The organism is Streptomyces sp. NPDC002896 (assembly GCF_040295225.1).
Lineage (GTDB): Bacteria > Actinomycetota > Actinomycetes > Streptomycetales > Streptomycetaceae > Streptomyces.
Map to the genome: position 1 here is coordinate 115,344 of NZ_JBEOVA010000005.1, position 111,828 is coordinate 227,171.

Annotated in this window: 102 protein-coding genes, 1 tRNA gene and 3 pseudogenes (2 of these 106 running past the window's edge); 43 read left to right on the forward strand and 63 right to left on the reverse strand. The window is 70.6% G+C overall.

Annotated features, from left to right (window positions below; all coding sequences use genetic code 11):
* On the reverse strand, positions 1 to 515 hold the 5' end (the start) of the coding sequence (locus ABT009_RS09990; protein ID WP_351291536.1) for a protein kinase domain-containing protein. 1,138 nt of this gene lie to the left of the window's left edge; the window shows 515 of its 1,653 coding nt (coding positions 1-515); it begins with the start codon at positions 513 to 515; its stop codon lies off the left edge, out of view.
* Positions 516 to 874: 359 nt separating this feature from the next.
* Between ABT009_RS09990 and ABT009_RS09995 the strand changes: the two genes are divergently transcribed.
* The gene (locus tag ABT009_RS09995) at positions 875 to 2,434 is read left to right on the forward strand and encodes a protein kinase domain-containing protein (RefSeq protein WP_351291538.1); all 1,560 of its coding nucleotides are present in this window, start codon (positions 875 to 877) and stop codon (positions 2,432 to 2,434) included.
* A 69-nt stretch (positions 2,435 to 2,503) separates the two neighbouring features.
* On the opposite strand, the gene ABT009_RS10000 is transcribed toward ABT009_RS09995, so the two are convergent.
* A complete protein-coding gene (locus ABT009_RS10000; protein WP_351291540.1) occupies positions 2,504 to 3,184 on the reverse strand; it encodes a response regulator in 681 nt (226 codons plus the stop codon).
* Positions 3,185 to 3,518: 334 nt separating this feature from the next.
* Here ABT009_RS10000 and pdhA point away from each other — a divergent pair, with 334 nt between their 5' ends.
* From pdhA to ABT009_RS10015, 3 genes are read left to right on the forward strand one after another with little or no spacing between them, the layout of a single operon-like run.
* Positions 3,519 to 4,694 (forward strand): pyruvate dehydrogenase (acetyl-transferring) E1 component subunit alpha, encoded by a 1,176-nt coding sequence (gene pdhA, locus ABT009_RS10005; RefSeq protein ID WP_351291542.1) that lies wholly within the window; start codon positions 3,519 to 3,521, stop codon positions 4,692 to 4,694.
* 2 nt (positions 4,695 to 4,696) lie between these two features.
* Entirely contained in the window at positions 4,697 to 5,677 is a 981-nt protein-coding gene (locus tag ABT009_RS10010; RefSeq protein WP_351291544.1) for an alpha-ketoacid dehydrogenase subunit beta, read from the forward strand.
* A gap of 10 nt (positions 5,678 to 5,687) precedes the next feature.
* Entirely contained in the window at positions 5,688 to 7,196 is a 1,509-nt protein-coding gene (locus ABT009_RS10015) for a dihydrolipoamide acetyltransferase family protein (protein WP_351291546.1), read from the forward strand.
* Between the two features lie 72 nt (positions 7,197 to 7,268).
* On the opposite strand, the gene ABT009_RS10020 is transcribed toward ABT009_RS10015, so the two are convergent.
* The gene (locus tag ABT009_RS10020; protein ID WP_351291548.1) at positions 7,269 to 8,207 is read right to left on the reverse strand and encodes a D-alanyl-D-alanine carboxypeptidase family protein; all 939 of its coding nucleotides are present in this window, start codon (positions 8,205 to 8,207) and stop codon (positions 7,269 to 7,271) included.
* A gap of 209 nt (positions 8,208 to 8,416) precedes the next feature.
* Here ABT009_RS10020 and ABT009_RS10025 point away from each other — a divergent pair, with 209 nt between their 5' ends.
* Together ABT009_RS10025 and ABT009_RS10030 are read left to right on the forward strand one after the other, a co-directional pair.
* Positions 8,417 to 9,094, forward strand: coding sequence for a GntR family transcriptional regulator (locus tag ABT009_RS10025; protein WP_351291550.1), 678 nt, complete (start codon positions 8,417 to 8,419; stop codon positions 9,092 to 9,094).
* On the forward strand, positions 9,091 to 10,416 hold the full coding sequence (locus ABT009_RS10030; RefSeq protein ID WP_351291552.1) for an MFS transporter: 1,326 nt from the start codon (positions 9,091 to 9,093) through the stop codon (positions 10,414 to 10,416). Before ABT009_RS10025 ends, ABT009_RS10030 begins: the two co-directional genes overlap by 4 nt.
* Positions 10,417 to 10,521: 105 nt before the next feature.
* On the opposite strand, the gene ABT009_RS10035 is transcribed toward ABT009_RS10030, so the two are convergent.
* Positions 10,522 to 11,346 carry a maleylpyruvate isomerase family mycothiol-dependent enzyme gene (locus ABT009_RS10035; protein ID WP_351291554.1) on the reverse strand — a complete coding sequence of 275 codons (825 nt, stop codon included), beginning with the start codon at positions 11,344 to 11,346 and terminating at the stop codon, positions 10,522 to 10,524.
* Positions 11,347 to 11,496: 150 nt separating this feature from the next.
* On the opposite strand from ABT009_RS10035, the gene ABT009_RS10040 reads away from it, so the two are divergent.
* Complete coding sequence (locus ABT009_RS10040; RefSeq protein WP_351291556.1) at positions 11,497 to 12,291, forward strand: carbon-nitrogen family hydrolase; 795 nt, start codon at positions 11,497 to 11,499, stop codon at positions 12,289 to 12,291.
* Between the two features lie 66 nt (positions 12,292 to 12,357).
* Here the strand turns inward: ABT009_RS10040 and ABT009_RS10045 are convergent, their stop codons facing one another.
* Together ABT009_RS10045 and ABT009_RS10050 are read right to left on the reverse strand one after the other, a co-directional pair.
* Positions 12,358 to 12,846: an LURP-one-related/scramblase family protein gene (locus tag ABT009_RS10045; RefSeq protein ID WP_351291558.1), complete on the reverse strand. Its 489-nt coding sequence runs from the start codon at positions 12,844 to 12,846 to the stop codon at positions 12,358 to 12,360.
* Positions 12,843 to 13,859, reverse strand: a complete 1,017-nt coding sequence (locus tag ABT009_RS10050) for a helix-turn-helix domain-containing protein (protein WP_351291560.1) — start codon at positions 13,857 to 13,859, stop codon at positions 12,843 to 12,845. The genes ABT009_RS10045 and ABT009_RS10050 overlap by 4 nt, the downstream gene beginning before the upstream one ends.
* Before the next feature lie 58 nt (positions 13,860 to 13,917).
* Between ABT009_RS10050 and ABT009_RS10055 the strand changes: the two genes are divergently transcribed.
* Positions 13,918 to 14,313 (forward strand): cupin domain-containing protein, encoded by a 396-nt coding sequence (locus ABT009_RS10055; RefSeq protein WP_351291562.1) that lies wholly within the window; start codon positions 13,918 to 13,920, stop codon positions 14,311 to 14,313.
* A 15-nt stretch (positions 14,314 to 14,328) separates the two neighbouring features.
* Positions 14,329 to 16,173 carry a thioredoxin-like domain-containing protein gene (locus ABT009_RS10060; protein WP_351291564.1) on the forward strand — a complete coding sequence of 615 codons (1,845 nt, stop codon included), beginning with the start codon at positions 14,329 to 14,331 and terminating at the stop codon, positions 16,171 to 16,173.
* 178 nt (positions 16,174 to 16,351) lie between these two features.
* On the opposite strand, the gene ABT009_RS10065 is transcribed toward ABT009_RS10060, so the two are convergent.
* The 4 genes from ABT009_RS10065 to ABT009_RS10080 form a co-directional block, all read right to left on the reverse strand.
* Complete coding sequence (locus ABT009_RS10065) at positions 16,352 to 16,594, reverse strand: DUF6458 family protein (RefSeq protein ID WP_351291566.1); 243 nt, start codon at positions 16,592 to 16,594, stop codon at positions 16,352 to 16,354.
* Positions 16,595 to 16,727: 133 nt separating this feature from the next.
* The gene (locus ABT009_RS10070; RefSeq protein WP_351291568.1) at positions 16,728 to 18,017 is read right to left on the reverse strand and encodes a M18 family aminopeptidase; all 1,290 of its coding nucleotides are present in this window, start codon (positions 18,015 to 18,017) and stop codon (positions 16,728 to 16,730) included.
* An 85-nt stretch (positions 18,018 to 18,102) separates the two neighbouring features.
* Entirely contained in the window at positions 18,103 to 19,929 is a 1,827-nt protein-coding gene (locus ABT009_RS10075; RefSeq protein WP_351291570.1) for an acyl-CoA dehydrogenase, read from the reverse strand.
* A gap of 153 nt (positions 19,930 to 20,082) precedes the next feature.
* Complete coding sequence (locus ABT009_RS10080) at positions 20,083 to 20,904, reverse strand: intradiol ring-cleavage dioxygenase (protein ID WP_351291572.1); 822 nt, start codon at positions 20,902 to 20,904, stop codon at positions 20,083 to 20,085.
* Positions 20,905 to 21,128: 224 nt separating this feature from the next.
* Here ABT009_RS10080 and ABT009_RS10085 point away from each other — a divergent pair, with 224 nt between their 5' ends.
* The 3 genes from ABT009_RS10085 (at position 21,129) to ABT009_RS10095 (ending at position 24,006) form a co-directional block, all read left to right on the forward strand.
* Positions 21,129 to 21,584, forward strand: a complete 456-nt coding sequence (locus ABT009_RS10085) for an SseB family protein (protein WP_067274313.1) — start codon at positions 21,129 to 21,131, stop codon at positions 21,582 to 21,584.
* A 146-nt stretch (positions 21,585 to 21,730) separates the two neighbouring features.
* Positions 21,731 to 22,687 (forward strand): pirin family protein, encoded by a 957-nt coding sequence (locus tag ABT009_RS10090; RefSeq protein ID WP_351291575.1) that lies wholly within the window; start codon positions 21,731 to 21,733, stop codon positions 22,685 to 22,687.
* A gap of 161 nt (positions 22,688 to 22,848) precedes the next feature.
* On the forward strand, positions 22,849 to 24,006 hold the full coding sequence (locus ABT009_RS10095; RefSeq protein WP_351291577.1) for an AI-2E family transporter: 1,158 nt from the start codon (positions 22,849 to 22,851) through the stop codon (positions 24,004 to 24,006).
* Here the strand turns inward: ABT009_RS10095 and ABT009_RS10100 are convergent.
* Entirely contained in the window at positions 23,895 to 26,138 is a 2,244-nt protein-coding gene (locus tag ABT009_RS10100; RefSeq protein ID WP_351291579.1) for a SpoIIE family protein phosphatase, read from the reverse strand. The genes ABT009_RS10095 and ABT009_RS10100 overlap by 112 nt on opposite strands.
* 231 nt (positions 26,139 to 26,369) lie before the next feature.
* Between ABT009_RS10100 and aspS the strand changes: the two genes are divergently transcribed.
* Complete coding sequence (aspS, locus tag ABT009_RS10105; protein WP_351291581.1) at positions 26,370 to 28,136, forward strand: aspartate--tRNA ligase; 1,767 nt, start codon at positions 26,370 to 26,372, stop codon at positions 28,134 to 28,136.
* 138 nt (positions 28,137 to 28,274) lie between these two features.
* The gene (locus tag ABT009_RS10110; RefSeq protein ID WP_351291583.1) at positions 28,275 to 29,246 is read left to right on the forward strand and encodes an intradiol ring-cleavage dioxygenase; all 972 of its coding nucleotides are present in this window, start codon (positions 28,275 to 28,277) and stop codon (positions 29,244 to 29,246) included.
* A gap of 187 nt (positions 29,247 to 29,433) precedes the next feature.
* Here ABT009_RS10110 and ABT009_RS10115 read toward each other — a convergent pair whose 3' ends face one another.
* Both ABT009_RS10115 and ABT009_RS10120 read right to left on the reverse strand, forming a co-directional pair.
* Positions 29,434 to 29,760 carry a hypothetical protein gene (locus ABT009_RS10115; RefSeq protein WP_351291585.1) on the reverse strand — a complete coding sequence of 109 codons (327 nt, stop codon included), beginning with the start codon at positions 29,758 to 29,760 and terminating at the stop codon, positions 29,434 to 29,436.
* A gap of 385 nt (positions 29,761 to 30,145) precedes the next feature.
* Positions 30,146 to 30,685: a hypothetical protein gene (locus tag ABT009_RS10120; protein WP_351291587.1), complete on the reverse strand. Its 540-nt coding sequence runs from the start codon at positions 30,683 to 30,685 to the stop codon at positions 30,146 to 30,148.
* A gap of 275 nt (positions 30,686 to 30,960) precedes the next feature.
* On the opposite strand from ABT009_RS10120, the gene ABT009_RS10125 reads away from it, so the two are divergent.
* Together ABT009_RS10125 and ABT009_RS10130 are read left to right on the forward strand one after the other, a co-directional pair.
* Positions 30,961 to 31,770 (forward strand): transketolase, encoded by an 810-nt coding sequence (locus ABT009_RS10125; RefSeq protein WP_351291589.1) that lies wholly within the window; start codon positions 30,961 to 30,963, stop codon positions 31,768 to 31,770.
* 229 nt (positions 31,771 to 31,999) lie between these two features.
* Complete coding sequence (locus ABT009_RS10130) at positions 32,000 to 32,698, forward strand: hypothetical protein (RefSeq protein WP_351291591.1); 699 nt, start codon at positions 32,000 to 32,002, stop codon at positions 32,696 to 32,698.
* Between the two features lie 52 nt (positions 32,699 to 32,750).
* On the opposite strand, the gene ABT009_RS10135 is transcribed toward ABT009_RS10130, so the two are convergent.
* The 4 genes from ABT009_RS10135 to ABT009_RS10150 all read right to left on the reverse strand — a co-directional run bounded on the left by ABT009_RS10135 (position 32,751) and on the right by ABT009_RS10150 (position 36,301).
* Complete coding sequence (locus ABT009_RS10135) at positions 32,751 to 33,989, reverse strand: cytochrome P450 (protein ID WP_351291593.1); 1,239 nt, start codon at positions 33,987 to 33,989, stop codon at positions 32,751 to 32,753.
* A 151-nt stretch (positions 33,990 to 34,140) separates the two neighbouring features.
* Positions 34,141 to 35,535: an NAD(P)/FAD-dependent oxidoreductase gene (locus ABT009_RS10140; RefSeq protein ID WP_351291595.1), complete on the reverse strand. Its 1,395-nt coding sequence runs from the start codon at positions 35,533 to 35,535 to the stop codon at positions 34,141 to 34,143.
* A complete protein-coding gene (locus ABT009_RS10145) occupies positions 35,525 to 35,761 on the reverse strand; it encodes a ferredoxin (protein ID WP_351291597.1) in 237 nt (78 codons plus the stop codon). Before ABT009_RS10145 ends, ABT009_RS10140 begins: the two co-directional genes overlap by 11 nt.
* Before the next feature lie 129 nt (positions 35,762 to 35,890).
* Entirely contained in the window at positions 35,891 to 36,301 is a 411-nt protein-coding gene (locus ABT009_RS10150; protein WP_351291599.1) for an ATP-binding protein, read from the reverse strand.
* 225 nt (positions 36,302 to 36,526) lie between these two features.
* Here ABT009_RS10150 and ABT009_RS10155 point away from each other — a divergent pair, with 225 nt between their 5' ends.
* The 3 genes from ABT009_RS10155 to ABT009_RS10165 all read left to right on the forward strand — a co-directional run bounded on the left by ABT009_RS10155 (position 36,527) and on the right by ABT009_RS10165 (position 38,050).
* Complete coding sequence (locus tag ABT009_RS10155; protein ID WP_351291601.1) at positions 36,527 to 37,378, forward strand: helix-turn-helix domain-containing protein; 852 nt, start codon at positions 36,527 to 36,529, stop codon at positions 37,376 to 37,378.
* 2 nt (positions 37,379 to 37,380) lie between these two features.
* Entirely contained in the window at positions 37,381 to 37,569 is a 189-nt protein-coding gene (locus ABT009_RS10160; RefSeq protein ID WP_351291603.1) for a DUF397 domain-containing protein, read from the forward strand.
* An 85-nt stretch (positions 37,570 to 37,654) separates the two neighbouring features.
* A complete protein-coding gene (locus ABT009_RS10165; protein ID WP_351291605.1) occupies positions 37,655 to 38,050 on the forward strand; it encodes a nitroreductase/quinone reductase family protein in 396 nt (131 codons plus the stop codon).
* 160 nt (positions 38,051 to 38,210) lie between these two features.
* Here the strand turns inward: ABT009_RS10165 and metG are convergent, their stop codons facing one another.
* Together metG and ABT009_RS10175 are read right to left on the reverse strand one after the other, a co-directional pair.
* Complete coding sequence (gene metG / locus ABT009_RS10170) at positions 38,211 to 39,827, reverse strand: methionine--tRNA ligase (protein ID WP_351291607.1); 1,617 nt, start codon at positions 39,825 to 39,827, stop codon at positions 38,211 to 38,213.
* 147 nt (positions 39,828 to 39,974) lie between these two features.
* Positions 39,975 to 41,843, reverse strand: coding sequence for a VWA domain-containing protein (locus ABT009_RS10175; RefSeq protein WP_351291609.1), 1,869 nt, complete (start codon positions 41,841 to 41,843; stop codon positions 39,975 to 39,977).
* A gap of 386 nt (positions 41,844 to 42,229) precedes the next feature.
* Between ABT009_RS10175 and ABT009_RS10180 the strand changes: the two genes are divergently transcribed.
* Positions 42,230 to 44,311 carry a PhoX family protein gene (locus tag ABT009_RS10180; protein ID WP_351291611.1) on the forward strand — a complete coding sequence of 694 codons (2,082 nt, stop codon included), beginning with the start codon at positions 42,230 to 42,232 and terminating at the stop codon, positions 44,309 to 44,311.
* Between the two features lie 78 nt (positions 44,312 to 44,389).
* Here the strand turns inward: ABT009_RS10180 and ABT009_RS10185 are convergent, their stop codons facing one another.
* The gene (locus tag ABT009_RS10185) at positions 44,390 to 45,373 is read right to left on the reverse strand and encodes an endonuclease/exonuclease/phosphatase family protein (protein WP_351292169.1); all 984 of its coding nucleotides are present in this window, start codon (positions 45,371 to 45,373) and stop codon (positions 44,390 to 44,392) included.
* 233 nt (positions 45,374 to 45,606) lie between these two features.
* Positions 45,607 to 46,617, reverse strand: a complete 1,011-nt coding sequence (locus tag ABT009_RS10190; protein ID WP_351291613.1) for a hypothetical protein — start codon at positions 46,615 to 46,617, stop codon at positions 45,607 to 45,609.
* Between the two features lie 233 nt (positions 46,618 to 46,850).
* On the opposite strand from ABT009_RS10190, the gene ABT009_RS10195 reads away from it, so the two are divergent.
* Positions 46,851 to 47,318, forward strand: coding sequence for an SH3 domain-containing protein (locus ABT009_RS10195; protein WP_351291615.1), 468 nt, complete (start codon positions 46,851 to 46,853; stop codon positions 47,316 to 47,318).
* Positions 47,319 to 47,394: 76 nt separating this feature from the next.
* Here the strand turns inward: ABT009_RS10195 and ABT009_RS10200 are convergent, their stop codons facing one another.
* Positions 47,395 to 47,868 carry a hypothetical protein gene (locus ABT009_RS10200; protein WP_351291617.1) on the reverse strand — a complete coding sequence of 158 codons (474 nt, stop codon included), beginning with the start codon at positions 47,866 to 47,868 and terminating at the stop codon, positions 47,395 to 47,397.
* Positions 47,869 to 48,021: 153 nt separating this feature from the next.
* On the opposite strand from ABT009_RS10200, the gene crcB (ABT009_RS10205) reads away from it, so the two are divergent.
* The 5 genes from crcB (ABT009_RS10205) (at position 48,022) to ABT009_RS10225 (ending at position 51,375) form a co-directional block, all read left to right on the forward strand.
* On the forward strand, positions 48,022 to 48,534 hold the full coding sequence (crcB, locus tag ABT009_RS10205; RefSeq protein WP_351291619.1) for a fluoride efflux transporter CrcB: 513 nt from the start codon (positions 48,022 to 48,024) through the stop codon (positions 48,532 to 48,534).
* Positions 48,531 to 48,890 carry a DUF190 domain-containing protein gene (locus tag ABT009_RS10210; RefSeq protein ID WP_351291621.1) on the forward strand — a complete coding sequence of 120 codons (360 nt, stop codon included), beginning with the start codon at positions 48,531 to 48,533 and terminating at the stop codon, positions 48,888 to 48,890. The genes crcB (ABT009_RS10205) and ABT009_RS10210 overlap by 4 nt, the downstream gene beginning before the upstream one ends.
* The gene (gene crcB / locus ABT009_RS10215) at positions 48,887 to 49,261 is read left to right on the forward strand and encodes a fluoride efflux transporter CrcB (RefSeq protein WP_351291623.1); all 375 of its coding nucleotides are present in this window, start codon (positions 48,887 to 48,889) and stop codon (positions 49,259 to 49,261) included. Before ABT009_RS10210 ends, crcB (ABT009_RS10215) begins: the two co-directional genes overlap by 4 nt.
* Before the next feature lie 173 nt (positions 49,262 to 49,434).
* Positions 49,435 to 50,070 (forward strand): NAD(P)-dependent oxidoreductase, encoded by a 636-nt coding sequence (locus ABT009_RS10220; RefSeq protein WP_351291625.1) that lies wholly within the window; start codon positions 49,435 to 49,437, stop codon positions 50,068 to 50,070.
* A 15-nt stretch (positions 50,071 to 50,085) separates the two neighbouring features.
* Positions 50,086 to 51,375 carry a PP2C family protein-serine/threonine phosphatase gene (locus ABT009_RS10225; RefSeq protein ID WP_351291627.1) on the forward strand — a complete coding sequence of 430 codons (1,290 nt, stop codon included), beginning with the start codon at positions 50,086 to 50,088 and terminating at the stop codon, positions 51,373 to 51,375.
* Between the two features lie 4 nt (positions 51,376 to 51,379).
* Here ABT009_RS10225 and ABT009_RS10230 read toward each other — a convergent pair whose 3' ends face one another.
* Both ABT009_RS10230 and ABT009_RS10235 read right to left on the reverse strand, forming a co-directional pair.
* Complete coding sequence (locus ABT009_RS10230; RefSeq protein WP_351291628.1) at positions 51,380 to 52,198, reverse strand: alpha/beta fold hydrolase; 819 nt, start codon at positions 52,196 to 52,198, stop codon at positions 51,380 to 51,382.
* Positions 52,199 to 52,410: 212 nt separating this feature from the next.
* Positions 52,411 to 53,859: a hypothetical protein gene (locus ABT009_RS10235; RefSeq protein ID WP_351291630.1), complete on the reverse strand. Its 1,449-nt coding sequence runs from the start codon at positions 53,857 to 53,859 to the stop codon at positions 52,411 to 52,413.
* 113 nt (positions 53,860 to 53,972) lie between these two features.
* Between ABT009_RS10235 and ABT009_RS10240 the strand changes: the two genes are divergently transcribed.
* Positions 53,973 to 55,283 carry a molybdopterin-dependent oxidoreductase gene (locus ABT009_RS10240; protein WP_351291632.1) on the forward strand — a complete coding sequence of 437 codons (1,311 nt, stop codon included), beginning with the start codon at positions 53,973 to 53,975 and terminating at the stop codon, positions 55,281 to 55,283.
* A 110-nt stretch (positions 55,284 to 55,393) separates the two neighbouring features.
* Positions 55,394 to 55,876 carry a hypothetical protein gene (locus tag ABT009_RS10245; RefSeq protein WP_351292171.1) on the forward strand — a complete coding sequence of 161 codons (483 nt, stop codon included), beginning with the start codon at positions 55,394 to 55,396 and terminating at the stop codon, positions 55,874 to 55,876.
* Here ABT009_RS10245 and ABT009_RS47425 read toward each other — a convergent pair.
* The 18 genes and pseudogenes from ABT009_RS47425 to urtA form a co-directional block, all read right to left on the reverse strand.
* Positions 55,816 to 56,535: pseudogene (locus tag ABT009_RS47425) on the reverse strand (class I SAM-dependent methyltransferase); the annotation flags it as partial. The gene ABT009_RS10245 and the pseudogene ABT009_RS47425 sit on opposite strands and share 61 nt — an antisense overlap.
* Positions 56,536 to 56,567: 32 nt before the next feature.
* Positions 56,568 to 57,260, reverse strand: a complete 693-nt coding sequence (locus ABT009_RS10255; RefSeq protein ID WP_351291634.1) for a TIGR04282 family arsenosugar biosynthesis glycosyltransferase — start codon at positions 57,258 to 57,260, stop codon at positions 56,568 to 56,570.
* Positions 57,257 to 57,955, reverse strand: coding sequence for a glycosyltransferase family 2 protein (locus ABT009_RS10260; RefSeq protein ID WP_351291636.1), 699 nt, complete (start codon positions 57,953 to 57,955; stop codon positions 57,257 to 57,259). Before ABT009_RS10260 ends, ABT009_RS10255 begins: the two co-directional genes overlap by 4 nt.
* A gap of 216 nt (positions 57,956 to 58,171) precedes the next feature.
* Positions 58,172 to 59,227 carry an NAD-dependent epimerase/dehydratase family protein gene (locus tag ABT009_RS10265; RefSeq protein WP_351291638.1) on the reverse strand — a complete coding sequence of 352 codons (1,056 nt, stop codon included), beginning with the start codon at positions 59,225 to 59,227 and terminating at the stop codon, positions 58,172 to 58,174.
* A 255-nt stretch (positions 59,228 to 59,482) separates the two neighbouring features.
* A complete protein-coding gene (locus ABT009_RS10270) occupies positions 59,483 to 59,722 on the reverse strand; it encodes a chaplin (protein ID WP_351291640.1) in 240 nt (79 codons plus the stop codon).
* Between the two features lie 347 nt (positions 59,723 to 60,069).
* Positions 60,070 to 60,672, reverse strand: coding sequence for a chaplin (locus ABT009_RS10275; protein WP_351292173.1), 603 nt, complete (start codon positions 60,670 to 60,672; stop codon positions 60,070 to 60,072).
* A 59-nt stretch (positions 60,673 to 60,731) separates the two neighbouring features.
* The gene (locus ABT009_RS10280; protein ID WP_351292175.1) at positions 60,732 to 60,962 is read right to left on the reverse strand and encodes a chaplin; all 231 of its coding nucleotides are present in this window, start codon (positions 60,960 to 60,962) and stop codon (positions 60,732 to 60,734) included.
* A gap of 490 nt (positions 60,963 to 61,452) precedes the next feature.
* Positions 61,453 to 61,884: an SRPBCC family protein gene (locus ABT009_RS10285; RefSeq protein ID WP_351291642.1), complete on the reverse strand. Its 432-nt coding sequence runs from the start codon at positions 61,882 to 61,884 to the stop codon at positions 61,453 to 61,455.
* A gap of 216 nt (positions 61,885 to 62,100) precedes the next feature.
* Positions 62,101 to 63,480, reverse strand: coding sequence for an MFS transporter (locus ABT009_RS10290; RefSeq protein ID WP_351291644.1), 1,380 nt, complete (start codon positions 63,478 to 63,480; stop codon positions 62,101 to 62,103).
* A 396-nt stretch (positions 63,481 to 63,876) separates the two neighbouring features.
* The gene (locus ABT009_RS10295; protein ID WP_351291646.1) at positions 63,877 to 64,749 is read right to left on the reverse strand and encodes an alpha/beta fold hydrolase; all 873 of its coding nucleotides are present in this window, start codon (positions 64,747 to 64,749) and stop codon (positions 63,877 to 63,879) included.
* A gap of 46 nt (positions 64,750 to 64,795) precedes the next feature.
* Complete coding sequence (locus tag ABT009_RS10300; RefSeq protein ID WP_351291648.1) at positions 64,796 to 65,743, reverse strand: 3-carboxyethylcatechol 2,3-dioxygenase; 948 nt, start codon at positions 65,741 to 65,743, stop codon at positions 64,796 to 64,798.
* Entirely contained in the window at positions 65,679 to 67,376 is a 1,698-nt protein-coding gene (locus ABT009_RS10305; protein ID WP_351291650.1) for a bifunctional 3-(3-hydroxy-phenyl)propionate/3-hydroxycinnamic acid hydroxylase, read from the reverse strand. The genes ABT009_RS10300 and ABT009_RS10305 overlap by 65 nt, the downstream gene beginning before the upstream one ends.
* 423 nt (positions 67,377 to 67,799) lie before the next feature.
* Complete coding sequence (locus ABT009_RS10310) at positions 67,800 to 68,519, reverse strand: IclR family transcriptional regulator (protein ID WP_351291652.1); 720 nt, start codon at positions 68,517 to 68,519, stop codon at positions 67,800 to 67,802.
* A gap of 95 nt (positions 68,520 to 68,614) precedes the next feature.
* Positions 68,615 to 69,307 (reverse strand): urea ABC transporter ATP-binding subunit UrtE, encoded by a 693-nt coding sequence (gene urtE / locus ABT009_RS10315; RefSeq protein WP_351291654.1) that lies wholly within the window; start codon positions 69,305 to 69,307, stop codon positions 68,615 to 68,617.
* Positions 69,307 to 70,137, reverse strand: a complete 831-nt coding sequence (urtD, locus tag ABT009_RS10320; protein ID WP_351291656.1) for an urea ABC transporter ATP-binding protein UrtD — start codon at positions 70,135 to 70,137, stop codon at positions 69,307 to 69,309. Before urtD ends, urtE begins: the two co-directional genes overlap by 1 nt.
* Complete coding sequence (gene urtC, locus ABT009_RS10325) at positions 70,134 to 71,261, reverse strand: urea ABC transporter permease subunit UrtC (protein ID WP_351291658.1); 1,128 nt, start codon at positions 71,259 to 71,261, stop codon at positions 70,134 to 70,136. The genes urtD and urtC overlap by 4 nt, the downstream gene beginning before the upstream one ends.
* Positions 71,258 to 72,145, reverse strand: a complete 888-nt coding sequence (gene urtB, locus ABT009_RS10330) for an urea ABC transporter permease subunit UrtB (RefSeq protein ID WP_351291660.1) — start codon at positions 72,143 to 72,145, stop codon at positions 71,258 to 71,260. The genes urtC and urtB overlap by 4 nt, the downstream gene beginning before the upstream one ends.
* Positions 72,146 to 72,243: 98 nt before the next feature.
* Positions 72,244 to 73,500, reverse strand: a complete 1,257-nt coding sequence (gene urtA / locus ABT009_RS10335; protein WP_351291662.1) for an urea ABC transporter substrate-binding protein — start codon at positions 73,498 to 73,500, stop codon at positions 72,244 to 72,246.
* 464 nt (positions 73,501 to 73,964) lie between these two features.
* Between urtA and ABT009_RS10340 the strand changes: the two genes are divergently transcribed.
* Positions 73,965 to 74,444: a MarR family winged helix-turn-helix transcriptional regulator gene (locus ABT009_RS10340; protein WP_351291664.1), complete on the forward strand. Its 480-nt coding sequence runs from the start codon at positions 73,965 to 73,967 to the stop codon at positions 74,442 to 74,444.
* On the opposite strand, the gene ABT009_RS10345 is transcribed toward ABT009_RS10340, so the two are convergent.
* The 3 genes from ABT009_RS10345 to ABT009_RS10355 all read right to left on the reverse strand — a co-directional run bounded on the left by ABT009_RS10345 (position 74,401) and on the right by ABT009_RS10355 (position 77,706).
* A complete protein-coding gene (locus ABT009_RS10345) occupies positions 74,401 to 75,522 on the reverse strand; it encodes a substrate-binding domain-containing protein (RefSeq protein ID WP_351291666.1) in 1,122 nt (373 codons plus the stop codon). The genes ABT009_RS10340 and ABT009_RS10345 overlap by 44 nt on opposite strands.
* Positions 75,523 to 75,657: 135 nt before the next feature.
* Complete coding sequence (locus tag ABT009_RS10350; protein ID WP_351291668.1) at positions 75,658 to 77,094, reverse strand: flotillin family protein; 1,437 nt, start codon at positions 77,092 to 77,094, stop codon at positions 75,658 to 75,660.
* A gap of 96 nt (positions 77,095 to 77,190) precedes the next feature.
* A complete protein-coding gene (locus ABT009_RS10355; RefSeq protein ID WP_351291670.1) occupies positions 77,191 to 77,706 on the reverse strand; it encodes an NfeD C-terminal domain-containing protein in 516 nt (171 codons plus the stop codon).
* Positions 77,707 to 77,995: 289 nt separating this feature from the next.
* On the opposite strand from ABT009_RS10355, the gene ABT009_RS10360 reads away from it, so the two are divergent.
* Positions 77,996 to 79,672, forward strand: a complete 1,677-nt coding sequence (locus tag ABT009_RS10360) for a glycoside hydrolase family 13 protein (protein WP_351291672.1) — start codon at positions 77,996 to 77,998, stop codon at positions 79,670 to 79,672.
* A gap of 52 nt (positions 79,673 to 79,724) precedes the next feature.
* Here the strand turns inward: ABT009_RS10360 and ABT009_RS10365 are convergent, their stop codons facing one another.
* The 4 genes from ABT009_RS10365 to ABT009_RS10380 all read right to left on the reverse strand — a co-directional run bounded on the left by ABT009_RS10365 (position 79,725) and on the right by ABT009_RS10380 (position 84,757).
* Entirely contained in the window at positions 79,725 to 81,287 is a 1,563-nt protein-coding gene (locus ABT009_RS10365) for a subtype B tannase (RefSeq protein ID WP_502989851.1), read from the reverse strand.
* A gap of 443 nt (positions 81,288 to 81,730) precedes the next feature.
* Complete coding sequence (locus tag ABT009_RS10370; protein WP_351291676.1) at positions 81,731 to 82,276, reverse strand: universal stress protein; 546 nt, start codon at positions 82,274 to 82,276, stop codon at positions 81,731 to 81,733.
* A gap of 41 nt (positions 82,277 to 82,317) precedes the next feature.
* Positions 82,318 to 83,580 carry an SLC13 family permease gene (locus tag ABT009_RS10375; protein WP_351292177.1) on the reverse strand — a complete coding sequence of 421 codons (1,263 nt, stop codon included), beginning with the start codon at positions 83,578 to 83,580 and terminating at the stop codon, positions 82,318 to 82,320.
* Between the two features lie 232 nt (positions 83,581 to 83,812).
* Entirely contained in the window at positions 83,813 to 84,757 is a 945-nt protein-coding gene (locus tag ABT009_RS10380; protein WP_351291678.1) for a chitinase, read from the reverse strand.
* A gap of 919 nt (positions 84,758 to 85,676) precedes the next feature.
* Here ABT009_RS10380 and ABT009_RS10385 point away from each other — a divergent pair.
* From ABT009_RS10385 to ABT009_RS10400, 4 genes are all read left to right on the forward strand, one after another.
* On the forward strand, positions 85,677 to 87,203 hold the full coding sequence (locus ABT009_RS10385) for an SDR family oxidoreductase (protein WP_351291680.1): 1,527 nt from the start codon (positions 85,677 to 85,679) through the stop codon (positions 87,201 to 87,203).
* 17 nt (positions 87,204 to 87,220) lie between these two features.
* Positions 87,221 to 88,588 carry a cryptochrome/photolyase family protein gene (locus tag ABT009_RS10390; RefSeq protein ID WP_351291682.1) on the forward strand — a complete coding sequence of 456 codons (1,368 nt, stop codon included), beginning with the start codon at positions 87,221 to 87,223 and terminating at the stop codon, positions 88,586 to 88,588.
* A 442-nt stretch (positions 88,589 to 89,030) separates the two neighbouring features.
* Positions 89,031 to 89,975, forward strand: a complete 945-nt coding sequence (gene sigJ, locus ABT009_RS10395; RefSeq protein ID WP_351291684.1) for an RNA polymerase sigma factor SigJ — start codon at positions 89,031 to 89,033, stop codon at positions 89,973 to 89,975.
* Between the two features lie 93 nt (positions 89,976 to 90,068).
* On the forward strand, positions 90,069 to 91,265 hold the full coding sequence (locus ABT009_RS10400) for an NAD(P)/FAD-dependent oxidoreductase (RefSeq protein WP_351291686.1): 1,197 nt from the start codon (positions 90,069 to 90,071) through the stop codon (positions 91,263 to 91,265).
* A 490-nt stretch (positions 91,266 to 91,755) separates the two neighbouring features.
* Here the strand turns inward: ABT009_RS10400 and ABT009_RS10405 are convergent, their stop codons facing one another.
* The 3 genes from ABT009_RS10405 to ABT009_RS10415 all read right to left on the reverse strand — a co-directional run bounded on the left by ABT009_RS10405 (position 91,756) and on the right by ABT009_RS10415 (position 95,000).
* The gene (locus tag ABT009_RS10405; protein ID WP_351291688.1) at positions 91,756 to 92,886 is read right to left on the reverse strand and encodes a catalase family protein; all 1,131 of its coding nucleotides are present in this window, start codon (positions 92,884 to 92,886) and stop codon (positions 91,756 to 91,758) included.
* Between the two features lie 53 nt (positions 92,887 to 92,939).
* On the reverse strand, positions 92,940 to 94,292 hold the full coding sequence (locus ABT009_RS10410; RefSeq protein WP_351291690.1) for a Dyp-type peroxidase: 1,353 nt from the start codon (positions 94,290 to 94,292) through the stop codon (positions 92,940 to 92,942).
* 117 nt (positions 94,293 to 94,409) lie between these two features.
* Positions 94,410 to 95,000 (reverse strand): hypothetical protein, encoded by a 591-nt coding sequence (locus ABT009_RS10415; RefSeq protein WP_351291692.1) that lies wholly within the window; start codon positions 94,998 to 95,000, stop codon positions 94,410 to 94,412.
* 420 nt (positions 95,001 to 95,420) lie between these two features.
* On the opposite strand from ABT009_RS10415, the gene ABT009_RS10420 reads away from it, so the two are divergent.
* Both ABT009_RS10420 and ABT009_RS10425 read left to right on the forward strand, forming a co-directional pair.
* On the forward strand, positions 95,421 to 96,098 hold the full coding sequence (locus tag ABT009_RS10420) for a GAP family protein (RefSeq protein ID WP_351291693.1): 678 nt from the start codon (positions 95,421 to 95,423) through the stop codon (positions 96,096 to 96,098).
* Positions 96,099 to 96,524 (forward strand): annotated as a pseudogene (locus tag ABT009_RS10425) (tyrosine-type recombinase/integrase); the annotation flags it as partial. It lies immediately after the preceding gene.
* Between the two features lie 49 nt (positions 96,525 to 96,573).
* Here ABT009_RS10425 and ABT009_RS10430 read toward each other — a convergent pair.
* Positions 96,574 to 96,647 (reverse strand) — tRNA-Gly (locus ABT009_RS10430).
* 631 nt (positions 96,648 to 97,278) lie between these two features.
* Between ABT009_RS10430 and dcd the strand changes: the two genes are divergently transcribed.
* A complete protein-coding gene (gene dcd / locus ABT009_RS10435) occupies positions 97,279 to 97,854 on the forward strand; it encodes a dCTP deaminase (protein ID WP_351291695.1) in 576 nt (191 codons plus the stop codon).
* A gap of 5 nt (positions 97,855 to 97,859) precedes the next feature.
* Positions 97,860 to 98,363 (forward strand): phosphoribosyltransferase, encoded by a 504-nt coding sequence (locus ABT009_RS10440; RefSeq protein WP_351291697.1) that lies wholly within the window; start codon positions 97,860 to 97,862, stop codon positions 98,361 to 98,363.
* Positions 98,364 to 98,415: 52 nt separating this feature from the next.
* On the opposite strand, the gene ABT009_RS10445 is transcribed toward ABT009_RS10440, so the two are convergent.
* Positions 98,416 to 98,676 (reverse strand): DUF5988 family protein, encoded by a 261-nt coding sequence (locus tag ABT009_RS10445; RefSeq protein ID WP_351291699.1) that lies wholly within the window; start codon positions 98,674 to 98,676, stop codon positions 98,416 to 98,418.
* Between the two features lie 66 nt (positions 98,677 to 98,742).
* Positions 98,743 to 99,924 carry a sulfite oxidase gene (locus ABT009_RS10450; protein ID WP_351291700.1) on the reverse strand — a complete coding sequence of 394 codons (1,182 nt, stop codon included), beginning with the start codon at positions 99,922 to 99,924 and terminating at the stop codon, positions 98,743 to 98,745.
* A gap of 256 nt (positions 99,925 to 100,180) precedes the next feature.
* Between ABT009_RS10450 and ABT009_RS10455 the strand changes: the two genes are divergently transcribed.
* Positions 100,181 to 101,572 carry an FAD-binding oxidoreductase gene (locus tag ABT009_RS10455; protein WP_502989852.1) on the forward strand — a complete coding sequence of 464 codons (1,392 nt, stop codon included), beginning with the start codon at positions 100,181 to 100,183 and terminating at the stop codon, positions 101,570 to 101,572.
* A 45-nt stretch (positions 101,573 to 101,617) separates the two neighbouring features.
* Here the strand turns inward: ABT009_RS10455 and ABT009_RS10460 are convergent, their stop codons facing one another.
* The 3 genes from ABT009_RS10460 to ABT009_RS10470 form a co-directional block, all read right to left on the reverse strand.
* Positions 101,618 to 102,634, reverse strand: coding sequence for a Yip1 family protein (locus tag ABT009_RS10460; protein ID WP_351291704.1), 1,017 nt, complete (start codon positions 102,632 to 102,634; stop codon positions 101,618 to 101,620).
* Between the two features lie 91 nt (positions 102,635 to 102,725).
* Complete coding sequence (locus ABT009_RS10465; RefSeq protein ID WP_351291706.1) at positions 102,726 to 104,225, reverse strand: FG-GAP-like repeat-containing protein; 1,500 nt, start codon at positions 104,223 to 104,225, stop codon at positions 102,726 to 102,728.
* Positions 104,226 to 104,275: 50 nt separating this feature from the next.
* On the reverse strand, positions 104,276 to 104,695 hold the full coding sequence (locus tag ABT009_RS10470; RefSeq protein WP_351291708.1) for an ATP-binding protein: 420 nt from the start codon (positions 104,693 to 104,695) through the stop codon (positions 104,276 to 104,278).
* A 152-nt stretch (positions 104,696 to 104,847) separates the two neighbouring features.
* Here ABT009_RS10470 and ABT009_RS10475 point away from each other — a divergent pair, with 152 nt between their 5' ends.
* Complete coding sequence (locus ABT009_RS10475) at positions 104,848 to 105,753, forward strand: helix-turn-helix domain-containing protein (protein ID WP_351291710.1); 906 nt, start codon at positions 104,848 to 104,850, stop codon at positions 105,751 to 105,753.
* An 11-nt stretch (positions 105,754 to 105,764) separates the two neighbouring features.
* Complete coding sequence (locus ABT009_RS10480) at positions 105,765 to 105,974, forward strand: DUF397 domain-containing protein (RefSeq protein ID WP_351291712.1); 210 nt, start codon at positions 105,765 to 105,767, stop codon at positions 105,972 to 105,974.
* Here the strand turns inward: ABT009_RS10480 and ABT009_RS10485 are convergent.
* On the reverse strand, positions 105,941 to 107,323 hold the full coding sequence (locus ABT009_RS10485) for an FG-GAP-like repeat-containing protein (RefSeq protein WP_351291714.1): 1,383 nt from the start codon (positions 107,321 to 107,323) through the stop codon (positions 105,941 to 105,943). The two genes, ABT009_RS10480 and ABT009_RS10485, sit on opposite strands and share 34 nt — an antisense overlap.
* Before the next feature lie 248 nt (positions 107,324 to 107,571).
* Here ABT009_RS10485 and ABT009_RS10490 point away from each other — a divergent pair.
* Positions 107,572 to 107,772 (forward strand): annotated as a pseudogene (locus ABT009_RS10490) (transposase); the annotation flags it as partial.
* Here ABT009_RS10490 and ABT009_RS10495 read toward each other — a convergent pair.
* Both ABT009_RS10495 and ABT009_RS10500 read right to left on the reverse strand, forming a co-directional pair.
* Complete coding sequence (locus ABT009_RS10495) at positions 107,730 to 107,894, reverse strand: hypothetical protein (protein WP_351291716.1); 165 nt, start codon at positions 107,892 to 107,894, stop codon at positions 107,730 to 107,732. The pseudogene ABT009_RS10490 and the gene ABT009_RS10495 overlap by 43 nt on opposite strands.
* Positions 107,895 to 107,976: 82 nt before the next feature.
* Positions 107,977 to 109,050, reverse strand: coding sequence for an alkene reductase (locus ABT009_RS10500; RefSeq protein WP_351291718.1), 1,074 nt, complete (start codon positions 109,048 to 109,050; stop codon positions 107,977 to 107,979).
* A 275-nt stretch (positions 109,051 to 109,325) separates the two neighbouring features.
* Between ABT009_RS10500 and ABT009_RS10505 the strand changes: the two genes are divergently transcribed.
* Positions 109,326 to 109,784, forward strand: a complete 459-nt coding sequence (locus ABT009_RS10505; protein ID WP_502989853.1) for a MarR family winged helix-turn-helix transcriptional regulator — start codon at positions 109,326 to 109,328, stop codon at positions 109,782 to 109,784.
* Between the two features lie 185 nt (positions 109,785 to 109,969).
* Here the strand turns inward: ABT009_RS10505 and ABT009_RS10510 are convergent, their stop codons facing one another.
* Positions 109,970 to 110,491 carry a hypothetical protein gene (locus tag ABT009_RS10510; protein WP_351291722.1) on the reverse strand — a complete coding sequence of 174 codons (522 nt, stop codon included), beginning with the start codon at positions 110,489 to 110,491 and terminating at the stop codon, positions 109,970 to 109,972.
* Between the two features lie 140 nt (positions 110,492 to 110,631).
* Positions 110,632 to 111,828, reverse strand: the 3' portion of a protein-coding gene (locus ABT009_RS10515; RefSeq protein ID WP_351291724.1) for an FG-GAP-like repeat-containing protein. 282 nt of this gene lie beyond the right edge of the window; 1,197 of the gene's 1,479 nt are visible here — the last part of the coding sequence; its start codon lies beyond the right edge, outside the window; it ends in the stop codon at positions 110,632 to 110,634.

A 111,828-nucleotide genomic window follows, 5' to 3' on the forward strand; every position in this document is an offset into this window, starting at 1 on the left:
ATGCCGAAGTCCATGACCTTGATGACGCCGCGCTTCGTCATCATCACGTTTCCCGGCTTGATGTCCCGGTGGACCAGGCCCATTTCGTGGCTGATCTCCAGGGCCGCCAGCACATCCGCGGTGATCTTCAGGGCCTTGTCGGCCGGCATCGCGCCGTACTGCGCGACGTCCGCGTCGAGCACGGAGCCGAGCGGCTTGCCCTCGACGTACTCCATGACGATGTACGGCGTCGTCATGCCGTCGAGCGTGTCCTCGCCGGTGTCGAAGACCGAGACGATGTTCGTGTGCGTGAGTTTGGCCACGGCCTGGGCCTCGCGCCGGAACCGCTCACGGAAGGCCTGCTCCCGCCCGAGCTCGGTGTGCAGCGTCTTGATCGCGACCTGACGGTCGAGCACCGAGTCGTAGGCGAGGTGGACCGACGCCATGCCGCCCTGGCCGAGCAGATCGCGCAGTTGGTACCGCCCGCCGGCAATCGAACGCTCCGCGTACCGGCCCTGTGCGCCGTCGTGGCTCATCTTCTGGGTCCCCCATCGGCGCGGGCGGTAGCTGCCGGGCTGCTCCCCGCGATCCGTTTGATCCGTGATCGATTCTCTTATTCCCGGCCAAGTCTGCCCGAGGGCACTGACACGTCAAGCTCGGTGCCCGTTCCGTGACCGTACGGGCAAGAAGGGTTCGCGGAAGCGTTACAGGGACCGTACGGGCGGTACACAGGACGTGCATCCCCGGGGACCCTGATTTGCAAGGTGACGGCCCCCCGAGGTTTCATGGCCGGTCCATCTCGGACCGGTGCGTTGCGTGAAGGCTGTAGCGTGGGCGGACGGAAGACCGTAAGAACCACCGCGCGGACGCGGGGCAGAAACGACGGCGAGGACTGATGGCACAGACGCAGCGCGCTCAGGGCCCGTCCGACCCCGAGGCGACTGGCGGCGGTATGTCAGATGCGCCGGAATTGTGGGGCAACGGCGGGCTTGTCGGAGACGGACGATACCGGCTGACCCGCAGACTCGGCCGGGGCGGCATGGCCGAGGTGTTCGCAGCCGAGGACGTACGGCTCGGCCGCACGGTCGCCGTCAAGCTGCTCCGCTCCGACCTCGCCGAGGACCCGGTCTCCAAGGCGCGCTTCACGCGCGAGGCCCAGTCGGTGGCGGGCCTCAACCACCACGCGGTGGTGGCGGTCTACGACTCCGGCGAGGACCAGGTCGGCGGCACCGTCGTGCCGTACATCGTCATGGAGATCGTCGAGGGCCGCACGATCCGCGATCTGCTGATCAACGCGGAGGCTCCGGGCCCCGAGCAGGCGCTGATCATCGTCTCCGGCGTCCTCGAGGCGCTCGCGTACTCGCACCAGCACGGCATCGTGCACCGCGACATCAAGCCCGCGAACGTGATCATCACCGACACCGGTGCGGTGAAGGTGATGGACTTCGGCATCGCGCGTGCCCTGCACGGCGCGCAGTCGACGATGACGCAGACCGGCATGGTCATGGGCACCCCGCAGTACCTCTCGCCCGAGCAGGCGCTGGGCAAGGCCGTCGACCACCGCAGCGACCTGTACGCGACGGGCTGTCTGCTCTACGAACTCCTCGCGCTGCGCCCGCCGTTCACCGGCGAGACCCCGCTGTCCGTCGTCTACCAGCACGTCCAGGACATTCCCGTGCCCCCGTCCGAGGCCTCGGATGGGGTACCGCCGGAGCTCGACGGCCTCGTCATGCGCTCGCTCGCGAAGGAGCCGGACGACCGGTTCCAGACGGCCGAGGAGATGCGCGGGCTCGTCCAGTACGCGCTGCAGATGCTCTACGAGAAGGGCGGCCACACCGGTACGTGGAACACCGGCCCCGTGGAGATGCACGAGGGCGGCTCGACCCCGGCCATGGGCTTCGCGGGCACGACCGCTCTGCCGCACCCCGACTCCGGCACCGCGCAGATCGCGCAGCCGATGCTGCGGCCGCCGGGCGGTGACGACGGCGGTTTCGACGGCGGCTACCGCGAGGGCGGAGGCAGCGGCCGCGGCAAGCTGTGGCTCCTCGCCGTGCTCGCGGTGATCGCCATCGCGGCGGGCGTCGCGCTGGCGCTCAACGGCGGCGGTGGGGACGGTGGCGGTACGGGGACCACGCAGTCGCCGACGGTTACCCAGTCCGACAAGGAGAAGACGCCGAGCGAGACCGCGACCGAGGACGAGGCGACCGAGGACACGTCCTTCCCGGACGATGGCACTGGTAGCGAGACGGACTACACGCCGTCTCCGTCGCAGTCCAGCGGTGAGGAGAGCCCCTCGCCGAGCGAGACGGAGTCGACGGACGAGCCGACGCAGCCGACTCCTTCGGAAACCGAGGAGACGTCCGAGGAGCCGACTCCGACGGACGACGAGTCGACGGGCGGGGCGACGCTCGACCCGACGGAGCAGGCCGGCACCCAGGGCGGCATCGGCGGTTGATGACCCCCGGCCCGCGAGGGTGGCTGTGGGCCCCGCCCTAGGCCCCCGAAATCGCCCGCGGGCTCGTCCTCAAACGCCCGACGGGCTCGAGCCCGGCTTCTCCGCCTGCATCCGCGCCACAAACGCCGCCGCCTGCGACCGGCGTTCCATGCCGAGCTTCGAGAGCAGCCCGGAGACATAGTTTTTGATCGTCTTCTCGGCGAGGTGCAGCCGCTCGCCGATGGCCCGGTTGGTCATGCCCTCGCCGATCAGGTCGAGGATCTTGCGCTCCTGCTCGGTCAGGTTCGTCAGCCGGTCGTCGCCCTTGTCCTCTCGGCCGGCGCGCAGGCGCTCCAGGACCCGGGCGGTCGCCACCGGGTCGAGCAGGGACTTTCCGGCGGCCACGTCGCGTACGGCGGAGAGCAGCTCGTTTCCGCGGATCGCCTTCAGGACGTAGCCGGAGGCGCCGGCCATGATCGCGTCGAAGAGGGCCTCGTCATCGGCGTACGAGGTCAGCATCAGGCACTTGATGTGCTCGTCCCCGGAGCGGATCTCGCGGCAGACCTCGACGCCGCTGCCGTCCGGCAGGCGCACGTCTAGCACTGCCACGTCCGGGCGGGTGGCCGGAATGCGCACCAGCGCCTCGGCGGCCGTGCCCGCCTCGCCGACGACCTCGATGTCGTCCTCGACGGAGAGGAGATCATGGACGCCGCGCCGGACGACCTCGTGGTCATCGAGAAGAAATACCCTGATATTTCCGCTTTCCTGCACCCGATAAGTGTCACACACGTACTCTTCCCGCGCCCGGTGTCGCCGGGATAACGTGCCGGTGTTCCGGCCCCCTGCAGGGGCCCTGACCAGTGCTGTGACCAGCGGCTGTTCCCCCGATCGTCGATTTACTTGGAAATCCAAGCAAAATCGCAGGTCAGAGGGGTTTCGCAGATGTGCGGGGCACTGGGTAACGTGCCTACTGCAGGGCGCTCGCCGGGGCACCTGTCACGCCTGTTCCCGGCCGAGTCGCACCCACCCCGTGCAACGTACGGATCAGGCGAGCCGCACTGGCCACCCGGCAAACCCGGGGGGCCGGACCGACGGAGGAGCACACGTGACCGTGGAGAGCACTGCCGCGCGTAAACCGCGCAAGCGCACCGGCGCCCGGAAGGCGTCGCCGGGGAAGGCATCGCCGGGCGTATCGCAATCGGAGCCTGAACTCGTACAGCTGCTGACCCCCGAGGGCAAGCGGGTGCCGCACGCGGAGTACGACGAGTACATCGCCGGCATCACCCCCGAGGAGCTGCGCGGGCTGTACCGGGACATGGTGCTGACCCGCCGCTTCGACGCGGAGGCGACGTCCCTGCAGCGCCAGGGCGAGCTGGGCCTGTGGGCCTCGCTCCTCGGCCAGGAGGCCGCCCAGATCGGCTCCGGCCGCGCCACCCGCCCGGACGACTACGTCTTCCCGACCTACCGCGAGCACGGCGTCGCCTGGTGCCGCGGCGTCGACCCGACGAACCTGCTCGGCATGTTCCGGGGCGTCAACCACGGCGGCTGGGACCCGAACAGCAACAACTTCCACCTGTACACGATCGTCATCGGCTCGCAGACGCTGCACGCCACCGGCTATGCGATGGGCCTGGCCAAGGACGGCGCCGACGCGGCCGTGATCGCGTACTTCGGCGACGGCGCGTCCAGCCAGGGCGACGTCGCCGAGTCGTTCACCTTCTCCGCGGTCTACAACGCACCCGTCGTGTTCTTCTGCCAGAACAACCAGTGGGCGATCTCCGAGCCGACCGAGAAGCAGACCCGCGTGCCGCTCTACCAGCGCGCCCAGGGCTACGGCTTCCCGGGCGTCCGCGTCGACGGCAACGACGTACTCGCCTGCCTGGCCGTGACCAAGTGGGCCCTGGAGCGTGCCCGGCGCGGCGAGGGCCCCACGCTGGTCGAGGCCTTCACCTACCGCATGGGCGCCCACACGACCTCCGACGACCCGACCCGCTACCGCCTCGACGACGAGCGCCTCGCGTGGGAGGCCAAGGACCCGATCCTGCGACTGCGCAGCTATCTGGAGGCCGAAAACCACGCGGACGAGGGATTCTTCGCGGAACTCGAGGCGGAGAGCGAGGCGTTGGGCAAGCACGTGCGTGAGAAGGTGCGGGCCATGCCGGATCCGGACCACTTCGCCATCTTCGAGAACGCGTACGCGGACGGGCACGCGCTCGTCGACGAGGAGCGCGCCCAGTTCGCCGCCTACCAGGCGTCGTTCGCAGACGGGGAAGGGGCCTGATCATGGCTGCAGAGAAGATGGCCCTGGCCAAGGCGATCAACGAATCGCTGCGCACGGCGCTCGAGACCGACCCCAAGGTCCTGATCATGGGTGAGGACGTCGGCAAGCTCGGCGGCGTCTTCCGCGTCACGGACGGGCTGCAGAAGGACTTCGGCGAGGACCGGGTGATCGACACCCCGCTCGCCGAGTCGGGCATCGTCGGCACGGCGATCGGCCTCGCCCTGCGCGGGTACCGCCCGGTGGTGGAGATCCAGTTCGACGGCTTCGTCTTCCCGGCGTACGACCAGATCGTCACGCAGCTCGCGAAGATGCACGCCCGCTCGCTCGGCAAGGTCAAGCTGCCGGTCGTCATCCGGATCCCCTACGGCGGCGGCATCGGCGCGGTCGAGCACCACTCGGAGTCGCCCGAGGCGCTGTTCGCGCACGTGGCGGGCCTGAAGGTGGTCTCCCCTTCGAACTCGTCCGACGCCTACTGGATGATGCAGCAGGCCATCCAGAGCGACGACCCGGTGATCTTCTTCGAGCCGAAGCGGCGCTACTGGGACAAGGGCGAGGTCGACACCGAGGCCATCCCCGGCCAGCTCCACAAGGCCCGCGTCGTGCGCCCGGGATCGGACCTGACGCTCGTGGCGTACGGACCGATGGTGAAGGTCTGCGTGGAGGCCGCGGCCGCCGCGCAGGAGGAGGGCAAGTCCCTGGAGGTCCTGGACCTGCGCTCCATGTCGCCGATCGACTTCGACAGTGTGCAGACGTCGGTCGAGAAGACCGGGCGCCTGGTCGTGGTCCACGAGGCCCCGGTGTTCCTGGGGACGGGCGCGGAGATCGCCGCGCGGATCACCGAGCGGTGCTTCTACCACCTCGAGGCCCCCGTGCTGCGGGTCGGCGGCTACCACGCCCCGTATCCGCCGGCGCGCCTGGAGGAGGAGTACCTGCCGGGCCTGGACCGGGTGCTCGACGCCGTCGACCGCTCGCTGGCGTACTGAGGAGAGGGTCGTGACGACGATGACAGATGCTTCGCCGACCGCTGTCCGCGAGTTCAAGATGCCCGACGTGGGCGAGGGGCTCACGGAGGCGGAGATCCTCAAGTGGTACGTCCGGCCGGGTGACACGGTCACCGACGGCCAGGTGGTCTGCGAGGTCGAGACCGCCAAGGCGGCCGTCGAACTGCCCATCCCCTACGACGGGGTGGTCCAGGAGCTGCGGTTCCCGGAGGGCACGACGGTGGACGTCGGAGAGGTGATCATCTCCGTGGACGTGGCGGGCGGGGGAACGTCCGCCGCCGGTACGTCGGCCCCCGAGGCTCCCGCCGAGCCCGCCGAGGAGGCCCAGCCCGAGGGACGGCAGCCGGTCCTCGTGGGGTACGGGGTCGCGCAGTCCTCGACGAAGCGGCGGCCCCGCAAGGGCACGAGCCTCCCGGCCGGCGGCGTTCCTGCTGCGGGTGTTCCGGCGCAGCAGCCGGAGCGGCAGCAGCCCGAGCAGCCGGCACCGGCGGAGCCGTACTACCCGCCGGCGCCCGCCGAGGCCACGGCCGCGCTGCAGACGGAGCTCAACGGCCACGGCGGCGCGACCGCCGAGCCCCGCCCGCTCGCCAAGCCCCCCGTCCGCAAGCTCGCCAAGGACCTCGGTGTCGATCTGACGACCGTGACGCCCACCGGGCCCGGCGGGATCATCACGCGCGAGGACGTGCACGCGGCTGTCGCCCCGGCCCCGGGGCCCGCGGTGACGGAGGCTCCGGTCGTGCCCGTAGCCCCTGCGCCGGCGCCGGCCGCCGTGCCCGCCCCTGCGGTCTCCTTCGAGGGCCCACGCGAAACCCGCATCCCCGTCAAGGGCGTCCGCAAGGCCACAGCCCAGGCGATGGTCGGTTCGGCCTTCACCGCGCCGCACGTCACGGAGTTCGTGACGGTCGACGTGACGCGCACGATGAAGCTGGTCGAGGAGCTCAAGCAGGACAAGGAGATGGACGGCCTGCGGGTCAACCCGCTGCTGCTCATCGCCAAGGCGCTCCTCGTCGCGATCCGCCGCAACCCGGAGGTCAACGCATCCTGGGACGAGGCCAACCAGGAGATCGTGCTCAAGCACTACGTGAACCTGGGCATCGCCGCCGCCACGCCCCGCGGTCTGATCGTGCCGAACATCAAGGACGCGCACGCCAAGACCCTGCCGGAGCTGGCCACGGCGCTGGGTGAGCTGGTGTCGACGGCCAGGGACGGCAAGACCTCCCCGGCCGCGATGCAGGGCGGCACGGTCACCATCACCAACGTCGGCGTCTTCGGCGTCGACACCGGTACGCCCATCCTCAACCCCGGTGAGTCCGCGATCCTCGCGATCGGCGCGATCAAGCTCCAGCCGTGGGTCCACAAGGGCAAGGTCAAGCCCCGGCAGGTCACCACGCTCGCGCTGTCCTTCGACCACCGTCTGGTCGACGGCGAGCTGGGCTCGAAGGTGCTGGCCGATGTCGCGGCGATCCTGGAGCAGCCGAAGCGGCTGATCACCTGGGCGTAGGCGTCCGGGCCGGGAACGGCCATACGACTCTCGAGGGGTGTCCGGCGGTGCCGGACACCCCTCAGTCGTACGTCAGTCCTGCTGTGCGCCGCTGGGCAGCGTCCGCAGCTGCATCGTCGACGCGGTGTTCGTTCCGAAGCCGTAGTCCAGCAGCTTCGCGGCGTCCGTGAAGCGGTTGGTGTCGTTGAGGACGACCCCGATCAGGGTCCTGTCGCCGCGCGTGGCCGCGAAGACCAGGCACGGGCCGGCCGACGAGCTGGTGCCGGTCTTCACGCCGATCGCACCGGTGTAGGAGCCGAGCAGCTTGTTGGTGTTGTACCAGGTGTAGGTGCGGGTGCCGCCGGTGCTGGTCGTCGCGTAGCGGACGGTCTTCTGGGTCTTCACGACGGTGCGGAACGTCGAGTACTTCATCGCGCTGCGCGCGAGCTTCGCGAGGTCCTTCGGCGTCGTGTAGTTGTTCCCCGTCGTGGAGATGCCGTCGAAGGAGTCGAACTTGGTGTTGGTCAGGCCCAGGTACTCGGCCTTCTTGTTCATCTTGCCGATGAACGACTTCACACGCGCCGCGCGGGTGTCGCCGCTGCCGAACGTGTCGGCGAGAGCGTAGGCCGCGTCGCAGCCGGACGGCAGCAGCATCGCGTAGAGCAGCTGGCGGACGGTCACCTTGTCGCCGGTCTTGAGATCGGCGGTGCTCGCGCCCTTCGCGGTGACGTAGTCCCGGTAGGCCTGCCGGATGGTGACCTTGCGGTCCAGGTCGAGATTCGTCTGGCTGAGGACGACACGGGCCGTCATGATCTTCGTCGTGCTGGCCATCGGCCGCCGGGTGTTCCCGTACTTGCTGTAGAGCTGGGAGCCGGACGCGTTGTCCAGCAGGTAGGCGCCCTTGGCGCTGTTGGTGGGCGCGGTGGCGGCCTGCGCGGGCGACGCCAGGGCTCCGCCTGCCAGGACGGCGCCGATGGTGAGGACGACGGCGGCCGCTCTGCGGATACGCCTGCCTTTAAAGCCGGTTATCAAAGTGAACGCTCCGGTTGCGCGAAATGCCCTGAAGAAACGGCACATGACGATGCCGTTCGCCCGCACAGACGATCGGCGGACGAAAAGGGATGCACAGCAAACGGGTGTTGGTCTGTGACGTGGGTTACACAACGGGCGTGGAGGGCTTTTTCGGTCCGCATCGTGGACGAGGCGCGACCTTGCGTACGTGTTGTATCTATGATGTGCGCATGCCTTCAGGCCCGTCCTCCCCAGCCGTCCCCAACCCCGTCAAGCAACCTCCCGCCGCCGACCGCGTTTACCACCACGTCAAAAACTCGGTCCTGGAGCGGCGTTACGAGGGCGGGACGCTGCTCACCGAGGGCGAGCTCGCCGAGGCCGTCGGCGTCTCCCGTACGCCCGTACGCGAGGCGCTGCTCCGGCTGGAGGTCGAAGGGCTCATCAAGCTCTACCCGAAGAAGGGCGCGCTGGTCCTGCCCGTCTCCGCCCAGGAGATCGCCGACGTCGTCGAGACCCGCCTGCTGGTCGAGGAGCACGCCGCGCGCAAGGCCGTGCCCGCGTCCCCCCGACTGATCGCGCGCCTCGAGGAGTTGCTGGAGAAGCAGAAGGCCCAGGCCGCGGCCGGAGACCTGGCCGAGGCGGCCGTCACCGACCGCTGCTTCCACGCCGAGATCGTCCGCAGCGGCGGCAACGAGATCCTCTCGCGCCTCTACGACCAATTGCGTGACCGTCAGCTCAGGATGGGAGTCGCCGTGATGCACTCGCACCCCGACCGGATCGCCAAGACCCTCGTCGAGCACCAGGAGATCCTCGACGCCCTGCGCTCGGGCGACGGCGAGGCGGCCGTCGCCGTCGTCCACCGGCACGTCGACTGGTTCTCCCACCTGGCCCGGGGCGAGGTCCGATGAGCTCCTCCGCCTCCTCCGCGTCCGCATCCTCCGCGGGCTCCCTGCCCGGCGATCCGCCCGGCGGCCGGCGCGCCGTCGCCATCTGGTCGATCGGCGTCTCCGTCTACTTCGTCGCCGTCATCTTCCGCACATCCCTCGGAGTCGCGGGCCTGGACGCCGCCGACCGCTTCCACATCAACGCCTCCGCGCTGTCGACCTTCTCGATCCTCCAACTGCTCGTCTACGCGGGCATGCAGATACCCGTGGGCCTGATGGTCGACCGGCTCGGCACCAAGAAGGTGCTGACCATCGGCGCCGTGCTCTTCACGGCCGGCCAGCTCGGCTTCGCGCTCTCCCCGTCGTACGGGACGGCGCTCGCCGCACGGGCGCTGCTGGGCTGCGGTGATGCGATGACGTTCATCAGCGTTCTGCGTCTTGGTACCCGCTGGTTCCCGGCCCGCCGCGGGCCGATGGTCGCCCAGCTCGCGGGCCTCGCGGGCATGGCGGGCAACCTCGTCTCGACGATGGTGCTGGCCCAGCTGCTGCAGGGCGTCGGCTGGACCGCGGCGTTCGCGGGCAGCGCGCTGGCCGGCGTCGTCGTCCTCGTCCTGCTCGTGCTCTTCCTCAAGGACCACCCCGAAGGACACGAACCGCAGCCGCTGCCGCACCAGGGCGCCGTGTACGTACGCCGCCAGATCGCCGCGGCCTGGCGGGAGCCCGGCACCCGGCTCGGCATGTGGGTGCACTTCACGACGCAGTTCCCGGCGATGGTGTTCCTGCTGCTGTGGGGCCTGCCGTTCCTCGTCGAGGCGCAGGGCCTGTCCCGGGCGACGGCGGGCGAACTGCTCACCCTGGTCGTCGTGTCCAATCTGGTGATCGGCCTGGTCTACGGGCAGATCGTCGCGCGGCACCATGCGGCGCGGGCCCCGCTGGCGATAGGGACGGTCACCGCGACAGCGGTGGCCTGGGCCGCCACGCTCGCCTACCCCGGCGACCACGCCCCGATGTGGCTGCTCGTCGTGCTGTGCACAGTGCTCGGCGCCTGCGGACCGGCCTCGATGATCGGTTTCGACTTCGCTCGGCCCGCGAACCTGCCGGAGCGTCAGGGCACGGCATCCGGCATCGTCAACATGGGCGGCTTCACCGCCTCCATGACGACGCTGTTCGCCGTGGGTGTGCTGCTGGACGCGACCGGCGACAACTATCGCGTGGCGTTCTCGGTGATCTTCGTGCTGCAGGCGCTGGGGATGAGCCAGGTGCTGCGGTTGCGGAAGCGGGCGGTTCGGCGGGAGCGGGAGCGGTTGGTCGCCTCCCGGGTGGAGGCGGTCCACGTTCCGGCGTGACCGAACCGGGGGCTCCGGCCCCCGGACCCCCGGATCGCCCTTCGGGCTCATCCTCAATCTCCCCCAGCTACCGCTGGGAGGTGCCCCCAGACGGGCTGAATACCTCTACGGCGTCACCGTGAAGTGGCGCAGGATCGCCGCCGCCAGGTCCTGGTCGCCCTCCGACTTCACGCGGTCCGCGACGTCCAGCGGCCCTATGCGGCCGCAGGCCAGGCGGACGTACGTCTCCCAGTCCATGCTGAGCGTCACGGCGGGCCCGAGGGACGGGGCCCCGTCGATGGTGCCGCGGCCCTCGGCGTCCACGCGGACGGTGCGCAGGAAGTCCACCGGACCGTTCACGTCGAAGACGACCGCCGAATTCGCGGGCGCCCCCGCGTCCTTGGCGACCACCTTGGGCAGCGCCGCCAGGAGCAGATCACGGGTGACGTAGGCGCCGGGGGAGTCCAGGTTGCCGGGCTGTCCGAGAGCCGCGCGCAGATCCTGCTCGTGCACCCAGATGTCGAACGCCCGCATCCGCATGGCGTGCTCCAGGGTCTGCTCGGTGCCCAGCGGCCCGCGGACCGTGGCCTCCGGGTGCCGGCCCTCGTTGCGCAGCTGCCGCGAGCGGCGGATGACCGTGTACTCCAGTTCGGAGGTCATCTCAGGTGCGGTGTGGTGCCGCCGCACATCGACCTGCATCTCCATATAGCGCTGGTGCTCGGTCTTCACGTGGTACAGATCGCGCGGCAGCGTGTGGATCGGCCGCGGGTCGCCCAGCATCTCGCAGTCCAGGCCGATGACATGGGAGACGATGTCCCGCACGGACCAGCCCGGGCAGGGCGTCGCCCTGTTCCACTCCCCCTCCACGAGCGGCTGCACCAGCTCGGTTATAGCGTCCACGGAGTGGGTCCAGGCGTCGGCATAGGTCTGAAGGCTGGGATGGAGACTCACGGGACCCCTCGGGCGGTTGGTGCGCGGGCGGAACGGAACTGGGTGGGAGGCTCGGCAGCTAAGTTACGCTGCCTGAAGGCACCCCGGCAGTGCTTTCGTGTGACGATCGTAGGCCCGCGTGGACGGGTCGAATGCCAGGACGGTGGTAGTGTGCGCGCTTCGCTCATCCAGATCGGCGTGGACGACAACGAATCGGTTGATTCCCGACGGCAACGCGCGGCCTCTCTGGTGAGTGAGCAGGCGGGCGCCGATCTCGTCGTGCTGCCCGAGCTGTGGACCACGGGCGCCTTCGCGTACGAGTCGTTCGCCGCCGAGGCGGAGCCCCTGGAGGGACCGACGTACGAGGCGATGGCCAAGGCCGCGAGCGACGCGGGCGTCTGGCTGCACGCCGGGTCGATCCCGGAACGGGACCCGGAAGGCCCGCTCTACAACACCTCGCTCGTCTTCTCCCCCGACGGGGAGCTTGCCGCCGCCTACCGCAAGATCCACCGCTTCGGCTTCGACAAGGGCGAGGCCGTGCTGATGGGCGCGGGCAGCAGCCTGGTGACGGTACGGCTGCCGGGCACGACGGCCGGCCTCGCCACCTGCTACGACCTGCGCTTCCCCGAGCTGTTCCGGGGGCTGGTCGACGCGGGCGCCGAACTGCTGGTCATCCCCGCAGGCTGGCCGGAGCGGCGGCGGTCCCACTGGACGCTGCTCGCGCAGGCACGCGCCGTGGAGAACCAGGCGTATGTGCTGGCGTGCGGGACGGCCGGTACGCATGCGGGGGTGCCCCAGGCAGGGCACAGCATCGTGGTCGACCCCTGGGGCGAGGTGCTCGGCGAGGCCGGGGCCGGCGAGGAGGTCCTCACCGTGGAGCTCGACCCGGGCCGTGTGGCCACGACCCGTGAGCAGTTCCCGGCGCTGAAGGACCGGGTGCTGGGGCTGGACGCGCCGCGCCGCTGACCGAGGGATCGGGCGTCGGCCTCGCGGCGGCGTTCGCGCTCACCCCTCCGTAGCGCACCCCTTGCCTTATCCCTGTTCCCTGTCCGCCAGCTGGATCACGCACACCGTGATCGCGAGCAGCAGGGACGGGTCCGCCTGGTCGTCCAGGATTTCGACACCGTACGTCTCGCGCACGTGCAGCCATCGGCGCGAGATACGGGCCAGGGGCAAGCCGTCGCGTTCGACGGTGAACTCGCGGTCCAGGATCTTGCCGCGGACGTGCATCTCGGTGCCGTCCGCCAGGGCCACGCGGTAGTGGTTGCGCAGGAGCGACAGGCGCTTGCGCTGCACGGTGGCCAGGGGCTCGCCGTCCCGCTCGATCACCATCGCCCCGCGCAACGCCAGCATCTTCCGCCGGGCGACGATCAGCACCTGCCCCAGCGGGTCCTTCAGCTCGAAGGTGTCCCGCAGGGACAACGCCTTGCCGTCGACAAGAAACGCCTTGCTGCCCTGCTCGTCCTCGATCCAGTAGTCGTCACCGATGCCGAGGATCCGGTCGCGTACGAGGTATCTCATGCGCTCAGGGGTTCCCCCGCAGCAGGCCCGAAACGCCGCCGGTACGCCGACGGGCTGAGCCCCGTCTCGCGGCGCAGCCGGGCGCGCAGGTTCGCCGCGGTGCCGAGGCCGCTGCGCTGGGCGACCACGTCGAGGCGTACCTCGCCGCGTTCGATGAGGCGGCAGGCCAGCGCCACCCTCTCGCCGCTCAGCCAGGCCAGCGGGGTGGTGCCGAGCTGGGCCCGGAACCGGCGGTGCAGGGTGGCCGGGCTCACCGCGGCCCGCGCGGCGAGGTCCGCGACGGTCAGCGGTTCGCCGAGCCGCTCCTGGGCCCAGGCCAGCAGCGGCGCGAGGGACTCGTCCGGTACGTCGGGGACCGGCCGCTCCACGAACTGCCGCTGCCCGCCGTCGCGGTGGGCAGCGAAGACGAGGCGTCGGCTGACGGCATTGGCGATCTCGGCGCCGTGGTCGCGGCGCACGATGTACAGCCCGAGGTCGAGCGCGGAGGCGCTGCCCGACGCAGTGAGGATGTCGCCGTCGTCCACGAACAGGACGTCGGGTTCCAGTCCCACCCGGGGGAAGCGCGCCCGGAAGGACTCTGCCCACATCCAGTGACAGGCGGCCCGGCGCCCGTCGAGCAGCCCGGCCTCGGCGATCGTGAAGGCGCCCGAGCAGAAGCCCACCAGCCGGGTGCCGCGCGCATGCGCCCGACGGACGGCCTCCAGCACGGCGGGACGGCGCGGCACGTCGGTGTCCGGTCTGTTCGGCACGATCAGGGTGTCTGCCGAGTCGGCCGCCTCCAGACCCGCGACGCCGGTGAGCGTGAAGAAACCGTCCCGCATGAGCGTGCGGGGCTCGGGCGAGCACAGCGCGAAGTCGTACAGCTGCCGCCCCAGCTCCGGCCTGCGCAGGCCGAAGACCTCCGTCGCACAGCCCAGCTCGAAGGGGTTCGAGTTCTCGTCGACGATGACGACGACGCGGTGGGGCCTCGTGGGCTGCGCGGGCCCTGTCGGGTGCGAGGAATCTTGCGGCATGTGCGATTTCTAGCACTCACACGCGCGGGACGTCCCGCCCGAGGATGGGCGCATGAGCATGAGCGACGAACCGATCTCCCTCGCCTCCGCCCTAGCCTCCTTCGACGACCGCTGGAGCCCCCGCATCGTCACCCGCGTCAACGACTACGACGTACGCATCGCCAAGGTCGAAGGCGAGCACCTCTGGCACGCCCACGAGCACACGGACGAGTTCTTCCTTGTCATCGACGGCGAGCTGACGATCGCGCTGCGCGAGCCGGGAGCCGGCGAGCGCACGGTCACGCTCCCCAAGGGCTCGGTTTTCACCGTCCCGCGCGGCACCGAGCACAAGCCGAGCGCTCCGTCCGGCGCCTCGATCCTGATGTTCGAACCCACCGGCACCCTGACCGTCGGCGACCGCCACGACGAGATCCCCGCCCACGTGGACGCCACGACCGGGCACGCTCTCGCGTAATGGCACCCTTGAAGGATGAACGACGTCTCCTCCGCGCAGCCGCGCCGCGCCCGTGTCCGTGCCCCCGAGCTGATCGGCAAGGGCGGCTGGCTCAACACAGGCGACCAGCAGTACACCCTCGCTGACCTGCGGGGACGCATCGTCATCCTGGACTTCTGGACCTTTTGCTGCATCAACTGCCTGCATGTCCTGGACGAGCTGCGCGAGCTTGAGGAGAAGCACCGCGACACCGTCGTGATCATCGGCGTGCACTCGCCGAAGTTCGTGCACGAGGCCGAGCACCAGGCCGTCGTGGACGCCGTCGAGCGGTACGGCGTCGAGCACCCGGTCCTCGACGACCCCGAGCTCGCCACCTGGAAGCAGTACGCGGTCCGTGCCTGGCCCACCCTCGTCGTCATCGACCCCGAGGGGTACGTCGTCGCGCAGCACGCCGGCGAGGGCCATGCGCACGCGATCGCGAAGCTCGTCGAGGAGCTGGAGGCCGAGCACGAGGCGAAGGGCACCCTGCGCCGCGGCGACGGCCCCTACGTACCGCCGGAGCCCGTCGCCACCGACCTGCGCTTCCCCGGCAAGGCGCTGCTCCTGCCGTCCGGGAACTTCCTGGTCAGCGACACGACCCGGCACCAGCTGGTGGAGCTGGCCGCCGACGGCGAGAGCGTCGTACGGCGTATCGGCTCGGGCCAGCGCGGCTTCGCCGACGGACCGGCGGACGCGGCGGCCTTCAGCGAGCCGCAGGGTCTGGCCCTCATCGACGACGGGGCGGCGGTCGTCGTCGCCGACGCCGTGAACCACGCGCTGCGCCGCCTCGACCTAGCCACGGGCGCGGTCACGACGCTCGCCGGGACCGGCCGCCAGTGGTGGCAGGGCTCGCCGACCAGCGGCCCGGCCCGCGAGATCGATCTCTCGTCCCCCTGGGACGTGGCCGTCTTCGGCGGCAAGGTGTGGATCGCGATGGCCGGTGTCCACCAGCTGTGGACGTACGACCCGAAGGACGGGAGCGTCGCGGTCGCGGCGGGCACGACCAACGAGGGTCTCGTCGACGGGCCGGGCGCCGAGGCGTGGTTCGCGCAGCCGTCCGGGCTCGCCGTGTCGGCGGACGGGCAGCGGCTGTGGCTCGCCGACTCGGAGTCGTCAGCGCTGCGCTGGGTGGACGCCGACGGCGCCGTGCACACCGCTGTAGGCACCGGACTGTTCGACTTCGGGCACCGCGACGGGGACGCCGAGCAGGCCCTGTTCCAGCACCCGCTCGGCGTCACCGCCCTCCCCGACGGCTCCGTCGCCGTCAGCGACACGTACAACCACGCCCTGCGCCGCTATGACCCCGCGACGGGCGAGGTGAGCACGCTCGCCACCGATCTGCGGGAGCCGAGCGACGCTGTGCTGCTCGCCGAGTCCGGCGACATCGTGGTCGTCGAGTCGGCCCGGCACCGGCTGACGCGGCTGCGCCTGCCGGAGGAGGCCGTGCGCGTGGAGTCGGTCGCCCACCGGACGCAGCGGGCCGCGACCGAGGTCGCCCCCGGCAAGCTCCAGCTGGACGTGATCTTCCAGGCGCCGGCCGGGCAGAAGCTGGATACGCGGTACGGGCCGTCGACCCGGCTCCTTGTCTCCTCTACGCCGGCTGAGCTGCTGCTCGCCGGCGAGGGCGCGGGGACGGATCTCGACCGCGTGGTCGAGCTCAACCCCTCCGTGCCGGAGGGCGTGCTGCACGTCTCCGCCATGGCCGCGTCGTGCGATGACGATCCGGCCAACGAGTACCCGGCCTGCCATGTGCACCAGCAGGACTGGGGGGTGCCGGTTCGCCTTGCGGCGGGCGGGGCGTCGCGGCTGCCGCTCGTGCTGGCCGGCATGGACGAGGGCTGACGTCCGCCCGGGTGGGCACCGTTCGACGTCGGGTTACCCGCCGTCGTGGGGCTGTGCCCACCCTCCCCCAAGCTCTCGGCTTCTCCCCCAGTGCCTTAAGGGCCTGGGAGGTACCCCCAGAGCAGGGGGGGACCCCCATCGCCCTGCGGAACGCCTACCCACAGTGGTGCCGGTACCGCTAGCCGCCGTACCCGCCGCCCCCATGGTGATGGTGCCGCTCTTCCTCCACCACCGGGGAACCCGGCGGCATCAGTACCCGGCGGCGCCTTGCGATGCTGCTGAATGTGGCCACGCCGATGAGGCCGACCGCCATGAGGATCACCCCGACCACGTCGAGGTTGACTCCCTTCATGTCCCAGTCGGTCGCGAACGTGAGGATGGCTCCCACGGCGATGAGGATGATGCACCCGCCGAGGCCCATGAGTGTCGCCTCCCTGTAAGTCCCGTATGGCTGTTCCGGGTCGAGGTCGAGTACCCCTGATGGGAACAGCCATGCGGACGCAGGGATTTGAAAACCCCACGCAAGCGCCTGACGCGGCGCTTCCGACGGGGCGTCAGCCCTCCAGGAACGCCACCAGCGCGTTCGCCAGCAGGAACGGGTCGTCCGCGCCGCACAGTTCGCGGGCGCTGTGCATCGACAGGATCGCGACGCCGATGTCGACGGTCTTGATGCCGTGCCGGGCGGCGGTGATCGGGCCGATCGTCGTGCCGCACGGCATCGCGTTGTTGGAGACGAAGGACTGGAAGGGGACGCCCGCCTTCTCGCACGCCGCGGCGAACACGGCGCGGCCCGAACCGTCCGTCGCGTAGCGGTTGTTGACGTTGACCTTGAGGATCGGTCCGCCGTTCGCGCGCGGGTGGTGCGTCGGGTCGTGCCGCTCCGCGTAGTTGGGGTGCACGGCGTGGCCCGTGTCGGAGGACAGGCACACCGTCCCGGCGAAGGCGCGCGCCTTGTCCTCGTACGAGCCGCCGCGTGCGAAGACCGACCGCTCCAGGACCGAACCGAGCAGCGGCCCGTCCGCGCCGGTGTCGGACTGGGACCCGTTCTCCTCGTGGTCGAAGGCGACGAACACCGGGATGTAGGGGAGATCGGCGCCCGCCACCGCCGCGAGCGCCGCCGTGCACGCGTGCACGGACAGCAGGTTGTCCAGGCGCGGTCCGGCCATCAGCTCGCGGTCGCGGCCCAGATAGGAGGGGCGCTCGATCGAGTGGACCATCAGGTCCCAGCCGGTGACGTCGCCGTGCTGGAGCCCGTTCTCCTCCTCCAGGAAGCGGATCAGGTCGCCCTCGTCCGGGTCGCCCAGTCCCCAGATCGGCTGGAGGTGTCTCTGCTTGTCGAGCTTGAGGCCCTCGGTGTGGACGGACCGGTCGAGGTGGATGGCCAGCTGCGGTACGCGCAGCAGCGCCCGGTCGACGTTGACCAGCACGCTCGAGCCGTCGCGCAGCGAGAGCCGGCCCGCGAGGCCCAGGTCGCGGTCCAGCCAGGAGTTGAGCAGCGGCCCGCCGTAGATCTCGACCGCGACCTGCCGCCAGCCGTGCGCTCCGGTGTCGGGCAGGGGCTTGACCCGCAGGTTCGGGGAGTCGGTGTGCGCGCCGACGATGCGGAACGGCGTGTGCGGTGCGGCGCCCTCCGGCACGTACCACGCGACGATCGCGCCGCCGCGCAGCACGTACTTCCCGCCGGTCGACCCCTCCCAGGCGTCGGTCTCCGAGACCTGCCGGAAGCCGGCCTTCTCCAGCCGCTCGGCGGCGCTCGCCACGGCGTGGTACGGCGACGGGCTCGCCGTGAGGAAGGACATGAGGTCGTCGGTGTGGCCTCGGTCGAAGCATGGCGGAGTGGTCATGGGATCACCTTAACGACGTACGAGGGCCCGCTCCCGGGGGTGGGAAGCGGGCCCTCGTAAAGGGGGGCGTCTCTAGCCGGGTTGACTAGAAGGCTGCCTCGTCGAGGTCCATCAGGTCCAGCTCGACAACCTCGGCCAGCTGACGCTGGACGGCGACGCCCGGCAGGATGTTGGCGGCGAAGAACTTCGCGGCCGCGATCTTGCCGCTGTAGAACGCCTTGTCCTTCGCGGAGGCGGTCTCCAGCTTCTCGGCGGCGACGGCCGCCCCGCGCAGCAGCAGGTAGCCGACGACCACGTCACCGGAGGCCAGCAGCAGGCGGGTGGTGTTGAGGCCCACCTTGTAGATGTTCTTGACGTCCTGCTCGGTGGCCGCGAGGTCGGTCAGCATGACGCCGACGATCGCCTCGAGCTCGACGGCCGCCTTGGCGAGGGAGTCGCGGGCCGCGGCCAGCTCCTCGCCGCCGGTGCCGACCGCGAGGAACTTCTTGATGTCCTCGGCGAGCGAGTTCAGCGCGGCGCCCTGGTTGCGGACGATCTTCCGGAAGAAGTAGTCCTGGCCCTGGATCGCGGTCGTGCCCTCGTAGAGGGTGTCGATCTTGGCGTCGCGGATGTACTGCTCGATCGGGTACTCCTGCAGGAAGCCGGAGCCGCCGAAGGTCTGCAGGGACTGCGCGAGCTGCTCGTAGCCCTTCTCGGAGCCGTAGCCCTTCACGATCGGCAGGAGCAGGTCGTTCAGCGCGTGCAGCTGAGAGGTGTCCTCGCCCGCCGCCTCCTTGACCGCGATCTCGTCCTGGACGGCCGCGGTGTGCAGGACCAGGGCGCGCATGCCCTCCGCGTACGCCTTCTGCGTCATCAGCGAGCGACGCACGTCCGGGTGGTGCGTGATGGTGACCTTGGGCGCGGCCTTGTCCATGAAGTTCGCCAGGTCGGGGCCCTGGACGCGCTCCTTGGCGTACTCGAGGGCGTTGAGGTAACCCGTCGAGAGCGTGGAGATCGCCTTCGTGCCGACCATCATGCGGGCGAACTCGATGATGCGGAACATCTGGCGGATGCCGTCGTGCTTGTCACCGATCAGCCAGCCCTTGGCGGGGTGGCGGTCGCCGAAGGTCATCTCGCAGGTGTTGGAGGCCTTCAGGCCCATCTTGTGCTCGACGTTCGTCGCGTAGACGCCGTTGCGCTCGCCCAGCTCGCCGGTCTCGAAGTCGAAGAGGTACTTCGGGACGAGGAAGAGGGACAGGCCCTTGGTGCCGGGGCCGTGGCCCTCGGGGCGGGCGAGGACGTAGTGGAGGATGTTCTCCTCCATGTCGTGCTCACCGGACGTGATGAAGCGCTTGACGCCCTCGATGTGCCAGGAGCCGTCCTCCTGCTGGATCGCCTTGGTGCGGCCCGCGCCCACGTCCGAACCGGCATCGGGCTCGGTGAGCACCATCGTGGAGCCCCAGGTCCGCTCGACCGCTATCTGCGCGATCTTCTTCTGGACCTCGTTGCCCTCGTCGAAGAGGATGCCGGCGAACGCGGGACCGGACGAGTACATCCAGACCGCCGGGTTCGCGCCGAGGATCAGCTCCGCGTACGACCAGATCAGCGACGGCGGGGCGGTGGTGCCGCCGATCTCCTCGGGCAGGCCCAGGCGCCAGTACTCGGAGTCCATGAAGGCCTTGTAGGACTTCTTGAAGGACGCCGGGACGGGGGCGGTGTTGGTCTCCGGGTCGAACACCGGCGGGTTGCGGTCGGCCTCCGCGAAGGATTCGGCCAGCTCGTTCTCCGCGAGCCGGGTCAGCTCCTCGAGGATGCTCTTGGCGGTGTCGGTGTCCATCTCCGCGAACGGGCCGGTGCCGTACAGCTTGTCGCGCCCGAGCACCTCGAAGAGGTTGAACTCGATGTCGCGGAGATTCGACTTGTAGTGCCCCATGGCGACGGCTCCGTTAGCAGTTCGGGAGGGTTCCTCATACACGTACCAGCAAGTAGCTACGATGATGCTACCCGCCGGTAATAAGAAGCAACCCCTAACGGGCATCTGTGACGCGTTACGCGCCCGCCGGCCGCGCCCGCGCACGTTCAGTGCTCAGACGGGCACCGTGAGCGTCGCCGTGTACCCCTTCTCGACACTCCCCGTCACCGTCGCCAGCTGTTGGTCGTAGCCGTCGCTGAAGATGTTGTCGCTCTCCAGCGAGAGCTGGCTGAGGTTCTGCACGCTCTGGCTGTAGCCGTCCGTTGCGTACACCGTGTCGCAGACGTCCTTCGGCAGTGCGAGCTGCGAGGTGTTCGTGATGGAGGTGGCCGCCGTGGCGTCGTCCAGGCTTCCGTAGACCTCGAAGTGGATGTGCGGCCAGCGGCCCGAGTAGCAGGCCGGGAAGATGCTCTTGAAGGTGACCTGGCCCTTGTCGTCCGTCTCCTGGACGCCGCGGAGGTAGTTCTCCTCGGTGACGCCCTGGGAGTAGAGGGAGTAGTTGCCGTCCCGGTCGCAGTGCCAGAGGTAGACGGCGGCGCCCTTCTTGGGCGTGCCGCAGCCGGAGGCCGCGTCGACGACCGTGAGGGTGATCGTCAGCGGCACGCCCTCGGCGGTGCCGCCCGCCGAGTCGCCGAAGCTGGACGTGATGTCGCTGCGGACGACTCCGCTCTCCTTGAGGACGTTCACGCCGTTCGAGCCGTCGCCGGGGTAGGGACCGGCCGTCTCGTTCGGGATGGTCTCGCAGCTCGCGGACGAGGAGGACGAGCTGCTGGAAGAGGAGGAGGCGGCCGAGGACGAGGCGGCGTCGTCCTCGGCGGCGCAGCCCGCCAGCGGGATCAGGCTCGCACCGGCCAGCAGCCGGATCATCCGGCGGCGGGCGAGGACCGGGAGGTCGTAGGAGAGGCCTCTGTCGTGGTCGTGGAGTTCTTCGTGCATGGCTGTACCCCCTGGCTGTCCGTACCTGCTTGTTCGCCGTGCGTGCCGGTTTGCCCGCTGTGCGGCAGATGCTATGAGCGCCCGCTGTGAGCGGCCAGGGACATCCCTGTGAGCTGCCTGAGGGTCCGCTTGCCCAGGGGCCCCGTCCGGGACCCGTTCGAGGTCGGGCCTGGGGCGGGCGGTACGGGCCCGCCCGTCACGGCGCTCTCGGTACGCTGTGGGCCATGTACGGGTACGAGCAGAACCAGGGCGCCCAGCAGCAGTACGCCCCGCCGCCCCAGCAGGGTTACGGCCAGCAGCCGCCGCTCTATCCCGAGCCGTCGCCGCCCTCGCTGGCGGACGCCGTGCGGGCCTTCACCACGGGGTCGATGTCCGCCGAGGACTTCCAGCAGATCTTCGCGACCTCGAAGGTCTACTGCCCGCGCGGCGACAACCCGGGCTTCCTCGCGCTGCACAACACCCAGCAGCCGGTGATCCCGATGTTCACCTCGCTCAAGCAGCTGCGCAGGTACGCCGGCAAGGAGTCCAAGTACTTCGTGATCACCGGCGCCGAGGTGATCGACCTGCTGCCCACCGGGTACGGCTTCGTCCTCGACATGGAGGGCGAGCACCGGATGGTCTTCGACGCCAAGGCGGTCGAGCAGATGGTGGACTTCGCGATGCGCCGTATGTACGGCTGACGCCGTCGCCCCGCAGGCGGCCGGACCGCCGCGCCTGCGCTTCTTTCGCGCCCGACGCCCGGAGGGAATTCCCTCCGGGCGTTCGTCGTTCTGGGTGGCAGAAAGTTCTACGTTCAACTAATGTGAGGGTAAAGGAGGTCCCGACAATGCCTGCAGTGACGATCGAGAACCCGCTGACCCTGCCCCGTGTGGTGGCGCCGGCGGACGCCGTGGCCCGTCCCGTGCTCGCGGTGACGACGGCACCGAGCGGATTCGAGGGCGAGGGCTTCCCGGTGCGCCGCGCGTTCGCCGGGATCAACTACAAGTACCTCGACCCGTTCATCATGATGGACCAGATGGGCGAGGTGGAGTACGCGCCGGGCGAGCCCAAGGGCACGCCGTGGCACCCGCACCGGGGCTTCGAGACGGTCACCTACATCATCGACGGCACCTTCGTCCACCAGGACTCCAACGGCGGTGGCGGCACCATCACCAACGGCGACACGCAGTGGATGACCGCGGGTGCCGGGCTGCTGCACATCGAGACCCCGCCGGAGTCCCTGGTGATGTCCGGCGGCCTCTTCCACGGCCTGCAGCTGTGGGTGAACCTGCCCGCCAAGGACAAGATGAAGGACCCTCGCTACCAGGACATCCGCGGTGGCCAGGTCAAGCTGCTGACCACGGAGGACGGCGGCGCGCTGCTGCGGATCATCGCGGGTGAGCTCGACGGGAACGAGGGCCCCGGCATCACGCACACCCCGATCACGATGATCCACGCGACCATCCGGCCGGGCGCCGAGGCGACCCTGCCGTGGCGCGAGGACTACAACGGCCTGGCGTACGTCCTCGCCGGAAACGGCACGGTCGGTACGGACCGGCGTCCCGTGCACACGGGTCAGACGGCGGTCTTCGGCGCGGGCTCGTCGCTGACGATCCGCGCGGACGAGAAGCAGGACTCGCACACCCCGGACCTCGAGGTCGTGCTGCTCGGCGGGCAGCCGATCCGCGAGCCGATGGCGCACTACGGGCCGTTCGTGATGAACACCCGCGAGGAGCTCCAGCAGGCTTTCGAGGACTTCCAGAAGGGCAGGCTGGGCACGGTCCCTGCGGTGCATGGCATGTGACGTGGCGTAAGGACTGATGAAAACCCCCGGTTCCCCGGCCGGGGGTTTTCCCTTTGCACCGGCCCGTTTGCACGGGCCCCTCTTCGCGGGCCCTGGCGACCTGACTGGCCGTCACCCGGCCGGAGGCCGCTGTCGCGCCGCCCGGTCCGGCCCGTGGTCGGGTGGACGGTGTGCAGAACCCCGTACCGCCGCCCGCTCTCCTGCCCGAACCCGCGCGCCGCACAGCCGCATGGTGCGTCGTCGTGCTGCTCGTCATGGCCGTGGCCGCCGTCGGGATCTGGCTGTGCATGGTGTTCCGGACGGCCGTCGTCCCGGTGCTGCTCGCGCTGCTCGGGACCGCGCTGCTGCGGCCGCTGTACCGGCGTCTCGTGCGGGTGAAGGTGAACCGTTCGCTCGCGGCCGGGATCACCTGCGCCGCGGTCCTCGCCGTCGTCGGCGGGGCGACGTACATCGTGGTCCGCGCGCTGATCGACACGGGCGACGAGATCATCGCCTCCGTACGGAAAGCGGCCGTCGATCTGACGAAGCACTTCGGCGCGGCCGGGACCTCGCTCGAGGACGTCGCCTCCAACGCCAAGGAACTGCTCGGGAAGTTCGGCGGGACCGCGGCCTCCGGTGTGATCAGCGGTATCAGCGTCGTCGGCGAGGTCCTGGCGATGGCCGTGCTCGCGCTGCTGCTCGTCTTCTTCTTCCTGCGCGACTCCGACAGGGTGTCGTCGGCGCTGCGGTCGCTGGCGCCGGGCGGTACGGGCGAAAGCGTCGTGTCGATGGCGCGTCTCGGCTTCCGGGCCGTCGAGGGGTTCATGCGCGGGACCACGTTCATCGCGCTCATCGACGCCATCCTCATCACCATCGGACTGCTGGTCCTGGGCGTGCCGGGGGCCGTCGGGCTCGGTGCGCTCGTCTTCGTCGGCGCCTACATCCCGTATCTCGGGGCGTTCATCTCCGGGGCGGTCGCGATCCTCGTTGCACTGGCCGACCGCGGATTCGTCATCGCGCTGTGGGCACTCGGCGTCGTCCTCGCCGTGCAGGTGCTCGAGGGGCACGTGCTGCAGCCGATCGTGCAGAGCCGGACCGTGCAGATGCACCCGGCGGCGGTGCTGCTGGCGCTCACCGCGGGCGCTTCCCTCGCGGGCATCCTCGGCCTGCTGCTGGCCGTCCCGCTGACCGCCGCCGCGTTCGGCGTCCTCGGCGAACTGCGCGCCCGTTACGCCAATGGGCCGTCGCCGTCCACCGCGTCCCCGCCGCCCTCCGGGCCTCCGCCGTCCACCGGGCCTCCGCCGTCCACCGGGCCTCCGTCCGGCGCGGCCGACTCGTAGAACTCGAACCAGATGCTCTTGCCCTCGCCCCGCGGATCGACGCCCCAGCTGCCCGCGAGAACCTCCATCAGCAGCAGCCCGCGGCCGGACGACGCCAGTTCGCCGGGACGGCGCTTGTGGGGGAGGTCGTCGCTGGCGTCCGTCACCTCGATGCGCATACGGCGCGCGCCCTGCTCGCCGATGACCTCGGCGACCAGCAGCGCGTGGCTGTCGGTGTGGACGAGGACGTTCGTCAGCAGCTCGGAGACCAGCAGGACGGCGGAGTCGGTCTGGTCGGCGTCCGCCCAGTCGTGCAGCATCTCGCGCAGCTGCTGACGGGCTCCCGCGACCCGCTCGGGCTCCGCCTGCGCGATCGTCAGCACGGTGCGCCGCGATGTCATGATCCGTCCCGGCTCGCTGCTCCTGTGCAGCAGCAGCACCGCGATGTCGTCCTCGCGGCGGTCCGCCAGCGGGCCGGTCGTGTGGTGCGACGACGGGCCGTGCACGGCCTGCACCAGTATGTCGGCGAGCTCCTCGAGGCCCTTGGTGCTCTCGAGTCCCTCGGGGGTGTCGGGCCGGTGCTTCTCGAGGATGGAGCGGATCCGGGACCAGCCGGTCTCCAGGTCGTGGCCGCCGGTCTCGATCAGCCCGTCCGTGCAGATCAGCATGGTCTCGCCCGGCTCGAGGGCGAGCTGCGTCATCGGATAGTCCACGTCCGGGTCGACGCCGAGCGGCAGACCGCCCGCGGTGGGCCGTATCAGCACGGTGCCGTCGCCCATGCGTATCACGGGGTCGGGGTGGCCGGCCCGGGCGATCTCCAGGACGCCGGTCTTGGGGTCCGCCTCCACGTACAGGCAGGTGGCGAACCGCGGGTCGGGGTCCTCGGCCGGTCCGGGACCGGTGGTGGAGCCGTAGGTGAGGGCGTCCGTGATGCCGTACAGGAAGCGGTTGGCGCGCGAGAGCACCGCGTCCGGGCGGTGGCCCTCGGAGGCGTAGGCGCGCAGGGCGATCCGCAGCTGCCCCATCAGCCCGGCGGCCCGTACGTCGTGCCCCTGCACATCGCCGATGACCAGCGCTATCCGGCCGGACGGCAGCGGGATCATGTCGTACCAGTCGCCGCCGACCTGGAGGCCGCCGCCCGTCGGGACGTACCGCGCGGCCACGTTCATCCCCGGGATCTCCGGCCCGAGCGTGGGCATCATCGAGCGCTGCAGGCCGTCCGTCAGCTCGCGCTCCGACTCGGCGGTGCCGGCCCGCGACAGGGCCTGCGCCAGCATCCGCGCCACGGTCGTGAGCACCGAGCGCTCGTCCGGCGTGAACGACACCGGATACGCGAAGGCCGCCAGCCAGGCGCCTATAGTGCGGCCCGCCACGATCAGCGGGAGGAAGGCCCACGACTGGCGGTTGAAGCGCTCGGCGAGCGGCCACGACACCGGATAGCGGCGCCGGTACTCCTGCGGCGACGAGAGGTAGACGGCCCGGCCGGTTCGCACCACCTCGGCGGCCGGGTAGTCGGTGTCCAGCGACATCGCGGCGAAGGGGCCCTCGTCGCCGGGCTGGTGCCCGTGGTGCCCGATGATCGTCAGCCGGTCGCCCTCCGTGCCGAAGACGGCGAGCCCGTCCGGCGAGAAACCCGGCATCGACAGGCCCGCGGCGACCCGCAGCACCTCCTCCGTCGACCGCGCCTCGGCCAGCGCCCGCCCCGCGTCCAGCAGGAACGCCTCGCGCGAGCGGCGCCAGTCGCCGGTGACGGGGGTGCGCGCGGCGGCGTCCGGCGGGGGCTCACTGACCTCCTGGACGCTGCCGATCAGTTCGAACGCGCCCGGGTGGCCGTTCACGAAGGGCTTGCAGCGGCTGCGTACCGTACGGATCACGCGGCCCTGGTCGTCCATGATCCGCAGCCGGGCCTCGGCGAGCGTCCCCTCGGCGACGGCGAGCTGGATGATGCCGGAGATCTCGTTCCAGTCGACGGGGTGGAAGCGGGAGCGCACGGCCGCCTCGGTCAGGGTGACCTGCTCCGCGGGCAGCCCGAGCAGCCGGGCGGCCTCGGCGTCGAGGGTGACCCTTTCGGCCGCGTTGTCCCAGCGCCACAGGCCGGTCGCGAGGGCGGCCAGGACGTCCCCCACCCGCGGCAGGGGATCTTCGGTACGCATTGCCCCACTCTAAGAAGGTCGGGCCGGGCGTCGCCACCGACCGTGTACACGACTACCGGCTGTGTTCGGCATTCGGCGGAAGGCGCCACCGACCGTATTAAGTCGGAGGGCGAGCGTGGCGTGGCCGGTACCCTGGGAAGGCTGGTCCATCCAGATGGGCCGGTCCACCCGAACGCAAAGACCATCGCACGGATCGTACAGATCACTGACGCGAAGACTGGATGAACGACGATGCATCGGTACAGGTCCCACACCTGCGGCGAGCTCCGCGCCTCTGACGTCGGCACCGACGTCCGGCTGAGCGGCTGGCTGCACAATCGCCGAGACCTGGGCGGCATCCTCTTCATCGATCTGCGCGACCACTACGGCATCACGCAGCTCGTCGCCCGCCCCGGCACCGCGGCCGCCGAGGCCCTGGACAAGCTGCACAAGGAGACGGTGGTCCGCGTCGACGGCAAGGTCGTCTCGCGCGGCGCCGAGAACGTGAACCCGGACCTGCCGACCGGCGAGATCGAGATCGAGGCCGCCGAGGTCGAGATCCTGGGCGCGGCCCAGCAGATCCCCTTCACGATCAACGCGGACGACGGTGTGGGTGAGGAGCGGCGCCTGGAGTACCGCTTCCTGGACCTGCGCCGCGAGCGCATGCACCGCAACATCATGCTGCGCACCGCCGTCATCTCCGCGATCCGGCACAAGATGGCCGCGATGGGCTTCAACGAGATGGCGACGCCGATTCTCACGGCGACCTCCCCCGAGGGCGCCCGCGACTTCGTCGTCCCCTCCCGCCTGAACCCGGGCAAGTTCTACGCCCTGCCGCAGGCGCCGCAGCAGTTCAAGCAGCTGCTGATGATCTCCGGCTTCGACCGCTACTTCCAGATCGCGCCGTGCTTCCGCGACGAGGACGCCCGCGCCGACCGCTCGCCCGGCGAGTTCTACCAGCTTGACGTGGAGATGTCCTTCGTCGAGCAGGAGGACATCTTCCGGCCGATCGAGCAGCTGATGACGGAGATCTTCGAGGAGTTCGGCGGCGGCCGGCACGTCACGTCGCCGTTCCCGCGGATCCCGTTCCGCGAGGCCATGCTCAAGTACGGCTCGGACAAGCCGGACCTGCGCGCGCAGCTGGAGCTCGTCGACATCACCGACGTCTTCGAGGGCTCGGAGTTCAAGGCGTTCGCGGGCAAGCACGTGCGCGCCCTGCCGGTGCCGGACACGGCGTCGCAGCCCCGCAAGTTCTTCGACCAGCTCGGTGACTACGCGGTCGAGCAGGGCGCCAAGGGCCTGGCCTGGGTCCGCGTCGCCGAGGACGGCTCGCTGACCGGCCCGATCGCCAAGTTCCTCACCGAGGAGAACGTCAAGGTCCTCACCGAGCGCCTCGGCCTGGAGCCCGGCCACGCCGTGTTCTTCGGTGCCGGCGAGTTCGACGAGGTCTCGAAGATCATGGGCGCGGTGCGCGTCGAGGCCGCGAAGCGCTCCGGCAACTTCGAGGAGGGCGTCTTCCGGTTCTGCTGGATCGTCGACTTCCCGATGTTCGAGAAGGACGAGGACACCGGAAAGATCGACTTCTCGCACAACCCGTTCTCGATGCCGCAGGGCGGCATGGAGGCCCTGGAGACCCAGGACCCGCTGGACATCCTGGCCTGGCAGTACGACATCGTGTGCAACGGCGTCGAGCTGTCCTCGGGCGCCATCCGTAACCACGAGCCGGACATCATGCTGAAGGCCTTCGGTATCGCGGGCTACGACGAGGAGACGGTCGAGCGCGAGTTCGCCGGCATGCTCCGCGCGTTCCGCTTCGGCGCCCCGCCGCACGGCGGCATCGCGCCGGGCATCGACCGCATCGTCATGCTCCTCGCGGACGAGCCGAACATCCGCGAGACCATCGCGTTCCCGCTGAACGGCAACGCGCAGGACCTGATGATGGGCGCGCCGACCGAGCTGGACGAGGCCCGCCTGCGGGAGCTGCACATCCAGGTCCGCAAGCCGGTGGGCGAGAAGTAGGACGGAAGACGGCGGTAGGCGCTGGGGGCGCCGCGCGGCGGAGGCTGCGCGGCGCCCCCGGCGCGTTTCTGAGTTTCCTGTGTGCTCCCACAGGTGTTTCCCATGTCCCTGACAGGGCCGCGCCCTAGCGTCACCGCCATGACGGAACCCCAAGGACCAGCACACAAAAGGGACATGACGCGCCGCAAGGTCGTCATCGCAGGCGGAGCCGCCGTGGCCGCGATCGGTGTCGGCGGCGGAATCGCCGTCAGCGCCTTCGCGGACGAGACCACCGACAGCACGGGCAGCACCGACAGCGCGGAGGCGTGCTACCGGCTGACCTCGGAGACCACCGAGGGCCCGTACTACATCGACGCCGACAAGATCCGGCAGGACATCACCGAGGACAAGGAGGGCATCCCGCTGACCCTCCGCCTCAAGGTGATCGACTCCGAGACGTGCAAGCCGCTGAAGAACGCGGCCGTCGACATCTGGCACTGCGACGCGCTGGGCATCTACTCCGGCTACGAGAGCCTCTCCACCGGCGGCGGTGGCGGCGGCACGCCCCCGAGCGGCGCCCCGACCGACGCCCCTTCCGGGACCCCTTCCGACATGCCCACGGGTGAGCCGCCGTCCGGCGCGCCCGGCGGCGGTGGCGGTGGCGGGGGGCACGAGGAGCCCACCGACGACGAGCGCTACCTCCGCGGCACGTGGAAGACCGACAACAACGGCAAGGTCGAGTTCACGACCATCTTCCCGGGCTGGTACCAGGGCCGCTGCGTCCACATCCACACCAAGGTCCACGTGGACGGCGAGTGGACCGACGCCGGCTACGAGGGCGGCCACACCTGCCACACCGGCCAGTTCTTCTTCGAGGAGGAGGCCGTCCTCGCCTCCGCCGAGGTGGAGCCGTACTCGACGAGCACGACGCAGCGCACGACGCTCACTGAGGACACCATCTACGACCAGAGCGGCACCACGGGCGGTCTGCTCAAGCTGAAGTACAAGAAGAACGACATCGCGAGCGGTGTCATCGCCTCCATCACGGTGGGCGTCGACCCTGACGAGACCCACGACGGCACGGACGACTCGGTCCAGCCGGGGGCGTCCGCGTCGGCTTCGGCGTCGTAGAACCGCATCGCCGCTGGTATGCGAGAGGGCGCCCGGGACGGTCAGGTCCCGGGCGCCCTCTCGTGTGTTGTCCGGACGGATGGACGGACGGGTCAGGTCTGGTCCGGAGTGTTCTCTGCGACTGCCGTGTCCTCGGCAAACAGGTCTTCACCGTGCGTGACCGTGCCGGCCCGGTCCAACCAGTCGCTCAGGCGGTCGAGGTCGGTGCAGGTGGTGATGCGCTGGCGGACGTCGTCTGAGATGAGGAGGCCGCGTACCTCGAGGACGCGCAGGATCCCTTTGCCTCGCCTTCGGCCTTGCCTTCGAGGTAAGCCGTCTCCATGACCGTGCCTCGGCCGGGGAAGTAGCTGACGAAACTCAAGATTCCCCTCCATTTTTCTCTGGCGGGGGTCTTCCCCAGGGTGACGTCCAGGAACTGATAGAAGTAGCTGGCGGCCACGCCGAAGACCGGGGCGAGGATCTCGGGCCGCTCCTGGAAGATGCGGTGCAAGCCCTCGTGAGCTGATGTGACCATGTGCGCACGCTAGGTGGATCAGGGGCTTGCTATCCGGGCGACGGAGAGGGCCGACCCGGTGCGCTCGCACCACATCAACTTTGCCTTCGGCGCCTCCCCGATGCCGCCCGCCGCCGACACGCGCACCAGCGCTCCCTACGGATGGCGCAGCCCTCGTGCACCCCGAGGCGGCTGCTCGTGTTCGGGGGCTCGGGCAGGGAGTGGAGTCCGCGACCATGCGGGCGACGACCTCGCCCGGGCCCGGTTCCACGTACGGAACGCGCGGCGGGGACGTCCAGCGGGCAGGCGGCGACGATATGGCCGAAATCATTCGCGGCCCGAGGCCAATTCCTAGCTGTCCGTGTTCAGATTTCCCGGAAGCCAGGGAGGAGCGCGTCGGACTTGTTCATGCCGCACGCTCGAAGTCGAATCGGCTTGGAATATGCCATTCGAAAATTCCCGAGAAGACCTGAGGCTGGAGAATTCCATGCTCGGCATGGCGCTCGGTGATGAGTGATGCGATGCCGACCAGGGTGCGGTCCGGGAGTTCCTGCTTGTGGACGGTCACCACGTCGAGTGAATATTTGGCGCAGCATTCGAGAACGGCTTCGAAATCATTGATGGAGGCGGCGAAGAGCCGCTGCCCCGGCGCTCCAGCCAGTTTCCTCGAGGAGGCTTCTGCCGGGGTCTGCGGGGGCGTCGCGTGCGCCCGGCGCGTCGGCGCGGCGACGTACTCGGAGCGGGTGGGGAGCGGGAACAGGCGCGCGGGGGGCGGGCGACGGCACCGGCTCGGCGACAGGATCGTCGCCGACGGTGACTTACCGGCGGACGAGGCGCTGGACGCGCTGATCGGCACGGTGCGGGCGCTGGTCGTGGCCAGGTCCGTATAGCACAGCGGAACGTACGGCTGGTGAGTACGGCTGAACGAAACGACCACAACGTACACGCGCCCGGCATACGGGAGACACCTCCGGAATGCCTTGACATACTAAAGAGCCGTCAACCATTCTTTCGCTTCGTAAAAGTTTCAACTCTTGGTGCGAAGGGAGCCTGGCCCGGGGCATGGCCACGGGCAGAATGAGTGAGCGGGCACCTGACGGTGCCGCACCGGAATCGAAAACGCCATTCATCCCTGCCCATTCCTTAACGCATTCTTGACGCGTCGAATGGAACTCCGCTGAAGCTTCCCTCCCAACCCCCCACTTCCGAGGAGGATGCCTCGTGCACTCCGACATGCTGCTCGCCTTAACCGGAACGGTCCCAGAACTGATGGACGCCGCCCTCCGGCCCGCCGTGGCGGCCGCCCATATGTCCCAGGACGCGGAGGGCACCGAGGAGGGCACCGTTCTCTTCGGCTACGGAGCCTCGAACGTCCTGACGCTGTTCGGCTCCCGGCCCGGCTGGACCGTTCACGTCCCCGGACACCCGGACGAAGTGCGCCGCGTGGTCCTGGAATCCGTCGCCCGCGGCGACCGCGCCTACATCCACGTGTCACCGCAGTCCAACGCCGAGCCGCGCGGCATCGGCGGTGGCCACGGCTTCGAGATGGTCCGCGAGGGCCGCTCCGGCGTGGTGGTCGCGGTGGGCCCGCTGCTCGATCCGGTCCTGCGCGCCACGGCCGGGCTCGATCTGGCCGTGCTCTACACGGCCACCATCCGCCCCTTCGACTCGGTCGGCCTGCGTACGGCGGTCCTCGCCGTCGACCATCCGGACGTGATCCTGGTGGAACCCTGCGCGCGGGGCACCTCCGCCCACCAGGTTGCAGAAACGTTGCTTCAGGTACCGCACCGCCTGCTCGCGCTCGGCACCAGCAGCGATGACGGACCGGTCGGCGGCGGCAGCGGCGAGGGATCGGCCGGTGGCGGCAGCGGCGACGGACCGGTCGGCGCCGGTCGAGGAGGCGACGGAGGCCCGGGCGTCGGTCTCGACGCGGCCGGCGGCCACGGCATGGGCGACGGCCTGGACGACTGCATGGGCGACGGCCTGGACGAAGAGAGCATCGCGGCGGCCGTACGGGACTTCATGCGGTGACGGGGGTGGGCGCCCCGCCGACCCGCGGGTCGCACGGCGGACGCCCCCGTCTGGGCCATGGGAGTGATCGTCTCCGGGGCGAGTGTGGCCGGTCCGCCGATCCCGCCGCCGGTCGGCACGATGGAACCCGGCGGCGCACTCGCGGTGGCCGCGCTGCGAAGGCCGTGCTGTGGTCGCACGGCCGAGTCACGCGGCTGGGCCGCCCCCGCCACCGCCGGGAGGAGAGCCCATGCAGAGCGCGAGCACGGATCCGGCACGAGCGCTGCGGACACCGCGCGCAGCAGGCATCGCGGGCGTCCTGTTCGCGCTGCTGCTGGCCACTGCTTTCGTGCTGGTCCGTATCTCGGTCCCCGAGGATCCGGCAAGCGCAGCCGAGTGGCTCGCCGATGAGGACCACCGTGACGCGCTGAAAACCGCACTCGGCCTGGTGCCCTTCGCCGGGGTCTTCTTCCTGTGGTTCATGGGCGCGGTACGGGACTACATCGGACACGGTGGGGAGGACAGGTTCTTCGACACGCTGTTTCTGGGCAGCGGTCTGCTGTGCCTCGCCATGCTGTTCGCACTCGCCGTCGGCATCGACGGCCTCACGGGAGGGGGCGGCGTCTCCCCTCCGACAGGCGAGCAGGAGTCGTGGGAGCTGGGGCGCCACCTCAGCCTCAGCCTGCTGGCGGACTACGCGATGCGTATGGCCGCGGTGTTCACGGTGTGCACCACGGTGATCGGAAGCCGGATCGGAGCCTTCCCGCGCTGGCTCAACTGGCTTGGGGCCGGCGCCGGGCTGGTCCTGATGTTCCTCGTCAGCAGCATCGCCTGGTCCGAACTCGTCTTCCCCGCCTGGGTGCTGGCCGTGAGCGGTTACGTGCTCTGGTCCTCCGTCCGCCGCAGCCGCGGCCGCAGTCGCACCGACCGCACCACAGCCGCTACGTGAGCACCGCTACGTGACTACGCGAGCACAGCCGCTACGTGCGCCGTACTGCTTGCTATTTGAGGCCGTCGAAGGCGATGTTCAGATGCCGGGGGCCCCTGAGGACCGCGTTCTGGCGGTACTCGGGCGGGTCCTGGAGCAGTCGGGGGTTGTCGAGCCGGCGTACGAGCTCGGTCAGGGCGAGTTGTGCCTCGAGCCGGGCGAGAGGGGCGCCGAAACAGCTGTGGATGCCGCTGCCGAGGCCCAGGTGCTGGTTGTCGGGGCGGTTGGGGATGAACCGGTCGGGGTCGGGGAAGCGCTGCGGATCCCGGTTGCCGGACGCGAGGACCAGCCACAGCGAGGCACCCTTGGGGATGACGGTCCCGGCGATCTCGATATCCGTGAGCGTGGTGCGCTGCGGCAGGAGCTGGACCGGCGGCTCGTAGCGCAGCAGTTCCTCCACGAGCGGCACGGCGAGGTCGGGGTCGTCGCGCAGCCGCTGCAGGACGTCCGGGTTGCGCAGCAGCGTGAGCATCCCGTTGGTGATGAGGTTGACGGTGGTCTCATGGCCGGCGATCAGCAGCAGAGCAGCGGTGCTGATCATCTCGACGGGCGACAGCTGACCGTCCGGACCGTGCCCTGCGGCCATGGCGGAGAGCATGTCGTCGCGGGGAGCCTTGCGGCGCTCCTCGATCAGCCCGGCGAGATAGACGGCGAGGTCGGACCGTGCCTGCCGGGTGGTCTCCAGCCGCGCTTCGCGGTCCTCCGCCGAGACCGGGTCGAGGCTCGCGGCGATCGTGTCGGCCCACTGGTGGAATCGCGACTCGTCCTCGCGCGGGATACCGAGCAGCCTGCAGATCACCGTGACGGGGAAGGGGTACGCGAAGTTGTCGACGAGGTCGATGCCGTCTCCGCCCTCCCGGTCCCGGAATCCGTCGATGAGCCCGGAGACGATCTCGGCGAGCTCGCTGCGCATCTCGTGCACCCGCCGGGGGGTGTGCGGAGGCCCGAACGGCCGGTTCGCCAGCCCGCGCAGCCGGTCGTGTTCGGGCGGGTCGAGCCTCAGGAAGGTCGGAGGCAGGTTCGGGTCCTCCTCCTGGGCCGGGCCCATGGGCGCGTCGGGGCTCAGGTTGCGGGCGTCCGAGCTGATCCGCGGATCATGGAGCAGCTCCTTGATCTCCCAGTACGTGCTGACCACGTAGGGGCCTGCCTCGTCCTGCACCACCGGCGTCTTGCGGAGCTCGGCGTACAGGGGGTACGGGTCGGCCCGGTTGGCGTAGTCGGTGATCTGGCGCAGCAGTGCGACCGACGTCATGGCGGGTTCCTTCCAAGTCGCGGGTCCATCGGCCAATTCGCTGGTCCATCGGCCCCATTCGCTGGTCCATCGGCTCGAACAGTGGGTCGACCCAAGGGTCGGCCCAGGTAGCGGGCCCTCCGGCCGGAGGCCGTCGGCTCGGCATGCCCTGTCACGCGCGCAGGGGCGTGAACGAGACGCGTCGGTCGGCCGGTGAGTGGCCGCTGAGCGTGACGGTCGGACCGTGGCTGGGCAGCGAGGGGTCCGGGAAGCCGGCTGACATCGGCCGCATCCCCTCCGGACGCCGGTCGACGCTGGGGTACGGGGGCGGGAACGGCGCGGCCTGTTCGATCTGCCGCTGGTAGAAATCCAGCCATTTCGCCTGGTCGAAGGTGACAGCGGCGATGATGCGGCCCCGGAAGCCGTAGACCGCGGTGAAGCGGCGGTCGGCGAGCGACCCCTGCATGACCATGATCTCCTCGCCCATCGGCGGGACGCCGACCGACTTGATGTTCACACCGAACTGGGCGGACCAGAAGGACGGCGTCCACACGTGGGGGCGGCGGTCCGTACTGGAGTTGATCATGTTGTGGGCGGCGACCTCGGCCTGCGCGATCGCGTTGCCCCAGTGCTCGAGGGAGAGGAACTGGTAGCCGAAGAGCGGGTGCGGGGAGCGGGCGACGTCCCCGGCGACGAAGACGTCGTCGGTCACGATCCCGCGTACGTCGAAGGCGCGGCACCCGGCGTCGCAGGCGATCCCGCGCGGACCCGCGCCCAGTCCGGACCCCGCGAGCCATTCGGTGTTGCGCGTGGCCCCCAGCGATACGACGGCGATGTCGGCCTCGACCGTGGAGCCGTCGGAGAGATGGGCGCACCGCAGACGTCCCGCCTGGTCTCCCTCCAGCCCGGTGACCTGCACGCCGCACCGCAGGTCGACGCCGTGTTCGCGCTGCAGTTCCGCGGCCACCTCGCCGATCACGGCGCCGAGCGCACCCACCAGCGGGGCCGCGCCGCGCTCGGCGACCGTGACGGGCAGCTGCTGCTCGCGGCACGCGGAGGCGATCTCGGAACCGGTGAACCCTGCTCCGATGACGAGAACCCGGCGGGGCCCGGCCTTCAGCCGGTGGTGCAGCCGGGAGGCGTCGTCCACGGTGCGCAGGACGAAGACCCCGTCGAGGTCGGCCTCCAGCTCGTTCGGCCATGGACGGGCACGTACGCCGGTGGTGATCAGCAGCCGGTCGTACTCGACCGAGCTGCCGTCGGCGAGATGCACCCGCTTCGCGTGGACGTCGAGACCGGTGGCCGCGGTGCCCAGCCGCCACTCCGCGTCGATCGCGCGTCGCCGGGGCAGCGCCGTGTGGTCGGGCGGCACCTTGCCGAGCAGCACCTGCTTGGACAGCGGCGGACGGTCGTACGGCTCGTGGGGCTCGTCACCGATCATGGTGAGCGTCCCGCTGAAGCCCTCCTCGCGGAGCGTCTCGGCGGCTCGCAGCCCCGCCAGCGAGGCACCGACGACGACGATGTGCCCCTCGCGCCTCAGCCGCTGAAGGGACCCGTCAAGCGGCATAGGAGGCACCCGCCCGCGCCGGGGCCGACGCGACGTCCGAGCCCTCCACGGTGATGGCCTTCACCGGGCAGGCCTCCGCAGCCCGCAGCACATGCTCCCGCTGCGCGTCATCGGGCTGAGGGTCGTACATCAGCGCCTCGTCACCGTGCATCGTGAACACGTCGGGGGCGAGGAAGGCGCACTGCGCGTACCCCTGACACCGGTTGAGATCAACGACAAGCCTCATGAGGTCTCCGCTACGTCCGTTACGTCGGTTCCTACGGCTTTTTCGTTCCTCTGCCCCCGCGTCCAGCATGGAAGGGGCGGGGGGCGTACGCACGTCCGCCGGACCGACGGAGTGAGGCGCCCCTTGCGCCTATGCTCCGACGAGCTCGCACCAGACGTACTTGCCGGTGCCGGTGAGCGGGTACCAGCCCCAGTCGGCGGACCGGGCGCGGACGAGGGTGAGGCCGCGGCCTCCCTCGGCGTCCGCGGACGCGGGTGGTGTGGGTGTGGATGCGGGCGCCGGTGGCCGAGGGTCCGCGTCCCAGACCCCGACCCGCAGAACGCCCCGCGCCCACCGGAGCCGTATGGCGGCGGGCCCCTTGGTGTGCCGCACGGCGTTGCTGACCAGCTCACTGGCCACCAGCTCGGCGGCCTCCGCGAGCTGGGGGAGCTGGTGGAGGGCGAGGACGAGGCGCAGGGTGCGGCGGCAGATGGTGACGGCGCGGGGGTCGTGGGGGACGTAGAGCGTGTACTCCCAGGGTTCGTCGTCGTTTTCAGGCATGCGGGATCTCCAGGTGGAGGAGGGAGTGGGGCGGGTCGGCGGTGGCAATGCCGCGGCCGTCACGGCATGACGGGGCGGTGCGCTTCCGGGGTCCCGGGGGTGCCGCACTGTGTGCGTCGCGTGACTGACGGTAGGGCACCAATTTGTGCCGCCGCAAGTCGCTTGCATAGGCTGCCACCCACAAGTGGTATGCCAATACGGCTCGTTGAAGGGGAGGAGGTCCGCATGCCGCCGAGGAGTCAGCCGACCGCGCGTCAAGTGCGCCTGGGTACCGAACTGCGCAGGTTGAGGGACGCAGCTGGCATGACCGCCCGTGAGGTGGCGCAGTTCCTCGGGTCCACCTCAGGGCAGATGAGTCAGATGGAGGCAGGCATTGCGGGTGTCAGCGAGCAACGCCTACAGAGACTTGCGGCCCATTACGCCTGTGCGGACCAGGAGTTGATCGATGGCCTCGTAGAGATGGCCACCGACCGTACGCGTGGGTGGTGGGAGGAGTATCGCGATGTACTCCCGCCCGAGTTCCTGGACTTGGCGGAGCTGGAGCACCATGCGCGCTTCATGCAAGTGATTGCGACCGCCCATGTGCCTGGGCTGCTCCAGACCGAGGAGTACGCGCGGGCGGTGTTCGGATACTGGGTTCCGCCACTCCCGGACAGTGAGCTGGAGCTGTGGGTTGCGTACCGCATGCGGCGCCAGCAGGTCCTGTCGCGAGAGGACGCAGTTCCGTACGAGGCGGTCCTGCATGAGTCCGTTCTGCGTACCCGCGTCGCGGACCGAGGGGTGGCTCGTGCTCAACTTGAGGGACTACTAAGCAAGTCGGAGTGTCCCAACGTCTCGCTGCGGGTGATCCCCTTCGATGTCGACGGATTCGCCGGGGCGAGTTCGTCTTTGGTGTACGTGGGCGGCCATGTGCCCGCGTTGGACACCGTGCAGCGGGACACTCCGTACGGCTCGGCCTTCGTGGATGCCTCTGCCCAACTCCACGCCATGCGAACGCTCTTCCGTAAGGTGGAGTCGGCGTCCCTCGACCCCACTCGGTCGCGGGATTTCATTCACCGTCTGTCGAAGGAGTTGTAGGCGTGGTCCAGTGGCAGAAGTCCACATACTCCGGTGGCGCGGCGGGCAACGAATGCGTGGAACTGGCCCGCGGCGACGACTCGCTGCTCCTCCGCGAGAGCGACGCCCCCGCCCGAATACTCACCGTCACCCGTGACGGGCTGGCCGCCCTGCTGCTCCAGATCCGCGGGCGTACCCGGCGTACCCACTAGCCCGGTCGGCGGGCGCGCTGCGGCATCCCGCACACTGGCGGGGAAGACCGAACCGCAGGGTTTCGGACGAACGGGAGAGCCACCAGTGTCGCGCTTCGACGAGAACAAGTTCCGTGCCGTCACATGGGTCCAGAGGCACATCGCCAACCCAGTCACCAGGCGGCTGCCGCTCCAGACGGTCCTGGAGACCACGGGGCGGAAGTCCGGTCAGCCCCGGCGGACACCGGTCGGCGGCAGCCGCGTCGGGCGTGAGTTCTGGCTCGTATCGGAGTACGGCGAGAAATCGCAGTACGTACGGAACATCCAGGCCGACCCGAGGGTCCGCGTCCGGATCAAGGGCAAGTGGCACGCGGGGACAGCGCACCTCGTCCCCGAGGACGACGCCAGGGCGCGGCTCAGGAGCCTGCCGCGAATGAACAGCGCCGCGGTCCGGGCGGTCGGCACGAACCTGCTGACGGTACGGGTCGATCTGACCGACTGAGCCGCCTGACCGTGGGACCTCCGACCCTGAGCCGGCGCACCAGGATTGGCCCAGCAGATGCGCTGCGGGCTGGGGGAGAGCGCTCTGAGGCGCGGGCACGGCGCGGGCCCCGGACTGAAACGGTTCCGGGGCCCGTGCGCTTACGGACTGCTACGTGCGGCTACGCCGTCGGCTTTTCCTCCAGGCGCGGGAACAGCACCGCGCCCTTCGTCACCGTCGTGCCTGCCGGGAGGCCGCCCCACGTGCCCGCGTCCTGGACCCGCTGGTCGGCGAGGGCGCCGAGGGGGGCCTCCGCGCCGAGGGAGTCCCAGAGCTTCTGGGAGGTGTCCGGCATGATCGGGTTGAGGAGGACCGCCACCGCGCGGAGGGACTCCGCGGCCGTGTAGAGGATCGTGGCCAGGCGGGCCTTGCCCTCGTCACTCGTGTCCTTGGCCACCTTCCACGGCTCCTGCTCCGTGATGTAGCCGTTGACCTGCTTGACGAAGTCGAAGACCGCCAGGATGCCGCCCTGGAAGTCCAGGTCCTCGCCGATCTTGCGGTCGGCCTCCGCGACGGCCTTGGCGAGGCCCTCGTGGATCGCGCGCTCGGCCTCGCCGTCGGCCGCCGAGGCCGGGAGCTCACCGCCGAAGTACTTGCCGACCATCGCGGCCACGCGCGACGCCAGGTTGCCGTAGTCGTTGGCCAGCTCGCTCGTGTAGCGGGCGGAGAAGTCCTCCCAGGAGAACGAGCCGTCCTGGCCGAAGCCGATCGCGCGCAGGAAGTACCAGCGGTACGCGTCCACGCCGAAGTGCGACGTCAGGTCCTGCGGCTTGATGCCGGTCAGGTTGGACTTCGACATCTTCTCGCCGCCGACCATCAGCCAGCCGTTGGCCGCGACCTTGCCGGGCAGGGGCAGGCCCTGCGCCATCAGCATCGCGGGCCAGATGACCGCGTGGAAGCGGAGGATGTCCTTGCCGACCAGGTGCACGTTCGCCGGGAAGGTCGACTCGAACTTCGCCGGGTTCTCGTTGTAGCCGACCGCTGTGGCGTAGTTCAGCAGCGCGTCGACCCACACGTAGATGACGTGCTTCTCGTCCCAGGGGATCGGGATGCCCCAGTCGAAGGTGGACCGGGAGATGGAGAGGTCCTGCAGGCCCTGGCGCACGAAGTTCAGCACCTCGTTGCGTGCGGACTCGGGCTGGATGAAGTCCGGGTTGGCCTCGTAGTGGGCGAGCAGCTTGTCGCCGTACTCGCTCAGCTTGAAGAAGTAGTTCTCCTCCTTGAGGATCTCCACCGGCTTCTTGTGGACCGAGCAGAGCTTCTGACCTGCGAAGTCGCCCTCGCCGTCCAGCAGCTCGCCGGGGAGCTTGTACTCCTCGCAGCCCACGCAGTACGGGCCTTCGTACCCGCCCTTGTAGATCTCGCCCTTGTCGTACAGGTCCTGGACGAACTCCTGCACACGGTCCGTGTGCCGCTTCTCCGTCGTACGGATGAAGTCGTCGTTCGCGATCTCCAGGTGCTCCCAGAGGGGCTTCCAGGCCTCCTCGACGAGCTTGTCGCACCACTCCTGCGGGCTGACGCCGTTCGCGTCGGCGGTGCGCATGATCTTCTGACCGTGCTCGTCCGTGCCGGTGAGGAACCACACCTTCTCGCCGCGCTGACGGTGCCAGCGCGAGAGCACGTCGCCTGCGACGGTCGTGTAGGCGTGGCCCAGGTGAGGAGCGTCGTTGACGTAATAAATGGGGGTGGAGACGAAGTACGTCTTCTCACCCTGCTTCTCTGATCCAGTGGCCGCCATGGTCGAAATCCTACTGGTCCCGTGAAGATCGACTCACACCGAATTACGGGCGGTGAGGATGACGACGATTACGGGGACGGGGCCCGGGTAACCCGGGCCCCGTCGGGGTGCCTACGAGCCTTCGCCGCCCTACGGCCGCAAGGAGCCCTACGGCCGCCAGGCCGCGAGCAGGCCCTCGTACAGCTCTTCGTCCGTGAGCTCGCGGGGCGTGGGGCCCGCGTGGAAGAACGCGGCGTTGTCGGCCTTGAGCTTGCGCAGGTAGTCGAAGCCCTTGGCGTCGTGCTCGCCGAACGCGACGAACTGGAAGAACAGCGGGTGCTTGGCCGCGTCGGCCAGGGCCTGCGTCGCCACGCCCTTCGCGTCCGGCGGGCCGTCCGTCTGGAAGATCACCAGGGCGGGCCCTGCGGCGCCGGACTTCTCGTAGTCCGTGACGACCTCTTCCACAGCGCGGTGGTAGCTGGTGCGGCCCAGCCGCCCGAGGGACTCGTGCAGCTCGTCGACGCGGCCCTCGTACTCGGCCGGCGTGAGCTCGCCCGTTCCGTCGATCTCCGTCGAGAAGAAGACGACGTGCACGGTGGCGTCGGTGTCCAGGTGCGCGGCCAGGGCCAGCACCTGCTCGCCGAGGCTCTGTGCCGAGCCGTCCTTGTAGTACCCGCGCATGGACCCGGACCGGTCAAGGACGAGGTACACGCGGGCCCGGCTGCCGGCCAGGCCCTGCTCCTTGAGCACGGCGCCCGCGGCCTTGTACGCGGGCACGAGCCCGGGCGCCTTGGCCTTGAGGCGGGTGAGGGAGAGGGCGGGCTCGGGGGCGGGGGAGCTGGAGCTTGCGGGGACGGGGGCGGGAGTCGCCTCGTCGGCAACGTCCGCCACGTCGGCGGTGGCCTCCGGGTCGGCGGCAGGCTCCGGCTCGGAGGCCGGTGCGGCCGCGACCGCGGGGGCGACCTCGGGCTCAGCCGCGACCGCAGCCGCGGCCTCGGGCTCCGGAGCGGGGGTAACGGCCGCAGGCTCCGGTTCGGCGGCGGCAGCGACCACCTCTGGCTCGGGAGTCGTGGTCACGGTCTCGGGCTCGGCGGCCTCGGGCTTGGGCTGCGGGGCGGGTGCCTCGGCATCGGCCTCGGGCTCGGCCTTGGGCTCGGCGGTCACGCTCTCGGCCGTCTGTTCGTCGGCCACGGCCTTCGCTGCGGCCGGAACCTCGACGACAGGCTCCGCCTCGGGCGTCGTGGTCACGGTCTCGGGCTCGGTGGCCTCGGGCTTGGGCTGCGGGGCGGGTGCCTCGGTAGCGGCCTTGGGCTCGGGGTCGGCCTTGGGCTGGGCCGGGATCTCGACGACGGGCTCCGGCTCCGGCGTCGTGGTCGCGACCTCGGGCTCGGCGGTCACGGCCTCGGGTTCGGCCGTCACGGGTTCGGAATCCGGGGTCGAAGCCTTGGCTTCCGGCTCCACCGCAGGCGCCACGGCCACCTGCTCGGCCTCCGGCTCAACCTCGGCAGCCGCAGCTACCGGCTCGGGCTCGAGGGCCGGAACCTCTGCTTCCGGCTGCGCCTCAGGAGCCACAGCCACCGGCTCGGGCTCCGGGTCCGCCTTGGGCGCGACGGGCTCCGGCTCGGGAGCCGCAGTCACGGCCTCGGGCTCTGCGGCCTCGGGGGCGGGGTCCCCGGCAGCGGCCTCGGGCTCGGCAATCGCCTCAGGCTCGGCGGCCTCGGGCTCCGCGGCCGGCGATTCAGCCGCCTCCGAGCCGGCCACCGCGGCGTCGGACGTCGTCGAGGACGCCCCCCGCGCACCCGGCACCGTCACATTGTCGAACGCCTGCGACACCAGGTCGTCCACTACCGACGGCTCGGGCTCCGTCGCCGGTGCGGGAACCTTCACCTCCGTAACCGTCGAGGACTCCGCCGCCGACACAGACGCCGAGGACGCCGAGGAGGCCGCCGACGAGGGCCCCTGCTCCCCGACGGCGTCCCCGTCACGCCCCTTGCGCGACCGTCCGAACGCGTTCCGCAGGAGACTCAGAATGCCCATGTGCGCAACCCTTCGCATGAGTTGGTACCCGTAATTCCTGGCCAGGAAAGACACGTAAGGGTAGCCGCCGTATTCAGCGATCTTAGGGAGGGGCGGCCTCCACGCACCGCCCCCCGGTCCGGCGGCTTTCGGGGCACGGGTGGCGGGCGACCTGCAAGTCCTCAACTCCCTTGCGTGCGCCGGGGGTTCACCCGGTGTTCATCCGGAGTCCGTCACCCTGCTGGCCTCCGCCCCTAACGTCACGCCGAAGCCAGCCGGAAATCAGCCAGATGGGCGCGCGTAGCGTCGGCGGAATCGTCCGCCGCACACGGAAGCGCCAGCCCTGGGGGGCTCCGGTCCACATCGGCGCGGGAAGCGCCGGTTCATGTGCACATACGGAGGGGAAAGTGCGCAAACTGCTGCCGATCATCACCTCGCACGCGGGCGGGCGTTCCGCGATGACCTGCCGGTTCCGCTGTGGTGACGCCTGCTTTCACGAGGTGCCCAACACCAGCGACAACGAGTACGTCGGCGACGTCATAGCCGGTGCGCTCAGCCGGCGGTCCATGATGCGGGCCGCCGCCGTCGTGACCGTCACCGCGGCCGCCGGGGGAGCGGTCGTCGGCGCGGGTGCCCCGCAGGCCGCCGCCGCGGCGACCACCGAAGCCGGGAACGGTACGAGCGCGAAGGGCGCGCGCGGCCTGCGCTTCGCACCCGTCGCGCCCAACACGGCCGACGCCGTCACCGTCCCGGACGGCTACGCGCAGAACGTCGTGATCCGCTGGGGCGAGCCCATCCTGCGCGGCGCCCCCGCCTTCGACCCGGACAAGCAGACCGCCGCGGCCCAGGCGGGCCAGTTCGGCTACAACAACGACTTCCTCAGCCTGCTGCCCCTGCGGGGCGAGCACGGCCGCCAGGTGCTCGTCGCCAACCACGAGTACACGGACGAGATCCTGATGTTCAAGGGCTACGACGCCGCGAACCCGACCCGTGAGCAGGTCGAGGTCGCCTGGGCCGCGCACGGCCTGTCCGTCGTGGTCGTGCAGGAGGAGCGCGGCAGCGGCAAGCTGACGGCCGTCACGCGCCACCGCCTCAACCGCCGCCTCACCGCCACCAGCGAGTTCCGCCTCGCCGGCCCGGTGGCCGGCAGCTCCTTCGTCCGTACGACGGCCGACCCGAAGGGCACCACCGTCCGCGGCACGCTGAACAACTGCGCCGGCGGCGAGACCCCGTGGGGCACCACGCTGCACGGCGAGGAGAACTTCAACCAGTACTTCGGCGGCTTCGACAAGGTGACGGACCCGACCACCGTCGCCCGTCTCAAGCGGTACGGCGTCACGACCGCCGTCTCCGAGCGCAAGTGGGAGCGGTTCGACGACCGCTTCGACCTCGCCAAGGAGCCCAACGAGGTCAACCGCTTCGGCTGGGTCGTCGAACTCGACCCGTACGACCCGGAGTCGACCCCGCGCAAGCGCACCGCGCTGGGCCGCTTCAAGCACGAGGCCGCGCAGCCGCGCCTGACCGACGACGGCCGCCCGGTCGTCTACATGGGCGACGACGAGCGGTTCGACTACTTCTACAAGTTCGTCTCCAGCAAGCGCGTGAAGAAGGGTGGCTCGCGCGCCGCGCACGAGCACAACCTGACCCTTCTCGACGAGGGCACGCTGTACGTCGCCAAGCTCACCGGCGACTCCCCGGCGGCCGAGATCGACGGCACGGGCAAGCTGCCGTCCGACGGCGAGTTCGACGGCAGCGGGGTGTGGATTCCGCTGGCCACGGCCGGTCCCGACGGTGCCGTCTCGCATGTCGACGGCATGACCGCCGAGGAGGTGTACGTCTTCACGCGGTTCGCCGCCGACCAGGTGGGCGCCACCAAGATGGACCGCCCCGAGGACATCGAGCCGTCCCCGTACAGCGGCAAGGTGTACGTCGCGCTCACCAACAACACCGACCGCGGCAAGACCGGCAAGACCCCGGCCGACGAGGCCAACCCGCGCAACCTCAACAAGCACGGCCAGATCCTGGAGCTCACCGAGTCCGGCAACCGCGCCGAGTCGCTGACCTTCGGCTGGTCGCTGTTCCTGGTCGCGGGCGACCCGAACGACCCGGCGACGTACTTCGCGGGCTTCCCCAAGGACCAGGTGTCCCCGATCTCCTGCCCCGACAACGTGGCGTTCGACCCGTACGGCAACCTGTGGATCTCCACGGACGGCAACGCGCTCGGTACGCACGACGGCCTGTTCGGCGTCGCCACGCGCGGTGAGCGGCGCGGTGAGCTCAAGCAGTTCCTGACGATGCCCACCGGCGCCGAGACCTGCGGCCCGATCGTCCAGGACCGCCGGGTCCTGGTCGCGGTCCAGCACCCGGGCGAGGTCGATGGCGCGTCCGTCGAGAAGCCCGCGAGCGTCTGGCCCGACGGCCCCGGCAAGATCGTCCGCCCGTCGGTGGTGGCGGCCTGGCGCGAGGACGGCTGCAACATCGGCGTCTGAGCTGCCGAGCAGTCCATTGGGGGCGCCCCTGGCCGGGGGCGCCCCCTTCTGCGTGACTCCAGCACGTGAGCGAGCCCGTCAGCCCTCCGTACCGTCCTGCGCGTGCAGCGTGAGCTCCGCGAGGACGGCCCGGTGATCGGTCTCGGCGAGGTCCAGGAACCGTACGGAGTGCACGGAGAACTCCTCCGACACCAGCACGTGGTCGATCTGTGCGCCGAGCCGCGGTGACGTCCGGGCCGGCCAGGTCGGGGTGCGGGAGGCGCCGGCGAGGCGGGCGCTGTCGCGCAGGCCGGTGTCGAGGATGCGGCGGAAGGCGGCGTGGTCCTGGGAAGCGTTGAAGTCGCCGGCCAGGATGGTCGCCTGGCCGCTGCTGCGGGCCGCGAAGTCGCGCAGGGCGCCGAGCTCGTGACGCCACAGGCCGACCTGGCGGGGCAGCGGCGGCATCGGGTGGGCGAGCTGGAGCCGCACCAGGTGGCCCTTCACGTCGGCGACCGCGCCGGGCATGCCCATGGTGCCGGGGACGCCCGCGGCGGGCTCGAGGGGGTAGCGACTGAGGATGACCGACCCGTCGGACCCGTATCCCGCGACGGCCTGGCGGTACGGGTAGGCACCATCGCCGAACTCCTCGTCGAGGGCGGACGAGCACCCGACCTCGCACTCCTCGACGAAGAGGACGTCCGGGTGCTCGCGCTTCACCGCCGCGATCAGCGGCCGGGTCGCCCGCCCGAACTCGACGTTGGACGCCATCACGCGCAGCTCGGCGACGGGTGCCCCGCGCGCCTGCGTGGCCTTGCCGTACGGCTCGATGAACCAGGCGAGTGCGCCGAGCACGACGACGCCCCACACCAGCCCGGTACGCCATCGTGCGAGCGCCGCGAACAGCAGGGCGGCGCCGGTGGGGGCGAGCAGCCAGGGCAGGAAGGCGAGCAGTTGCGGCACGGGCGTCATGCCGTCGGTGTCGGCGGCCCGGCACCCGACGACCACGCTCACGCCGAGCAGCAGCAGCCCGGACAGCCACGCGGCGAGTCGCCGCCCGCCCCGGCCGCCACCGCGCTCGGACACCGGTTCGTCCGGTTCGTCCGCTCCGGCCCCCGGCTCGTCCCCGGCTCTCGCCCACAGCGTCAGTGGCACGGGGGCACCCCCCTGGCCGTCGTGCTCTCCAAGACGTCCAAGGCCCGCCTTCCGTCGAGGTTCCGCGCGATGCCCGAATCCTCCCTCAAAGACGGGTCTGTGGGGAGTGCGGTTGCGTACGCCCCCGGATGCCTCGGTGCCGCACGGTCAGGCACAGACGTGCATCAGGCCCCGACCTGCGTCTGGTCTGCCACCGGCTCCGGCCCCGGCTCCGGCTGCGCCGGCTCCGCGGGCGCTCGCCTGGCTCGTGCGTACCGGTTGATCAGGGGCGACCGAACCATCCCCAGCTCGCGAAGACGCCTGACCGGCCCGACTCCCCCGAACCGCCCGACGACCCAACCGACCAGCGTCACCGCCACCCCCACCCCCAGGATGATCCACGCCACCGTACGCAGTGATTCGGTCAGCGCGTCGTACACCGCGCCCGCGGCCGCGCGCGACACGTCCGGTGGCAGATCGTCCAGGGTGAGGCGTCGGCCCACGGTGATGCCGGCGTGCAGGAGCGCCGCGCCCAGCGCCAGGCCGAGGGCTGTAGCCGTGATCGCGCGGCGTCTGCGGACGGCCAGCCCGATCCCGGCCACCGCGAGCACCAACGCCGCGGCAGGCAGCCAGAAGCCGGTGATCTGAAGCATCCGGAACCCCTTACGCAACTGGGGCAAGGCCCCCGACGACGCCGAATCCATCACGGTGACCTCGGTGTGCCGCACCGGAATGCGGTCGGCATACGGCACGTCGTCGGCCATCAGCTGGCGTTTGACCTGTTCGGTGATGGGCGCGAGGTCGATCGTGACCCCGGCGCCGGCGCCGGGACGGGTGCCCGTGCGGCTGTCGTCGCCGGTGCTGGGGCCGGCGCCGTCGCCCAGCGCCTGCATCACCGCGCCGTGGGCGGCCCGGTTCGCCGCGTTCCACGCGGTCGTATAGGCGCTGGTACCGGCGAAGGACAGCACGGCCTCGTGCACGAAGTTCTCGACGGTGTCGGAGGAGCCGAACTCGCTCGTGTCGATCTCCCGCACCACCGCGTCGGCGACCGCGTCGGCGACGGCGGAGTGCACGTCGGCGTCGGACGCGAGCGGCGCCATCGCGGCGACATACGCGTCGGTGTCCCCGATCTCGTATTTCGCCCAGCCGGACAGCGCACCCGGCGCGACAAGGACGCACGCGACGATGATCAGCACCGCTGAAAGGAGTCTCCGCACCCCTCCATGACCCACCCGGACCGCCCCCGGCACGACCGGGGCGACTGCATCCGGCCGCGCGAAGACGCCCTTCCGAAGGATCCGTGCGGAGCCCGTGGCGGCGCTCGTCGTCGCACGGCCCGCGCACGCGGCGCCGGTCACGCTGCGTGAGCGCTCCGGTGGAGCGTTCACCTGAACGGGTGTTTCCTGGACGAGGGGCAAAGGAGGCGATCATGCGCAGTACTCCGGCTTTCCGAACCCTTGCCGCAGGTCTGTTCGCGGGCGGCGCCCTCACCCTCGCCGTCACGGCTCCCGCGTCCGCGGGCGTCCCGGCAGTCGAGCAGGACATCCAGGGCACGGTGATAGCCCCGTTCAACCTGAACATCCGCGAGGACCCGGACAACGCCACGAAGGTCGTGGCAGTACTGGCCCCGGGCACCCATGACCGCGTCGAGTGCCGTACGACGGGCCCGACCGTCGCAGGCAACTCGAACTGGTACTGGCTCGAGGGCGCCCATGGCTGGGCGAACGCCGCGTACGTGGACACCCACGGCCGGTCCGTGCCCAGTTGCACGGACCCGTGCCCGTACGTGAGGTGCACGGACCCGATGTCGCACGGCGGAACGAACCAGCCGTTGCTGCGCCTGCCGCTGCTGACGGTGCAGACGCCCGACACGACGCCGAAGTCCGGACGGGTATGAGGCGTGACTGCGTGAGATGAACGGCGCGGTCCGGCCGGATGTGCATCCGGCCGGACCGCGCGGGTCTGTCCGCTCCTCAGACCGTGTGGGTTCGGTTGTTCCCGGACTCCGTGGGCTCGGCCGCCCTCCTCATCCGGCGGATGTCCGTCTCACCCTCGTTCGAGTAGTAGTGGTAGAAGGCCGCCGCGAAGACGCCGGCCGCCACGCACAGCGCGAGGACCGTGGACCACAGCACGCTGGCTCCGGTCAGGCTGAACAGATAGCCGATGGCGATGCCCGCGAAGGCCGCCCAGGTGAGCGCACGCGTCTCGCGCCGCATACGGGGCCCGGCGCTGTGCAGCGCATAGGTGATCGCCGCGACGAGGACTCCGGTCAGGATCCCGAAGAAGACGTTGCCCACGGTGACCGGGCCGGTGTCGCGCTGGATGGTGCAGGCCCAGATGCCGTACACGAAGCCGAGTACGACGGGTACCGCCCATGCCGCGGTGGTGGCCGGACGTATGCGGGAAATGCCGGTGGTTGTACCGGATGCGCGTGCCACGTGAGCCATGACGAGGCTCCTCTCTCTCCTGGCCTCCGTCTTCGCCCCGACTTCAAGGGCACACCTGGGAGCGGCCGGTGGCAAGTCGTACGCACAGCGGATTCGAGGCGGACCGCAGGCTGGGTCAAACGCGGCTCGGGGTGCGCCGTAGCCTGGGGGTTCATGGAAGCGCGTCGGGCCGGGGCGGCCGAGGGGACGGCGGGCGGCGCCGGTTCCGGCGCGGGCCCAGTGGCCACGCGTGTGCCGGTGCTGCTGCGCGGGCAGGGCCCCGTGATCGCAGCCGTCGCGCTGGGCGGCGCGGCAGGCGCCGCCGCCCGCTACGGCGCCTCGCTGCTCTGGCCGACAGCACCGGACTCCTTCCCCTGGACGATCTTCGCGGTGAACGCCGTGGGCTGCGCGCTCATGGGGGTACTCATGGTGGTGATCACGGAGGGCAGGCAGACGCACCGGCTGGTACGCCCCTTCCTCGGCACCGGTGTCCTCGGCGGTTTCACCACCTTCTCCACGTACGCGGTGGACATCGCGCGGCTGACCGATCTGCGCGAGGCGGGCGCCGCCCTCGGGTATCTCGCCCTGACCCCGGTTGTCGCGCTGGCCGCGGTCTGGGCCGGCTCCGCGGCCACTCGCCGCGCGGTCGCCGCGGCGGCCATGGCAGCCTCCAGGAGGAGACCATGACGAATTCCACCCCGCGGCTCACGGGACGCGCGCTGCGCCTGACCGTCTTCGTCGGTGAGAGCGACCAGTACCAGCACAAGCCGGTCTACACCGAGATCGTGCACCGCGCGCACCGGGCGGGCCTCGCGGGCGCGAGCGTGTTCAAGGGCATCGAGGGGTTCGGCGCGTCCTCGCTCGTGCACACCCAGCGGCTGCTGTCGCTCAGCGAGGACCTGCCCGTCGCCGTCGTCATCGTCGACACCGAGGAGCGGGTACGCGCGTTCCTGCCCGAGCTCGACGAGCTCGTGGACAAGGGGCTGGTCCTGCTCGACGACTGCGAGGTCGTCACGTACACAGGGCGGGAGCGGGACGCGTGAACTGGCTGCTCGTCCTCGCCGGCGCCGCGGTGGGCGCCCCTCTGCGCTACCTCACCGACCGCGCGGTGCAGTCCCGGCACGACACCGTCTTCCCCTGGGGCACCTTCACGGTCAACATCGCCGGATCCCTGATCCTGGGCCTGGTGACCGGCGCGGTCACGGCCGGTGCGGCATCGTCACACCTCCAACTCCTGCTCGGCACGGGCCTGTGCGGGGCCCTGACGACGTACTCGACGTTCTCGTACGAAACCCTGCGCCTGGCCGAAACAGGCGCCCGCCTCCTCGCCGCCGCCAACATCGCAGCAAGCATCACAGCGGCCCTGGGCGCGGCGTACGTGGGAACGGCCCTGGCCCAGGCGGCCTGGTCGTAGCAACCGTTGTGGGCAGGCCTTCCGCAGGGCTGGGGGCACCTCCCAGCGGTAGCTGGGGGAGGGTGGGCACAACCCCACGACGCACAGCGCTCCGAACCCGTCCGGATGCGCCCCGCACCCCACCATGCTTGGCTGGACGCAGTCCGCGGCGGCGCGCACAACAGGAGCCGTACATGAAGATCGTGTTGCTGGGTGCCACCGGCATGGTCGGCACCCGCATCGCCGCCGAGGCCCACACCCGAGGCCACCACGTCACCTGCGTCAGCCGCTCCGGACGGGCCCCCGTACCGGGCGTGACCTCGACCGCCGCGGACGCCGCGGACACCCCCCGGATCGCCGCCCTCGCCGCCGGGCACGACGCGGTCGCCTCCGCGCTGGTGCCGCCGCGGGACGGCAGCGACCCGAGGGAGCCCTTCCTCGCCCTGAACCGCGCCCTTGTCGACGCCGTACGGGCCGCCGGCGTCTCCCGGCTGGTCGTCGTCGGCGGCGCGGGCAGCCTGGAGGTGACGCCCGGCGCTGCGCTGGTCGACCAGCCGGGCTTCCCCGCCGACTACCTCGGCGAAGCCCTCGCGCACCGCGACGTCCTCGACTTCTACCGCACGGTCGGCGACCTCGACTGGACGTACGTCTCCCCGGCCGCGGAGATCGGCCCGGGCGAGCGCACCGGCAAGTTCCGCATCGGCGGCGACCAGCTGCTCAGCGACGCCGAAGGCCACAGCCGCATCAGCGTCGAGGACTACGCGGCCGCCTTCGTGGAGGAACTCGAGAGCAACGCCCATCCGCGCACCCGGATCTCGGTCGCGTACTAACCGGCGGGGCAGGCGATGGACAGGTTGGAGGCACGGCCCCCCGAGTCGTACCTGCGTGTCCGCGGCCACAGCATCGCCTGGATCCTGCCGCTCGCCGTGCTCGCGGCGGTGGTCTTCATCGACGTCGAGACGTCCGGGGAGTTCCGGACCATCTCCTGGCTCGTCGTCGTGCCCTATACGGCCGCGGCGGTGTGCGGCGTGTGGACCACCGGGGCGTACGCGGTCCTCGCCCTGGTCATGTACTTCCTGATCGACAACGCCTACGCGCGCGAGTACCAGGCGGGCCTGCCGGACCTGATCCTCGTCGCGTTGGGCGGCGTCCTGGCCACGGTCGCCTGCTGGGTCCGGGTCCGCGAGGAGGAGCGCATGCGCCACATGCGGGACGTCGTCGAGACGACCCGGCGCACCGTGCTACGCCCGTTGCCGGCGCATTGGGTCGGGCTCGACCATGCCGCCGTCTATCTCACGGCCGACAGTGAGGCACGGGTCGGCGGCGACTTCTACGACATCCAGCCCAGTCCGCACGGTCCCCGCATCCTGGTCGGCGACGTGCAGGGCAAGGGCCTTGGCGCGGTGGCCGTGGCATCGGCGCTGCTCGGCAGCTTCCGCGAGTCCGGCTACCACGAGCCGGACCTCGCGACCGTCGCCGAGCGGCTGGAGATCCGCATGCGCCGCCACCGCGGCCACATGGCCCTGATCGAGGCTGCCCGCGACCAGGCCCGCGCCCCCGGTGACGGGCATCGCGCGTACGCCCGCGCGTACGACACCGCATACGACGGCACGTACGGCAGCGCGTTCAAGGACGACACGACGGGCGCAGCCGACGCCGCGCTCGACAGCGAGCGCTTCGCCACCGCAGTCCTGATCGGCTTCCCGCCACCGGACCAGGAACAGCACCAGGCCCAGGACGGCCGGCACATCCAGGTCATCAACTTCGGACACGAACCGCCGCTGGTGATCGGCCCCGGCGGCGTACGCGAACTGCCGGCCGGTGACGGGCTGCCCATCGGACTCGGCGAACTGGCAGGCGGACAGCCGACCCTGCAGAGGCTCCTCCTCGCTCAGGACGAGACCCTGCTGCTGGTCACCGACGGCGTGACGGAGGCGCGCGACGCGGACGGCACCTTCTTCCCGCTGCGCGAGCACGTCGCCGAGGCGCTCGCCGACGACCCGGGCGTGGCCGAGCCGGCACGGCTGGTCCTGCTGGTACGGGACGCGGCGCTGCGGCACAGCGGCGGCCACGTCACCGACGACACCACGGTGTTCGCCGTCCGCCTCACCACCCCCCCTGACCAGCCGACCTGACCCGTCAAACCTCACCCGTCAGCACCTTCTGCAGTACCTCGGCGAACTCCTTGGGCTGCCCGAGGAAGCCACCGTGGTCGCCCGGAAACTCGACCGGCGGCGTGCCGAGCAGCTCCGCCAGCGCCCTGGAGGTCCGGTAGGTGATCAGACCGCCCGAGGCGGCGCCGATACCGACGACGACACGGGCCGCGCCGGCCGTCAACGCGTCGACGTCGGGCTCGTAGCAACTGGTGTCCCGCATCTCATGGGCGAAGAAGCGCGCGCTGTTGGCAAGGTCCTGCTCCGACGGCTCTCCCGGCGGCGGAGTGGGACCACCGTCGTCGCCGCCGACATCGAATCCGGCGGCGGCCATGAACTTCATCCAGGCAGCCCCGATCCCTTCCCGGTGGAAGGCCTCGACGATGTCGTCGATCACGGCGATCCGCTCGCCGGCGTCGGGGAGCAGCTTCAGCAGGGGAGGCTCGTGCGCGACGAGCGTCCGCACCCGCCCGGGATGGCGCCCGGCCAGCGCGAGCCCCGTCACCGCGCCGCCACTGCTGCCGAACACATCCGCTGACTCGGCCCCGAGGTCGTCCAGGATGGCGGCGACATCGTCCGCACGCAGGTCGGGCGTGGAGTCCTGCTCGGGGTCGTCGAGCCGACTGCCGGAGATGCCCCGCGGGTCGTGGGTGACGACGGTGTGGTCACCGGCCAGCGCGTCGGCCAGCGGCGCGAAGGCCGCGGCGTCCATGGGCGCCCCCATGACCAGCAGCAGCGGTCCGGCGCCGCGAACCTCGTAGTGCAGGCGGGCCCCCGGAACGTCGAGGGTGTGGGTGGTGGTCATCGCGGGGTCTTCCTTCCCTGGGCGGTCGGCCGCGGTCGCGGTGCCGCAAGGGAAGACCTCGGCGGCCGGGAAAACTCATCGCCCGCCTCAGCCCGCTCCTGCCACCCCTTGCTTCTCATCGAGTGCGTCTGCACAGACCTCAAGGTGCACCACTCGCGCTTGGAGGGCCGAAAGCGTGGCTGGCGGCAGCAGCATCGGCGGTGGTCGGGGGGTCACCACCCCGTGTACAGCAGGTGGTTGACCAGCAGCGCGAGCACCGCCTGTCCGGCCAGCCACCCCCGGTGGTCCCGTTGCGGCAGCAGCGCCGTCGCGGGCAGGAGCCACATGGCGAAGGGAAGCCAGATGCGTTCCGTCTCCGCCTTGCTCATGCCGGACAGGTCGGCGACGGCCACCGCGAGGAGCGCGGCGACGGTGACGGCCACGAGCCGGTCGGCGGCCGTCGGCTCGCCGCTGCGCAGGCGGCGTACGGCGGTGGTGACCGACCCGAGGACCCGGCGCAGCCCGGCCACCGTGGCGAGACCGACAACGAGCACGGTGCAGGCGGGATTGGCCCAGATGAAGTACCAGTACGGCCGGACGCCGCCCGCACCCTGGTAGTAGCGCTCGACGAGCAGGTGGTACGCCTCCCACCAGTCGAACCCCGCGAGCGTGAACGCGAGCGGGACCACCGCCGTGCCGGCCAGCAGCGGCGGGAGTAGCACGAGCAGGCGTCTGCCGAAGGTCCCACCGCCGCGGGCCCGGCCGCCCGCCACCAGCACTCCGGCTGCGATCACCGCGAACAGCGTCAGGCCGTACGACAGATACGCGGTGAGGCCGAACAGCAGGCCGGAGGCGAAGGCGATGGCGGCTGCTGCTGCCGGAGCGGGGCGGCACGCATGCGTGATCGCGAGCGCGAGCAGCGCCACTGCCCACCCGGCGACCCCGGCGAAGTAGCCGTCCGCGGAGGCGCCGACCCAGACGGCTCCCGGAAAGAGGGCGAGGAAGGGAGCGGCCCGGCGGGCGGTCCCCTCGTCGGCCAGGGCGCGTACTGCGATGAGGACGGCAGCCACGGCGGAGCTGCCGACGGTGATGCACCAGACTCCCGCCCAGCCGCCGCCGCCCAGTCCGATGCGGTCGAGGACCACGAAAGTGAGCGTCGCGGCCGGCGGGTGCCCGGCGACGTGGGCGGGCCAGTTGTCCGGCGAGCCGATCAGGAGGTGGTGGGTGAAGTCCCGGAGTGTCGCGCCGATGTCGTCGAACCGGTCGATGACCTGCAGGTACTCGTACTTGGTGGCGAGCCGCCGGGCGATGCCGCGGTGCCAGCCGTCGATCAGGGCGAGGGACCAGGTCCAGGCCATGGCGGTCACCCAGGCGGTGGGGACCAGTACCCGCCAGGGTGCGCGTGCCGCCAGCGGCGGACCGTATGCGATCACCGCGGCGGCCACCGCCAGCGCGGCCGGGGTGCCGGGGCCGACGTGGGGTGACCACCAGGCGTACAGCGGCGGCCAGCCGAGGTGCAGGGTGCCGTCGGACTGCTCGATCGCCCGGCCGACGACGACGGCGGCTGCGACGAGCAGGACCCCGCAGGCGGCGGCCCACAGGTCACGGCGCCGTCCGGAACGGTCGCCCGCCGCGCCGTCCGCGGTGGTCTCGGCGCTCTCGTCGCTGTCTCTGAGGATCACGTCAGCACGCTAGGCCGGACAGCGCCGTTCTCTGCGCGCATGCGGGCTGACGTCAGCGTTTCGTCATGGGTTGCGGGCCCCTCGACGCCGGTCCGGCGGCATACCGTCGGCTCATGGCCGACGACGCCCGACGCGACCTCTCGCCGTCATCCCGACGCGACATCCGGCCGTCATCGCCCGGTTTCTGGCGCAGCCCGCTGCGCGGCCCGTGGCTGACGTCGGTGCTCGGTGTGGTCCTGCTCGCCGGGATCACGATCCTGTTCGTGACGGGTCTGGTGTCGTACGCCGCGTACAACCCGGACCTGTCCCCGGTGAACGACAAGACCCCCGACAAGGGCCTGCTCGGCTTCTACCTCTTTGCGTGGCCGACCGACCCTCACTGGCTCTACCGGCTCAACCAGGGCGTGCACGTCACGCTCGGCATCGTGCTGATCCCCGTGCTGCTGGCGAAGCTGTGGTCGGTCGTCCCGAAGCTGTTCGCGCTGCCGCCCGCCCGCTCGGTGGGGCATGCTCTGGAGCGCCTGTCGCTGCTGTTCCTTGTCGGCGGGGCGCTGTTCGAGTTCGTGACAGGCGTGCTCAACGTGCAGCTCGACTACATCTTCCCGGGGTCGTTCTATCCGCTGCACTTCTACGGCGCGTGGGTCTTCTTCGCCGCCTTCGTCGTCCATGTGGTGCTGCGCGTACCGACCGTCGTACGCACCCTGCGCGGACGCGGCGAACCACGCGAGGAGGACCAGGAGCTCGTGGCGACGCGGCCCGCCGAGCCGACGGTGTCGCGGCGGGGCGCGCTCGGCATCGTGGGCGCCGGCTCGCTGCTGCTGTTCCTCACGACGGTGGGCCAGAACTTCGACGGGCTGCTGCGCCGCACCGCCCTGCTCGCCCCGCACGGCGGCGGCGATCCCGGGACGGGGCCCAATGGCTTCCAGATCAACAAGACGCCCGCGGCCGTCGGCCTCACCGCCCGGGACCTCGATGCCGGAGTGGACGGGAGCGGTGACGGGACCTGGCGGCTGACGGTCGAGGGTCCGGCCGGTGCGGTCCGCCTCACCCGCGCCGACCTGCTGCGCATGCCGCAGTACAGCGTGGCCCTGCCCATCGCCTGCGTGGAGGGCTGGTCGACCTCGGACCAGTGGTGGCGAGGGGTACGCCTGCGGGACCTCGCCGAACTCGCCGGATACGAGGGCGATGCAGCGCCCGGCGTACTCGTCGAGTCGCTTCAGCGGCGCGGCGCGTTCCGCATGGCGGCCCTGCGCGACAACCAGGTACGCGACCCGCGCTCCCTGCTCGCCCTTCAGGTCAACGGCGAGGACCTGACGCCCGACCACGGCTACCCGGCGCGCGTCATCGTCCCGGCGGCGCCCGGGGTGCACAACACCAAGTGGGTGGCGCGGCTGAAGTTCGGGGAAGCGGGGGAGCTGCGGTGAGGCGCAACGGTTTCATCGGTCGGCTGACCGGTCTTGTCGGCCGCGCGTGGTCGCGCAGGCACGACCGGACTCACCGGACTCACCGGACCCGCCGGTACGGGGAGGGGCCGCTGGAGATCCTGCTGCTCCTCGCGTCCTTCGCGCTGACGGGATACGCGGGTGTAAGGCTGCTCGCCGGCAACTGGCTCGCCGTCGCTGCCTGGTTCGTCGGCGCGGCGCTGGTGCACGACCTGGTGCTGGTGCCGCTGTACTCGCTCGCCGACCGGGGGTTGCAGGAGGTTGTGGGTGGCGGCCGGTCCCGACGCAGGGATCTCATCAACTTCGTCCGCGTCCCGGCCCTCCTCTCCGGGCTGCTCCTGCTGGTCTGGTTCCCGCTGATCTCGCGCCACGTCGAAAGGCGTTACGCGCTCGGCACCGGACTCTCCGCCGACGTGTTCCTGTCGCGCTGGCTGCTCGTCTCGGCCGCGCTGTTCGCGATCTCGGCCCTCTGGCTGGTCGCGCGGATGTGGCGTACGGCGCGTTGGCGTGGGACGGGCCCCGGGCCGGAGCGGGCGCGCAGCGCCACGAAGGGCCGTCCGCCCGCGGACCACTGAGCCGCGTGCCGCCAGCCGATGCGGCGGGCGCAGCGCAGGAGGGCGGGGCTGCCCAACCGGGCCCAGGGGAAGAGACCGCCCGTGGCGCCGTGCCCGTCGTCGACGCGGACCTCCACCCGTTCGTCGACGTCCACCGGCGCGGTCTCGGCGATGAGGAGCCCGCCGGGCGCGAGCAGCTGCGCGACGCGGTCGAGCAGCGCGCCCGGATCGCCGCCGATGCCGATGTTGCCGTCGATGAGCAGAGCCGTGCCCCAGCTCCCCTCGTCGGGAAGCGGATCGAAGACGGAGCGGCACAAGGCCCTGCCGCCGAGCCGATGGGGGTCCCCCACGCCGCTCCAGGCAGTGGGGGAGTATGGGCGACCGCGGCCTCGCTGACGTCGATGCCGACCGCCGGGTGCCCGCGTGCGGCGAGCGCCGCGACGAGGCGACCGGGCCCGCAGCCGATGTCGAGGACGCTGCCCTCGCAGCGGCGCAGCGCCGACGGATCCGCGGCATCGGCGCGCGCAACGCTCCACGTCCAGGGGCAGCAGCCGCTCGTCGGCACCGCGGAGGAAGAGCGGTCCGCATCCGGCCCGCAGGGCATCGGAGTAGGGGTCGTCGGCGGACCAGGGCTCCGCTGCTTTCAGTTGCTCGCCGTGGTGGGCAGCCGTTCCTCGCATTCGCTGCTCCACGGTCTGCTGAGCCCCCGTGCTCATCGGCCAGTGACCGGGAAGCGGCCCCCCGCGCCCCCCGCGCCCCGCGAGAGGCGCGCCAGCGTGGCCGCGAACCGCCCGCCCGGCGCCGCGGCCGCGACCGCCTCGGCGTCCCGCGCCGTGTCGACGTCGCGCAACCACGCCAGTTGACGCACCCGCAGCCCCGCGGCGGCGAGCCGGTCCCGCTGCGCGGCCCCCGTCGCGGCCGTCGACATGGGGACGCCCCGCAGCAACGCGGGATCCGGCTCGGCGAGTCCCAGCGCCCAGAACCCGCCGTCCTCCGCGGGCCCGAACCACGCGTCGCAGTCCCGCCACGCCTCCGGCTCCAGAGCGGGAGCGAGTAGTTCCGGCGTCACCTGCGGCGTGTCCATTCCGATGAGCAGCGTCGGTCCCGTGCACTCCGCGAACGCGGCGGCCAGCCGTTCGTCCAGGCCGCCCGCGCTCTGCGGCACCACCTCGATGCCGGGCGGCAGCCAGGCCCCCGCCGTCCCGTCGAGTACGAGGATGCGCCGCCGCGCGGGCGCCGCGAGCACCGCGTCCAGGGTGTCCACCAGCGCGGCCTCCGCCAGCTGCGCCGCCTCGGCGGGGGTGAAGGGCGGGGTGAGCCGGGTCTTGACGCGGCCGGGGAGCGGTTCCTTGGCGATGACCAGGAGGGACGTCGGTCCGACGGGTTCGGGGCCTGCGGTCGTCATCGGCTCGACGACCCCGTCCCGGAGAGGACACCCCGCATATCGCGCACCGCCTGCCAGGTGCCCCGCCACGTGCCGGTGACCTTGGACTTCCCGGTACGCGGCAGATACGGGACGTCGTACTCCTCGATGCGCCACCCGGCGTCGGCGGCGCGGACGACCATCTGCAGCGGGTAGCCGCTGCGGCGGTCGGAGAGGGCGAGACCGAGCAGCGCCTCGCGCCGGGCCGCACGCAGCGGGCCCAGGTCGTGCAGCCGTACGCCGGTACGGCGGCGCAGCATGCGGGCCAGCACGAGGTTGCCGACGCGGGCGTGTGCGGGCCACGCCCGCCGTCCCTGCGGTCGCCGGCGCCCGAGCACCAGATCGGCTTCGCCGCCCGCGACCCGGCGTACGAAGGGGACGAGCAGCCCCGGATCGAGCGAGCCGTCGCAGTCGCAGAAGCACACGATGTCCGCCTCGGCGGCGGTCAGCCCGGCGTGACAGGCGGCCCCGAAGCCGCGCCGCGCCTCGTGCACGACGGCGGCACCGAGGGCGCGGGCGAGGTCCGCCGAACCGTCGGTGGACCCGTTGTCCACGACGACGGCCCGCCACCCCGCGGGGATCCGCGCCAGCACCCACGGCAGCGCGGCGGCTTCGTTCAGACAGGGCAGGACGACGTCGACGCCGACGCCCCGCGGGCACGCTGAAGAGGAGTTCACGCGCTTCAGCCTACGATCACAAAGCAGACAAAAGGGACCGAAGCTCCTTGCAAAACGCGGACGTTGACCGCCCTCCCCGTTGTGGGCAATCGTTCCGCAGGGCTGGGGGCACCTCCCAGCGGTAGCTGGGGGAGGGTGGCACAAGCCACGACGTACGGTGCACTCGCGTACGGCCTCAGCGAAGCCCCCGGCGGGCAGGCGGGCGACTGCGCAGCGCTACGCGCCACGCAACGTGGCCGTCGCGAACCTCCGCATCCCCTCGGCGAAGCCGACCTCCGCCTTCCACCCCAACTCCTCCCGCAGCCGAGAGGAGTCCGCGGTGATATGGCGCACGTCACCGAGCCGGTACGCCCCGGTGACCACCGGCACAGGACCCCCGCACGCCGCGGACAGCACCGCGGCCATCTCCCCGATCGTCCGCGGCTCACCGCTCCCCGTGTTGTACGCGGCGAACGTGCCTGGGCCCCGGCCGTCCAGCGCCTCCAGGGCCAGCACGTTCGCGGCGGCCACATCCCGTACGTGCACGAAGTCCCGCCGCTGCCGCCCGTCCTCGAAGACCTGCGGGGCCTCGCCCCGGGCGAGGGCGGAGCGGAAGAAGGACGCGACGCCCGCGTAGGGCGTGTCGCGCGGCATACCGGGCCCGTACACGTTGTGGTAGCGCAGCGACACGGCCACGCCGCCGGTGTCCCGCGCCCACGCGGCGGACAGATACTCCTGAGCGAGTTTCGTCGCGGCGTAGACGTTCCGGGGGTCGGCCGGTGCGTCCTCGCGGACCAGCCCGGGGCGCAACTCGGCGCCGCAGGAGGGGCATACGGGCTCGAACCGCCCGGCGTCCAGGTCGGCGACGCTGCGCGGACCCGGCCGCACGACCCCGTGGCGCGGGCACTCGTACCGGCCCTCTCCGTACACCACCATCGACCCGGCGAGTACGAGCCTGCGCACCCCGGCGGACGCCATCGCGGTGAGCAGCTCCGCGGTGCCCAGGTCGTTGCAGGCGACATAGTCGGGTGCGTCCGCGAAGTCCCGGCCCAGGCCGACCATCGCCGCCTGGTGGCTGACGGCGTCCACGCCGTCGAGCGCGGCGGCCAGAGCATCCCGGTCGCGGACGTCCGCGACGATCAGCCGCACTCCCTCGGGCACGGCCGGCGCCGGCGCGGTATGCGCGGACGGCAGCAGTGCGTCGTAGACGACGGCCTCGTGCTCGCGCGCCACGAGCGCCTCGACGACCTGCGATCCGATGAACCCGGCGCCGCCGGTGACCAGTACCCGCATGCCGTCCACGCTAGGCGCGCGCGCCTGTCGGGGAGGTCCGGAGCCGTGACGTCACCGGCCCGTAAGAACTGCCGCGCCGGACATGCGTCGTGCTGGCCCCGGAGGACCGGCACGACGTGGAGGCGGCAGCTGCTGCTTCGCCACAGGCGCTGCGCCCCGTGTGAAAGGCCCCGCAGTGACGGAGTGGCCGCTCCCCTGTACTCGGGGAGCGGCCACGGAAGGGGACCGGCCGTGGAGAGGAGCCGACCCGGTCGTTCAGTCGTTGACGCAGGAGTTGCCGGCCGCCGGGTTCAGCACGCCGATGACGCTGACCGTGTTGCCGCAGACGTTCACCGGGATGTGCACGGGGACCTGGATGACGTTGCCGGAGACCACGCCCGGGGAGTCGGTGGCGGTGCCCACCGCGTCAGCGTCGGCGGCGGCAACGCCCGCGGTGCCGGCCATGGTGGCGGCGGCAACACTGGACAGAACAAGAACCTTCGCGGTACGCCACATGGAGAAATGCTCCTTGGTGATTCGGTTGGGTGGCCGGAACGGGTGCCCGACCCTATGCACAACGGATCCCTTTCACCCGGGTTGTGCCGCCGAATGGGTGATGTGGGTTTGCGCGCAAGCCGGAATGGGGCGGGTTCTGAGGTCCGGCGGCGCTATCCGGAAGCCGCGCACTGACGCCGGGATTTCGCTTCACCAATTCGGCGCGGACGTTCCGTTGTTATGGTGGCCTGGGCGATTCATCGCTCATAAAAAGGCGCCGTTCCCGTTCCGGATCTGGGCTCCGGAACGGGAACGGGCCTACCGGTGCTGCCGGCGGCGGAACGCCAGCGGACCGCCTGCAGCGACCGTCAGTGGCGAGCCGAGGCTCCGACGCGCCGATACAGCATCGCGCCACCGGTCAGCAGCCCCGCTCCGGTAGCGGCAAGGCCGATCGCATCGCCGGGTGTGCCCGTCGTGGCCAGCTCGCCATGGCTGTACACCCGTTGGGCCGGGATCGGGGAGCCGCTCCGCGGGGAGGCGCCGAGCTCGCGTCCTTGATCCTGTCCCTCGAGGGGGGCAGCCGGGTCGGCACGGGGACCTTGGCCCGTGCCGGGCTCCGCTTCGGTGCGCGGAGCCGTCGGTGACCCGTTGCCGCTCCCCGAACCGTTCGGCCTGTCGCCGCAGCAGTGGCCCGACCCAGCAGAAGGATCGTTACTGCAGCAACGGCTCGCGTCAGCGCCATCGCTGTCGCAGGTGTTGCCGACGGTGGGGTTGGCAGCGGCTACCACGTCCACGGCGTTGCCGCAGACGTTGACCGGTACGTCGACCGGTGCCTGGATGTCGTTGCCCGACAGCACGCCGGGCGAATCCGACGCCGCTCCGGACGCGTCCGCGTCCGCCAGGGCGTAAGTGCCAGGCAGGGAGAGGAAGCCCGTTGCGGCCGCGGCCGCGAGGATCCCCTTACCGATCACCTGACGCAACTCGGTCTTCCTCCTTGCAGGGGCGGTATCCCGCGTAGTAGGGCGGCCTGTCATTGGTCGAAGTGGGGCGGCCCGTCGTTGTCGCCCCACGACCCGTTCACGCACTTGTTGCCGATCGCCGGGTTGAACACCCCGATGACGCTGATGGTGTTGCCGCACACGTTGATCGGCACGTGGACGGGAACCTGGATCACGTTGCCGGAGAGGATGCCCGGGGAGTCGGCGGCATGGCCGCCGGCGTTGGCGTCGGCAAGCGCCGGCGACGCCATGCCCACGGCCATGAGCGTTCCCGCGACCAGTGTCCCGGTCTTCTTGAACTGCACGGATTTTCCCTTTCTGCGGTCATGCCAATGTCACGGATCAACCGAGGGAGCCGGACCTTGAACGACTCGACTCGCACCATGACCTGCAACCTGTGAACGATGTGATGTCGGGAGAGGAAACGTTTCTCCTAACCAAATCGAAGCTGGATTCACCCGTTTGCCGCACTGGCGCGAACGGTCGTTTCTGCGCATTTCTGCAAACAGAAATCGCGTGCGTCAGACTGGCACGGCGTCGCATGGCGTTAACCCGACGCGCGGACGTCCGCTTCGGGGTTCACACAAAAGAGAAATTCCCGCGCACGCCCCCTCGGTCTTTCCCTGGCCTGGGAAGCCGGAAGTTCGTCCGGGCAGGCCTCGAGGGGCGGCCGCATGCCTGTCGGCCGTATGGCTGCCCCTCGGAAGGCTCCCCCAGTGCCTTAGGGCCTGGGAGGTACCCCCACCGCGCGGCTCAGCGCCCTTGTTCGACCAGGCCCTTGAACTGCTCGAGGTCGCTGCGTACGAGCCGCTCGATCGCGGTCGCCTGGGCGAAGCCCTTGGGTCCGCCGAATGCCTCCCTGACGGCACTCGGGTCGTACTCGATCCGGGCCTGGACGCGGGTGTGCTGCTGGTCGATGGGCAGCAGCGAGAAGGATCCGGACAGGTCGGGGCCGCTGGTGGTCTTCCACTCCATCGTGTGCTGGTCGGAACGGTCGGTTATCTGGGTGTCGAAGGCCTGAGCCCGGCCGCCCGCTTCCACGTCGAGGTGGGCTCTGTTCGCGCCCTCGGTACGTGCCTCGCGTACTCCTTGGAGGAACCGCGGATAGGTCTCCACGCGGTGGAGCGAGTCCCAGGCCACTTCGGCCGGAACACCGATGTCGACGTGTTCTTCGAGAGTGCTCATCGGATCACCCCAGCTTGGCTTGCGGTTTTACGGGGTCATGTCTCCAGTGTGGCCCTCCGGGGAGCCGGGCGCCCCTGCGCCGGGCGTGCCGCGGCGGGCCCGCAGGGGCCCAGGACGGAGGCACGCCGACTCCGGAACGCGACGCGGCGGACGGCGGGCCACCGGTTCGTCCGGTCGGGGCCCGCCGTCCGCCGTCCGTCGGCGTGGGCGTCGGCGTCAGTGAGTGGCGCCTGCGGTGGCCGCTGCCGCGCGGCCCTCCGTGTTCAGCGCCGCGCCGGTCCCCTCGGCGTCGCTCAGATCGCTGCGGTGCGACTCGCGGGTCAGGGCGATGGCCGCCGCGCTGACCAGGCAGACGACGGCGATGAACAGGCTCACGGTCGTCGAGTTCGAGCCGCCGCCCGCGCTGGACAGCAGGCTGCTGGCGATCAGCGGGGCCGTGCCGGCGCCCAGGGTCGTGGCGAGCTGGTAGCCGAGCGAGGCGCCGGTGTAGCGGGCGCGGGTGCCGAACATCTCGCTCACGAAAGCCGCCATCGGCCCGTACATGGACGCCTGCAGGATCGGGTTGCCCAGGATGTACGCCGCGAACAGCAGCGCCGCGGAGCCGCTGTTGACCAGCCAGAACAGCGGGAAGGCGGCCACGGCGGCGACGAGCGCGCCACTGATCATGACGGGCTTGCGGCCCACGCGGTCCGACAGGGCCGCGAACGCGGGGATCGTGAAGATGTGCAGCGCCGACGACACGGTCTGCGCGAGCAGGACGGTGGAGCGCTCGTAGCCGAGCCCGGTCGCGTACGTGAGCATGAACGTGGCCAGCAGGGACTGCAGGACCAGGGCGCCGCAGCCGCCGAGGCAGGACAGCACGATGTTCTTGCGGTACTGGCGCAACACCGTGAGCAGCGGGGCCTCCTGCTTGACCGCCGACTCCTGGGCGCGGCGCTGGGCCTCGGTGAACAGGGGGCTCTCGGTGACCCTCAGCCGGATGAAGAGGCCGATCGCCAGCAGCACCACGCTGAGCAGGAACGGCACCCGCCAGCCCCAGGACAGGAACTGGTGCTCGGGCAGGGCGGAGAAGGCGGCGAACACGGCGGTGGCGATCACGGCGCCCGCCGGGCCGCCCATGTTCGCGAAGCTGGCCGCGAGGCCGCGCCGCTCCGTCGAGGCGTGCTCCATGGCCATCAGGGCCGCGCCTCCCCACTCGCCGCCGACCGCGATGCCCTGCACCAGACGCGCCGTGATCAGCAGGACCGGTGCCCAGATCCCGATCTGGTCGTACGTGGGCAGCAGACCGATGGCGAAGCTGGCCAGGGCCATCAGCGTCATGGTCAGCACCAGCATCGACTTGCGGCCGACCCGGTCGCCGAAGTGGCCGAAGACGATGCCGCCGAGCGGGCGGGCCACATAGCCGGCGGCGAGGGTGCCGAACGCGGCGATGGTGCCGGTGAGCGGGTTGAGGCTGGTGAAGAACAGCTCGTTGAAGACGAGCGAGGCGGCGGCTCCGTAGAGCAGGAAGTCGTAGAACTCGATGGCGCTGCCGACAAAGCTGGACAGGGCGATCCGTCGCGACTGGCGGCGACGGGCAGCGTCGTTGGTGGGCATCTGCGGCTCCGGATGGGATGGGGCACGTCGGTGCGTGCTGCCGGGGCCCCTCGCCCTGTGCATACTCCGCACCGTCGCGTGTAGATAGCGAACACAGTGCGGGGCTTGTCCGGCCGTGTCAAGAGTTGCCGGAATGATCGATCATCGAGGCGGCAGTGAGATCCGGTGCGCGGCGGTGCGCACGGTTGGTTCGCGGACTCCGTGCCTCCGGGCATGCCGAAGAGGCGGTGCGGACCTCGGGGGAAATGGTCCACACCGCCTCTCGGCGGGACGGTCGCTCGGTCAGGGCAGAGTCGAGCGGCCGCGGCCTCGGGCGCCCGGCACGGCTCAGCGGCGCCGGGCACGGTTCAGTGGCGCCGGGCACGGTTCAGCGGCGCCGGGGCACGGCTCAGCGGGTCAGTTGTCCTCGGCCAGGAAGTCGACGACCAGCTTGTTGAAGAACTCGGCCTGCTCCCACTGCGGCCAGTGCCCGGCGTTCTCGACCAGCGCGAAGCGGCCCTGCGGCATCTTCTCGGCCATGTCCAGGCCCGCCTTGGCCGGCCCCGACGGGTCGTCCGACGACCAGATCACCAGGGCCGGGCCCTTCACGGCGGCCAGCTCCTCGTCGCTGATCAGATTGCGGCGGCGGATCTCCGGGTCCTGCAGGCACAGGATGTGGCGGGCCGAGTCGGCGTATCCGGGGCGCGAGTAGTGCGCACGGCGGGTCGCGATCAGCTCCTCGGTGACCGTGGCCGGGTCGGCCATCAGCCACTCCAGACGGGCCTTCACGCGCTCGTACGACGGGTCGTCGGCGGCGGCCTGGCTCAGCGACTGGATCTTGTGCATCACCTCGGGGCGCGCCATGGTGCCGCCCGGGGTGTTCGGGATGATCTTCAGGGTGCGGTCCGGGTACTGGGCGGCGAACTTGATCGCGACCCAGCCGCCCAGGGACTCACCGCTGAGGTGCGCCTTCTCGATGCCGAGGGTGTCGAGGAGCCCGAGCAGGTGCTCGATGTAGTGCGAGAGCTCCAGGTCCTCGGCGGTGTGGGTGGTGCCCGCGTGGCCCGGGAAGTCGTACGCGATCACGCGGTAGCCGGCGTCCGTGAGCGCCTTCACGTTGTGCGCGTACGTCTCCAGGTGGCCGCCGGTGCCGTGCATCAGCACCAGTGCCTCGCCGTCGGCGGGGCCGGCGGTCAGCACGCGGGTGCTCCACTTGCCGACCTGGACCTGCTCCAGGGTGAACGACGTCTGGGAGAAGCCGAGCCAGACGGACGGGTAGATGGCGGACATGTGTGTCTCCTGCCGTAGCGGTTGGGCGGGTGGCGGGTGGCGGGTGTCAGGCGGTGGTGACGGCGGTGGTGACCGCGAAGCCCGCGATCCACGCCTCGATGGCCTCGTAGAAGCGGCTGGTGACCTGGTAGTCGCCGGCTGCCGCCAGTGCGGAGTAGGCGGCGATCCAGGTGCGCACCTCGTGCGCGGAGTTGCCCGCCTGCTCGGCGAACCAGTCCGTCGTCCAGCCGTCCACGCCGGGGCGGCGGGCGGGGTCGCCCAGGGTGTCCAGGACGAGGTTGTCCCACTCGGGGTTGAGCGGGTGCATGTCCGACTCGCCCTTGGCGAACGCCTCGGCCGCCGCGATGGTGCGGGCCTGGCGGGCGGCGCGTGCCTCGTCCGAGGGGTTGCGGTTGTTGATCAGCTTGCGGACCTTCTCCTCGGTGTCCGCCTGGGCCATGCGCGGCACCGGCGGGTCGTGGGAGAGACCGCCGGAGCCGATCATCAGCACGCGCTTGTCCATCGCCGCGGCGGCCCGGCCGACCGCCTCGCCGAGCTGCCGGATGCGCGACACGGGCGCGAAGGGCTCGGCGACGGAGTTGATGAACACCGGCACGACGGGCTTCTTGTCGATGCCGCCGAGCAGGATGTCCAGCGGCTGCGAGAAGCCGTGGTCGACGACCATGTCCTCGGACAGCGCGGTGTCGATCCCGGCCTCGAGCACGCCCCGGGTGATCGCGAGCGCCGCGTCGTGGTCGACCGACAGCGGGCCTTCGGGCGTCTTGAAGTCGCCGATGGCCTGGGCGCGGCCGCCGATGCAGAACGGCGGCATCATGTCGTAGAAGAAGCCGTTGTAGTGGTCCGGCGCGAAGATCACGACCAGCTCGGGGTCGAAGTCCCGGGCGAACGAGCGGGCGGAGGCCAGTGCGTCGTCCACCCGGCCGCGGACGTCAGCTTGCGGCTGCACGTACTCCATCAGCGGGGAGTGCGACAGGCAGCACAGGGCGAGGGGCATCGTTGCCTCCGGGGATCAGGTGCAGGGACTCGGCGATGCGGTGGGTGAGGGACGAGGCGTTCTGGGCGAGGCAGGCGCCGGCGACGAAGCGGTCGGGGCGGACCACGACGAACGACTCCGGGCGCTGGTCGAACCAGGACTTCAGGCGGCCGGTGGGGTCGCCGACGAGGGTCACGCCGTCGGGCTGCTCGCCGTAGTGCAGCCCCGAGTCGGGACGGACCTCGACGAAGCGGGCGCCCAGCTGCTGCCAGACGGCGCGGGCCTTGTCGTCGAGCAGCGCCAGGGGGTTGTTGTTCCAGGCGACGACCGTGAACCAGGGGCCGGTGACCTCGTCGAACAGCACGTCCGTCTGCTCGCGGGTGGAGACCCGCGGCTGGATGAACAGACGTCCGGCGCAGGGGGTGCCCGCGGCCTCCGCCTCGCGGTGGACGACGGCGCCCTGCTCGTAGAACGGCATCGGTTTGAACTTCATCTGCGCGACGTAGTCCTTGGCGGCGGGCACCACGCCCAGGCCGCGGAAGACCAGGTCACGGGCCGATGCGAGCACCCGGCTGGTCGGGGAGATGACCTTGCCGACCTTGTCGGACAGGTCGACCATCGCGGCCGCGTGCGGGCGGCGCTCGCTGTCGTAGGAGTCGAGGAGTCGCTCGCTCGCCGTGCCGCGCACGACGCACGCCAGCTTCCAGCCGAGGTTCACGGCGTCCCGGATGCCGCTGTTGAAGCCCTGCCCCTGCCATACGGGCATCAGGTGCGCGGCGTCGCCCGCCACCATGACGCGGCTCTTGCGGAAGGAGCCCGCGACGCGCGAGTGGTGGGTGTAGACGCGGCGGCGGATGAGGTCGGCGCGGGCCGGGTCCGGGATGAGCTGGCCGAGCAGCCTGTGCAGGTTTCCGTCGTCGTCGGCGAACGACTGGTCCTCGCCGGGCATCAGCATGAACTCGAAGCGGCGGATGCCGTGCGGCAGGCCGATGGAGACGTACGGGCGGGACGGGTCGCAGCCCATGTACGCGTTGGGGGTGCCAAGCGGGTCGTTGCGGATGTCCACGACCAGCCAGCTGGACGGCTCCGTCCTGCCCTCGAAGGTCAGGCCGAGGGACTTGCGGGTTGAGCTGCGGCCGCCGTCCGCGCCGACCAGGTAGCGGGCGGAGACGGTCACCGGAGCGCCGTCGGGGCCGATCAGGTCCACGGTGACGCCGTCCCGCGTCTCGGCGAAGGACGCCATCTGGTGGCCGAACACGACGTCGACGTGGTCGAAGCGGTCGGTGCCGCGGTGCAGCTCCGCGTCCACCAGCGGCTGGATGAAGGCGTTGCGCCGGGGCCAGCCGAACTCGTCCGTCTGCGGGTCGAGTTCCGCGAGCAGCGTGCCCTTGCCGTTCACGAACCGCATGATCTGGTGCGGCGTGGTGTGGTTGCGGATCTCGTCGACGAGGCCGATCTGCTGGAACGCGCGCAGGCTCTCGTCGTCCATGCCGACGCCGCGCGGGTAGTCGATGAGCTCGTTGTTGGCCTCGACGAGCAGGGTGCGGACGCCGTAGAGCCCCAGCAGGTTGGCCAGTGTCAGCCCGGTGGGGCCGGCGCCCACGATCACGACGTCTACGGGATCCAGGGCCGCTGGCGATGGGTTCTCAGGCATATCGCGGACTCTCCGTCGAGGTAACGAGGCTGACGCAGGTTGTTCATTTATCGCTCACAACCGTGCGATAGATGCATCGTCTGGCGCGATGTGGGGGACTGTCAACCCCTGACGGGGAACCGGGGACGTGGCGCTCATCGCGTTCTGGGTGGTGGGGGCGCCCTGCGGGCGCGTGCGCCACCTGCCGGTGGTGGCTCTGGGCACGCAAGCGGCTTCCGGCCGGTGTCTGGTTCGCCATCCGCCGGTGGCCGGGTCGGGGCCGCGCCGGGATGTACGCCCTCGGTCTGGTGCCGAGCCGTCATCGTCAGGGGAGCCCGAAAATTCGCGCCAGCCGCTGCGGGCGCACATCCCGCCACGGCCCCTTGGGCGCGTAGGCGACTACCGGCCGGTCGACGCTGGGGCAGGCCCCTCAGATGAGGGGGGTCAGCCCGCGGTGGCGAGCGCCGCGATCTCGTCGGCCACTGCCCGCATCACCGGCACCGCATCTTGAGCGACGTCCTCCCGGGACGTGATCAGGTTGACGCACATGTGCAGCGCCGGATCAGCGGTACGCAGCGGCACTGCCACCCCGTACGCCCCCGGCTCGATCTGCCCGAACGTCCGCGCGTACCCCGCCGAACGCACCGCGGCGACCTCATCCGGCTCGCCGGGCGACGGCGACCGCATCGCCGCCAGCGCGAGCCCGGCCGCGCCGACCCCGATCGGGTGGCGGCTGCCGACCCGGTACGAGATGTGGTAGTCCACCGACCGCGGCTCCACCACCGCCACGGCCACCGCCTCGTCCCCCTCGGCCGAGATCAGGGCGACGGTCGCCCCCAGATCGTCGGCGGCGCGCCGCAGCACCGGCAACGCCGCCTCGCGCACCCCGGCCGCATAGCCGCGGGCAAGGGTCACCGTCCCGGAGCCGGCCCGGTAGCGGCCGTCCGGGCCGCGGACGGCGAGGTGGAAGTCGGAGAGCGTGGCCAGGATCCGGTACGCGATGGTCCGGTGCACCCCGAGCCGCTCGGCCACCTCCTGGATGGCGAGGCCCTGGGGATGAGCGGCGATGAGCTCCAGCGCCGACAGCCCGCGCGCGAGGGTCTGGGATCCGGTGACCCTGGAACCCGTCGCGGCGCCGTTCTGCTGTGTGGCCTTCTCGCTCATCTGTGCATCCTAAGCGGGCCGGGGCCGTGTCAGCGGCCCTCAGGACCGTGCCCGCGGTGTAGGAGGCGTCGTCGTGTGCGAGGAGCAGTCACCTCTCACACGCTGAGCGCCGCCCGTACCGTCTGCTCGGCCTCCGCCCCGCCCTCGCCCGAGGACGTCACGCGGCCCGCCTCCAGAACGTAGTACCGCTGGGCGGCGCGCATGGCGAAGCCGACGTGCTGCTCGACGAGGAGGACGGAGAGGCCGCCGCGCCGGGTGAGGGCGAGGATCGTCTCCTCGATCTCGGCGACGACGGAGGGCTGGATGCCCTCGGTCGGCTCGTCGAGCAGGAGCAGCTTCGGGCGGGTGATCAGGGCGCGGGCGATGGCGAGTTGCTGGCGCTGGCCGCCGGAGAGCAGTCCGGCGCGGCGGCCGGACAGGTCCCGGAGGGCGGGGAAGAGGTCGAGGGCTTCCTCGATCGCCTCTTTGCCGTCCGGCCGTCCGTCCGCCACGAGTTGGAGGTTCTCGGCTGTGGTCAGGTGCGGGAATGCCTGCTGGCCCTGCGGTACGTATGCCATGCCGCGGGCCACCCGCTGGTGCGGGGCGAGGCGGGTGATGTCCTCGCCGTCGAGGCGCACGGTGCCTTTGCCGGGCTTGAGCAGTCCCATGGCGGCGCGCAGCAGGGTGCTCTTTCCGGCGCCGTTGTGGCCGAGCACGGCGGCCACGCCGTCCTTCGGGACGGCGACGGTGACGCCGTGCAGGACCGGGCTGCGGTCGTAGCCGACCCGGATGTCGTCGATCTCGAGCATCACGCCTCCTGCGCCGAGGCCGTCGGGGTGGGGGTGGGCTTCTCGCCCTGCGGGTCGGCCGGTGCCGGGGCAGTGGACTCCTCGTCGCGGGCGCGCCCGAGGTACACCTCCTGCACCTTCGGGTCCGCCTGGACCTGCGCCACCGTGCCCTCGCTGAGCACCTTGCCCGCGTGCAGCACCGTGACGCTGCGGGCGAAGGCGCGCATGAAGTCCATGTCGTGCTCGATGACGACGACAGTACGGTCCCCGCTCACCCGCCGCAGCAGCTCCCCGGTCGCCTCGCGCTCCTCGTGGCTCATGCCCGCGACCGGCTCGTCGAGCAGCAGCAGCCGTACGTCCTGGACCAGCAGCATGCCGATCTCCAGCCACTGCTTCTGGCCGTGCGCCAGCACGCCCGCGGGCCGGTCGCGCAGCTCGGTCAGGCCGGTCGTCTCCAGGGCCTTCGCCACCGCGTCCGGTACGCCCTTGCGGCGCCGCAGCATGGTCAGCGGTCCGCGTCCGGCCCCGGCGGCGATGTCGAGGTTCTGCAGGACGGTCAGCTCCTCGAACACCGTGGCCGTCTGGAACGTACGGCCGATGCCCAGCCGCGCGATCTTGTGCACGGGCTTGCCGATGAGCTCCGTCCCGCCGCCGTCCGAGCCGAAGCGCACCGAGCCGGTGGCCTTCACCAGGCCGGTGACCGCGTCGACCAGCGTGGTCTTTCCCGCCCCGTTCGGGCCGATGAGGAACCGCAGGTCGCCCGGTCGTACGTCGAGATCGACGCCGTCGACCGCCGTGTAGCCGTCGAACGACACCCGCAGACCGCGGATGGTCAGCCCCTCGCCGCTCATGCTGCCTCTCCCGAACGAGTACGAGTACGGTTGCGCCGGATGACCGCCCCGAGCGACGCGAGTCCGCCGGGCAGGAAGCCGACCGCCACGACGAACAGCAGCCCCTGCAGATACGTCCACGCGGCGGGGAAGGCGTCGGAGAGCGTGCTCTGCGCCCAGGCCACCGCGATCGCGCCGAGCACCGCGCCCACCAGGGACGCCCGTCCACCGACTGCCGCGCCGATGACGAAGCCGATGGACGGCACGACGCCGATCAGCGCGGGCGAGATGATCCCGACCGCCGGTACGAAGAGGGCCCCGGCGAGGCCCGCCATACCCGCCGCCACGACGTACGCGACGAGCTTGACGTTGGCCGGGTCGTAGCCGAGGAAGCGGACTCTTTCCTCGGAGTCCCTGACGGCGATGAGGAGTTCGCCGTAGCGGCTGACGAACAGCTGCCGGGCGGCGGCCATGAGCAGGAGCAGGCTGACGGCGATGATGAAGTAGACCGTCCGCTGGTTGGCGGGGTCGTCCAGGTCGTATCCGAAGAAGCCCTGGAAGTCGGTGAGCCCGTTGGTGCCGCCGGTCGTGGCCTGCTGGCCGACCAGCCAGATCGCGAGGGCCGCGGCGAGCGCCTGGCTGAGGATCGCGAAGTACGCCCCGCGCACCCGGCGGCGGAAGACGAAGAAGCCGAGCAGAGCGGCGACGGCCATGGGCAGCAGCACGGTCGCGGCGAGCGCGAACACCGGGTTGGCGAAGGGCTTCCACCACCAGGGCAGGTCCCCTCCGGTGCCGTACAGCTGCATGAAGTCCGGGAGCGCGCCCGGCACTCCGGTGTCGGCGGCGTCGGCGAGCTTGAGGTGCATCGCCATGGCGTAGCCGCCCAGGCCGAAGAAGACGCCTTGGCCGAGTACGAGCAGCCCGCCCCGCCCCCAGGCGAGGCTGACGCCGACGGCCACCATCGCCCAGCACAGGTACTTGGCGAGCAGCGCCAGCCGGAAGTCGGAGAGCGCGAGGGGTGCGATGCCGACCAGCAGGACGGCGCCGAGCGCGAAGCCGCCGGGCACGCGGAACCGGTTGAGCGGCGAGACGCGCTCCGAAGCGGTCTCGGGCGCCGGTGTCGTGGGTGCGGATGTCGTCGTCATGCCAGGCTCCGGGTGCGCAGTGTGTACAGGCCCTGGGGACGCCACTGGAGGAAGGCGACGATCGCCACCAGCACGATCACCTTGGCGACGCTGACCGTCGTCGAGTACTCGAGGACCGCCTGCAGGACGCCGAGGACGAAGGCCGTGATCACGCTGCCCTTCAGCTGCCCGATGCCGCCGACGACCACCACGAGGAAGGCGTCGACGATGTAGTTGGTGCCGGTCGTCGGGCCGATCGGGCCGACCAGGGTGATCGCGACGCCCGCCACGCCCGCGAGTCCCGAGCCGATGAAGAAGGTCATCCGGTCGACCCTGCCGGTGGCGATGCCGGACACCTCGGCGAGGTCCCGGTTCTGCACGACGGCCCTGATCCGCCGGCCGAGCGGGGTGAACCGCAGTACGAGCGTGAGGGCGAGCACGGACAGAAGAGCGAGCCCGAGGATGAACAGGCGGCTGTTGGCGAGACTGATGCCGTTCGCCACCGCGATGTTGCCGGTGAGGATGTCAGGGGCGCGCGTCTGTACGTTCGGGGCGCCGAAGATGTCCCGGGCGAGCTGCTGGAGCATCAGTGAGACGCCCCAGGTGACCAGGAGCGTGTCCAGCGGCCGGGTGTAGAGGCGCCGGATGAGCAGCCACTCGAGCAGCGCCCCCATCGTGCCGGCGACGAGGAAGGCCACGGGCAGCGCGACGAGCAGCGAGACTCCGGCGCTGCTGATGGACTCCTGCAGGACGTACGTGGTGTAGGCGCCGGCCATGATGAACTCGCCGTGCGCCATGTTGATCACGCCCATCTGCCCGAAGGTGAGGGTCAGACCGAGCGCGATGAGCAGCAGGACGGCACCGATGCTGATGCCGGTGAAGGACTGGTTGAGGATGACCGTCATGGAGCGGCTCCGGGTCGGGTCGGGACGGGGTGCGGGCGCGGGGCGGGACCCGGCCTTGCGTGAAGGCCGGGTCCGCATGACAGGGACCGGAGTCGGACTCAGGAGAGGCCGGACGCCCAGTCGTAGCCCTTCAGATACGGGTCCGGCTTGATCGGCTTGCCCGAGTTCCACACCTCGGTGATCAGCCCGTCCGAGCCGATCTTGCCGATCCGGGCCGTCTTGTAGACGTGCTGCGTGGCGCCGTCGACCGCGACCTTGCCCTCAGGGGCGTCGAAGGTGATCCCGTCGGCCGCCGCCTTCACCTTGGCGACGTCGAACGAACCCGCCTTCTCGACCATCGCCTTCCACAGGTAGACCGAGATGTAGGCGGCCTCCATGGGGTCGCTGGTCGGCTTCGTGGCCCCGTAAGCGGCCTGGTACGCCTTGACGAACTTCTCGTTCGCCGCGCCGGGCGTGGTCTCGTAGTAGTTCCACGCGGTCAACTGGCCTTCCAGGTACTGCGTGCCGATGGACTTGACCTCCTCCTCGGCGATGGAGACCGACAGCACCGGCATGCTCTTCGCGGTGAGGCCAGCGGACTTGTACTCCTTGAAGAAGGCCACGTTGCTGTCGCCGTTGAGGGTGTTGAACACGGCGTCCGCACCGGAGCCCTTGACCTCGTTGACGATCGTGCTGAACTCCGTGGAGCCCAGGGGCGCGTAGTCCTCGCCGACCACCGTCATGCCGTTGGCCTTCGCGTACGCCTTGATGATCTTGTTGGCGGTGCGCGGGAAGACGTAGTCGCTGCCGACCAGGTAGAGCCGCGTCAGGCCCTGCTTCTTGAGGTAGTCGAGGGCCGGGACGATCTGCTGGTTGGTCGTCGCACCGATGTAGAAGATGTACGGCGACTGCTCCAGGCCCTCGTACTGCACGGGGTAGAACAGCAGCGACTTGTACTTCTCGAAGACCGGCTTGACGGCCTTGCGGCTGGCCGAGGTCCAGCAGCCGAAGGTGGCCGCGACCTTGTCCTCCTTGATCAGGCTCTCCGCCTTCTCTGCGAAGGTCGGCCAGTCGGATGCGCCGTCCTGACTGATGGCCTTGAGCTTCTTGCCGAGCACGCCGCCGGCCGCGTTGATCTCCTTGACGGCGAGCAGCAGCGCGTTGTGCACCGTTACCTCGCTGATGGCCATGGTGCCCGAAAGCGAGTTCAACAGGCCGATCTTCACCGTGCTGCCGGAGGTGTCCGCCGTGGCCCCGGCCGCGTCGGAGGACGTGCCGCTGCCGGTCTTCGCGCCGCAGGCGCTGAGGGCGGCGGACGCGCCGACGGCCGAAGCGGCCGTGAGCAGACCGCGTCTGCTGAAGCTGAGCCCGGACATGGAATACCTCCTTGCCCAAGAAGGGCGGTGTGGAAAGCGAGGACGAATCGAGAAGACGGAGAAAGAGGGACAAGAGGAGCGGGAGGGGACTGCAGGGAATAAGGCACAAAGCGCTTCAGAGGCGGCGGCGTTGGCGCGCGAATTCCCGGCCGTCCGGTGGTGGTGTCCGGGCTGGATCCGCTGAAGTGCGGTCCACAGCCTGGGGGGACGGTGTTTCGACGGCGTTTCCGCGCACTTAAAGCAAGGTTTCACCTGAGGTGAAAACCGAGGTGGGAAAAGAAAAGCCGTCACCGGAGATGCGCGGTTGTCCGGCATCTCGGTAACGGCTTGGGTAACGCCAATTAATGCTTCCTGTGGGAAGTATTGGGTTTCGGTTCAGGGCTGTCAAGAGTGGGAATGTCAGCGGTAGGCTGAGGCGCGTTCCCGCGGACTGGCGGGCCGAGGACCCGAGTTGAGGAGTGCCGATGGCCGGCCGGCCCCACGAACTGCTCCGACTGCTGACCCGGGCCGAACGCCTCTCGGTACGCCGAGTGCAGTCCGTGCTGGACGAGTTCGACTGCTCCGTCGAGGCCTGGCGGGTGCTGGACCTGCTGTCCGACGGGCGGGGCCACAACATGTCGGCCATCGCCGACGGAGTCTTCCTGCCGATGTCCAGCCTCACCAAGATCGTCGACCAACTCGTCGACCAGAACCTGGTCTACCGCCGGATCGACCCCGCCGACCGCCGCCGCGTACTGGCCCAGCTCACCCCGCGCGGACTGCAGCGCCGGCAGCAGATGGACCGTCGGATGCGGGCGGACTTGGGAGATGTGGATCCCATGTTCACGGAGGACGACGGCGAACAGCTGCGCACCCTCCTGGCGCGGCTCGCGGACGCGCTCGACGACGCGGGTGCTGCGCTCACAACACCTCGTGCGGAGCGTCCAGTTGAGCGAGGACGTTGAAGTCCAGGCCGTCCGCCTCCGCCAGATAGATCCGCTGGCGCACATGCCGGTCACGCAGGCGCAGCAGCCCGCGCGGGCCCTCGTACGAGACCGTGTCCGCGGCCGCCCCGATCGCGGAGACGTCCAGGGTCCGGGCCTGTTCGACGAGCGCGGCCAGCAGCAGGACGCCCTCGTAGCAGGACTCGCCGAGGCTCCCCGGGGCCGGGGCCTCGATGCCGAAGCGGCCGGCGTACTGCCCGTGGAAGTCCATGGTGTCCTGGTTCGCCAGTGACGCGAAGAAGCCCGCCGTGCTGAACAGATCGGCGGTGGCCTCCGGGCCGCTGGCCATCAGCATGTTCTCGTCCATCAGCGTGCTCAGCCGCAGACACCGCTGGTCGAGGCCGGAGGCGGCGAAGGCCCGGTTGAAGCGGACCGCGTCGCTGCCGACAAGCAGCATCAGCACGGCGTCCGCCTCGGCCCGCTCGATCCGCCGCAGCACGGCACCGAAGTCCTCGGTTCCCAGGGGGAGATACGCCTCGCCGCAGACCGCACCGCCATGGCTGTGGCGCGCATACCGGTGTGCGGCCAGGGCCGTATGCCGCGGCCACACATAGTTGTTGCCGACGACGAACCAGCGCCGGACGCCCCGGGCCTCGGCCATCAGCCGCATGGCGGGCAGCAGCTGCCAGGCCGGTGTCTCACTGGTCATGAAGACGCCCTCGGTGCGCTCCCCGCCCTCGTACAGGGCCGTGTAGACGTACGGCACCCGGTGCGCGACCCGCGGCGCCACCGCCTGCCGGACCGAGGAGATGTGCCAGCCGGTGACGCCCTGCACCGCGCCCGTCGCCACCAGGGCCTCCACGTCCCGCGCGACCCGCCGCGGCTCCGCGCCGCCGTCCACCTCGAGCAGCCGCAGCTCCCTGCCGAGGACCCCGCCCGCCTTGTTGACCTCCTCGGCGGCGAGCCGCGCGCACGAGACGCAGGTGGGGCCGAAGATCCCCGCGGGCCCCTGCATGGGGTACACAAGCGCGACATTCAGGGTCGAGTCGTCGCCCGTGAACCACTCGGGTGTCTCGAGGCGGGGCGGCGGCCGGTACATGGCCACATGATTGCCGGGCCGCCGCCACCGTCCAAGAGAAGGGCGGGATCGAGACCTGTTCGTAGGGGTCTCCCACGGGGTGCCCCATTTCGCAGGGGCGTCCTCAGTCCCCTCCGGGGGGCGTCGTCAGTGGACTCAGTCCCTGATCTCGATCTTTCCGTTGGCTTCGACGGCGGCTCCGGCCTTCGGGGTTCCCGTGCCGCCCCCGCGCTGGGTGATGCCCTGCAGCAGCTGCGCGAGGTCGACTCCCGTCGTGGAGTTGAGGAGTTCGAGGCCCTGCGCGACGTTGTCGGCGACCGCCCGGGGCAGCTGCCCCGCGCCGTCCGTGGAGATGACCGTCAGCTTGTCGACCGCGCTCAGCGGCTCGGACGCCTTCGCCACGACCTGGGGCAGCACCTCGACCAGCATCTGCAGCACGGCCGCGTCGCCGTACTGCGCGAACGCGTCGGCCTTCTTCTGCATCGCCTCGGCCTCCGCGGAACCCTTCGCGGCGGTCGCGGCGGCCTCGGCCTCGCCCTCGATGCGTACGGCATCGGCGAGCGCGGCGCGGTGCGCCTTCTCGCCCTCACCGGTCAGCCGGGCCCGCTGCGCGTCCGCCTCGGCCTCCTTCACCAGGGCGATACGCCGGGCCTCGGCCTCCTGCTCGGCCTGGTAGCGGGCGGCGTCGGCGGGCTTGCGGACCTTGGTGTCGAGTTCGCGGTCGGTCAGCGCGGCCTGCCGCGTGGCGACCTTCTCCTGCTCGGCCAGCACCTCCTGCTGCCGGGCCGCCTCCGCGAGCGGGCCCGCGGCGGCCGCTCGTGCCGCGGCCTCGTCCGTCTCGGCCTTGATCTCCGCCTGCTTGAGCGCGAACGTCCGCTGGGCGATCGCGATCTCCTCCTCGGCCTTGAGCCGGGCCTGCTCGGAGGCGCGGCGGGCGACGGCCTCGGCGATGTCGGCCTCCTGCTTGGCGCGGGCCGCCTCGGGCCGGCCGAGGTCCTCCAGGTACGAGCCCTCGGTGGTGATGTCCTGGATCTGGAAGGCGTCGAGGACCAGGCCCTGGCCGGAGAGGCTCGCCTCGGCCTCCTCCGCCACCTGCCCGGCGAACGCGGCGCGGTCACGGATGATGTCCTCGACCGACATGCGCCCGACGATGGAGCGCAGCGCGCCCGAGAGCACCTCCTGCGTGAAGCCGACGATGCCGTCCTGCTGCATCAGGAACCGCTGCGCTGCGGCGCGGATCGAGTCCTCGGTGCCGCCGACCTTGACGATCGCCACACCTTCCAGGTGGGCCTTGACGCCGCGCAGCGTGACCGCGCCGCGCACCGCGACGGGGATGTGCCGCGACGACAGGTCGAGGGTGAACTTCTGCTGGACGAACGGCACGACGAAGACGCCGCCGCCGACCACGACCTTCTGGCCGCTGTTGTCGGTGAAGATCCGGCCGGTCTCCGGGTCGGTGGACTTCTTGCCGCGCCGCCCGGTGACGATGAACGCCTCGCTCGGCCCGGCCACCTTGTAGCGCGTGATCACGACGAGGCCCAGCAGGACGAGGAGCACGACGGCTCCGATGACGGCTATGACAACTGGACTCATTGAGCTCATGAGGTCCCCCCATGGACGTACGAAGTAAGTGAGAAGCCGGACGACGAACCCGGGAAGTGCAGTCCGTGATGGCCCGGGAAGTGGAATTCAGCGCTCGACGGGCCGTACCGCAACCGATGTCGGCGACAGCGCCGCCTCGACCCACACCTCGGCTCCCCGCGCCACGGGCACCGTATTCGCGCTGCGCGCGGCGAACTTCACCGGCTGACCGGCGAGTCGGAGCAGCACTTCGCCGAAGCCCTCCGCCGGAATCGCGGTGACCACGGTGCCGGCCGTGCCGACGAGGTCGTCCCCGCGGGGCGCGGCGGCGCTCCGGTCATGCATGAGGGCGCGACTGAGGCGGTACGCCAGCCAGCCGGCGCCCAACCCGGCGGGCACCCCGACCGCCGTCGCGCCCACGGCGCCCAGCCCCGTGGTGCCCAGCGTGATCGCACCCGCGAAGCCGAACATCGACACGAATCCGGCGATGACCGGGAGCGACAGCAGTCCGTCGAGGAGGCCGTCCACCGCTCCGCCGAAGAGCCCGTCGAGAACACCGTCGAAGACGAGCGACAGGACGAGCACCACGATCCCCGCAATGCCGAGACCGAGAAACCAAGCCATGCGCGCCCCCCACGTTCCCTGCCGTCATCCCCCTGCTGGTCCGCATGGTGACACGAAAGCGCCGGGCATCACACTGCCCGGTTGATCAACTCGAGGTTGCCCAGTCGAAGTGCCTGTAGCAAAAGGACAGTTAGAGCTACAAAGCCGAATCCATATGGTCGAAATGGAGGAACTAGGCGGTTTCCCGGGCACTGGACGTGGGGAGCGTCCGAGCGCAGCCACGCGCTCTTGAACCCGTCGACGAACCCGCACTTGCACCGCCCCGCACCCGGACCCGCAAGGAGACCGCGTGACCGAACGCACCCCGTCCGCGCCCGACCTCTCGCCCAAGGACCCCAACTGGTGGCGGCAGGCCGTCATCTACCAGATCTATCCGCGCAGCTTCGCCGACGCCGACGGTGACGGCCTCGGCGACATCCGGGGCATCACCCAGCGGCTGACGCATCTGAGCACCCTCGGCGTCGACGCCCTGTGGCTCAGCCCCTTCTACCCCTCCGAACTGGCCGACGGCGGCTACGACGTCGCCGACCCCCGCGACGTCGACCCGCGCCTCGGCACGCTCGACGACTTCGACACGATGGTCGCCGAGGCCCACCGCCTGGGCCTGAAGGTGCTGGTCGACATCGTCCCGAACCACACGTCCGACCAGCACGTCTGGTTCCGGGAGGCCCTGCGTGCCGGGCCCGGCTCGGCCGCCCGCGACCGGTACGTCTTCCGCGACGGCCGCGGTGCGCAGGGCGAACTCCCGCCGTCCGACTGGCAGTCCGTCTTCGGCGGCAGCGCGTGGCGGCGAGTGCCGGACGGGCAGTGGTACCTGCACGTGTTCGCCCCCGAGCAGCCCGACCTCAACTGGGAGAACGAGGAGGTCCGCGCCGACTTCCGCACCACGCTCCGCTTCTGGTCCGACCGCGGCGTCGACGGCTTCCGCATCGACGTCGCGCACGGCCTGGCCAAGGACCTCACCGAGCCGCTGCGGGACCTCGGCGAGCACCTGCAGGGCGAGGAAGCCCTGGTCACCATGGCGGACGGCACGCATCCGTTCTACGACCGGGACGAGGTCCACGAGATCTACCGCGACTGGCGCAAGGTCCTCGACGCCTACACGCCGCCGCGGATGGCGGTGGCCGAGGCCTGGGTGCCCAACCATCGGCGGGTTCTTTACGCCCGCCCGGACGAGCTCGGGCAGGCGTTCAACTTCGAGTACCTGAAGACGGGCTGGTCGGTCGGCGAACTGCGCGAGGTCATCACCGTCTCGCTGGACACGGCACGCGCCGCGGGTGCCTCCGCCACCTGGGTGCTGTCCAACCACGACGTGGTCCGCCACGCCTCGCGGCTCGTACTCCCCGAGGGCACCGACCCCGACGCCTGGCTGCTGTCCGGCGGCCGCGCCCCCGCGATCGACGACGCCCGGGGGCTGCGCCGGGCCCGCGCGGCGACGCTGCTCATGCTGGCCCTGCCCGGCTCCTCGTACGTCTACCAGGGCGAGGAACTGGGCCTGCCGGAGGTCGCGGACCTGCCCACCGAGGTCCTCCAGGACCCCATCTGGGAGCAGACCGGCCATGTGCGCAAGGGCCGCGACGGCTGCCGCGTCCCGCTCCCGTGGACCCGCACCGGCCCGTCGTACGGCTTCGGCCCCGGTGCCGCCTGGCTGCCGCAGCCGGAGAGCTTCGCCGCGTACTCCGTCCAGGCCCAGGACGAGGCCGGGGGCTCCACGCTGGAGCTCTACCGTGCGGCCCTGCGGCTGCGCCGCAAGCTGCTCGGCGACGAGTCGCTGACCTGGGCGGAGAGCGCCCCCGGCGTGCTGCACTTCGTCCGCTCCGGCGGCTGGAGCTGCGTCACGAACCTGTCCGGCGAGCCGGTCGCCCTGCCCCCGGGCGAACTGCTCCTGACCAGCGCACCGCTCGAGAACGGGCACCTCGGCCCGGACACCACGGCCTGGCTCGGCACGAGGTTCGGGAGCGAGTGATCACAACCGGCGACCCTCAGGTCGATGACCCGAGGGTCGCCGGTTGGTGGTGCTACTTGCTGTAGCCCGTCACCTTGCCGATCCACGTGATGAAGTCGCCCGCGTCCTCGTTGGCTCCGTGCCCGGCGTCCCAGTACATCGCGGCGTTGACGTCGTCGCCCAGGTTCTCCAGGCTCGCGGCGAGGTTCCCGACGACCGTCAGCGATGTGTCGCTGTCCTTGGTGCCGACCCGGATCCACCAGTGCTTCGCCCGGCTGGGGTTGTGCTGCTTGAGGAAGTACATGGGGTTCATCAGGTGGAGCGTCCTGGGCAGGTCGCTGTCCAGCCGCGCGCTGCTGCTGCCCTCGTGACGCAGGGAGTACAGCGTGAAGTGGCGGGCCTGGGTGGTGCCCGTGCCGAACAGGTTGTTCTCGCCCGTGGAGAGGTCGAAGGCGTCGAACGCCGGCGTGTCCTTCTTCCGCGCCCCCACGTGCGTGAGGAAGTCGGCCCACGTGAACGTCGCCTTGCCGCCGGACCACGTGATGAACGTGTTGCTCGCCAGGTACGTCGAACGCTCCGAGTCCGACAGGGCGTTGAGGTACTTGGTTGCCGCCGGCTCGAGGTAGGTCTTCACGAGGTACTCGTCGAGGTTGCGCACCGTGAGGGTGCCGAAGCCCCTCGCTCGCAGCTTGAGGGACGCCTGGTACTCGGCGAACGCGGTGCTCAGCTCCTTGGAGACCGTCTGGTCGACGAGCTCGCCTGAACTCAGCTTGTTCGCGCCCCAGTTCCACTCGTACGCCATGTCGGCGTGCTCGAGGTCGGTGATGGGGCACCAGTCGCCGCTGGCGTAGATGGCGTCGCTCGCGTCAGCCGCACCGAGCTCCTTGAGGTACGAGTCGTACAGGAGGCTGTCGCCGGACGCGCCGAGCAGGGCGGACAGGGCGCCGCCCGCGCTGGTCCCGGAGGAGACGATCCGGTCGGTGTTCCCCGGAATGCGGCCCTTGTTGTGGCGGACGTACCGCACGGCGGCCTTGAGGTCCACGATGGCGGCCGGCGCCGTGCCGTAGTACACGCCGTCCGAGTCGACGAGGGTCCGGCCGCGCGCACCCGGCTCCACCACGACGTATCCCGCGGCGAGCGCCAGCTTCGCGTTGCTGACCATCTCGCCCTGGTTGTTCACCTGTGCGTTGCCGCCGGACTGCACCTCTCCGGTGCTGCTGGACGCCGAGGCGCTGGGCGCGCCGCCGCCGGTGGGCATGCCGGTCATGCCGGCACCGCCGACCCCGGTGGCGTCCGCCACGGACGACGGCATGTAGCCGCCCACCGAGTTGGCGAAGAGGACGGGGGCGTCGGTGGCGTCCACGGTCTTGCCGTCGATCTCGACGGGCACGCTGACGTTGAGGCTCTGGTACTTCTCGTCCACGGGGTTCGCGACATAGGTGATCGCCTTGTAGAAGTGGTACTTCACCTCCTTGTCGCCGTCGTCCGTGGAGATGGTCGTCGTCAGGACCGTGTAGTCGTCCTTGTCGAAGACGAGAGAATCCGAGGACGTCGAGCTGGTTTTGCCCGACTCCTCCGAGCCGAAGGCGACGCTGACCCCAACTGTCGGCACCGCGGCGGCCGCGGCAAGCCCCATGACCATGGTCCTGCGCTTCACTGAAGTCTCCTCTGTGTTCGAGGCAGGCCGAACTGCCGTCGAAGTCGGTGTCGGATGCGCCGGACGGGCACGCGGTGGCTCCGCTGCGGGCCGGCGCGGTCACCACGGCGACGGTCCCGGCGCGGTCACCACGGCGACGGTCAGGGTCCCGGGCCGGGACCGGCCGCCACTTCGTGGCGCGGCCGACCCGGCGAGGACGCGTCGAGGTCAGCGGACCGCTCCCATGTGGAGCGGCGATGACGGGTTCCGCTGTCCGCGCGTCCCCGGACCCTGCTTGATCCGGTGCTTGCGAACGTATTTCACCGTCGGCAAAATCGTCAACAATTTCGCTGACCTCATTGCAGACACACAGAATTCAGAGCGAACGCAGAGAAATATCAGGAGCCCGGATCTTCAGAGTTGGAGGAGCCCGGATATGCAGGTCAGGGGCGGTGCCCGGGGCCCTGATGAGGGGGCAGGTGGTGCGGGGGATGGGGCGGCAGTCCGGCCTCCGGGACCTCGCCGGGCCACACCAGCAGGACCGGGCAGGGGGCGTGGTCCACGACGAAGCGGGTGGCCGGTCCGAGGCTGTGCGGGCCGAGCCGGGTGCGGTCGCCGTCGCGTGCGCAGATCAGCAGGTCTGCGCCCGTGGCGGCACGGACGACCTCCCTTTCGGTACGGCCGTGGACCAGGAGCGCCCGGGCGGGACGGCCGAGGGAGGCTTCCGCCTGCTCGAGGAGCTGCCGCGCGACGGACTCGGAGAGCTCCTCGATCCGCTCCCCGGGGTCGCTGCCCCAGCCCCCGGCCGGGTGGTGTCCTCGGGGATGGCTGCGGCCGAGGAGTCCGGCGAACGCGCCGTGGGCCGTCTCGGCGACCGAGTCGTCGTGGACGTACAGCAGCACGATCTCCTCGTCCTGCGCAGCCCGGGCGAGCGCCGCGTCGACGCACGCGGGCCAGGTGCCTTCGGTGATCCAGACGATGACGCTCATGGGACGGCTCCGGGGTCCGGCTGGTGGGCTCGGGTACCGGCTCAGGTACCGATGGTGTGCAGCATTCCCCACAGCGCCACGGTCGAGGCAAGGATCGTGGCCGGTACGGTCACCAGTCCGAGCCGAGTGAAGTGGCCGAGGTCCGCCCGGGTGTCGTGTTCGTGCAGGATGCGCCGCCACAGCAGGGTGGCCAGCGATCCGACGTACGTGAGGTTGGGGCCGAGGTTCACGCCGATCAGCACGGCCAGCACCGGGCCCGGTCCGCTCGGCGCGACCAGCGGCAGCAGGGCCAGTACCGCCGGCAGGTTGTTGATCACGTTGGCGAGCACCGCCGCCAGCGCGGCCAGGACCAGCAGCGCCGGCAGCGAGTCCCCGTCCGGCAGCAGACGCCCGAGTCCGGCGTCCAGGCCGTTGTCCACGACGGCCTTCACCACGATGCCCAGAGCCAGTACGAACAGGCAGAACAGCGGGGACGCCGCGCCGACGAGCTCCCGCACACCCATACGGCGCCGGTACAGCGCCCGCCCGCCCAGCACGAGCACCCCGCCGAGCGCGGCCCACGCGGGTTCGAGACCGGCGAAGGAGGCCACGACGAAACCGGCCAGGGTCAGCACCAGCACCACGAGCGTGAAGACGGGAACGCCCGGCCCCTGCTGAGACGTGCCGGGCGCCGTGATTCCCGCACCAAGGTCGACGCGGAAGAACCGCCGGAAGGCGACGTACTCCACGGCGATCGCGGCCAGCCAGGGCAGCGCCATCAGCGCCGCGAACCGGGTGAAGGTGAGGCCGCTCGCCGTGAACGCCAGCAGGTTGGTCAGGTTGGAGACCGGCAGCAGCAGCGACGCGGAGTTCGCCAGGTGCGCGGTGGCGTACACGTGCGGCCGGGCCCGGGCGCCCGCGCGGGCCGCGGTGGCGAAGACGACGGGCGTGAGCAGCACCACGGTCGCGTCGAGGCTGAGCACCGCCGTGATCACCGAGGCCAGCACGAAGACCCCGCCAAGGAGCCTCCCGGAACTGCCCCCGCACCAGCGGGCGACCGCGGCCCCCGCGGCCTCGAACAGCCCCTCGTCCGCGCACAGCTGCGCCAGCACCAGCACCAGGGCGAGGAACCCGACGACCGGCAGCAGACTCCGCGTCTGCTCCCACGCCTCATGCGGCGACACCGCGCCCACGGCCACGGCCAGCCCCGCCGCGGGCACGGCGGCCGCGGCCTCCGGCCACCCCCGCGGCCGTACGACGGCGAAGGCCAGCACACCCAGAAGCAGGACAACCGAGACGATCTCGGAGAGGACCGCGGTACTCAGAACATCCCTCCAGCGCCCGGGAGCCCGGCCGGCCCCCTGCGATCAAGCAACGCTCAAGGGTCGCACCTCCGGCCGGCCGAAGCGGTCCGCCACGTGGCCGGCCGTCCACAGGCCTTCGGGGTGCCGAAGATGCCGAGGGGCGTCACGCGGAGCCGGGTACGGCACGACGCCCCTGGTGCCCCAGCCCGCCGGGCCTCAGCCCGACGAACCGGGGTCGCGGGGATGACAGCCGCTAGCTGACGCTGACGCCGCGCATGAACGGCTCGAAGGTGTGGCTGAAATACCAGGTGTCCTGGGCTATGCCGGAGCAGGAATCGGAGCCGCCAGTGCCTGGGCAGCCGCCGTTGTCGCGCTGGAGTGCCCAGAAGGAGAGCGTGTCGATCCCCTTGGCGACGGCCCAGTTCTCCACCGTGACGGCGTCCTGCGTGGTGAAGGTCTCCTCGGGGCCGTAATCGTCGATGCCGGGCATCTCGGTGACGCCGATCATGCTCCACAGCTTCGCCGAGCTCTTCTTCGGGTAGAGCGCCGCCAGTTGGTCGTGCAGGCCGGCGGCGGCGGTCTGGGTGTCGGCCGCCATGTCGTGCGTGGCGCCGTCCCAGTAGTCGAACGTCATGATGTTGACGACGTCCACGCGCGCGCCGTTGTCGACGGCGTTCTGCAGCAGGGCCACACCGTTGGCCTCGAGGCCGGTGTTGCTCGTGGGCAGGGTGTACGAGAACTGCACGCTGCGGCCGGTGCGTTCGGCCCAGCGCTCGACCTTGGCGATGGCCTTGTTGCGGCGGTCGATCCCGGCGGCGTTGTTGATGGAGTCGCCCTCGACGTCGAGGTCGATCCGGGTGATGCCGTACGTCGTGACGAGGCTTTCGTACACCGAGGCGATGGCGTCGACGCTGGTGCAGCTGTCCGCCAGCTCGGTGCCCGTGGTGTCGGCGGTCCAACCGCCGAAGGACGGGATGACGTTGCCGCCGCGCGCCTGGATCGCGGCGATGTCGCTGCCGAAGGCCGCCTTGGAGATCGGCTGGGTGGTGTCGCCGTTCCAGTACGCGGTGCACGAGCCCGCCGCGTCCGTCTCGAGAAAGGCCATCGTGAGGTACTTGTTGCCCGACTCGGCGGCGAGCGCGGCCGGGCTTTCGCCGGTCCACGTCTCGAAGTACGGCGCCGCCACGTGTGCGGGCATGGGCTTGGCGGGGTACGAGGGTGTCCGTTGCGCGGCGAGCGCGCCACCTCCTCCGAGGGCAACCAGTCCGGCTGACAGGGCGGTCACGGCCACGCCGGACAGCAACGCACGAAGAGGGCCAGGTCGTCTCATTGATCGCTCCCATGGTGGAAAAGAGCAGGCGGGGACAGCGGAAAGACAGGACCGAAAGACGTCCGCCGGGTCGGTACGCGCCGGAGAGCTCTCCCTGACCCGAGACGGACAGCGACCATCGTTGGACTAGACCAAATCAACTGTCAAGGTTCTTTACAGTTAACTGACCTGAGCCGGTGTGGGGACTCCCGAGGCTGGAGGAAGCGGGCTGACGGATCGTCGCTTCGATTCGACCTTGGATGTGAGCTGCCGCCGGAACGGCTCAGCTGTTGCCCAGGGGCGCAGCCGGGCGGCGGGGTTTTGGTGAGCCGAGGTGCAGCGTGCTGTGTTTACTGGGCAGCACCGCCAGCTATGGAAGGTGATGCGCACCACTTAGTGGCTAGTTGGGTGGCGCTTGGGCGGGCTCCATGGCAGCGCGCGATGCTTGCGACGACCGGACCGCATCGTCTCTCGGGCTGATCTGGAGTGTCCATCGCATCCTGCGTCGTGTCCCACGGAACGGCGCGCACAAGGCGACGGCCTGCACGAAGGGAACGGCGCGGCCCGCCTCCCGGAACAGCGACGTACTGGTGCTTGTGGGCGGTCGGCCCTCAAGCCCGTGCGCCGACCCTGTCACCCTCCGACCGGGATCGGCGAGCTTGCGGGGCTCGTCCTCGGGCCTAAGCATGGGCTCAGGGGAACAGCGACAGGGCCCCCGAAGGGGCACGTCCCCGGGAGACATGAGAGCCATGACGTTTCTTGCGGCCCGGTCCGCCGGCCGTCGCGGGACAAGGCGCACCCGACCGGCATGCGTGCGATCGGCATGACCGACGACGACCGGCCGCTGCGCTGTCTGGTCACCGGCGCCACCGGTTACCTGGGCGGCAGGCTGGTGCCGGAGTTGCTGGCCGCCGGTTACTCGGTGCGCTGCCTGGCCCGCTCGCCCGGCAAGCTGCGGGACCATCCGTGGGCCGGGCAGGCGGAGGCCGTGCGCGGGGACGTGACGGACGAGGAGTCCGTGCGCGCGGCGATGGAGGGAATGGACGTCGCGTACTACCTGGTGCACGCGCTGGGCACCGGGCGGGGTTTCGAGGAGACCGACCGGCGCGCGGCCAGGATCTTCGGTGAGCAGGCGCGTGCCGCCGGAATCCGGCGGATCGTCTACCTCGGCGGGCTGACCCCTTCCGGAGTACCCGAACACGCACTGTCACCCCATCTGCGGTCCCGCGCCGAAGTGGGCCGCATCCTCCTGGCCTCGGGCGTACCGGCCGCCGTACTGCGGGCGGCTGTGATCATCGGGTCGGGTTCGGCCTCGTTCGAGATGCTGCGGTATCTGACCGAGCGGCTCCCCGTGATGGTGACGCCGAGCTGGGTGCGCACCCGCATCCAGCCGATCGCCGTCCGCGACGTGCTCCGCCTCCTCGTGGGGTGCGCGCGGCTGCCGTACGACGTGAACCGAGCCTTCGACATCGGCGGGCCGGATGTCGTCACGTACCAGGAGATGATGCGGCGGTACGCCGTCATCGCGGAGCTGCCGAAGCGGGTCATCCTGCCCGTTCCGCTGCTCACCCCCCGGTTGTCCAGCCTCTGGGTCGGTCTGGTCACCCCGGTGCCGGGCGCTCTCGCGCGCCCGCTGGTCGAGTCACTGAAGCACGAGGTGGTCTGCGCCGAGCGGGACATCGTCCGTTACGTGCCTGACCCGCCGGAGGGACCGGTCACCCTCGACCGGGCGATCCGGCTGGCTCTGAGGCGCGTGCAGGACGCGGACGTGGCCACCAGGTGGTCCTCGGCCTCGACTCCCCGCGCCCCCAGCGACCCGCTGCCGACCGACCCCGACTGGGCGGGCGGAAGCCTCTACACGGATCACCGCGAGCGCACGGTCTCGGCGTCGCCGCAGGCACTGTGGCGGGTGGTGGAGGCGATCGGCGGCGAGAACGGCTGGTACTCCTCACCGCTGGCCTGGTCCCTGCGGGGCTGGCTGGACACCCTGGTGGGCGGTGTCGGCCTGCGCCGGGGCCGCCGGGACGCGACCCGGCTGCGGGTCGGCGACAGCCTGGACTTCTGGCGAGTGGAGGAGATCGAGCCGGGCCGGCTGCTCCGGCTGCGCGCGGAGATGCGGCTGCCGGGCCTGGCCTGGCTGGAGATGGCGGTCGACCAGGATCCACGGGGGCGCACGGTGTACCGGCAGCGGGCCCTGTTCCATCCGCACGGCCTGGCCGGACACGCCTACTGGTGGGGCGTGGCCCTCTTCCACGCCGCGGTTTTCGGCGGCATGGCCCGCAACATCGCCACCGCGGCCGAATCGGCCGCCTCTGAACCAGCCCGTACCCACTGAGGGGGGCTCAAGGATCCGTGCGCGTCTCCGTCGCCCTCTTCACCGCGGACCTACGGGTGCACGACAACCCGGTCCTCCAGGCTGCTCTGAGGGATGCGGAACGCGTGGTCCCGCTTTTCGTCGTCGACACCGGCATCCGCCGCACCGGCTTCGTCGTACCCAACCGCGCGGCGTTCCTCGCCGACAGCCTGGCCGACCTCGACGCGGCCCTGCGGGCTCGGGGCGGCCGACTGGTGGTGCGCGTCGGCGACGTGGTCGAGGAGACCTGCCGGGTGGCGGCGGAGACCGGGGCTGCGACGGTCCACGTCGCGGCCGGCGTGAGCCGTTACGCGGCACGGCGCGAGGACCGGCTGCGCGCGGAGCTGGCCGGCGACCGACGCGAACTACGCGTCCACGACGCCTCGTTGACGGCCGTACCGCCGGGGGCGCTGACACCGGCGGGCAAGGACCACTTCGCGGTCTTCACCCCGTACTTCCGCCGATGGGAGAGCTTCTCCGTACGCGGCGTCCTGCCGGCACCGGACGCCGTACAGGTACCGGACGTAGGCTCGGCCGACCTTCCTCGCACGGAGTCCCTCGCGTCGGGCCCCACGTCGCCGGGCCTGCCCGCCGGCGGTGAATCCGAGGCCCGCCGCAGGCTGCGGTCATGGCTGTCCGGCCCGCTGTCCGCATACGACGACCAGCGCGACGACCTGGCCGCCGACGCGACCTCCCGGCTCTCCCCCTACCTGCACTTCGGCTGCCTCTCACCTACCGAACTGCTGCACCGGGCTCGTGCACAGGACAACCCCGGGGCGCATGCCTTCGTCCGCCAACTCGCCTGGCGGGACTTCCACCACCAGGTCCTGGCGGCCCGCCCCGACGCGGCCGACCACGACTACCGCCCCCGGCACGACCGCTGGCGCCGCGCCACGAAGGAGATCGAAGCCTGGCAGGACGGCCGCACGGGCTACCCCGTCGTCGACGCGGCCCTGCGACAGCTCCGCCACGAGGGCTGGATGCCGGGCCGGGCCCGCCTGCTCGCGGCAAGCTTTCTCGCCAAGACGCTGTACGTGGACTGGCGGGTGGGAGCCCGCCACTTCCTGGACCTCCTCGTGGACGGTGACATCGCGAACAACCAGCTCAACTGGCAGTGGGTGGCCGGGACCGGCACCGACACCCGCCCGAACCGGATCCTCAACCCCCTCGTCCAGGCACGCCGGTTCGATCCCCACGGGGAGTACGTACGCCGCTGGCTCCCCGAGCTCCGGCACCTCGAGGCCACGACGGTCCACCGTGTCCCACACCTCGACGAAGCCACCCGTGCGGGCCTGGACTACCCCGCCCCGATCGTGGATCTCGCGGAGGCCGCAGCCCGCTTCAAGAAGGGGCGGGGGGCCGACTGACCGGACAAGAACCGACCCTGGGCCGCTGAACTCCACGAGCCGGCAGATCCCATCAAGCAGCGGTGGCGTTGACGGTGACCGGGATGTTGCCGCGAATGGCCTTGGAGTAGGGGCAGATCCGATGGGCGGCGGCGCCGGGCGCGGTACGCGGCTGCAAGAAGACCGCGCCCGCGGCGGCCCACTGACCCGGCCGGCGGCACCGCCCGCCGGCCATGGCGACGGCCCGAGGCCGTCAGGTCCGTACCGGGGTCTGTGCCGACTTCCCTCCCGCCGCGCGCAGATGCTCGATCCCGGTGTCGAGCGCCGCCTTGAGGTGGGCCGAGTCGCCCGTGGACATCATGATGGTCACGCTCCCTGGATGCCCGCCAGCAGCGCGGCGGTCGAGCATCACAGGGCCGCAATGCAGCGGCCGTCGCGCGCCGCGAGAGCTAGGATCCGGGCCATGGCCATGACCATGAGCGACGTGGACCGGTTCGAGGCATCAAGGCCCCGCCTGGAGGCCATCGCCTACCGCCTCCTCGGCTCCGCGAGCGAGGCCGAGGACGCCGCACAGGAGACGTTCCTGCGCTGGCAGGCCGCCGACGTCGACCACATCGAGGTCCCCGAGGCCTGGCTGACGAAGGTTCTCACCAACCTGTGCCTCAACCAGCTCACTTCGGCCCGCGCGCGGCGCGAGACCTATGTGGGCCAGTGGCTCCCCGAGCCGCTGCTCGCCGGGGACCCGCTGCTCGGCCCGGCCGACACCGCCGAACAGCGCGAATCGGTCTCGTACGCGGTCCTCGCCCTACTGGAGCGCCTCTCCCCGAACGAGCGGGCGGTGTACGTGCTGCGGGAGGCCTTCGACTACCCGCACCGGGAGATCGCCGAGATCCTCGACATCACCGAGGCCGCCAGCCAGCAGATCTTCCACCGCGCCAAGAAGCACGTCGCGGAAGGCAAGGCCCGCACCGAGATCGACGAGGCCGCCGCCCGGCGGATCGTCGACGAGTTCCTCGCGGCCGCCACCAGCGGCCGGACCGAGCCACTCGTGCGGCTGCTCACCCAGGACGCCATCTCGATCGGCGACGGAGGCGGGAAGGTCCCGGCCCGCGCCAAGGCGTTCGAGGGCGCCCTCGCCGTCGCGAAGTTCATGCGGGGCCTGTTCAAGCCCAGCAAGGCCAAGCGCGACCTGGTCGGCGGCTCGCCCGAGGTCTACGTCACGACCGCCAACGGCGACCCCGCCATCGTGGCGGTCGTCGACGGCCGGGTCGTCGGCGTCATGTGCCTGGAGGTCACCGCCGAGGGCATCGCTGCGTTCCGCAACCAGGTCAACCCCGACAAGCTCGAACGCGCGACCCGGCGATGGGCGGCCGCCGACCACGACGAACCCCTGCTCAACGCCTTCTGACTCCGATGTGACGTGCATCACAGCGCGTTCCTGTCAGGAAACGGCGGGCCGCCCGGTTCAAGGGCCGGAATCCGCTGAAGACAGGAGCGAGAAATGCAGCACCGCATCATCGTCCTCGGAGCCGGCTACACCGGAGCCATCGCCGCCGGGCGCCTCGCCAAGCGGCTGCACCGGGAAGACGTCGCCATCACCCTCGTCAACGCCGAGCCCGACTTCGTCGAGCGCGTCCGGATGCACCAGCTCGCGGTCGGCCAGGACCTCAAGCCCCGGCCCTTCAGCGAGATGTTCGCGGGCACCGGCGTCGAACTGAAGCTCGCGAAGGTCACCGGCGTAGACGTCCACCGCAAGACTGTCGCAGTCATCCACGCGGACGGCGCCGAGGAGCTGGAGTACGACACCCTCGTGTACGCCCTCGGCAGCGGCTGGAACGACCAGGGCGTCCCCGGCACCGCCGAGCACGCCCACGAGATCGCCAGTCGCTTCGGAGCGCTCCGGCTGAGCGAGCGCCTGGCCCGCCTGGACGCCGGACAGCCCGTGGTCGTGGTCGGCGGCGGCCTCACCGGCCTGGAGGCCGCGACCGAGATCGCCGAGGCCCGCCCGGACCTCGACGTCGCCCTCGCCGCCCGCGGCGGTCTCGGCGACTGGCTCTCGCCCAAGGGTCGCCGGCACCTGCGGGAGGTCTTCGGCAAGCTCGGCATCACCGTGCACGAGCACGCCGCCGTCACCGGCGTCGAGGCCGACCGCATCGCCACCGCCGACGGCACGTCCATCCCGGCCGCGGTCACCGTGTGGACCGCCGGCTTCGCCGTCCACCCGATCGCGAAGGCCACCACCCTGGAGGTCAACGACACCGGCCAGATCGTGGTCGACGGGACCATGAGCTCGGTCTCGCACCCGGACGTGTACGCCATCGGCGACGCGGCCATGGTGATGGGCCCCGGCGACAAGCCGCTGCGGATGTCGTGCGCCTCGGGCGTGCCCACCGCGTGGCAGGCCGCCGACGCCATCGCGGCGCGCCTGACCGGCGGGAAGCTCCCGAACGCGCCGCTCCGCTACTTCCAACAGTGCATCTCGCTGGGCCGCAGGGAAGGCCTGATCCAGTTCGTCACCGCCGACGACCGCGCCGTCCGGGCGGCTCTGACAGGACGGCTCGCCGCCGTCTACAAGGAGCTGATCTGCAAGAGCGCGGCCTGGGGCGTCGCCAACCCGACGGCCGGGATGCCGACCCGGCGCCGCCGCGTGGTGCGGAAGCCGGCCCAGGCGGGCTCGGCGGTCAAGGCACCGGCCTGACTCGCACACCGGAGCGCGCGCCCTCGATGAGAGGGCGCCCGCTCCGCTGTAGGTCTACGCGGCGACGACCGCCGGGCCGACGTATTCACCACGTACGCGGCGACTGATCACCACGAACAGCAAAAAGGCCCCGGTCTCTGACCTGGGCCTTCTCCGTGGAGCGGGTGACGAGAATCGAACTCGCGCTCTCAGCTTGGGAAGCTTGGGTTCTCTGATGGCGGGAGCTCAGCTGACCTGCGGCGGAGCGGTGTCGGTGCCCGGTAGGCGGTCGGCTGGTTCCCCCCTGTTCCCCCTGGCTCCCCGCACGATCTGGCACGGGCCTGGCACGGACCTCTTCGTCCCGAACTATTGGCTGGATGGTCACTGAGGTCTGATCTGGCGGTCGTTGCGGGTGTTGATGGTCGGCTGCGGTTATGGAGGTTGCTGTACTTCCCTGCTGTACAGGAGGGATTGTGATCGGGGTGGGCGCTTGCCGTTACATCAGTCGGCCTCATTGGGCCGGGCCAAGTACCTCGTCGGCGCTGCGCGGCTCTGTGCGCGGCTGCTGGTTGAGCTTGTGGCGCTCGATGGAGGATCGCCGGTAGACCTCCTTGCGGGCCCGCATGATGTTGCCCAGGGGCGCGTGCTCGGCGGTGACCCGCCAGGGCGTGAAGGACAGTGAGTCCATCTTCTCCAGGTTTTCCGGGCTGGAGATGTCCTGCTGTGGCAGCCGCAGCTTCGCCACGGTGACGGACGGCGAGAGCTGCTCGGGCCACTCCACGGTGGTGTCCTCCACCGGCATCCGCTCCAGGTCGGTGCAGAGCTGAACCTGGATGTCGAAGGCGTAGGGCCGCTCCTGCAACTCGGCTTGCAGGGCCGGTCGGAAGACCTCCGCTGCCGAGGCCGGGTCGATGGTGCGCCGGACCACCGCGGCGGCGGAGTCCGGGTCGGGGGTGATGCGCACCTTGGCGATGTACTCCCCGTGTCGGACCGCGCCCATCGTCCAGTAGCTCGACAGCAGTACGTTGACCGGCGGGATCTTGGATAGGCGCAGGAAGGCCAGGAACTCGTCCCATGCCCAGTTGTCCTGGTCCAGCGTTCCCTTTCCGGTCACGAACTCGGTGAAGAAACGATGCGCGCCGGGTCGGCCCTGGGAGAAGTAGGCCGGCGCGTTCAGGAACAATTCCTGGATGAACAGGTAGTGCTCGACTGTGTTGCAGAAGAAGATCGGTCCGTTGATGTTGGCGTAGTCGAAGGTGCCCGTGTCCGGTTCGTCTTCCAGCAGGGTCGGGCCGGGGATGTTGAAGATCTTCAGCGCCAGTCCGGTGGCGGCGCCCAGTCGTGCGTCTGCTCCGGCGTGAGGCGAGCCGTTGGAAAAGCGGATGAGTGCATCGTGGGTTCCCGGGGTTGCGTAGATTCCTTGGGCGTACTCGGGGGGCAGCCCGTCCAGGATCTCCACCTGCCCTCGGACCAGCCCGTAGCCCTTGGCATGGGCGTCGCGGAGGGCCCGTCCCGTGCCACCGGCCTTGACTGACTCGGCGATGTAGTTCTCGGTCTTCTCGATCACCGTCTGCAGGTTGCGGTCGAAGTTCGGGTCATCGTCTTCGACGTCAGGCGTGTAGCGGACGAACTGTGCTGCCATGACTGCGACCTCTCCTCGGAGACCGTGGTGGGACCTCAGGGCAGGAACTGCCGTCAGTCCTCCAGTTCGGCGAGCCAGCGCAGGGCACGCAGACCCGGCACGAAGCAGTACTCACCGCCGCGGGTGACCACGAAGCTGGGCAGGTTCTGCAGACGACGCCGGACCGGCTTCTCGGGGATGGTGACGCTGCCGGTTCCGCCGTGATGCCCAGCCACCGGGTCCTTCTCGCCGGGATAGCCGATGAAGTTGCCGTCGTTGACCCACTCGGCCTTGATGAACTCAAACTGCCGTTCCAGATGGGCTCCGAGAAAGACTCCGACCAAGCCCCGGTCGGCGCCGTCGTCTTCCAGCACGCCCTCCGGTAGCGGCGGGCCGTAGGTGGTGCCGCGGCGGATGAGGCGGTGCATCCGTGCATCGCCGATGATGGTGGCGTCGCGGGGGTTGGTGCGCCGGATGTGCGCACCGGCGGGGCACCGGAGCCCTCGGTCGTCGTTCTCCCGGTACAGGAAGTTGTTGACGCGGTGCGGATCGGCCGCCAGCTCCGGATCATCGTGCTCCGGCGTCAGCGTCAGCGGCGCCCCGCTCGGCCAGCGCCCGACCATCTTCGCCGCCAGGAGTGCCTCCTCCTCGGCGCTGGAGGTGTTCGCGCGCAGGTACCGGCGCCAGGCCGCCACGTTGGTGTGGATCTTACGAACGGCCGCGTAGGTCCCGTTGCGCCCCAGCAGCTCGGGGCTGGGCATGGGCGGCAGGCTGCCGGTTTCGTCGGGGTAGCCGAGGATGAACTCGCCGGCCTTGATGGGGACTTCCTGCGGGTTGGAGCCGGGCAGCCCGACGCCCTCGATGTTCGGATGGCTGATGCCGTCACGGAAACCGAAGGTGGTGCGCCCGGTCGGGAGCTGGTGGACCTCCTGCTGCCAGATCACCTGAACACCCGGCGTGTCCTCGTAGGCGACACGGGCCCGCTCCAGCTCCTTGTCCAGCTGCGCCTCATCGGAGGACAGGGCGCTCAACGCGATATGAACATCGCCCGTTCCGAACGGTGCCTCCCAGTGGGCCGGAGCGCTCTCACCCACGTCGCCGATCAGCTCCGCCCGAGCGGCCATGCCCTCACGAAACGCCCGCGGAAAGCTGTCCAGCGACTCCTGGGGCACCCCCAGGGCCCTCAGCCCCTGAAAGGTGAACGCCACAGCGACCCAGGCATCCTGGCTCCGGTCCGCGCCCGGCAGACCACCGGAGGTCACCGGGAGCAGCCGCCGCAGCAGGGCGCGCCCGGCATGGCGGTCATCGACGCGCAGGAAGACGAACTTTCCCTCGTACGGCACGGGCCTCGGACGCAGGGCCCCGCTCTGGACGTCGTCGATCTCGACGCTCACGCCGGCCGCGCTGCTGCTGTCCGGTGTGTTCATGGTCGGTTGTGCCTCCACATCGGTCTCTGCCTGGACAGCCCTGCAATGGCCGACTCGCACCAACCGACTTGGTCCACCGATGGTGGGTGGGCTGCGAGGGTTGGCTGTGTCCTGGTTCTAGGCCGAGGCTTCCTCCAGCAGCTTCTGGAATGCCGGCGTGGCCACCAACTCCGCGTTGGCCGGGTTCTCCAGCGCCGTCCGGAATTCGGGGGTGTCCAGCACCTCCTGGAACGCGTCATCCACGCGCTGGTCCTTGTAGATCTGCTGAACGGTCAGGTCGGGATAGGCGCTGACGAAGACCCCCGCGGGCTCCTGGTGGGCGACGAACCAGTCCTTCGCCCCCGGATCTTTGACGCCGGGGAACCCTTCGCTGTGCGAGAAGACCTTGTCGAAGCGGTCCCCGACTACCGTCTGGGCGAAGTCGTCGATGTAGGTGTCCCAGGAGCCGTCGAAGACGCTAGCGAACATGAACCGGGTGTCATTGTCGAAGATCACGTGCCGTGCATCATGCAGGGTGCCGATCTGGCGCACCGCTGCGTGGACGCGTTCGTCGTCCGCCGCGGCGGAGAGCGTGGCGAGATCCTCACGCAGTGCGTCGACCTCGCCCGGCTTGATCTTGGTAAAGACGGTGAACTCGCTGCAGACCCCATCCGACCTGCCCGGGCGCTCGGGGTGAGCTGATTGGGCTGCACCTGTCGTCGCAGTCATCGTGAGATTCTCCTGCCACGGATCGGTGCGAGGGTCGCCAAGCGCCCGAACATGAGGCGCCATCGCCCTCACATATCAATCCTCACTGCGGATGCGCTGCCTCGCATCTTCGGCCCTGGGCGATGCGCTCACCTGGGACGGACTCCCGGGAAGCTCCGGCACTGCGGGGTCCAGCCTGATCCCTCGCGTCCCGAGAAGCTCCCGAGGACAGATCCGGCCAGGCGCAGGAAGATGGAACCGGTGGGACGTGCCGAGTACGTCGTCGTCACCATTCTCGGGCAGCCACTTCCGCACGGCCGTGAAGACAGTGGCGCAGCCGATCGCACACCAAGCCGTTGCGCCGCCGAGGCGGTCGGGGCACCCTCTCGCGCCAAGCCCTACTCAACTGGATCGCCACCCTGACCTCACACGGAGGCAACCATGGGCGCAGTTCTCGGTGACGTACTGGGTTTCGCGGCCGCAGTCGCGGTCAGCCCGCTCCCCATCATCGCCATCATCCTCATACTCGCCACGCCTCGGGGACGTCTCAACGGAGTCCTCTTCACCGTGGGCTGGATCCTGGGACTCGCGGTACTGGGCGCGGTGATGCTGGCGATCGCTTCCCCCGCAGGTGCCTCCGCCCACAAGCACCCGGCCACCTGGGTGGGAGCCCTCAAGCTCGCCCTGGGCGTGCTCCTCGTCGTCTTCGGCGCCCGGCAATGGCACCGACGCCCAAAGGACCCCTCGCAAGCCCAGCTGCCGAAGTGGATGGGCGCGATAGACCGCCTCACGCCGGTCAAGGTCTTCGGACTCGGACTGGCCCTGGCCGCGCTCAACGCCAAGAACGCCCCGCTGACCATCGCCGCGGCCGCCTCCATTGGCTCAGCCGGACTGCCGGTCGGGCAGCAGATCGCATCGCTGGCGATCTTCGTCCTGATCGCCACCCTCGGCCTGCTGGCCCCATTGGGAGTCTTCCTACTTGGAGGAGAGGGAGCCAAAACCACGCTCGGCAACTGGAAAGACTGGGCAGCTCAGCACAATGTCGCCGTGATGGCAGTCCTGTTCTTCGTCCTCGGGCTGAAGCTGCTAGGAGACGGCATCTCCATCCTCACTTCCTGACAGGCTTACTCGCGTCGCCGTGACGTCGACCTCGACACCCTGCGGATTCGCGTTCGCCTCGCCGAGCCGGAGCCGGACGGGCTCCTCTTCGTTGGCGAGAAGGGCGCTCCCTTCCGGCGCAGCACCTTCTGGCGGAAGTGGCGGAAGGCGCGGGAAGCCGTCGGCATGCCGGAGGGCTTCCGGTTCTACGAGCTCCGGCACACCGGGCACACGCTCTCCACTCGCTCCGGCGCCACCCTCAAGGACACGATGGTCCGAGCCGGGCAGTCCTCCGAGAAAGCCGCGCTGATCTATCAGCACTCCGACGACGAGCGTCAGGAAGAGGTCGCAGCCGGCCTCGACACCACCGTCCGGAAGGCTCGGGCCGCAGCCACGAAGAGAGCACCCGACAAGCCTTCTGGCACGAATCTGGCACGCGACGAGTGATGACGGCGGACAGCAAAAAGGCCCGGGTCTCTGACCTGGGCCTTCTTCATGGAGCGGGTGACGAGAATCGAACTCGCGCTCTCAGCTTGGGAAGCTGATGTTCTACCATTAAACTACACCCGCGTAAGACGCCGACCTGATCGGTGTCGTTACCGTCGCACACTGTACCCCATGAGGGGCCCCCGATGCCGAGACGCCGGGGGCCCGCCTGCTTTCCGGGCGCGGACGGACTCGGGCGGTGACCGGGCACGTTCTGCAGGCGGCCGGCCACGGCTCGGGCGCGGCTCGGGCGCCGCTCGCACGCGATGCGGACTTGACTCGGACTTGGCTGCGGCTGGCGTGAGTTGGGGCGTACGGTGGGGCCCGGGTCGCGGGTTCGAGAGGGCTCGGGTGTGGCCGGAGTGCCGCTGAAGGAGCCGCCCTGTTCATCCCGTAATGTGACGCTCGTCGTCAGTCATTCAGCGGCTCGTGGGAAGGACTCCAGGTCTTGGTGGAGCGCACCGTCGTCCGTTGTGCCGAGGGGCACGTGTTCAGCACCTCTTCGTTCCCGATGCAGCAGGCCGGCCGGCTCGGCCCCGGCAGGCTCATCCGGTGTCCGCGTTGTTCCCGGCTGAGGAACGCCGTCCCGGTGGAGCTCGAGAAGCGGTAGCGGCACGCACGTACGTTCGAGCGTACGTCCGGGGCGCGCGGGCCTGCCGCAGTGTCGCAGCGACCGCATTTCGGTGGGCCCGCACGCTCTGCGTATCCTCAGGACGTGCTTCTCTCAGACAAGGACATCCGGGCCGAGATCGACGCGGGGCGTGTGCGCATCGACCCGTACGACGAATCGATGGTGCAGCCCTCCAGCATCGACGTGCGTCTCGACCGCTATTTCCGGGTGTTCGAGAACCACCGCTACCCCCACATCGACCCCTCCGTCGAGCAGGCCGATCTGACCCGCCTCGTGGAGCCCGACGGCGACGAGCCGTTCATCCTCCACCCCGGCGAGTTCGTGCTCGCGTCGACGTACGAGGTCATCACGCTTCCCGACGATCTGGCCTCCAGGCTGGAGGGCAAGAGCTCGCTCGGGCGGCTCGGACTGGTGACGCACTCGACCGCCGGCTTCATCGACCCCGGCTTCTCGGGCCATGTGACGCTCGAGCTGTCGAACCTCGCCACGCTGCCGATCAAGCTCTGGCCGGGCATGAAGATCGGCCAGCTGTGCATGTTCCGGCTCACCTCGCCCGCCGAGTTCCCGTACGGCTCCGAGCGCTACGGCTCCCGCTACCAGGGGCAGCGCGGACCCACCGCCTCGCGTTCGTTCGTCAACTTCCATCGGACCCAGGTGTGAGCGCTGTGAGCGATCCCGTGAAGCGCGAGAACCTCACATACGAGGACTTCGGCGTCGCCGTCCGCGAGCTGGCGCAGACGATCGCCGACGACGGGTACGAGCCGGACATCGTGCTGTCCATCGCGCGCGGCGGCGTCTTCGTGGCGGGCGGGCTCGCGTACGCGCTCGACTGCAAGAACATCCACCTCGTGAACGTGGAGTTCTACACCGGCGTCGGCACCACCCTCGAGATGCCGGTCATGCTCGCGCCCGTCCCCAACGCGATCGACTTCACCGACAAGAAGGTGCTGATCGCCGACGACGTCGCCGACACCGGCAAGACCCTGAAGCTCGTGCACGACTTCTGCCTCGACACCGTGGCCGAGGTGCGCTCCGCCGTGATCTACGAGAAGTCGCAGTCGCTCGTGAAGTGCGAGTACGTGTGGAAGCGGACCGACGACTGGATCAACTTCCCGTGGAGTGTTCAGCCGCCGGTCGTGCGGCGCGGTGGGCAGGTTCTCGACGCCTGACGGCGGGCGCGCGGCGGCCCTCCGCCGTGGCGCGCCTCCGGTGGAGCCGGTCCTACTCGGCGACCTCCGTCCGCTCCCACCACTCGTAGACCGGCAGCTTCCCCTCCGGGGTCTTCTTCTGCCGTGATGTGGCGCGGTAGTGCTCGTATCCGCCGCGGTGGGGGATCTTCAGGTCCTGTTCGGCGGATGCGGACCCGGGGGCGGTGACGGGGACGACGCGCTCGCGCAGGTCGTCCGGGCCGCCCTCGAGGGCGGCCCTGCTCTCGCCGCCCGCTTTGGCTGCGTTGCCTGATGTGCCTGCCTTGGTGGCCATGAAACCCAGTTTTCCCGGCCCGCGGGGACTGTGCATGTCGGGGGATACCAGGGGGTGCCGTCCGGTTCAGTCACCTTGCGGCAGGCACAGCACGGCGATCCGCTGGACGAGGTTGTTGCCGAAGCCGCCGCGGTTCCAGGGCTGGTCGAGGGGCTGGGAGTGGCCCGCGGCGTCGGTCGCGCGGACGCTGAGCACATGGGTGCCGGGTGTGGCCGTCCACGTCGTCCGCCAGCCCCGCCAGGCCCACACGTGCCCGTCGCGATCGGCCATCGAGGCCAGCTCCGCATCCTGCCAGGACTGCCCGCCGTCCGTGCTCACCTCGACCCTCGTGACCGGGGCGTGGCCCGACCAGGCGCGGCCCTCCAGCCGGACAGGCCCGGGGCGTACGACGCGGGCGCGGGACATGAAGTCGGGGAAGCCCGGCGGGATCATCAGCGCCCGCGGGGCGATGCGGGTGACGGGCTCGCCGGGGTCGTCGGCCGACTGGCGGTAGCGGTAGGCCACCGTCTGCTGGAATCCGGTGAAGTGGGTGCTGGTCAGGGCGATGTCGCGCAGCCATTTCACATGGGCCATGCCGTACCAGCCGGGGACCACGAGGCGTAGTGGGTGTCCGTGCTGCGGGGGGAGCGGGGCGCCGTTCATCTCGTAGGCCACCAGGACCTCGGGGTCGTCGGCGGTGGCGTCCGCGAGGGGCAGGCTCCGCTGGTAGTCCTGTTCGACGCTGCGTTCCACTCCGTGGTCGGCTCCGGTGAAGACGGCCTCGACGGCGTTCAGCTCGACGCCGGCCTCGGCGAGCAGCGTCCGCAGGGGGACTCCGGTCCAGTCGGCGGTTCCGACGGCCTCCACGAGCCAGGGCTGGCTCACGGGCCGCGGTGTGAGGCGGGCCCGGCCGTTGCCCGCGCACTCCATCGTGACCCGGTGGGTGACGGCCGGGAACGAGCGCAGGGCCGCCATGTCGAGGCTCAGCGGGGTGCGTACCCGGCCGTGGACGGTGAGCGTCCAGTCGTCGGCGTCGGCGGCGGGGATGTCGTAGTGGACGAGTACGTAGTGCAGGCCGGGCGGGGTGAGGTCGTAGCGGAGGGCCTCGAGCGGCAGACCGTGGTTGCGGGCCGCGAGCGCGAGTTCCTCGTGGCTGATCCCCTCGGCGGGCTCGGCGACGCGCGCCGGTGCGCTGACGGCCCGTATGGCGCTGATGTGGGCCTCCGGCGCCTCATGCACCTCGTGTGCCTCTTCGTCGCGTCCGCCCATGAACCCATGGTGCGCTCGCGATCCGGGCCGCGCGAGGGCGGCGATCGCGAGTCCTCCCGTCGATTGCGGGTCCTTCCGTCCGGCGAGACGCTGGTGAGGTCAGCCCTGTGGTGTCGGTTGTGCTCTGCGGCCCATGAGGTGCCGGGACCGAGCGAGGTGCCGGGACCGAGGTGCCGGACGGGACGGGCACCGGCGCGCACTGCGGACCCTTACCCGCACCCGTACCTTGCCTCGCAAGGAGATCGTCATGGCCAGCCTGGACGACACGACCCTGGAGGCGATGCGGACCGTACTGCGCGGTCCCGTCGTCTCCCCGCAGGACCCGGAGTACGACGGGGCCCGCAAGATCTACAACGCGATGATCGACCGCCGGCCGGCGGCCATCGTGCGCTGCTCGGACGCCGCGGACGTCATGAACGCGGTCGACTTCATACGGGACCACGGTCTCGAGCTCGCCGTCCGCGGCGGCGGACACAGCGGCTCCGGGCTGTGCCTGGTGGACGGCGGCGTCACCGTCGACCTCTCCCCGATGCGCTGGGTGCGCGTCGACCCGGCGACGAAGACCGCCCAGGTCGGCGGCGGCACTCTGCTCGGCGACCTCGATCATGCCGGCCACGCCTTCGGTCTGGCGATCCCGTCCGGGATCATCTCGATGACGGGCGTCGGGGGCCTCACCCTCGGCGGCGGGCACGGCTACCTCACCCGCAAGTACGGCCTGACGGTGGACAGTCTGCTGTCCGCGGACGTGGTCCTGGCCGACGGCAGCTTCGTCACCGCGAACGAGAAGGAGCACGCGGACCTCTTCTGGGCGCTGCGCGGCGGCGGCGGGAACTTCGGCGTCGTCACGTCCTTCACGTTCCAGATGCACCCCGTGCACACCGTGGCCGCCGGGGTGACGCTGTGGACGCTCGACCACATCCGCGAGGTGCTGGAGTGGTACCGCGACTTCATCCCGCAGGCGCCCGAGGACCTGAACGGCTTCTTCGCGTCGCTCGTCGTGCCGCCCGCACCGCCGTTCCCGGAAGAGATCCACGGCCGGAAGATGGCCGCCATCGTGTGGTGCTGGACGGGGGACATGGGCCGCGTGGACGAGGCCTTCGCGCCGGTGACCGAGCCCGCCCCGCCCGCCTTCCACTTCGCCGCGCCGATGCCGTATCCCGCGCTGCAGACGATGTTCGACGAGCTGATCCCCACGGGCTACCAGTGGTACTGGCGCGGGGACTTCTTCGACCGGATCACCGACGAGGCCATCGACGTGCACGCCGAGTACGCGGAGCGCATCCCCACCGACCTGTCGCTGATGCACCTCTATCCCATCGACGGGGCGGCCCACCGCGTGGCCCCGGAGGACACGGCGTGGGCGTACCGGCATGCCCGCTGGTCCGGCGTCTTCGCCGGCGTCGACCCCGACCCGGCCAACGCGGGGATCGTCAAGCAGTGGTGCGTCGACTACCAGACCGCGATCCATCCGTTCTCGATGGGCGGCGGCTACGTGAACTTCCTCGGCGAGGGCGAGGCGGAGGACCGCGTGAAGGCCACGTACCGCGACCACTACGACCGCCTGGCGGAGATCAAGCGGACGTACGACCCGCACAACCTCTTCCACGCGACCCAGAACATCAAGCCGGCCCCGGCACCGGCGGCATAGTGCCGCCGGAGACGGGGCCGGGGGTGCCGTGCCGCCTGGGCGTCGTCAGAACGTGCCGAGCTTGATCAGCGACAGGAGCGCGATCAGCTGGATCGCGGAGGCGGCCAGGGCGCGCGGCCACGGCAGGTCGTGCGACTTCGACACCATCGAGGTGAGCAGCGCGGCCGCCGCGATCCACGTCACCCAGCCGAGGACCTGGACGAACGACTCGTCGCCGCCGAGGAACAGCGCGACGACCAGGCGCGGGGCGTCCGTGAGCGACGTGATCAGCATGGACAGGCCGACCGTCGGCTGCCACGCCCCGTCGCCGCCGAGCTGGCGCGCGAGCGTGTGCGTGACCGCGCCGAGGACGAAGAAGCTGATGACGATGGCGATGCCGGTGAAGAGGACGTACGGGATCGCCGCCGAAAGAGTGGCGTTGATCGCGTCCTCACGGGCGCCGTCGAAGCCGAAGAGCGCGAGCAGGCCGTAGAGGAACGTGACGATGAGGGCCGGGCCCCACATCGTGTAGTCGCGCATCTGCAGGAAGGTCGGGCCCGGGCGCAGCACGATGCCGCTGAGCAGCTCCTTCCAGTGCAGGCGCGGGCCGACGGGCGGGGCGGTGGCCTGGCCTGCGCGGTACGTCCCGCCCTGGCTGTAGGGGTCATCGCCGACGGAGAAGGCCTGGGTGTGACCGGGGTTGTTCGCCGCGTACGGGTCGGGGCCCTGCTGGTATCCCTGCTGGTGGCCGCCGTCGCCGAAGTACTCCGGCTCGCCCTGGCCGCCGTCGCGGTTCGCCTGGGTCCACTGCTGTCCGCCGTACTGCGGTCCGCCCTGCTGAGACCCGCCGTACTGCTGCGCCTGCGGGCCGCGCGGCGGGTAGCCGTACGGTGCCTGCCCGCCGCCGCTGTGCGGGGCGTGCTGTCCGGGCGCCTGCTGCTGCCGCGGTTGTTGTTGGGAGGTGCGGTTGTCCCGGCCGCGTCCGATCCTGAATCCAGCCACGTAATCGAACGTACCTGGTCCCGAAGGGTGACGTGCCCGGCCTGGGGCAAGGGGGTGGGCTTTGCGGCCGAGCTGTGACATCCCTTACGGGGGTCCTGGGGGGAACCTCGGGGAACTCTCGGGGATGCGGAAGGCTTCCCTCAGGGACTTCGGGTTACCGGCGGTCTTCGGGTTACCGCCCCAGCACCGCCCCGTACACCAGGGCGCTCGTCGGCGACGGCAGGCCGAGCCGGGACGGGGTGAGGGCGACGGAGCCCTCGACGCCGGCGCGGGGCAGCACCCAGACGCCGCCCGACGAGGAGTTCTCGCCGGGCGAGCCGATGGCGAGGTCGGGTGTGCCGTCCCCGTCGTAGTCGCCGGTGGCGAGCGCCGCGCCGAAGGTGTCGCCGGGCTCCGCGGCACCGGGCACGCGGGGCGTGTTCTGGTTGTACGCGACGGAGACCGCCTCGCCATAGGGGTCGACGATGCCCTGCGCGCGGCCCAGCAGCAGGGTGGCGGCGCCGGCCTTCTCGCGGGTGCCGATGGCCTCGCCCGGGGCGCCCGCGATCAGGTCGTCGCGTCCGTCGCCGTTGACGTCCGCGACGGTGAGGGCGGCGCCGAAGTCGTCGCCGGTCTCGGCCCTGCCGTACACGCCGACGGTGTCCTGGTTGAGGGTCTGCCGGCCCCCATAGAGCTGCGTGGTCCCGTCGCCGTAGTGGATGTGTATGCCGCCGCCGGCCGCGAGGGACTCGGGGCCGCACGGGTCGTCGATGTTCTCGTCGGCGTTCTCCCGGCAGTTGCCGAGGGCCAGGTCGTCGTGGCCGTCGCCGTTGAAGTCGCCGACGGCGAGGGCGGAGGCCGCGGCGTTGTCCGTGCCCCAGAAGCGGATCAGGGCCTTCTCCTCCGCGTACCAGTGCCAGAGGTTGACGTGCGCCTGCACGTGCGGGTCGCCGGTCGTGTAGTAGCCGATGCCCAGGTCCGTCGCGCCGTCCTCGTCGAAGTCTCCGGTGGTCAGCACGGGGGCGCGGCCGCCCATGGGCTCCGTCATGACGGTCTTCGCGGAGCCGGCCGTGGTGAGCGGACCCAGGCGCAGGGCGACCTTGTTCGTCGCGCCGACCGCCACGTCCGTCTTTCCGTCGCCGTTGAAGTCGCCCGCGGCCAGGGACTTTCCGTACGCGGCGGAGGCGGCCGTTCCCTTGGCGGCCGTGACACCGCCGCCGAAGCCGGTGGCCGAGCCGCGCACGAGGGTGGCCGAGCCCGCATTGCTGCCCACTCCTGCGAGGTCCTCGCCGGGGGCGCCGACGAGCAGGTCCGCGTCCCCGTCGCCGTCCACGTCGGCGACGGCCACCGCGGCTCCGAACCCGTCCCCTGCCTCCGGGGCGCCCGGTACTCCGGCGGTGGACTGGCTGACGCGTACGCTCCCGTGGGCGCCGAGACCGTTCGCGCCGCCCCACACGACGCTCACGTACCCGGCCTTCGCCTGCCCGCCGACGGTCGCCGCGGGTACGCCGACCGCGAGGTCCGCGTACCCGTCGCCGTTGAAGTCGCTGGTGGCGGTGGGGGGTTCGGCGGCGTGCGCCGTCGGCGTGAGGGTCAGTCCCGTGGTGGCCGCGGCGGCGACGGTGGCCGCCAGGGCGTATCTCCGTATGCGCACGGCGGACTCCAACTCGTTGGCGATATGCGGGGGTTCCACCTGTGTGACTGCCGGGCGGGGTGGGGGGTTGTGTCGCGGTTGTACGGAGTTCACGAGGGGGTCGCCCCGAGTTCACACCAGACGTACTTGCCGGAGGCCCCGCCGTACCCCGGATTGATCTGGAACCAGCCCCAGTCGTCCGCATACGCCCGCACGATCCGCAGCCCGCGGCCCGCCTCGGCGGCGGGCGGCGGCGCGACGGACGCCTCCGGCGGCGTGGGGTCCGAGTCCCACGCCCCCAGCCGCAGGGCCTCGCCGGACCGCCTCAGTTTGAGGGCGGCGGGGCCCTTCGTATGGCGGATGGCGTTGCTCAGCAGCTCGGAGGCGAGGAGTTCGGCGGGTTCGAGGAGGGCCGGGAGGTGGTGGGTGGTGAGGATGTCGCGCAGGGTACGCCTGCCGATCGCCACGGCGCGGGGGTCGTGGGGGATGTAGAGGGTGTACTCCCAGGGTTCGTCGTCGCATTCGGGCATACGGAACTCCGGTGGGGAGGAGGGGGTTGGGTGCGCGGCGGAGTCGGGCGGTGGCTCTGTCGCGGCCGCCATGGCAGGGCGGGGCGGTGCGCTTCCGGGGTCCCGGCGGTTCCGCAGCGTGTGCGTCGCGTCACTGACCGTATGGGGTTCAGTTGAATCCCGTCAAGCTGGGCTGGGATACTCGCGTACCTCAACTCGCCGGAAAGCAGAGGAACATGCCAGCGCGAAGCATCATCACGGCACGCCAGGAGCGGCTCGGAGTCGAGCTGCGCAAGCTCCGGGAGCGGGCCGGCCTGACCGGCCGGGAGGCAGCCCGGGCCATGGGGTTCGCCGAGACCCGGATCTCCGCGGTGGAGTCCGCGCGGGCAGGAGTGAGTCCGGAACGCGTCCGGTACCTGGCCAGCCAGTACGCATGCGACGATGCCGCACTCATCGAAGCGTTGGCGGCCATGGCTGACGATCGCGGGCGCGGCTGGTGGGAGGAGTACCGCGGGCTGGTGCCGTCGGGGTACTTGGACCTCGCCGAACTGGAATCTGACGCAGCGGAGTTGAGGACCTTCCAGAGCGTGCATATCCCGGCGCTGCTGCAGACGGAGGAGCAGATGCGGGGCATCTTCACCTCGACGGTGCCGAAGCTGTCGGAGCAGGAGGTTGACGTACGGGTTCGTTTTCGGTTGCGACGTCAGGAGGTTCTTGGTGAGCGCAGCTACAAGGCCGTAGTGCATGAAGCCGCGCTGCGGATTCGGGCAGCCGACTTCAAGGTCGCCCGAGACCAGTTGCTGCACGTCCTGGAGCAGTCAGATCGGCCTCAAGTGACCGTACGAGTGGTCCCATTCGACGTTGACGGCTTCGCTGGGGTCGACACGCCCTTGGTGTATGCGGTCGGGCCTGTTTCGCAGCTGGATACGGTCCTTGCGGACACACCGCACGGCGGGGCGTTTCTGGACGCAGAGGCGCAGCTGAACCGCTATCGAGCGGTGTTCCGGATGGTGGAGGACGTCGCACTGAGCCCCGTAGAGTCGAGGGACTTCATCCATCGCCTCGTGCAGCAGATGTGAAAGGTCCCGACATGGCACAGGACACCGTCTGGCAGAAGTCCTCCTTCTCAGGCGGCGGTGACTCCTCTGACTGCGTCGAAGTCGCCGCCTGCAAAGGAGCCCTGCGGCTCCGCGAAAGCGACGAGCCCGGCACCGTGATAGCCACCATCGGTCCCGGGCTCGCCGCCCTCATACGCCATCTGCAGGATCAGCCCACCAGGAACATGCCCAGCTGCGGGTAGTACGCGGTGGACATGGAGAACGCGCTCGGGCTGTAGTTCGCGGCGCCGTCGGTGGTGATGCCGGTGGCGGAGCCCTTGACGAAGGTGAGCATGCCGTTGGCGTCGTTCTCGCCGTCGGAGCCGACGACGAGGTCCGCGTAGCCGTCGCCCGTGAGGTCCTTGAGCAGGGTGGCCGTGCCGAAGAAGTCGTTGGTCTCGGCGGAGCCGGGAATGCCCTCGGTGTTCTGGGTGAACGTCACGGGGGAGCCGAGCCCGTCCGCAGTGCCGTAGTGGACGAGGACGGCGCCCGAGTACTCGGCCGCGGCGTCGCTCACGGGGGCTCCCACGGCGAGGTCCGGGAAGCCGTTGCCGTCGATGTCGCCGATGGACGGGCGGCCGTACGGGCCGTCCGCCAGCTCCACGGCGGCCTCCACCCCGGTGGACGTGCCGTACGAGATGGCGGTCGTGCCCGTCGAGCCCAGGTCGCCCTCGGTGGCGTCCTCGGTCTCGCCGGTGACGATGTCGCCGTACCCGTCCTGGTCGAGGTCGCCGACGGCGATGTTCTTGCCGTACGGGAGCTCCGCCTTCTGGGTGGGGGCGGACGTGGTGCCGTAATAGAGGAAGTTGCGGTCCAGGTAGCGCTCGGAGCCGAGCTTCTTCTCGCCGCTGACGACCAGGTCGGCCTTGGCGTCGGCGTTGACCTTTCCGGCGGTCAGGTCCAGGACGCCGGTGCTGCCGGTCCAGGTGGTGGTGTACGTGATCTTGGAGCCCGTCGAGCCGGCCTTGGTGAACCCGCCCTTGATGATCCACTGGGTGGTGCCGGACGCGCCGACGGCGAGATCCGCCTTGCCGTCGCCGGTGAAGTCCGCGATGGCGACGGCCTGGCCCCAGCGGTCGTGCCCCGAGACGGCCGGGTCCTTGACCGTCGTGGCGCCCGACAGACCACTCGCCGACCCCCAGACGATCACGACCGTGCCGCCGTTCGTGTCGTCGCCGACCTTCTCGTAGGGGGCGCCGACGGCGAGGTCGCTGTAGCCGTCGTTGTTGAGGTCGCCGACCGCGGTCGACTGGCCGAAGCCGTCGGACTCCTCGGCCGAGCCGGGGACGCCGGAGGTGTTCTGGCTGATGGTCTTCTTGGTGCCGATGCCGGTGGCGGAACCGTACGCGACGGCCACCGCCCCGGCCTCCCACTTGCCGCCCGCAGTGGCGTAGGGGGTGCCCGCGGCGACGTCCTGACGGCCGTCGCCGTTGAAGTCGCCGACCAGGCCCGAGGGGGCGGCCGAGGCGGTCGCCGGGAGGGCCATGAGCAGACCGCCCGTCAGCGCGGCAGCGGTGGCCGACGCGAGGGCGAGTCGCAGGTGCTTGTGCATGGGGGAGTCTCCTGCTGCATGCGGGGCGCCTGGCGTGGCGCCCGCAGTCGATGGGGTCCCGAACTGCCCGGGTTTGCCCGAGGTTTGCCTGGGCTTTGCACGGCGTTCAGTGATCAGGAGACGGGTGGGGGCGGTGAGGGTTGTACGGGAGGTCGGAGATGCTGTGGCCGGAGGGCTAGGGCCTGTCCGATGGGTCGCTGACGTTATGCGTCCTGGCTCGTTCTCAGCCGTGTGGGACGGGGTGGCCTATCCGATGCGAGCCGCACCTGCCGAGGAACAGCGGGCGAGGCGGGCGGTGGAAGTGCCACCGCAAGGTGATCAATGGAGTCCTGTTCCGGCTGCGCACAGGTATCCCGTGGGCGGGATCTGCCGACCGGTTCGGCAAGTGGCAGACGGTGTACGACCGTCATCGCAGAAGGTCGGCGGACGGTACCTGGGAGAAGTACTTGTCCGGTACGCCGACGGCGGCCATGGAGGCGGTTACCTGAGGGTTGCGACGGTGTGTGGCTGCGGCGGAGGCGGCCAGTATCACCGCGAGCAGGACCGCAGTGATCGTGTAGGCGATGAACATCGTGGTCCTTCGGTGAGGTGAGGGAGAGTGGGAGGGGTGTGGCCGGGTGCCCGCCGCGGCGGGCACCCGAACCGGGGGCGTGTCAGCCGAGGGTGGGGTAGTCGGTGTAGCCGCGGTGGTCGCCGCCGAAGGAGGTGGCGCGGTCGGGGGTGTTGAAGGGGCCGCCGGCGGCGAGGCGGGTGGGCAGATCGGGGTTGGCGAGGAAGAGAGCGCCGTAGGCGATCAGGTCGGCGGTGCCGTCCTCGACGAGCGTCAGCGCGTCGGGGCCGGTGGGCTCCGCGCCGGTGAAGGGGTTGAGGACGAAGGTGCTCGGCCATGCCTTGCGCAGCCGAACGGTCAGGTCGCGGATCTCGGGGGCTTCCATCTGGTGCAGGTAGGCCAGGCCGAGCGGCGCGAGCGCCTCCACGAGGGCGGTGTAGGTCGCCTCCACGTCCGTCCGGTCGCTTTCGTCGATGTCGTTGTAGGGGTTGCCGGGCGAGATCCGGAAGCCGACCTTGTCCCCGCCGATGGCGTCGGCAACGGCCTTCGCGGTCTCGACGGCGAAGCGGATCCGCCGCTCGGGGCTGCCGCCCCAGGCGTCGCTGCGCTGGTTGGAGTTCGGCGCGAGGAACTGGTGGATCAGATAGCCGTTGGCACCGTGCAGCTCCACCCCGTCGAAGCCTGCCTCGACGGCGTTGCGCGCCGCGGTGGCGAAGTCGGCGATGGTCTCCGTGATATCCGCCTCGTTCAGCTCGTGCGGCGTGACGAAGTCCTGCAGCCCCTCGGGCGTGTAGACCTGGCCCTTGGCCGTGACCGCGGAGGGACCGACCGGAGTGAGACCCATCAGGCTCGGGTGACCGACCCGGCCGGTGTGCATCAGCTGCAGGAAGATCTTGCCGCCCTCGGCGTGCACGGCATCAGTGACCTTGCGCCAGGCGGCGATCTGCTCGGCGGAGTGGATGCCGGGTGTGTCGGGGTAGCCCTGGCCGATCGCCGACGGCTGCGTGCCCTCGGTGACGATGAGTCCGGCACTTGCCCGCTGCGCGTAGTAGGTCGCCATCAGGTCGGTGGGGCTCTGGCCGGGGCCGTAGGCGCGGCTGCGGGTCATGGGCGCCATCACGATGCGGCTGGAGAGGCGGATGCCGCCGAGGTCATAGGGGGCGAAGGGTGTAGTCATGATCAGGTTCCTGTTCGGTTCGGTTGTGTGACACCACGCGATGTGGCATTTACCTGTCCGAACAAGTAAATGGCTCGACTGATTCCCCAGCGTGCGTGATCTGCGTCACTCCAATGTGCTTCCGTACTGGCACTTGCCTCTGGGGTGTCGGCCGAGGGACGGCAGTAGAATGTCCCTGTTCGAGCAATGAACAGCGCGAGGAGTGTGAGGACGTGTCGAAGGATTCCGGTGCCGCCCCGTCCGGGGGCTCCGCTGCGGACATGGCCCGACCGCCGATGCCGCCCTCGGTCCAGGCGGGGGCCATGAACCACGCGATCTTTCGCGTGGCCCGCCTTCACCGGATGCTCGCCGGACAGCTCCTGCGCCGCGTGGGACTGCACCCCGGGCAGGAGCTCGTCATGATGCAGCTGTGGGACCTCGGCCCGCAGCGTCAGACCGACCTCGTGCGCCTGCTCGGCTCGGACGCGGCCACCATGACCCGCACGGTCAAGCGGCTCGAGAACGCGGGATTCGTCCGTCGGCGGCCCTGCGAAACCGACAAGCGCGCCACCATCATCGAACCCACGGCCGCCAGCCTCGCCCTGCGCAAAGAAGTCGAACAGATCTGGGCGGAACTCGAAGACAGCGCCGCTGCCGGCCTGGACGAGGAGGAACAGGAAACCATGATCCGCGTCCTGGCCCGCATCGAGGACAGTCTCAGCCAGGCAGTCGAGCGCCAGACGCCCCTCGCGTAGTCTGCGCGCAGGGACCGCCGGGGAAGAGAGCGCGGGTGCCCGCAACGGGAGGCCGGGAAGGCCCCGCCTCCTCGTCGACGGCGGCCAGTCCGTCGGTTTCCTCGTGGCCTCAGGGACGAGCCGCGCTTGCGCCAGGCGCCGTGAGGCGTTGGTGGCGTTCATACGTCACGTATGAACGACTCGGCTCAGCCGGTGATCGACGACCCGAGCTGCGGCTGACCCGTCGTCGGCACGCCGAGCGTGCCCGCGCCGTAGGAGACGGAGCCCGTGGTCGTGATCCCCGAGGCGCTGCCCCGCAGCGACCACACCGCGCCGTCGTAGTTGTTCTCCCCCGGGGCGCCGACGGAGAGATCCGCCTTGCCGTCGTCGTCGAAGTCGCCGACCGCCGTCGCGGTGCCGAACGCGTCGTCCGTCTCCGGCGCGCCCGGAACCCCGGAGGTCGCCTGGGTGATCACCTTCTTCTTGGTGGAGGAAAGTCCGCTGGTGGTTCCGTACGTCACGACGACGGCTCCGGCGTTGCTCTGGGAGCTGACCGTGGCATGCGGGGCGGACACCGCGAGGTCGCCGATGCCATCGCCGTTGAAGTCGGTGAGCGTGCCGGAGGCCGCGGCGCCTGCCGTTGCCTCCGTCAGGGTGAGCAGTCCGCCGGCGAGGGCGACCGCCGTCGCGGCCACCAAGGCCGTGCGGAGTGGATGCCTTGTGCTCATGTGTCTCCTGAAGTGGGGGGAAATCGAGTGAGGTATGGGGGCACTCGGCCGGTTCGTACCGGTGCTGATCCATGGGGTCGGGCCCGCACCCCGGGGAACGGAGGGCGGGCCCGAATCAGCAGGAGGGGGGAACGAACGGCTCAGTCAGCGAAGTTGGCGCCGAAGTTCGGCGCGCCGGTCGTCGAGACGCCGGACGCGCTCGGCGAGACGGAGCGGGCGCCGGTCGTGGTGATCTTCGTGCCGTCGGACGGCAGGTACGTCACCGCGCCGTTGCCGGAGTTCTCCCACGAGCCGACCAGCAGGTCGGCCTTGCCGTCGCCGGTGACGTCGTCGAGCTTGGTGTCCAGACCGAAGTTGTCGTACTTCTCGTCGGTGCCGGGCACGCCCGCGGTGCTCTGCGCGAAGTACTGCGAGCCCGAGGTGGTGTTGAGACCGCTCGCGGAGCCGTACAGGACGGTGACGGCGCCGGTGTCCACGACGCCGTTCAGGTTCTCTCCCGCGGCGCTGATGACGATGTCCTGGTAGGAGTCGCCGTTGATGTCACCGAGGTCGAGCTCGTAACCGAAGGAGTCGTTCTTCTCCGAGGAGCCGGGCACGTTGCCGGTGTTCTGGGTGATGGTGGTGGTGGAGGCGGGGCCGTCGGCGGAGCCGTAGGTGACGCTTACCCTGCCGCCCAGGGCGGAGTCCGGGATGGTCGTTCCGTCGTCCGTGGTGTTGTTCCACTGGGCACCGCTGACGATGTCGCCGAAGCCGTCGCCGTTGACGTCGCCGATGGCGGTGATCACCCCGGACCTGAGGGCCTGCGCCGACGAGACGTCGAGGCCGCTCGCGGTGCCCGGCACGTAGTAGTTGGTGTTCCAGCCCCAGTCGGTGTCCGTCTCGAAGCCGTCGACCACCAGGTCGGTACGGCCGTCGCCGTTGACGTCACCGGCGGTGAGGTTCAACGGGCCGCGGGCGTCCCCGCCGGACATGATCGGGGGCTTGATGGTGTAGCGGCCGGCGACGGCGGTGCCGGACGTGGTTATGCCGCCCTTGTAGACGTAGATGGTGCTGGAGGAGTTGCCGACGGCGAGGTCGTCCGTGCCGTCGCCGTCGAAGTCGCCCGCGGCCAGGTTCTTGCCCCAGAAGTCGTGCGACGAGACGGCCGGGTCCTTGATGGTGACGCCGGCGCCGGTGATGCCCGAGGCCGAGCCCCAGAGCACGGCGAGGGTGCCGCCGTCGGTGTCGCCGTCGACGTCCTCGCGGGCCGCGGCCACTGCGATGTCGTCGTAGCCGTCGCCGTTGAAGTCGCCGTAGGCGGTCTCGCTGCTGAAGAAGTCGCCGGCCTCCGAAGTGCC

Coding starts and splice junctions, on each gene's coding strand:
- ABT009_RS10060 (WP_351291564.1), top strand. CDS start 14,329: ATGAACGACGTCTCCTCCGCGCAGCCGCGCCGCGCCCGTGTCCGTGCC.
- ABT009_RS10115 (WP_351291585.1), bottom strand. CDS start 29,760: ATGGTCACATCAGCTCACGAGGGCTTGCACCGCATCTTCCAGGAGCGG.
- ABT009_RS10155 (WP_351291601.1), top strand. CDS start 36,527: ATGCCGCCGAGGAGTCAGCCGACCGCGCGTCAAGTGCGCCTGGGTACC.
- ABT009_RS10025 (WP_351291550.1), top strand. CDS start 8,417: ATGCCTTCAGGCCCGTCCTCCCCAGCCGTCCCCAACCCCGTCAAGCAA.
- ABT009_RS10400 (WP_351291686.1), top strand. CDS start 90,069: ATGCAGCACCGCATCATCGTCCTCGGAGCCGGCTACACCGGAGCCATC.
- ABT009_RS10470 (WP_351291708.1), bottom strand. CDS start 104,695: ATGCCCGAATGCGACGACGAACCCTGGGAGTACACCCTCTACATCCCC.
- ABT009_RS10370 (WP_351291676.1), bottom strand. CDS start 82,276: ATGAGCGTCATCGTCTGGATCACCGAAGGCACCTGGCCCGCGTGCGTC.
- ABT009_RS10415 (WP_351291692.1), bottom strand. CDS start 95,000: ATGACTGCGACGACAGGTGCAGCCCAATCAGCTCACCCCGAGCGCCCG.
- ABT009_RS10050 (WP_351291560.1), bottom strand. CDS start 13,859: ATGCCGCAAGATTCCTCGCACCCGACAGGGCCCGCGCAGCCCACGAGG.
- ABT009_RS10220 (WP_351291625.1), top strand. CDS start 49,435: ATGAAGATCGTGTTGCTGGGTGCCACCGGCATGGTCGGCACCCGCATC.
- ABT009_RS10265 (WP_351291638.1), bottom strand. CDS start 59,227: ATGCGGGTACTGGTCACCGGCGGCGCCGGGTTCATCGGATCGCAGGTC.
- ABT009_RS10420 (WP_351291693.1), top strand. CDS start 95,421: ATGGGCGCAGTTCTCGGTGACGTACTGGGTTTCGCGGCCGCAGTCGCG.
- ABT009_RS10445 (WP_351291699.1), bottom strand. CDS start 98,676: ATGGCCACCAAGGCAGGCACATCAGGCAACGCAGCCAAAGCGGGCGGC.
- ABT009_RS10285 (WP_351291642.1), bottom strand. CDS start 61,884: ATGAGCACTCTCGAAGAACACGTCGACATCGGTGTTCCGGCCGAAGTG.
- ABT009_RS10485 (WP_351291714.1), bottom strand. CDS start 107,323: ATGCACAAGCACCTGCGACTCGCCCTCGCGTCGGCCACCGCTGCCGCG.
- ABT009_RS10195 (WP_351291615.1), top strand. CDS start 46,851: ATGCGCAGTACTCCGGCTTTCCGAACCCTTGCCGCAGGTCTGTTCGCG.
- ABT009_RS10140 (WP_351291595.1), bottom strand. CDS start 35,535: ATGCCGCTTGACGGGTCCCTTCAGCGGCTGAGGCGCGAGGGGCACATC.
- ABT009_RS10130 (WP_351291591.1), top strand. CDS start 32,000: ATGCAGAGCGCGAGCACGGATCCGGCACGAGCGCTGCGGACACCGCGC.
- ABT009_RS10090 (WP_351291575.1), top strand. CDS start 21,731: ATGCCTGCAGTGACGATCGAGAACCCGCTGACCCTGCCCCGTGTGGTG.
- ABT009_RS10350 (WP_351291668.1), bottom strand. CDS start 77,094: ATGAGTCCAGTTGTCATAGCCGTCATCGGAGCCGTCGTGCTCCTCGTC.
- ABT009_RS10045 (WP_351291558.1), bottom strand. CDS start 12,846: ATGAGATACCTCGTACGCGACCGGATCCTCGGCATCGGTGACGACTAC.
- ABT009_RS10385 (WP_351291680.1), top strand. CDS start 85,677: ATGCGTGCGATCGGCATGACCGACGACGACCGGCCGCTGCGCTGTCTG.
- ABT009_RS10410 (WP_351291690.1), bottom strand. CDS start 94,292: ATGAACACACCGGACAGCAGCAGCGCGGCCGGCGTGAGCGTCGAGATC.
- ABT009_RS10460 (WP_351291704.1), bottom strand. CDS start 102,634: ATGTCACAGCTCGGCCGCAAAGCCCACCCCCTTGCCCCAGGCCGGGCA.
- urtC (WP_351291658.1), bottom strand. CDS start 71,261: ATGACGACGACATCCGCACCCACGACACCGGCGCCCGAGACCGCTTCG.
- ABT009_RS10310 (WP_351291652.1), bottom strand. CDS start 68,519: ATGAGCGAGAAGGCCACACAGCAGAACGGCGCCGCGACGGGTTCCAGG.
- ABT009_RS10340 (WP_351291664.1), top strand. CDS start 73,965: ATGGCCGGCCGGCCCCACGAACTGCTCCGACTGCTGACCCGGGCCGAA.
- ABT009_RS10150 (WP_351291599.1), bottom strand. CDS start 36,301: ATGCCTGAAAACGACGACGAACCCTGGGAGTACACGCTCTACGTCCCC.
- ABT009_RS10495 (WP_351291716.1), bottom strand. CDS start 107,894: ATGTTCATCGCCTACACGATCACTGCGGTCCTGCTCGCGGTGATACTG.
- ABT009_RS10345 (WP_351291666.1), bottom strand. CDS start 75,522: ATGTACCGGCCGCCGCCCCGCCTCGAGACACCCGAGTGGTTCACGGGC.
- ABT009_RS09995 (WP_351291538.1), top strand. CDS start 875: ATGGCACAGACGCAGCGCGCTCAGGGCCCGTCCGACCCCGAGGCGACT.
- ABT009_RS10405 (WP_351291688.1), bottom strand. CDS start 92,886: ATGGCAGCACAGTTCGTCCGCTACACGCCTGACGTCGAAGACGATGAC.
- ABT009_RS10290 (WP_351291644.1), bottom strand. CDS start 63,480: ATGCCCACCAACGACGCTGCCCGTCGCCGCCAGTCGCGACGGATCGCC.
- ABT009_RS10365 (WP_502989851.1), bottom strand. CDS start 81,287: ATGGGGCTTGCCGCGGCCGCCGCGGTGCCGACAGTTGGGGTCAGCGTC.
- ABT009_RS10355 (WP_351291670.1), bottom strand. CDS start 77,706: ATGGCTTGGTTTCTCGGTCTCGGCATTGCGGGGATCGTGGTGCTCGTC.
- ABT009_RS10055 (WP_351291562.1), top strand. CDS start 13,918: ATGAGCGACGAACCGATCTCCCTCGCCTCCGCCCTAGCCTCCTTCGAC.
- ABT009_RS10480 (WP_351291712.1), top strand. CDS start 105,765: ATGGCACAGGACACCGTCTGGCAGAAGTCCTCCTTCTCAGGCGGCGGT.
- sigJ (WP_351291684.1), top strand. CDS start 89,031: ATGGCCATGACCATGAGCGACGTGGACCGGTTCGAGGCATCAAGGCCC.
- ABT009_RS10505 (WP_502989853.1), top strand. CDS start 109,326: ATGCCGCCCTCGGTCCAGGCGGGGGCCATGAACCACGCGATCTTTCGC.
- urtB (WP_351291660.1), bottom strand. CDS start 72,145: ATGACGGTCATCCTCAACCAGTCCTTCACCGGCATCAGCATCGGTGCC.
- ABT009_RS10010 (WP_351291544.1), top strand. CDS start 4,697: ATGGCTGCAGAGAAGATGGCCCTGGCCAAGGCGATCAACGAATCGCTG.
- ABT009_RS10500 (WP_351291718.1), bottom strand. CDS start 109,050: ATGACTACACCCTTCGCCCCCTATGACCTCGGCGGCATCCGCCTCTCC.
- ABT009_RS10100 (WP_351291579.1), bottom strand. CDS start 26,138: ATGCGTACCGAAGATCCCCTGCCGCGGGTGGGGGACGTCCTGGCCGCC.
- ABT009_RS10135 (WP_351291593.1), bottom strand. CDS start 33,989: ATGACGTCGGTCGCACTGCTGCGCCAGATCACCGACTACGCCAACCGG.
- ABT009_RS10280 (WP_351292175.1), bottom strand. CDS start 60,962: ATGGCCGTGGGCATGGCGTCGCCGGCGCTTGCCGACGCCAACGCCGGC.
- ABT009_RS10255 (WP_351291634.1), bottom strand. CDS start 57,260: ATGACGACCGCAGGCCCCGAACCCGTCGGACCGACGTCCCTCCTGGTC.
- ABT009_RS10085 (WP_067274313.1), top strand. CDS start 21,129: ATGTACGGGTACGAGCAGAACCAGGGCGCCCAGCAGCAGTACGCCCCG.
- ABT009_RS10450 (WP_351291700.1), bottom strand. CDS start 99,924: ATGGGCGGACGCGACGAAGAGGCACACGAGGTGCATGAGGCGCCGGAG.
- ABT009_RS10510 (WP_351291722.1), bottom strand. CDS start 110,491: ATGAGCACAAGGCATCCACTCCGCACGGCCTTGGTGGCCGCGACGGCG.
- ABT009_RS10065 (WP_351291566.1), bottom strand. CDS start 16,594: ATGGGCCTCGGCGGGTGCATCATCCTCATCGCCGTGGGAGCCATCCTC.
- crcB (WP_351291619.1), top strand. CDS start 48,022: ATGGAAGCGCGTCGGGCCGGGGCGGCCGAGGGGACGGCGGGCGGCGCC.
- urtA (WP_351291662.1), bottom strand. CDS start 73,500: ATGTCCGGGCTCAGCTTCAGCAGACGCGGTCTGCTCACGGCCGCTTCG.
- ABT009_RS10210 (WP_351291621.1), top strand. CDS start 48,531: ATGACGAATTCCACCCCGCGGCTCACGGGACGCGCGCTGCGCCTGACC.
- urtD (WP_351291656.1), bottom strand. CDS start 70,137: ATGAGCGGCGAGGGGCTGACCATCCGCGGTCTGCGGGTGTCGTTCGAC.
- ABT009_RS10175 (WP_351291609.1), bottom strand. CDS start 41,843: ATGGGCATTCTGAGTCTCCTGCGGAACGCGTTCGGACGGTCGCGCAAG.
- ABT009_RS10305 (WP_351291650.1), bottom strand. CDS start 67,376: ATGCCTGAGAACCCATCGCCAGCGGCCCTGGATCCCGTAGACGTCGTG.
- ABT009_RS10300 (WP_351291648.1), bottom strand. CDS start 65,743: ATGCCCCTCGCCCTGTGCTGCCTGTCGCACTCCCCGCTGATGGAGTAC.
- ABT009_RS10240 (WP_351291632.1), top strand. CDS start 53,973: ATGGCCGACGACGCCCGACGCGACCTCTCGCCGTCATCCCGACGCGAC.
- ABT009_RS10075 (WP_351291570.1), bottom strand. CDS start 19,929: ATGGGGCACTACAAGTCGAATCTCCGCGACATCGAGTTCAACCTCTTC.
- aspS (WP_351291581.1), top strand. CDS start 26,370: ATGCATCGGTACAGGTCCCACACCTGCGGCGAGCTCCGCGCCTCTGAC.
- ABT009_RS10380 (WP_351291678.1), bottom strand. CDS start 84,757: ATGCCCGCACACGTGGCGGCGCCGTACTTCGAGACGTGGACCGGCGAA.
- ABT009_RS10070 (WP_351291568.1), bottom strand. CDS start 18,017: ATGACCACTCCGCCATGCTTCGACCGAGGCCACACCGACGACCTCATG.
- metG (WP_351291607.1), bottom strand. CDS start 39,827: ATGGCGGCCACTGGATCAGAGAAGCAGGGTGAGAAGACGTACTTCGTC.
- ABT009_RS10145 (WP_351291597.1), bottom strand. CDS start 35,761: ATGAGGCTTGTCGTTGATCTCAACCGGTGTCAGGGGTACGCGCAGTGC.
- ABT009_RS10270 (WP_351291640.1), bottom strand. CDS start 59,722: ATGTGGCGTACCGCGAAGGTTCTTGTTCTGTCCAGTGTTGCCGCCGCC.
- ABT009_RS10080 (WP_351291572.1), bottom strand. CDS start 20,904: ATGCACGAAGAACTCCACGACCACGACAGAGGCCTCTCCTACGACCTC.
- ABT009_RS10030 (WP_351291552.1), top strand. CDS start 9,091: ATGAGCTCCTCCGCCTCCTCCGCGTCCGCATCCTCCGCGGGCTCCCTG.
- ABT009_RS10295 (WP_351291646.1), bottom strand. CDS start 64,749: ATGTCCGCCATCTACCCGTCCGTCTGGCTCGGCTTCTCCCAGACGTCG.
- ABT009_RS10110 (WP_351291583.1), top strand. CDS start 28,275: ATGACGGAACCCCAAGGACCAGCACACAAAAGGGACATGACGCGCCGC.
- ABT009_RS10225 (WP_351291627.1), top strand. CDS start 50,086: ATGGACAGGTTGGAGGCACGGCCCCCCGAGTCGTACCTGCGTGTCCGC.
- ABT009_RS10230 (WP_351291628.1), bottom strand. CDS start 52,198: ATGACCACCACCCACACCCTCGACGTTCCGGGGGCCCGCCTGCACTAC.
- ABT009_RS10200 (WP_351291617.1), bottom strand. CDS start 47,868: ATGGCTCACGTGGCACGCGCATCCGGTACAACCACCGGCATTTCCCGC.
- urtE (WP_351291654.1), bottom strand. CDS start 69,307: ATGCTCGAGATCGACGACATCCGGGTCGGCTACGACCGCAGCCCGGTC.